The following is a 111732-nucleotide window of genomic DNA, read 5'->3' as shown; positions in this document are numbered from 1 at the left end:
GCTCAGGGTGCGGCTGCCGTCGCTGCGGATCAGACCGGTGGCCGACGGATCGAGGCTCTCCTGGAGCAGGCGGCGCAAGGCTTGTACCCGCTCGGGCTGCGGATGCACATGCTGCCCGGCCGCCAGCTCATCGAGCATGTCGATCAGCGCTTCATGGGCGCGCTGGGCCTCCTGGAAAAATTCATCGCTGACCGCCAGGCTGCTTTCCTCTACCGCACCGTAGAGGTCGAGCAAGGCTTCGCAGAGTTCGTCCACCGGGTGCAAGTCGGCCAGGTGCGCGCCTTCGCCGAGGGTGGTCAGCTCATCGAGCAGCGCACTCAGTTCCTGGCCTTCGCCGGGGTGCTGCTGCCAGCGCTGCAAAAGGCTTTCGGCGTCCAGCAGGATGTCCATGCCCTGGGCGAGGAAGTTGTTGATCAGTTGAGGGTCGCGCTTGGTCCGCAGCACTTTATCCGGCGCACTGTTGGCGGCGTGCAGACGCTCGGCCAGCAGGGCCTGGGCGCGCAGGATCAGATCCTCGGCCCCGGGGATCGCCGCCAGCGGCTCGCTGTGCAACTGGCGCAAGCCACGGCGCAGCAGCCCTTCGGCTTCCAGCAGCAATTCGACCTCATCCAGGTCGAGGGCAATCAGGTGTGCCCGGTATTCCCGGGCCAGCTCATCCATCGCCCCGGCCAGCTCGGCGATCGGCAGCACGCCGGCCATCGAAGCGCTGCCCTTGAGCGTATGCAAGGCCCGCTGCAATTCATCACTGGCCTGCAAGGGCAGGTGGTCGGCCGACTGATCGAGAAAGCGATTGAGGCTGGCGAGGTGGCCCTGGGCTTCGTTATCGAAGATCTTCAACAGCAGCGGATCGAGAGCGGCCACGTCCTGCTCGTCTTCATCCTCCTCATCGCCGCCCTTGGCCAGGACATGGGCACGGGCGGCCAAGCGGTCGACGTCGTCGCGCTGGCGCTGGTGATTGGCCGCGAATTCGGCCACCAGGGCCGGCAACAACTGCACCGTGTCTTCGATCAACTGGCGGACCGAGGCCTGCGGCTCGACACTGCGCTCCAGGACCCGGTTGAGCAGGTTTTCCACGGCCCAGGCCAGTTCACCCAGCACCAGCGCCCGGACCATCCGGCCACTGCCCTTGAGGGTGTGGAAGGCCCGGCGCAGTTCGCTCAGGGCGCCGTGGTCGGCGGGATGAGCACTCCAGCGCGGCAGGTATTCACGCAGGACGTCCAGCACCTCGCCGGTTTCCTCGAGGAAGACTTCGCGCAACTCGTCGTCCACCGGACTTTCATCCAACGGTGGCGGCAACAGGCTGCCCGGGGTGCTCCTGGCCGGCGGATTGACCGCCGAGATCGGGCTGGCCAGCACCTCGGCCAAGGATTGCACCGTCTGCGGGTCGTCCAGTTCCTGCAAGTCCTGCATGACCTGGGCTTCGTTGGGGCTCAAGACATCGTCGAGCACCGGCACCCGTGCTTCGTCAGGGAAATAACCGAGCGCAGCCAGGCTCCGCTCGACCCCATCGAGCAACGGCTCGCCAGGGGTTTGCGGGTCCTCGCTCAAGCGCTCCAGGTAGTATTCGAGGCCGGTGATCACGTCGGCCAGGTGGTCGAGTTCTTCCCAACCCGGCTGGGCCTGGTCCAGCAACAGGTGGTCGCGGATGAAACCGTTGCAGGCCTCCACCAGGCTGGCGGCACGGCTCAGGGGAATCATCGCCAGCGCGCCGCGCACCTGGGTCAGCAGCGCCGGCAAGGGCTGCAGTTGCTCGCTGTTCCAGTCCGCGTCGATGTAGTCGACGATCATGTCCTTGGCCTGTTGCAGGCAGGTGTGGGCTTCCTTGATGACGATCTGGTGGATCTGGGTCAGGTCGGTGGTGGGCAGGTGGGTGTCTTCGCGGCTCTCGGGCTCGACGGTGCCGACCATGCCGGCCAGGGTCGCCTCGACGTAGAGCAAGGCCCCGGCGACGTCCATGAGGGTCGCGTCATCCGGCTCGCGCTGGCCCTGGGCGAGGCTCAGGACCACCGCCAGTTGATCGATGATGACCTTGCGCGGCTGGCCGAAACCGAGCACCGCCAGAGTGTCGGCGATCTGCCGCAGCGGCGCCAACAGGCTGTCCAGTTCCGAGGCGTGCTGGCGATCGCTGCGCACGAACAGGTCCAGGCGCTCCTTGACCCGTACCAACTCCTCGCACAGCGCGGCAAGCACCGAGCGCATGGCATCGCGGTCGGGCCCGGCCAGGCGCGCGCGTTCTTCGTCGACCATGGCGCTGTCGGGTAGCGCGTCGTCCAGTGAGTAGCGTTCTTTCATGATCTGCATCTGCCCGCTGGGATGTTCGGCCTTGGCAATATAGAACAACAAACTCTTGAGCAGGTGGGGCGGTGCCGGCTGATTGATGCCTGGCATGCCTTGGTCCAGCAGGCGCTTGAGTTCCTTGTCGGCTTCCTTGAACAGGCTGCGCAGCGCCGGGCTGTTGGTAATGCGCCCGTCACGCATGCCTTCGACCAGCGCCGAGGCCACCTGCCATAACGCATTGAGCGGCGCCCCAGTACACAAGGTTTCCAGGCGATGGAAGACCTTGGCCAGGTAACCGAGGTGGGTCGCGTCATCCTGTTCGCGCAGCAGGCCCACCAGGGCCATTTGCAGGGTCTGGCGCAATTTGCGCAAGGTGTTTGGCAGGTCAGCGGGTTCGAGGCGCTGCAAGGTCTCGTCGCTGAGCGGCGCAATATCGGGCAACTCGGGGCTGAACAGGCTGGTTTCCGACAACAGGCTCTCGCCCCGGGCACTGCGCAGGTCATTGATCAACGGCAGCACCACCAGCGGCAGGTCGCGACGGGCACCTTGTACGCGGTCCAGGTAGATCGGCAACTGCCCCAGGGCCTGGCTCAACAGGCTGACGGCTTCGTCGCGATGAGTGACGCGGTTGTCCTGCAGGGCGGCGCACAGCTGCTCCATCTCCTCGGCCAGCAGCGCCGCACCGTAGAACTCGACCATCTGCAGGCCGCCGTGGACCTGGTGGATGCAGGCCAGGCATTGCCCGAGGGCGTCCGACGCCTGCGGATCGTCTACCAGGCGGTTGAGGGCCAGATGAGCCTGCTTCAGCGTTTCGGCAATCTCGCCCTTGACCCATTCCAGGGCCACATAGTCGTGCCGATCACCCATAACCACTCCAAATCAACAGTCGTATGCCGAGGGCAAAAATAAAACCCTGTGGCGAGGGAGCTTGCTCCCGCTTGAGCGCGCAGCGCTCACAAAGTCTGTGGGGGCCGCTGCGCAGCCCAGCGGGAGCAAGCTCCCTCGCCACAAAAGCTTCCTCGCCACATGACCCTTCTCAATATGCAGATCCGGCCAGTCACGACTTGTCCTCATCCACCACAGGTGCCGTCGGCAACGTGAACCCCGACACCGAACGACGCAGCTGGCTGGCCATTTTCGCCAGGTTGCCGATGCTCTCGGCAGTGGCGGTGGAACCGGACGAGGTCTGCGAGGTGATCTGCTGGATCACGTTCATGGTCAAGGAAATCTGCCCCGCCGAGGTGGTCTGTTGCTGCGCCGCGTTGGAAATGCTCTGGATCAGCGCCGCCAGGGTCTTGGACACGCCTTCGATTTCTTCCAGGGCGACACCGGCGTCCTGGGCCAGTCGCGCACCGCGCACCACTTCGGTAGTGGTCTGCTCCATGGAAATCACCGCCTCGTTGGTGTCGGCCTGGATCGCCCGCACCAAGGTCTCGATTTGCCGGGTCGCCGCCGAAGAGCGCTCGGCCAGGCGCTGCACTTCATCGGCCACCACCGCGAACCCGCGCCCGGCATCACCGGCCATGGACGCCTGGATGGCGGCGTTGAGGGCCAGGATGTTGGTCTGGTCGGCGATATCGTCGATCAGGCTGACAATGTCGCCGATTTCCTGGGATGACTCACCCAGGCGCTTGATGCGCTTGGCGGTGTCCTGGATCTGCTCGCGAATGTTGTCCATGCCATGAATGGTGTTGTGCACCACCTCGTTGCCCTTGTTGGCAATCTCCACCGACCGCTCGGCCACCGCCGACGACTCCGCGGCATTGGCCGACACCTGGTCGATGGACTGGGCCATTTCATTAATTGAAGTCGAAGCTTCGGAAATTTGCTGGGCCTGGTGTTCGGAGGCCTGGGCCAGGTGCATCGCCGTGGCCTGGGTTTCCTGCACCGCAGCGGCGACCTGGCCGGCGGTGAGGTTGATGGTCGCCACCAGATCGCGCAGCTGGTCCACCGAGTAGTTGATGGAGTCGGCGATGGTGCCGGTGAAGTCCTCGGTGACCGAGGCCGTGACGGTCAGGTCGCCATCGGCCAGGTCTTCGATCTCATCCAGCAACCGCATGATCGCGTTCTGGTTGCGCTCGTTCTTTTGTGCGGTTTCGTGCAACTGGCGGTTGGTTTCGCGGACCATCACCAGGCCAATCAGGATGATCGACATCAGCGCCAGCAAACCCAGCACATAGCCGCCGATGGTATTGATGGAGCGCCCGCCGGCGAGGTTTTCGAAGGCCGTGGCCAGGTGCGAAGCCTCGTCGAGCAGGGTCTGCGACAGGTTGAAGATGTTGCCGGCCGATTCGCGGACCTTGAACAGCTCCGGGGAGGTCTCGAGGATTTCGTCCACCGAGCCGGAGACGAACTCGAAGAGCTCGCTGATTTCGCTCAGGCGTGCCCGGGCATCGCGGTCCTGGACCTGGGATATCTTCAGGGCCGGGTCACCTTGCAACATGCCATTGAGCACCTGGCCAAAACGCGCGGCGTCGCGACCGAAAGTGTCGGCGGCCTGGCTGGCGTTTTCGTCCCCCGCCAGCACGGTATTCACCGCGCCGAGGATTCGTTCGGCCAGCAGCGACTGGCGCTGGGCCATGGCCACCTGGGCGGCCGGCGCGCCGCGTTGCAGCAGGATCTCGACGACTTTTTCGTACTCGACCTGCAACTGCGGCACGGTTTCGGCCAGGGTCGCCGCCACCTGGTGCAACGACAGCACGGTCTGTTCGCTGGAGAGGATGGCATCGGTGTTCTTGAGCAGGCGCTCCCAATCCAGCTGCACGGCGCGCATCTGCGGACGCAGGGTGGCCGGCGCAGGGGGCAGGCCGGTCACCGGGTCGCCCTGTTTCAGGGAGCCCCAGCGCTGGGCGAAATCATTGCGCGCATCGCTCAGCAGCTTGAACGCCGCGGGCTTGCCGGCGGCGGCCTCGGTGGCGTTCTTGGCGATGCGCTGGGACAGCACCCGCAGCTCACCGGCATGGCCGATGTACTGTTTGTCATAGGTGGATTGGGTGTTGAGGTAAGCGAAGTTGGCGAACAGCAGCATGATGAAGACGATCAGCGCGACGAACAGCACGATGATCTGCGAACGACTGCGCGATGCTTCCAGTGGCTTGCCTGTTTTTGCTTTGATCATCGGTTCTCGCCTGTACTGCCCAATCCAACTTACTGCTATTAACTGTAGTGTTGTGCAGTCTGCTCAATCAGTGTGGCTCTGTGGGAGCAAGGCTTGCCCGCGATGAGAACGACACAGTTTTTTCGTCAACCGAGGCGCCGCCATCGCGAGCAAGCTTTGCTCCCACAGGTTTGCTCCCACAAGGGGGCCTGCGCTGCATCTCGTTAAATCGCCACATCCATGAACCCCGGCGACCGCGCCAGGGCAAACGGGCTGAACACTTGCCACTCGCGCTCGCCGCCAAACCGGCCCTTGACGAAGGCCGCTTCCGGGCCGTCGAGGTCGTCCACCAGAGTCGGTTCCAGGCTGTCCTGGGCAAAATGCTGCAGCCCAAGGACCTCGTCCACCAGCAACCCGGCGAACACCTCGTCGTGATCCACCACCAACACGCGCCGCTGCTTGCGCACGGTCGACAGCTCGTGACCAAAGAACCCGCACAAGTCCATCAACGGCAACAAGCGCCCGCGCAGGTTAGCCACTCCACGCACCCACGGCTTGACCCCGGGCAAATGCGTGTGACGTGGTTCGTGCAGCACTTCGCTGACTTCGCCCATCGGCGCCACGTACCAGTGCTCGCCCAAGCGAAAGCCGATGCCGCTCCAACCGGCGCGATGGGTCGGCTGGGAGGGCAGGTCCGCCCCCAGCAACCGGCAGCGCCGGTCGATCTGCAGCAGCAGTTCGAATGCGGTCAAGGATTGGCTCATGGCCGCGCCGTCAGCCCGCCAGCACTTTGTTCAGGGTCGCGATCAGGGTTTCTTCGTCCACCGGTTTGGTCAGGTAGTCCTTCGCCCCTTGGCGCGTGCCCCAGACCTTGTCGGTGTCCTGGTCCTTGGTGGTGATGATGATCACGGGGATGTGGCCGGTGTCCGGGTCCTTGGTCAGCTGGCGCGTGGCCTGGAAACCGTTGAGGCCGGGCATGACGATGTCCATCAGCACCGCATCGGGTTTTTCCTGGCGGGCCAGGGCCACGCCATCGGCGCCATTCTCGGCCTTAAGGACCTCGTGGCCGTGCTTTTCCAGCATGCCGGTCAGTTTGTACATTTCAGTCGGCGAATCATCGACGATCAGAACTCGTGCCATGGTGTTCCCCATTTTCTTGTTGACCCCAGGCCCGTTGGCCAAGTGTCATTAATGTGCCTGGTGCGGCTGGACAGCGGCAAAGCCCGGAACATGGGCCTGTATCGCGCCCAGCAGTTCTTCCTTGCTGAACGGCTTGGTCAAAAACTGATCGGAACCGACGATGCGTCCCTTGGCCTTGTCGAACAACCCGTCGCGGGACGACAGCATGATCACCGGCGTGGCCTTGAACGCGCTGTTGTTCTTGATCAGGGCACAGGTCTGGTAGCCATCCAGGCGCGGCATCATGATGTCGACAAAAATGATGCCCGGATGATGGTCGGCGATCTTGGCCAGGGCATCGAAGCCATCGACGGCCGTGATCACCTCGCAGCCCACGTTGCGCAGCAAGGTTTCGGCGGTGCGGCGGATGGTCTTCGAGTCGTCGATGACCATGACCTTCAAGGCGCTGGGTTGCTGCTGCGTGAGATGCTCTGCCATTGCCACTGCGAACCGGTTTTTAACGCGTAAGTGTGATCGACAGCGCAAACCCTTGATGTTCAAGGCCCGCACGTCACATGGCAGCCTTTTTAGCACAGTCTCCATCGCCGATCTATCGGCCGCTCGGCGCGGTGGTTTTTCCTTGACCGCCAATCTTCCGGGCGCCACTCTGACGCCACTTTTTCGCACCAATATGTGCCCATCACATTTCGAGGAACCAAGCCATGAGCGTACGCGTCGGCATTGTCATGGACCCTATCGCCAGCATTTCCTATAAAAAGGATAGCTCGCTGGCCATGCTGCTGGCCGCTCAGAAGCGCGGCTGGGAGCTGTTCTACATGGAACAGCGCGACCTCTACCAGGCCGAAGGCCAGGCTCGGGCGCGGATGAAACCGCTGAAAGTCTTCGCCAACCCCGAGAAGTGGTTTGAGCTGGGCACCGAGAGCGACGCGCTGCTGAGCGACCTGGACGTGATCCTGATGCGCAAGGATCCGCCGTTCGACATGGAGTTCGTGTATTCCACCTACCTGTTGGAACAGGCTGAAAACGCCGGTGTGCTGGTGGTCAACAAGCCCCAGAGCCTGCGCGACTGCAACGAAAAGCTGTTCGCCACGCTGTTCCCGCAGTGCACGCCACCGACCATCGTCAGCCGTCGTCCGGACGTGTTGCGCGATTTTGCCGACCATCACGGCGACGTGATCCTCAAGCCCCTGGACGGCATGGGCGGCTCCTCGATCTTCCGGCACACCGCCGGCCACCCGAACCTCTCGGTGATCCTGGAAACCCTGACCTTGCACGGCAAGCAGCAGATCATGATCCAGGGTTACCTGCCGGCCATCGTCGATGGCGACAAACGCATCCTGATGATCGACGGCGAACCGGTGGACTATTGCCTGGCGCGCATCCCGGCAGCCGGCGAAACCCGCGGCAACCTGGCGGCTGGCGGGCGTGGCGAGGCGCGTCCGTTGACTGACAAGGATCGCTGGATCGCCGCCCAGGTCGGCCCGACCCTGCGCGAAAAAGGCCTGCTGTTCGTGGGCCTGGACGTGATCGGCGAGCACCTGACGGAAATCAACGTCACCAGTCCGACCTGCATCCGCGAGATCGACAATGCCTTTGGCACCGACATCGGTGGCATGCTGATGGATGCCATCGATCAGAAGCTCAAGGCTCGTTGATCCAGATCTGCTGAAGGAAACCCACATTGCGTTATCATGCCCGGCCTGAAAAAAACGCGATGTTGGTTTCCTTGTCATGACACTCCCGTCCGATCTGCCCCAAGAGCTCGCCCATCGTGGCGTGCGCCCGGCTGATCGCCTCGGTTTTACCCTGTTCCTGGCGGCGCTGATCCACCTGGCCCTGCTGCTGGGCGTCGGTTTTGCCACGGTCGAGCCCAAGCAGATCAGCCAGACCCTGGAAATCACCCTGGCCACCTTCAAGAGCGAGACCAAGCCCAAGAAGGCCGACTTCCTCGCCCAGGACAACCAGCAAGGCAGCGGCACCCTGGAAAAAAAGGCGATCCCCAAGACCACCGAGATCGCGCCGTTCCAGGACACCAAGGTACAAAAAGTCACCCCGCCGCCGGCCGCCAAGCCCGAGGTGCAGGAGACGGCGCCCAAGGCCGCCGTGACCACCGTGGCGCCGAAGCCGAAAAAGGCCCCGGCCAAGGAAGAGGTCAAGCCTGATCCCAAGCCCAGGGCCCCCGAGCCCACCTTCGACAGCTCACAGTTGTCCAGCGACATCGCCAGCCTGGAAGCCGAACTGGCCCAGGAGCAACAGCTCTACGCCAAGCGCCCGCGCATCCACCGCCTGAGCGCCGCCTCGACCATGCGCGACAAGGGCGCCTGGTACAAGGACGAATGGCGCAAGAAGGTCGAGCGCATCGGCAACCTCAACTACCCCGACGAAGCGCGGCGCAAACAGATCTACGGCAACCTGCGGCTAATGGTCTCGATCAACCGCGACGGCTCGCTGTATGAAGTGCTGGTGCTCGAATCTTCCGGCCAGCCGCTTTTGGACCAGGCCGCCCAACGGATCGTGCGCCTGGCCGCACCGTTCGCGCCGTTTACCGGGGACCTGTCGGACATCGACCGGCTGGAAATCATCCGCACCTGGAAGTTCGCCCGTGGCGACAAGCTTTCCAGTAACTGATTGACCGCCCAATCCCCTTGTGGGAGCGAGCGGTGTGGGAGCAAGGCTTGCCCGCGATGAAAACGCCGCGGTCTCTTGAGGACCGCAGCGCCTGGATCGCGAGCAAGCTTTGCTCCCACAAAGCCCGCTCCCACATTTGATCGATGTCGCCCACCAGATCGAGGCATTTCCTGCACATCCCCAGCTTGTCAGTTCGCCCCCGCCCCGCCACACTAGCGCCTATGAAAAACGTCAGCCCCACCTACCTCAAGCATCACTTCCTGATTGCCATGCCGCACATGGCCGATCCGAATTTTGCCCACACCTTGACCTACATCGTCGAGCACACGGCCAATGGGGCCATGGGGCTGGTAATCAATCGCCCACAGGAATTGAACCTGGCGGACATCCTGGAGCAGTTGCGCCCCGAAGTGGAACCGCCTCTCTTGTGCCAGCACGTGCCGATTTTCATCGGCGGCCCGGTGCAGACCGACCGCGGTTTCGTGCTCCATCCGTCGGGCCCCAAATACCAGGCCACTGTGGATCTGGACGGGGTATCACTGTCCACCTCCCAGGACGTGCTGTTCGCCATCGCCGACGGCGTCGGCCCGGAGAAAAGCCTGATCGCCCTCGGCTATGCCGGTTGGGAACCCGGGCAACTGGAAGCCGAACTGGCCGACAACGCCTGGCTGACCTGCCCGTTCGACGCCGACATCCTGTTCAACACCAGCAGCGAACTGCGCCTGGAAGCGGCGGCCAGCCGGTTGGGGGTCAACCTCAGCCTGCTCACCAGCCAGGCAGGACACGCCTGATGGCCCTGCGCTTGCTGCTGGGCTTCGATTACGGCACCAAACAGATCGGCGTAGCGGTCGGCCAGGTCATTACCGGCCAGGCCCGCGAGTTGTGCACCTTGAAGGCGCAGAATGGCGTTCCGGACTGGAACCAGGTCGAAGCGCTGATCAAGGAGTGGAAACCCGATGCCGTGGTGGTCGGCCTGCCGCTGAACATGGACGGCACGCCCAGCGACATGTGCCTGCGCGCCGAAAAGTTCGCCCGCCGGCTCAACGGCCGCTACAACCTGCCCTTCTATACCCATGACGAGCGCCTGACCACCTTCGAGGCCAAAGGCGAGCGCCTGGTGCGTGGCGGGCAGAAAGGCAGTTACCGCGACAACCCGGTGGACGCCATCGCCGCCGCCCTGCTGTTGCAAGGTTGGCTCGACGCCAACGCCGCCCTGTTCGAAACCTGATTTTTTGAAAGCGCCGCCAAGGCGCTTTCTCTTAGCGATAGACCGCGCCACTCACCACCGGCCCGGGAACCTGAAGGAGCCAGCATGAGCCTGCCCAATCCTGCCGAACTGATCAGCCAGATGGCGATTCGTCTCAAGGCACACCTGGAACACCGCGGCATCAGCGAGCCGCGCTACATCGGTATTCGCACCGGTGGCGTCTGGGTCGCCCAGGCCTTGCTCGAAGCACTGGGCAGCCAATCGCCACTGGGCACCCTGGACGTGTCCTTCTACCGCGACGACTTCAGCCAGAACGGCCTGCACCCGCAAGTGCGCCCCTCGGCCCTGCCGTTCGAGATCGAAGGCCAGCACCTGGTGCTGATCGACGACGTGCTGATGAGTGGCCGGACCATCCGCGCCGCCATGAACGAACTGTTCGACTACGGCCGCCCGGCCAGCGTGACGCTGGTGTGCCTGTTGGACCTGGACGCCGCCGAGCTGCCGATCCGGCCGAACGTGGTCGGCGCGACGCTGACGCTGGCCGCTCATGAGCGAGTCAAGCTCTCCGGCCCGTCGCCGCTGCAACTCGAACTGCAAGACCTTGCCCTTTAACTGCCCTTGTAAGAGTCCATCGCGATGACGCCTCTCGAAACCAAGCGCCCGCTGCAGCTCAACGATCAGGGCCAGCTGCGGCACTTCCTGTCCCTCGACGGCCTGCGCCGCGAGCTGCTGACGGAAATCCTCGACACTGCCGACTCGTTCCTCGAAGTCGGTGCCCGGGCGGTGAAAAAAGTCCCGTTGCTGCGCGGCAAGACCGTGTGCAACGTGTTCTTCGAAAACTCCACCCGCACCCGCACCACCTTCGAACTGGCGGCCCAGCGGCTGTCGGCGGACGTGATCACCCTCAACGTGTCCACATCCTCGGCGAGCAAGGGTGAAACCCTGCTCGACACCCTGCGCAACCTCGAAGCCATGGCCGCCGACATGTTCGTCGTGCGCCACGGCGACTCCGGCGCAGCGCATTTCATTGCCGAACACGTCTGCCCGCAAGTGGCGATCATCAACGGCGGCGACGGCCGTCACGCCCACCCGACCCAGGGCATGCTGGACATGCTGACCATCCGTCGGCACAAGGGCAGCTTCGAAAACCTGTCGGTGGCCATCGTCGGCGACATCCTGCACTCGCGGGTGGCCCGTTCGAACATGCTGGCCCTCAAGACCCTCGGCTGCCCGGACATCCGCGTGATCGCGCCGAAGACCCTGCTGCCCATCGGCGTCGAGCAATACGGCGTGAAGGTCTACACCGACATGACCGAAGGCCTCAAGGATGTGGACGTGGTGATCATGCTGCGCCTGCAACGCGAGCGCATGACCGGCGGCCTGCTGCCCAGCGAAGGCGAGTTCTACCGCCTGTTCGGCCTGACCACCGCACGCCTGGCCGGGGCCAAGCCGGACGCTATCGTCATGCACCCGGGGCCGATCAACCGCGGCGTGGAGATCGAGTCGGCGGTGGCCGACGGGCCGCACTCGGTGATTCTCAACCAGGTGACCTACGGCATCGCCATCCGCATGGCCGTGCTGTCCATGGCCATGAGCGGGCAAACGGCCCAGCGCCAATTCGACCAGGAGAACGCCCAGTGAAGCTCAGCATTCTCGGCGCACGCGTGATCGATCCAGCCAGTGGCCTGGATCAAGTGACTGATATCCATATCGATGCCTGCAAGATCGTCGCCCTTGGCGCGGCGCCGGCCGGTTTCGTCGCGGTCGAGACCCTCGACGCCCAAGGCCTGGTGGCCGCTCCGGGCCTGGTGGACCTGAACGTCGCCCTGCGCGAACCGGGCTACAGTCGCAAAGGCAGTATCGTCAGCGAAACCCGGGCCGCCGCTGCCGGTGGCGTGACCAGCCTGTGCTGCCCGCCGCAGACCAAACCGGTACTGGACACTTCGGCCGTGGCCGAACTGATCCTCGACCGTGCCCGCGAGGCCGGCAACACCAAGGTCTTCCCGATTGGCGCACTGAGCAAGGGCCTGGACGGCGAGCAACTGGCCGAACTCATCGCCCTGCGGGATGCCGGTTGCGTGGCATTCGGCAACGGCCTGAACAGTTTCCGCAACACCCGCACCCTGTGCCGCGCCCTGGAATACGCGGCGACCTTTGGCCTGACGGTGATCTTCAACTCCCAGGACCACGACCTGGCCGAAGGTGGCCTGGCCCACGAAGGCCCGACCGCCAGTTTCCTCGGCCTGCCAGGCATCCCGGAAACCGCCGAGACCGTGGCCCTGGCCCGAGACCTGCTGTTGGTCGAGCAAAGCGGCGTGCGCGCCCACTTCAGCCAGTTGACCAGTGCTCGCGGTGCGGCACTGATCGCCCAGGCCCAGGCCCGCGGCTTGCCAGTAACCGCCGATGTGGCGCTGTACCAGTTGATCCTGACCGACGAAGCGCTGATCGATTTCAACAGCGTCTACCACGTCCAGCCGCCACTGCGCACCCGCGCCGACCGCGATGGCCTGCGTGAGGCGGTGAAGTCCGGGGTGATCTCGGCCATCTCCAGCCATCACCAACCCCATGAGCGCGATGCCAAGCTGGCGCCGTTCGGCGCCACCGAGCCGGGCATCAGCAGCGTCGAACTGCTGCTGCCGCTGGCCCTGACGCTGGTGGAAGACGGTTTGCTGGACCTGCCGACCCTGCTGGCACGCCTGAGCGCCGGCCCGGCCCAGGCGCTGCAACTGCCGGCGGGGAAACTCGCGGTTGGCGCCGCGGCGGACCTCGTGCTGTTCGACCCTGCCGCCTCCACCGTGGCCGGTGAAGCCTGGCGCTCCAAGGGTGACAACTGCCCGTTCCTCGGCCATAGCCTGCCGGGTGTGGTGCGTTACACCCTGATGGATGGGCGGATTACCCACCAGGCCTGAAAAACTGCGTCGCCTGCTTCGCGAGCAGGCTCGCTCCCACAGGTGGATCTTTGGTGAACCTCGATCCAGTGTGGGAGCGAGCTTGCTCGCGATGCAGGCGACCCGGTCTTACTGAAAAGCCCCACGCTTCTGCGCATTACGGATCGACACCTGATCATTCAGCGTCCAGAAGTCATACAGCACCCCCAGGAAAAACACCCCGCCAGTCAGCAGGTAAAGGATCCCGCTGAGCCATTTGCCCTGGTACATGCGGTGTACGCCCAGCACCCCGAGAAACGTCAGCAGAATCCACGCCACGCTGTATTCGATAGGTCCCGGGGTGAAACGCAGGCCCGCTTCGCGATCCATTGCCGGGATCAGGAACAGGTCGATCAACCAGCCAATGCCCAGCAGGCCGAAGGTGAAGAACCAGATCGTGCCCGTGACCGGCTTGCCGTAATAGAAACGATGGGCACCGGTGAATCCGAAAATCCACAGCAGATACCCAATGACCTTGCTGTGAGTATCGCGGATTGCATCCTGCTGATAGCTGTTCATGAATGGCCTCTTTTGCCTCGATAGATAAATTTTTTCGGAGTTTTTGTGACTTTTTCGTGTCTGGCCGACAAGCGGTCCTGGGCGACTCGGACCGGCGAAAGCCCCGTGGCATAGGGGTTCTGTCGGACAATCAGGTCAATTTGTCGCATTTCGCTGGGTTTTGCGCTGCGTTTCGAATCGACAAACGGCCTCGGAAACGCAAAAAAAGCTGTTATAAAGTTGCGCGCTAACCTTTAAGAGCCTTGCCTAATGCGTCCATTTTTCAAGACATGGCTAACCATTTGCCTATTATTGCCACTGGCCGCCCACGCCACCAATCGTGAGCAACGTCTTCCCAACGTCAACGGCTATACCCCGAAATCCCATGTCTCTGCTTCCTTGAGCAAGGACAAGCCCGGCGCCCAGCGCTTGAGCACGACCAACAGCAAGCTGGTCCCGCCGATGGCGACCAAAACGAGCAGCAATGTGTTGAGTCGCGCCGTGAATGTACTTGGCACACCTTATCGTTGGGGCGGCAGTAGCCCAAGTAAAGGTTTCGATTGCAGCGGACTGGTGAAATACGCCTTCAACGACGCCACCTTCGACCTGCCGCGCACCTCCAACGCCATGGCCGCCGGTCATGGCGAGAAAGTCGAGCGCAAGGACCTCAAGCCCGGTGACCTGATCTTCTTCAAGCTCAAGAGCCACCGGGTCAACCACGTGGCCATCTACCTGGGCAACGACCGCTTCATCCACGCCCCGCGCCGTGGCAAGTCGGTGAGCATCGACACCCTGAACAAGCCGTACTGGGACACCCACTACGTGGTGGCCAAGCGCGTGCTGCCGAAAGAGCCGGGGGCGATGCGCGTGGTTCAGCGCTGACTCAAGGTGTACATGGCCCCTGTGGCGAGGGAGCTTGCTCCCGCTGGGCTCTGTAGGAGCTGGCGAAGCCTGCGATCTTTTGATCTTGATCTTTCGCTCTCGACTCAATTATCTGGGACAAGATCGCAGCCTCGTTGCACTCGACAGCTCCTACAGGGCCGCTCCGCGCCCCAGCGGGAGCAAGCTCCCTCGCCACAAAAGCGGTGCTGCCTTCCTGCCGCCTCTAGAAGTTATCCGGCGTACGCGCCCGCTCCCGCGCATGTTCGCGGCTGATCAGCCCCTTGTTCACCAAGTCCTTCAGGCACATGTCCAGCGTCTGCATCCCCAGCGAACCGCCGGTCTGGATCGCCGAGTACATCTGCGCCACCTTGTCTTCACGGATCAGGTTCCGAATGGCCGAGGTGCCCAGCATGATTTCATGCGCCGCGATCCGGCCGCCGCCGATTTTCTTGACCAGCGTCTGGGAAATCACCGCCTGCAACGATTCCGACAACATCGAGCGAACCATGGACTTCTCGTCACCGGGGAAGACGTCCACCACCCGGTCAATGGTCTTGGCCGCCGACGTGGTGTGCAGGGTGCCGAACACCAGGTGCCCGGTTTCCGCGGCGGTCAGCGCCAGGCGAATGGTTTCCAGGTCGCGCATCTCTCCCACCAGGATCACGTCCGGGTCCTCCCGCAGGGCCGAACGCAGGGCCGTGGAAAAACCCTGGGTGTCGCGGTGCACCTCACGCTGGTTGATCAGGCATTTGCGCGGTTCGTGAACGAATTCGATGGGGTCTTCGATGGTGAGGATGTGATGGTGCTTGTGGCTGTTCAAGTAATCGATCATGGCCGCCAGGGTGGTGGACTTGCCTGAACCGGTCGGCCCGGTCACCAACACCAGCCCGCGCGGCGATTCGGTCACCTTGCGAAACACCTCGCCCATCCCCAGGTCTTCCATGGTCAGGACTTTCGACGGAATGGTGCGAAACACCGCCCCCGCACCGCGATTCTGGTTGAAGGCGTTGACCCGGAACCGTGCGACGCCCGGCACGTCGAAGGAAAAATCGGTCTCCAGAAACTTTTCGTAATCTACTCGTTGCCGGTCGTTCATGATGTCGTAGATCAGTTCATGAACCTGCTTGTGGTCCAATGCCGGCAGGTTGATGCGCCTGACATCGCCATCGACGCGGATCATCGGTGGCAGCCCGGCGGACAGGTGCAGGTCCGACGCGCCCTGCTTGGCGCTGAACGCCAGTAACTCAGTGATATCCATAGCGCTCCTCAATTCCAGTAGAATGCCGCGAACCTCACCGCTGGCGCTTCTTTATGTCCACGATAGCAGACAACATCGCTCAGGTTAGTTCGCGCATCCGCGCTGCGGAGCAGGCCGCCCAGCGCGCCGAACACAGTGTCAAACTGCTGGCCGTGAGCAAGACCAAACCCGTCCAGGCCTTGCGCGAAGCCTATGCCGCCGGCCTGCGGGACTTCGGCGAGAACTACCTGCAAGAAGCCTTGGGCAAACAGCTCGAACTGACCGACCTGCCCTTGATCTGGCACTTCATCGGCCCCATTCAATCGAACAAGACGCGCGCTATCGCCGAACATTTCGACTGGGTGCATTCCGTGGATCGCTTGAAAATTGCACAGCGCCTGTCCGAGCAGCGTCCGGCCGACTTGCCGCCGCTGAACATCTGCATTCAGGTCAACGTCAGCGGTGAAGCCAGCAAATCCGGTTGCACCCCGGCGGACCTGCCCGCCCTGGCCAGCGCCATCAGCGCCCTGCCCCGCCTGAAACTGCGCGGGTTGATGGCGATTCCCGAACCCACCGAAGACCGTGCCGCCCAGGATGCTGCCTTCGCCGCTGTCCAACGCCTGCAAGCCAGCCTGGCGCTACCGCTGGACACCCTTTCCATGGGCATGAGCCACGACCTTGAGTCGGCCATTGCCCAGGGCGCCACCTGGGTGCGCATCGGTACGGCCCTGTTTGGTGCCCGCGACTACGGTCAATCCTGAAACATGGCCGACTCATCTCTTTATAAGGACCTGTCATGAGCAACACGCGTATTGCCTTCATCGGCGCCGGCAACATGGCCGCCAGCCTGATCGGCGGCCTGCGGGCCAAGGGCCTGGACGCTTCTTTGATCCGCGCCAGCGATCCGGGTGAAGAGACCCGCACCCGGGTGAGCAGCGAGCACGGCGTCGAAACCTTCGCCGACAACGCCCAGGCCATCGACGGCGCGGACGTCATCGTGCTGGCGGTCAAGCCGCAGGCGATGAAAACCGTCTGCGCGGCCCTGCGCCCAAGCCTCAAGCCTCATCAACTGGTGGTGTCGATTGCCGCCGGCATCACGTGCGCCAGCATGAACAACTGGCTCGGCGAGCAGCCACTCGTACGCTGCATGCCCAACACCCCGGCGCTGCTGCGCCAGGGCGTCAGCGGCCTGTTCGCCACTTCCCAAGTGTCCGCCGCACAACGCCAGCAGGCCGAGGAGCTGCTGTCGGCTGTCGGCCTGGCACTGTGGCTGGACACCGAACAGCAACTGGACGCCGTCACCGCCGTCTCCGGCTCGGGCCCGGCGTACTTCTTCCTGCTGATCGAAGCCATGACCGCCGCCGGCGAGAAACTCGGCCTGCCCCGGGAAACCGCCGCCAGGCTGACCTTGCAGACCGCCCTCGGTGCCGCGCACATGGCGGTGTCCAGCGACGTCGATGCGGCCGAGCTGCGTCGCCGCGTGACCTCGCCGGCCGGCACCACCGAAGCGGCCATCAAATCGTTCCAGGCCGGGGGCTTCGAAGCCCTGGTGGAAAAAGCACTCGGCGCCGCCGCGCACCGCTCGGCCGAAATGGCCGAACAACTGGGCCAATAAGGAGTTATTCATGATTGGATTGAACACTGCAGCGGTCTACGTGCTGCAAACCCTCGGCAGCCTGTACCTGCTGATCGTGCTGCTGCGCTTCGTGCTGCAACTGGTGCGCGCCAACTTCTACAACCCGCTGTGCCAGTTCATAGTCAAGGCCACCCAGCCACTGCTCAAGCCCCTGCGCCGGATCATCCCGAGCCTGTTCGGCCTGGACATGTCGTCGCTGGTCCTGGCGATCCTCGTGCAACTGGCGCTGATGGCCCTGACCCTGCTGCTGACCTATGGCACCACCGGCAACCCGCTGCAACTGCTGATCTGGTCGATCATTGGCGTGACCGCGCTGTTCCTGAAGATTTTCTTCTTCGCCCTGATCATCAGCGTGATCCTGTCGTGGGTCGCGCCGGGCAGCCATAACCCGGGCGCCGAGCTGGTGAACCAGATCTGCGAGCCGGCCCTGGCGCCGTTCCGCCGCATCGTGCCGAACCTCGGCGGCCTGGATATCTCGCCGATCCTGGCGTTCATGGTGCTCAAGCTGATCGACATGCTGGTGATCAACAACCTGGCGGCGATGACCATGATGCCGGAAATCCTGCGCCTGCTGATCTGACCCAGGTGAGCTACTTTCGCTGGGACGGCGACGACCTGATCCTGGAGTGTCACCTGCAACCGGCAGCCCGCAGCGATGATTTCGCCGGGCTGCACGGTGACCGCCTGAAGATCCGCCTCACCGCCCCGCCGGTCGAGGGCAAGGCCAACGCTTACCTGATGGCGTTCCTGGCCAAGGCGTTTGGCGTGTCCAAGAGCCAGGTCAGCCTGATCAGCGGCGAATTGAACCGGCAGAAACGGGTGCGCATTCATTCGCCGAAGAAACTGCCGGAGTTGCCGGGCCTCGTCCGGCCAACCTGATCCGGCTTGGATCGGGGGCATGGTTAACCCTGTGGCGAGGGAGCTTGCTCCCGCTGGGCTGCGCCTGTAGGAGCTGCCGGAGGCTCGGGCCGCGTTCGGACGATCTTTTGATCTTGATCCGTTGTGCGTTCGCTCATGACTCAATTGTCTGGGGAAAGATCGCAGCCTCGCTGCACTCGACAGCTCCTACAGGGCCGCTTCGCGCCCCAGCGGGAGCAAGCTCCCTCGCCACAAAAACAACGGCGGACAATCAGCGGCGCCTTTGCTTGCCGCCTGCCACAGCGGTCTTTAGACTTACGCCTCATTTCAACGCGAGCAGGGTCGATGCCAGCTGCCTTTCCCCCCGATTCCGTTGGTCTGGTGACGCCGCAAATGGCGCATTTCAGCGAGCCCCTGGCCCTGGCCTGCGGCCGTTCGTTGCCAGCCTATGACCTGATCTACGAAACCTACGGCACCCTCAATGCCACGGCGAGCAATGCCGTGCTGATTTGCCACGCCTTGTCGGGGCATCACCACGCCGCCGGCTACCACAGCGTCGACGACCGCAAGCCCGGCTGGTGGGATAGCTGCATCGGCCCGGGCAAGCCCATCGACACCAGCAAGTTCTTCGTGATCAGCCTGAACAACCTGGGCGGCTGCAACGGTTCCACCGGCCCCAGCAGCCTCAACCCGGACACCGGCAAACCTTTCGGCGCCGATTTCCCGGTGCTGACCGTGGAAGACTGGGTCCACAGCCAGGCACGCCTGGCCGACCGCCTCGGGGTCGGCCAGTGGGCAGCCGTGATCGGTGGCAGCCTGGGGGGCATGCAAGCCCTGCAATGGACCATCACCTACCCGGACCGCGTGCGCCACTGCCTGGCAATCGCCTCGGCGCCCAAGCTGTCGGCGCAGAACATCGCCTTCAACGAAGTGGCGCGCCAGGCGATCCTCACCGACCCGGAGTTCCATGGCGGCTCGTTCCAGGAACACGGCGTGATCCCCAAGCGCGGGCTGATGCTGGCGCGGATGGTCGGGCACATCACCTACCTGTCCGACGACTCCATGGGCGAGAAATTCGGCCGTGGCCTCAAGAGCGAAAAGCTCAACTACGACTTCCACAGCGTCGAGTTCCAGGTCGAGAGCTACCTGCGTTATCAGGGTGAAGAGTTCTCTGGGCGTTTCGACGCCAACACGTACCTGTTGATGACCAAGGCACTGGACTACTTCGATCCGGCGGCGAACTTCGACGATAACCTGGCGAAAACCTTCGCCAACGCCACCGCCAAGTTCTGCGTGATGTCGTTCACCACCGACTGGCGCTTCTCCCCGGCGCGCTCGCGGGAGCTGGTGGACGCGCTGATGGCTGCGCGCAAGGACGTCTGCTACCTGGAAATCGACGCGCCCCAGGGTCACGACGCCTTTTTGATCCCGATCCCGCGCTACCTGCAGGCGTTCGGCAACTACATGAACCGTATAACGCTGTGAGGACGCCATGAGAGCCGATCTGGAAATCATCCAGGAATGGATCCCCGCCGGCAGCCGCGTGCTCGACCTGGGCTGCGGCAACGGCGAACTGCTGACCTGGCTGCGGGACAACAAGCAAGTCAGCGGCTACGGCCTGGAAAACGACCCGGACAACATTGCCGAATGCGTCGCCAAGGGCATCAACGTCATCGAGCAGGACCTGGACAAGGGCCTGGGCAACTTTGCCAGCAACAGCTTCGACATCGTGGTCATGACCCAGGCGCTGCAAGCAGTGCACTACCCGGACAAGATCCTCGACGAAATGCTGCGGGTTGGACGCCAGTGCATCATCACCTTCCCCAACTTCGGCCACTGGCGTTGCCGCTGGTACCTGGCGAGCAAGGGCCGCATGCCAGTCTCGGAGTTCCTGCCCTACACCTGGTACAACACGCCAAACATCCACTTCTGCACCTTCGAGGATTTCGAAGCGCTGTGCCGCGAGCGTGAAGCCAAGGTCATCGATCGCCTGGCCGTGGACCAGCAGCACCGCCACGGGTGGGCCAGCAAGCTATGGCCTAATCTGTTAGGTGAGATAGGCATCTATCGGGTCAGCAGCCCAGGCCTTACCGATTACCAGGTCGCGGTGTGAGCCCCGGCCTCACCAGGAGCACGACATGAACCGTCTAGCGTTGTTTCTTATCACCGCTTGCCTGAGCGTTGGCGCCATGGCCGCCGACGCTATCAAGGGCGAGCGCAAGGAAGTGTTCGGTGATATCACCGTGCACTACAACACCTTCAACTCCACCTTCCTGACACCGGACATCGCCAAGGCCGCCGAGCTGATTCGCAGCAAGCAACAAGGCGTGATCAACATCTCGGTGCTCAAGGATGGCAAGCCCTTGATGGCCCAGGTCAGCGGCACGGTGAAAGACCTCACCAGCCAGAGCGTCCCGCTGCAATTCAAGCAGGTGACCGAGCCAGGCGCGATCTACTACATCGCCCAGTACCCGGTGCCCCAGCAGGAAACCCGCACCTTCGAGATCAAGGTGCAAACCGGCGACAAGATCAACACCATCAACTTCAACCAGGAACTGTTCCCGGGCCAATGATCAATTTCACCCAACTCGTACTGGCCAGCCACAACGCCGGCAAACTCAAGGAACTGCAGGCCATGCTCGGCGGCTCGGTGCAGTTGCGCTCGATTGGCGAGTTCAGCCAGGTGGAACCGGAAGAGACCGGCCTGTCGTTTGTCGAGAACGCCATCCTCAAGGCCCGCAATGCCGCACGCATCTCGGGCCTGCCAGCGCTGGCCGACGATTCCGGGCTGGCCGTGGACTTCCTGGGCGGTGCGCCAGGCATTTACTCGGCCCGTTACGCTGACGGTAAAGGTGACGCGGCGAACAACGCCAAGCTGCTCGACGCCCTCAAGGACGTGCCCGAAGCCGAGCGCGGCGCGCAGTTCGTGTGTGTGCTGGCCCTGGTACGCCATGCCGATGATCCATTGCCGATCCTCTGCGAAGGCCTGTGGCACGGGCGCATTCTCACCGAAGCCAGCGGCGAGCACGGTTTTGGCTATGACCCGTTGTTCTGGGTGCCGGAGCGCAATTGCTCCAGCGCCGAGCTGGGGCCGGTGGAAAAGAACCAACTGAGCCACCGCGCCCGCGCCATGGCCCTGCTGCGTCAACGCCTGGGCTTGCAATGATCGATGACGCTCCCACACCGCTGATTCATGGCGGTGTACAAACGCCTCGGGCGCCGCTGCCAGTGCTGCCGCCCCTGGCGTTGTACATCCACATACCGTGGTGCGTGCGCAAATGCCCGTATTGCGACTTCAACTCCCACACCGCCAGCCCGCAGTTGCCGGAAGAGGAATATGTCGACGCCTTGCTGGCCGACCTCGACCAGGACTTGCACGCGGTTTATGGTCGCCCGTTGAGCTCGATCTTTTTTGGTGGCGGCACCCCGAGCCTGTTCAGCGCCCAAGCCCTGGGGCGTTTGCTCAAGGGAGTGGAAGCGCGGATACCGTTCGCCCAGGACATTGAAATCACCCTGGAAGCCAACCCCGGCACCTTCGAGCAAGAAAAATTCGTCGCTTACCGGGCCTTGGGCATCAATCGCCTGTCCATCGGTATCCAGAGTTTCCAGCAAGCCAAGCTCGAGGCCCTGGGGCGGATACACAACGGCGACGAAGCGGTGCGCGCCGCCGGCATGGCTCGCCAGGCCGGCTTCGACAATTTCAACCTGGACCTGATGCATGGGCTGCCCGACCAGTCCCTGGAAGACGCCTTGAGCGACCTGCGCCAGGCCATCGCCTTGAAGCCGACGCATTTGTCCTGGTACCAGCTGACGCTGGAGCCGAACACGGTATTCTGGAACCAGCCGCCGACATTGCCCGAAGACGACACGCTGTGGGACATCCAGGAAGCCGGGCAAGCCTTGCTGGCCGAACACGGCTACGCCCAATACGAGGTTTCGGCCTACGCCCAACCCGGCCGGGCGGCGCGGCATAACCTCAATTACTGGAGCTTCGGCGACTTCATCGGCATCGGCGCCGGCGCCCACGGCAAGCTCAGCCATCCGGACGGGCGCATCGTGCGCACCTGGAAGACCCGCCTGCCCAAGGACTACCTCAACCCGGCCAAGAGCTTCCAGGCCGGCGAGAAAACCCTGGCCAACGAAGAGCTGCCGTTCGAGTTCCTGATGAATGCCCTGCGCCTGACCGAGGGCGTGGAAGCGCGGCTGTACCCGGAGCGCACCGGGTTGCCCCTGCAAAGCCTGGCCGAAGGCCGACGCGAGGCCGAACAAAGCGGGTTGTTGCAGGTCGAACCGACACGTCTGGCGGCCACCGAGCGCGGACAGCTGTTTCTCAACGACTTGCTGCAGACATTTCTGAGCTGATCAACACAAGGAAATCGAATGGATCTGGTACTCGACCTGCTGGCCACCGTGTCCCGCTGGAGCCGCAGCAACTTGTCGGAAATCTCCCTGGCATTGATAGGCTGCCTGCTGGTGCTGTTTGGCGCCGACATCAAGGGCTGGGTCGAACAACGCCTGGGCAGCATCGCCAGCGCCTTGCGCGTCCCGCTGATCGCCCTGCTGTGCATGATCGGCAGCGGCGCAGCACTGATCTACGCCACGCCATGGGTCGTTCGGGGTTTGAGCCAGTTCAACAACTACAGCCTGGCGCCGGTGTTGTTGGTGGTGCTGGTGTTGATAGGCGTAGTCGCGGATCGGCGCTGACCCGGTCACCTAAAACAACGGTGGGAGCGAGCTTGCTCGCGATGAGGCCATAACATCCAACATCAAGGTTGACTGTTATGCCGCTATCGCGAGCAAGCTCGCTCCCACAGGGGATCCCCTTTCAGCAGGGGTTTCTGGTGTTTAAGCCAGCTTCTCGAACTTCAAATCCCAAACCCCATGCCCAAGGCGTTCGCCACGGCGCTCGAACTTGGTGATCGGCCGTTCGGCCGGGCGCGGTACGCACTTGCCGTCTTCAGCCAGGTTGCGATAGCCCGGGGCGACGTTCATCACTTCCAGCATGTATTCGGCGTAGGGTTCCCAGTCGGTGGCCATGTGCAGCACACCGCCGACCTTCAACTTGCTGCGCACCAGTTCAGCGAACGACGCCTGGACGATACGGCGCTTGTGGTGGCGGCTTTTGTGCCAAGGGTCCGGGAAGAACAGCATCAGGCGGTCGAGGCTGTTGTCGGCCACGCAGCGGTTGAGCACTTCGATGGCGTCGCAATCGTAGACCCGCAGGTTGGTCAGCCCTTGGGTCAGCACGCCGTTGAGCAGCGCACCGACACCGGGACGGTGGACTTCCACACCGATGAAATCCTGCTCCGGCGAAGCGGCGGCCATTTCCAGCAACGAATGGCCCATGCCGAAGCCGATTTCCAGCGAGCGCGGGGCCGAGCGGCCGAAGACCTGGTCAAAATCCACCGGGGCATCGGCAAGTGGCAGGACAAACAGCGGCGCTCCCTGCTCCAGGCCGCGCTGCTGGCCTTCAGTCATGCGCCCGGCGCGCATCACGAAACTCTTGATGCGGCGGTGCTGGCGCTCTTCGCCTTCTTCCGGCAGGACCGGCGTGTCGTTCGATTCAGTCATCAATGGCTCTTACTTGATCAGACCATCCAGCGGCGAGGAGGCGCTGGCGTAAAGTTTTTTCGGCATGCGGCCAGCCAGGTACGCCAGGCGACCGGCGACGATGGCGTGCTTCATGGCTTCGGCCATGAGGATCGGCTGCTGGGCGTGGGCGATGGCCGAGTTCATCAGCACAGCTTCGCAACCCAGTTCCATGGCGATGGTGGCGTCGGAAGCGGTACCGACACCGGCATCCACCAACACCGGGATCTTGGCTTCTTCCAGGATGATCTGCAGGTTGTACGGGTTGCAGATCCCCAGGCCTGTACCGATCAGGCCGGCCAGCGGCATGACCGCGATGCAGCCGATTTCCGCCAATTGACGGGCGATGATCGGATCATCGCTGGTGTAGACCATCACGTCGAAGCCTTCCTTGACCAGGGTTTCAGCGGCCTTGAGGGTTTCGATCACGTTGGGGAACAGGGTTTTCTGGTCCGCCAGCACTTCCAGCTTCACCAGGTTGTGGCCGTCGAGCAGCTCACGGGCCAGGCGGCAGGTGCGCACGGCCTCGATAGCGTCGAAGCAACCGGCGGTGTTCGGCAGGATGGTGTAGCGGTCCGGCGGCAGGATATCCAGCAGGTTCGGTTCGCCCGGATTCTGGCCGATGTTGGTCCGGCGCACGGCGACGGTCACGATTTCGGCGCCCGAGGCCTCGATGGCCAGGCGGGTTTCTTCCATGTCGCGATATTTGCCGGTGCCTACCAGCAAGCGCGACTGGTAGGTACGACCGGCCAGGACGAAGGGCTTGTCGCTACGAACGATGCTCATGGGAAATCCTCTGTTGGGGTGAGGTTCTTGCGAAATGCTGCGAAACCGAGGCGACTAGCCGCCACCGATGGCGTGGACCACTTCGACGCTGTCGCCATCGTTCAACGTGGTTTCGGCGTGCTGGCTGCGCGGGACGATATCCAGATTGAGTTCCACCGCGACGCGGCGTCCGGTGAGTTCCAGACGGGTCAGCAGGGCCGCAACGGTTTCACCGTCGGGCAGATCAAGGGGTTCGCCGTTCAACTGAATGCGCATGCCGGATGCCGCCATCATTTTTAGGGGCTGGCATTCTAGCCCGATCAGTCTGGGTGACCCAAGCCATTCGTCATGAAATGGACCGCCCGGTCAGCCCAGCCGCCAGGCGGCAAGCCCCAGGCATACCCAGCCGATCAGGAACGCCACGCCGCCCAACGGCGTGATGATGCCCAGCTTGCTGATGCCCGTGAGGGTCAGCAGGTACAGGCTGCCGGAGAACAACAGGATGCCGACCACAAATGAAACTCCGGCCCAGGTGACGATGCGGCCGGGAATGTGCGTGGCCAGCAGCGCAACGCCCAGCAACGCCAGGGTGTGCACCAGTTGATAGGTGACGCCGGTGTGGAAAACCGCCAGGTATTCGGCGCTCAGGCGATCTTTCAGGCCATGGGCGGCGAACGCCCCCAGTGCCACGCCCGTGAAGCCGAAAAAAGCAGCCAGCATCAGAAAGCTACGCAGCATGAGAACTCCAGTCAGACTCGGTGGACAGGGTCTGTATAATGGCCCGCTCGACGGGTTCGGCCAAGCCATCTCTATGCTGCGTTTATTATTTCGACGGTTCCTTAAAGCCCTGCTCTGGTTCGCCGTTGGCAGCGTTGTGCTCGTGCTGTTGTTTCGGGTGGTGCCGCCGCCGTTCACGGCGCTGATGATCGAGCGCAAGGTTGAATCCTGGTTCGGCGGCGAACCCATCGACCTGCAACGCACCTGGCAGCCTTGGGACCAGATCTCCGATAGCCTGAAAGTGGCGGTGATTGCTGGCGAAGACCAGAAATTCCCCGAGCACTGGGGCTTCGACATCGGCGCGATCCAGGCCGCGTTCGCCCACAATGGGCGTGGCGGTTCGATTCGCGGCGCCAGCACCCTCAGCCAGCAAGTGTCCAAGAACCTGTTCCTGTGGTCGGGCCGCAGCTGGCTGCGCAAGGGGCTGGAGGCCTGGTTCACCGCACTGATCGAAGTGCTCTGGCCCAAGCAGCGGATCCTCGAGGTGTACCTCAACAGCGTCGAGTGGGATGACGGTGTATTCGGCGCAGAAGCGGCGGCACGCCATCACTTCCGCATCAGCGCCGACGCCTTGTCCCGGCAACAGGCCAGCCTGCTGGCGGCGGTATTGCCCAACCCGCGAAAATGGAGCGCCAGCCGGCCGAGCCCCTATGTGCTGCGGCGGGCGGGCTGGATTCGCCAGCAGATGAGCCAGTTGGGGGGCGACAGTTATCTGCTGGAACTCAATAATTCGCGGCGAGCGCCTTGGGCCCAGTAGCAGCAACACCGAAGCCCCCCACAGGGGATTGCATCGCACAAACAAAAACGCCCCGATCATCACTGATCGGGGCGTTTTTATGGCCGCTATCGCAGTCAGGCGGCGATCGACACCTTGAGCTTGTTCATCGCGCTCTTCTCAAGCTGACGAATCCGCTCGGCCGACACGTTGTACTTCTGCGCCAGGTCGTGCAGCGTGGCTTTTTCCTCGGCCAGCCAGCGCTGGTAGAGGATGTCGCGGCTGCGCTCGTCCAGCACTTCCAGGGCTTCGTGCAGGTTGGTGTTGGAGTTGTCGCTCCAGTCGGCGTCTTCCAGTTGACGCGCCGGGTCGTACCGGTGGTCTTCCAGGTAGTTGGCCGGCGATTGGAAAGCGCTGTCGTCGTCCGCTTCGGCGGCCGGGTCGAAGGCCATGTCATGGCCGGTCAGGCGGCTTTCCATCTCGCGCACTTCCCGAGGCTCTACGCCCAGGCTCTCGGCGACACGATGGACTTCTTCGTTGTTCAGCCAGGCCAGGCGCTTCTTCTGCCCGCGCAGGTTGAAGAACAGCTTGCGCTGGGCCTTGGTGGTCGCGACTTTCACGATGCGCCAGTTGCGCAGGATGAACTCGTGGATTTCCGCCTTGATCCAGTGCACCGCAAACGACACCAGGCGCACGCCCATTTCCGGGTTGAAACGCTTGACCGCCTTCATCAGGCCGACGTTGCCTTCCTGGATCAGGTCGGCCTGGGCCAGCCCGTAGCCGGAATAGCTGCGGGCGATATGTACGACAAAACGCAGGTGGGCGAGCACCATCTGCCGAGCCGCCTCAAGATCCTGCTCATAATAGAGACTCTCGGCCAGTTCACGCTCCTGCTCGGGGGTCAGCAAGGGAATGCTGTTCACCGTGTGCACATAGGCCTCCAGGTTCGCACCCGGGACCAGAGCATAAGCAGGTTGCAAAGAAGTGGTCATACGAAAAAACCTCCGACTCACATAACTCGTGCAGTTCAGCACTGCGAAAATTGACCGGGAACCCTAGGACAAGTTCCCACAAAAATTGAAAGGTCAATACACGCAAAAAAACACTTATTTTGGCGCAAGCTCACGCAAGTGGCGTGCGACCGCAATCCATGCACCGATATAACCCAACAGCACCGCGCCAAGCAAGAGCGACAGACCGTCGGCGACTGGCACGCCGGCCAGCGAGAAATCACTGCCGTACAAACCGGCCAACCCTGTTACCGCATCGTTCAGCCAGTCCAGGCCGAACGCCAATACACCCCAGGACAGAATCCCGGCACCGAAGCCATACAGCGCGCCCATATAAAGGAAGGGCCTGCGTACATAACTGTCCGTACCGCCGACGAGTTTAATCACTTCTATCTCGGTGCGGCGGTTTTCAATATGAAGACGAATGGTATTGCCTATCACCAAAAGTAATGCAGAAACCAGCAGCACCGTCAGACCGAAGACAAACCGGTCGCCGAGCTTGAGGATCGCCGCAAGACGCTCGACCCAGACTAGATCAAGTTGCGCCTGTTGTACCTTCGGCAACTCGGAAAGTCTTTGTCTTAATGCTTCAAGGGTAGGCTTGTCGACTTCATTTGGCGTCACTAGCACCACGCCCGGCAGCGGGTTCTCCGGCAGTTCCTTGAGGGCTTCGCCCAGGCCGGACTGCTGCTGGAATTCCTCAAGCGCCTGTTCGCGCCCGATGTATTCGGCATCGGCCACGCCCGGCATGGCCTTGATCTGCTCGCGCAACGCCTGGCCTTCGCCGGGGCTCGCGTCCATCTGCAGGTACAGGGAAATCTGCGCCGCGCGCTGCCAGGAACCGCCCAGGCGCTCCACATTATTCAGCAATAATGACAGCCCCATGGGCAGGCTCAAGGCAACCGCCATCACCATGCAGGTAAAGAAGCTGCCGATGGGCTGCTTGCCCAGGCGCCGCAGGCTGTCCAGCAGGCTGGCGCGATGGCTTTCGATCCAGGCGCGCAGCAGCGTGGCGAAGTCCGGGCCGTCATCATCGTCGCGCTTTTTCTTTTTCGGCTGCGGATCGGAGGCCTTCGGGGCCACGCGTTCGGCCACTTTCGGGCTGCGAGTAGCACTCATACACCAGCCTCCCCGTCACCAATCAGGCGTCCGCGCTGTAACGTGAGCATGCGGTGACGCATGCGTGCGATCAACGCCAGGTCGTGACTGGCAATCAGCACACTGGTGCCCAGGCGGTTGATGTCTTCGAATACGCCCATGATCTCCGCCGCCAGGCGCGGGTCGAGGTTACCGGTGGGTTCGTCCGCCAGCAGCAAGGCCGGGCGATGGACGATGGCACGGGCGATGCCGACGCGCTGTTGCTGACCGGTGGACAGGTCGCCCGGGTACAGGTCGGTCTTGTCCGACAGGGCCACACGCTCCAGGGCCGAGTCCACGCGCTTGATGATCTCGGCCTTGGACAACCCGAGGATCTGCAACGGCAACGCCACGTTGTTGAACACCGTGCGATCGAACAGCAACTGGTGATTCTGGAACACCACGCCGATCTGCCGCCGCAGGTAGGGGATCTGGGCATTGCTGATGGTGCTCAGGTCCTGGCCGGCCAGCAGCAGTTTGCCGGTGGAGGGCCGCTCCATCGCCAGCAGCAGGCGCAGCAAGGTACTTTTACCGGCGCCGGAATGGCCGGTGACAAACAGAAACTCGCCCCGACGGACCCGAAAGCTCAGCTCATGCAAGCCGACGTGACCGTTCGGATAGCGTTTACCGACCTGCTCGAAACGAATCATGAATGCTCCCGTTCGGCAAACAGTGCCTGGACAAAGGGCTCGGCTTCAAAGGTGCGCAAGTCGTCGATGCCTTCACCCACGCCGATATAGCGGATGGGCAGGCCGAACTGCTTGGCCAGGGCGAAAATCACCCCACCCTTGGCGGTGCCGTCGAGCTTGGTCAGGGCCAGCCCGGTCAGTTCGACGGTCTGGTTGAATTGCCTGGCCTGGTTGATGGCGTTCTGGCCGGTACCGGCGTCCAGCACCAGCAGCACTTCGTGAGGTGCGTCGGCGTCGAGCTTGCCGATCACCCGGCGCACCTTCTTCAATTCTTCCATCAGGTTGTCTTTGGTGTGCAGGCGACCGGCCGTGTCGGCGATCAACACATCGATGCCACGAGCCTTGGCGGCCTGCACGGCGTCGAAGATCACCGAAGCGGAATCGGCGCCGGTGTGCTGGGCAATCACTGGGATCTTGTTGCGCTCGCCCCACACTTGCAGTTGTTCGACCGCGGCGGCGCGGAAGGTGTCGCCGGCGGCCAGCATGACTTTCTTGCCTTCGAGCTGCAGCTTCTTGGCCAGCTTGCCTATGGTGGTGGTCTTGCCTGCACCGTTGACGCCGACGACCAGGATCACGAACGGCTTGTTCTGCGACGCGATCACCAGCGGTTTTTCCACCGGCTTGAGCAGACTGGTCAGCTCGCCTTGCAGGGATTTGTACAGTGCATCGGCGTCGGTCAGCTGCTTGCGCGCGACCTTCTGGGTCAGGCTCTGGATAATCACCGAGGTCGCCTCTACACCGACGTCGGCGGTCAGCAGGCGGGTCTCGATGTCTTCCAGCAATTCGTCGTCGATGACTTTCTTGCCCAGGAACAGGCTGGCCATGCCTTCGCCGATGCTGGCGCTGGTCTTGGACAGGCCTTGCTTGAGGCGAGCGAAGAAACCGACCTTGTTTTCCTCGGCGCTACGGACGGGCTCGACGGGGGCAATGCTTTCCAACAGCGCAGGTGCCGGTTCGGGCGCGGCTTGCGCAACCACGGGCGCAACGACGGCGACAGGCGGCTCAATGACAGGGTCGACGACTGGCGCCTCGACAACCTGCGTCGGCGCTGGAATCGGCGGGGTGATATGGGGCGCCATTTCCTCGACCAGCGCCACCGGCTCTTCCGCCACCGGCAAGGTCAACCAGGGGGTTTGCTCGACGGGAGGGGCCAGCGGCTGCTCGGCCACCGGTTCAGCAACGGTCCCGGCCTCGACCGGTTGCAGCACCGGCTCGGCAATCGGCAGGACGATGGGCGCGGTTTCTTCGGCCACGGCCTCGGCGGCGGGTTCAGGCAGCGGTTGTGGCTGTTCGACGACGGTTTCCTGCGGCTTCTTGCGCAGCCATCCGAACAGGCCTTTTTTCTCACCAGCCGCAGCTGGGGTCTTCTTGTCGTCGTTGGAACCAAACATGGAGGACGGCTATCTCACGGTAGCGACGCGCCACAAGGGCGCCTCGGTGATAAATATTCAATGCTGAACAGACTGCGTTTCATCCAGCTTGTTCACGCGCAACATTTTGTCGAGGCGTCCCAAGGACACCCCAAAGTCGATTTTTTCGAAGGACTGGTACGGCATCATCGGCGAAAACGCCGGGATCAACGAGAAAACCCGATGTTTCTCCGGGGAACCCAGACAACCCCGGGCCGATAAAAGGCCCGATAGGCGTGGCCGCCAGTAAAACGGATCAGTATCCTAGCACCTCCTCGCCTGCTGAGGCTAAGGCCAAGCAGGCAACCCAACAGGTTTAAACACGAATGAATGCTCTTGCCCGCCGCGCCGCAGGCCTGCTGCTCAGCACAGTTTGTCTGCCCTTTTCAGCCTTGGCTGCCGACCCACAACCCACCCACGAATTTACCCTCGACAACGGCCTGAAGGTCGTCGTGCGCGAAGACCATCGTGCGCCGGTGGTGGTCTCCCAGGTCTGGTACAAGGTTGGCTCCAGCTACGAAACGCCAGGCCAGACCGGTTTGTCCCACGCCCTTGAGCACATGATGTTCAAGGGCAGTGAAAAAGTCGGTCCCGGCGAAGCGTCGCTGATCCTGCGCGACCTCGGTGCCGAAGAGAACGCCTTCACCAGCGATGACTTCACCGCCTATTACCAGGTTTTGGCCCGAGACCGCCTGGGCGTGGCCTTCGAACTGGAGGCCGACCGCATGGCCAGCCTGCGCCTGCCGCCGGAGGAGTTCAGCCGCGAGATCGAGGTGATCAAGGAAGAGCGCCGCATGCGCACCGACGACAAGCCCATGTCCAAGGCCTACGAGCGCTTCAAGGCCATGGCCTACCCGGCCAGCGGCTACCACACGCCGACCATCGGCTGGATGGCCGACCTGGACCGGATGACCGTCGAGGAACTGCGTCACTGGTACGAATCCTGGTACACCCCGAACAATGCGACCCTGGTGGTGGTCGGCGACGTGACGCCGGACGAGGTCCAGTCCCTGGCCCAGCGTTATTTCGGCCCGATTGCACGGCGCGCGGTGCCGGTCGCGAAAATCCCCCTGGAGCTGGCCGAACCCGGTGAGCGCCAGATCACCCTGCATGTGCAGACCCAACTGCCCAGCGTGATGCTGGCCTTCAATGTGCCGAGCATCGCCACCGCGACGGACAAGGGTGCGGTCAACGCGCTGCGGCTGATATCGGCCCTGTTGGATGGCGGCTACAGCGGGCGGATCCCGACCCAGCTGGAGCGCGGCGAAGAGCTGGTGTCCGGCGGCTCGTCGAGCTACGACGCCTACACCCGTGGCGACAGTTTGTTCACGTTGTCGGCGACGCCCAACACGCAGAAAAACAAAACCATCGCCCAAGCCGAAGCCGGTCTGTGGCGCTTGCTTGAACAGTTGAAAACCACCGCGCCGACGACCGAAGAGCTGGAGCGTGTGCGCGCCCAGGTCATCGCCGGCCTGGTGTATGAGCGCGACTCGATCACCAGCCAGGCCACCGCCATCGGCCAGTTGGAGACCGTCGGTTTGTCCTGGAAGCTGATGGACACCGAACTCGCTGAACTGCAAAGCGTGACCCCGCAAGATATCCAGAAGGCAGCCCAGCTGTATTTCACCCGCTCGCGCCTGAGCGTCGCGCATGTCCTGCCCGAGGAGAAAGCTCATGAGTGAGCGCAAATCACGGCGCCCGGTGCTGATCGGCCTGGCGCTCATCGCCCTGGCCGGCTCCCTGGCGTTCTATCTGTCGCCGATCACCGACGTCACCGCCAGCCAGGCATTGGATAACGCCAAGTCCGGCAAAAAGTTGCAATCGTTGGCGGAACTGGACGGTAAGGCCCCCAGCCACCGCCAGCTCGACGTGCAGACCTGGAAAACCGCCGACGGCGCCAAGGTGCTGTTCGTCGAAGCCCGCGAATTGCCAATGTTCGACCTGCGCCTGACCTTCGCCGCCGGCAGCAGCCAGGACGGCGACGCTCCCGGCCTCGCACTGCTGACCAACGCCATGCTCAACGAGGGCGTGGCCGGCAAGGACGTCAGCGCCATTGCCCAAGGCTTCGAAAGCCTCGGTGCAGACTTCGGCAACGGCGCCTACCGGGACATGGCCGTGGCGTCCCTGCGCAGCCTCAGCGCAGCCGACAAGCGTGAGCCGGCATTGAAGCTGTTCGCCGAGGTCGTCGGCAAACCGACCTTCCCTGCCGACTCCTTCGCCCGCATCAAGAACCAGATGCTCGCCGGTTTCGAATACCAGAAACAGAACCCAGGCAAACTGGCCGGCCTGGAGCTGATGAAGCGCCTGTACGGCGATCATCCTTATGCCCACTCCAGCGACGGCACCGCCGACAGCATTCCACCGATCACCCTGGCCCAGGCCCGGGCTTTCCACGCCAAGGCCTACGCCGCCGGCAATGCAGTGATCGCGCTGGTGGGGGATTTGTCCCGCGCCGAAGCCGAAGCGGTTGCCAACCAGGTATCCGCCGCGCTGCCCAAAGGCCCGGCCCTGGCGAAAACTCCGCCACCGGTGGAGCCCAAGGCAAGTATCGGCCACATCGAATTCCCGTCCAAACAGACCAACCTGATGCTCGCGCAACTGGGCATCGACCGCGACGATCCGGACTATGCCGCCGTGTCCCTGGGCAACCAGATCCTCGGCGGTGGCGGCTTCGGCACACGGCTGATGACCGAGGTGCGGGAAAAGCGCGGCCTGACCTACGGCGTGTATTCCGGCTTCACGGCGATGCAAGCCCGCGGCCCGTTCATGATCAACCTGCAGACCCGTGCGGAGATGAGCGAAGGCACCTTGAAACTGGTGCAGGACGTGTTCGCCGACTACCTCATGAACGGTCCCACCCAGAAAGAACTCGACGACGCCAAGCGTGAGTTGGCCGGCAGTTTCCCGCTGTCCGCCGCCAGCAATGCCGACATCGTCGGCCAGCTCGGCGCCATGGGTTTCTATGACTTGCCGCTGAGCTACCTGGAGGACTTCATGCGTCAGTCCCAGGAACTGACGGTCGAGCAGGTCAAGGCCGCGCTGAACAAGCACCTGAGCACCGACAAAATGGTCATCGTCACCGCCGGCCCGAGCGTGCCGCAAAAGCCGCTGCCGCCCCCCACTGACAAACCTGCCGAGCAGCCGCTCGGGGTTCCGGAGCACTAATGGCCCGCCCATCGAATTCCAGCAAAAAACCCGTGCACAACGGTGTGAACCAGTTGCGCATCATCGGCGGCGAATGGCGCAGCCGGCGCCTGAGCTTCCCGGATGCCCCGGGCCTGCGCCCGACCCCGGACCGCGTGCGCGAAACCCTGTTCAACTGGCTCGCCCCCTACGTGGCGGGTGCCCGGGTGCTCGACCCGTTCGCCGGCAGCGGCGCGCTGTTTCTCGAGGCCCTGTCCCGTGGCGCCGCCATGGGCCAGGCGCTGGACGCCAGCAACCTGGCGGTCTCCAGCCTGAAAGAACACTTGGGCACGCTGCGCTGCACCGTCGGCCAGGTGCAGACCGCCGACGCCCTGCGCTACCTGGACAGCCAGCCGGCGACGCCTTTCGACCTGGTATTCCTCGACCCGCCTTTCAACCAGAACCTGTTGCCGACGGTCTGCACCTTGCTCGAGGAACGTCAGTGGTTGGCCGAGGATGCCTGGGTCTACACTGAAAGCGAGACCGCCCCGTCCACCCTGGGCTTGCCGGGCAATTGGCGCTTGCATCGCGAGCAGAAATCCGGACGGGTGTATTACGCGTTGTGGCAGCGTTTGGCAAAGGACATTGACTGAACGGCTGACCAGTGCATCGAGAATAATAATGATGTCCGCCGCATCCGAACGTTTCGTCCCCGCCCCGGGCCTTGGCAACCCGCACTTGCAAACCCTGTGGGGCCCATTGTGGCGCCAGACCACCCACATCGAGCGCCATCGCGAGCGCTTGTGGCTGGAGGACGGTGATTTCCTCGACCTTGACTGGCACGGCCCCCACAGCGCCGAGGCACCACTGGTGCTGGTGCTTCACGGGCTGACCGGCTCTTCCAACTCGCCTTACGTGGCCGGGCTGCAACAGGCTCTCGGTCGCCAGGGCTGGGCCAGTGCGGCCTTGAACTGGCGTGGCTGCTCGGGTGAGCCGAACCTGTTGCCCCGCAGCTACCACTCGGGCGTCAGCGAAGACCTCGCCGCCGCCATCACCCACTTGCGCGCCCGTCGGCCCTTGGCGCCGCTGTTTGCGGTGGGTTATTCACTGGGCGGCAATGTGCTGCTCAAGCACCTGGGGGAAACCGGCCGCGACAGCCAGTTGCAAGGGGCGGTGGCGGTCTCGGTGCCGTTTCGCCTCGACCAGTGCGCCGATCGCATCGGCCAGGGATTCTCCAGGTTCTACCAGGCGCATTTCATGCGCCAGCTCGTGGCCTATGTGCGCAACAAGCAACGCCAGTTCCAGCACGACGGACGCCACGAAGGCCTGGCGACCCTGGCGGCGCTTGGCCCGCTGGAAAACATGCGGACCTTCTGGGACTTTGACGGCCGGGTGACGGCGCCGCTGCACGGGTTCTCCGATGCCGCGGATTACTACCGCCGTGCCTCCAGCCGTTATTTCATGGCGGGCATCAGCACGCCGACCCTGGTCATCCAGGCCGCCGACGATCCCTTTGTGTTTCCTCACAGCCTGCCCGAACCGCGCGAATTATCCGCTTCGACCCGGATTGAACTGCACGCCCAGGGCGGGCATGTGGGCTTTGTCGACGGAACCCTGCGGCGCCCAGGGTATTACCTGGAGCGGCGGATTCCCGATTGGCTGGCCAGCCTGGGCCAGGGCTGAAGATTCGCAGACAACAAAAAATCCCCTGTGGGAGCGAGCTTGCTCGCGATAGCGGCGGGTCAGCAGCATTGATGTTGACTGACACACCGTCATCGCGAGCAAGCTCGCTCCCACATTGTTTCGGGGTGTTTGTTATTCGCCCTTCGCCACGCCCCGCTGCGGATCATTGATCCACTCACTCCACGAGCCGGCGTACAGCCGCCCCAACGGGTAGCCTGCCAGGCTCAAGGCAAACAGGTTATGACACGCCGTCACGCCGGAGCCGCAATAGGCCACCAGGTCGGTGGGCGAGCGCTCGCCCAGTTTTTCGGCGAAGCGCTGCTTGAGCTGGTCGGCCGGCAGGAAGCGGCCATCGGCGCCCAGGTTGTCGGTGAACGCCGCACACTGTGCGCCCGGAATATGCCCGGCTATCGGGTCGATGGGCTCGACTTCCCCTTTGAAGCGCGGTAACGCCCGGGCATCCAGCAGGGTCATGTCCGGTTGACCCAGGCGTTGTTGCAGCGCTTGGGCGCTGAGCACCAAGCTCGCATCCGGCGTCCCGCTGAAGGTCCCGCGACTGTTCTGCGGTGGATCCAGGCTCAAAGGCAAGCCAGCGGCATGCCAGGCCTTGAGCCCGCCGTCGAGGATGTACACGCCCTCGCGCTTGCCCAGCCAGGCCAGCAACCACCAGGCCCGCGCGGCATAGGCGCCGGGACCGTCGTCGTACAGCACGACATCGCTGTCGTTATCGATTCCCCAAGCCTTGAGGCGCTCGATCAAGGCCCCCGGCTCCGGCAGCGGATGACGTCCTGTCACACCTTTGGTCACCGACCCGCTCAGGTCGCGCTCAAGGTCTGCGAACGCCGCTCCGGCGATGTGGCCCTCGGCATAACTGCGCTGACCGTAATCGGGGTCTTCCAGGGCAAAACGGCAATCGAGAATGACCAGCCCGGGTTGTGATCGCCGCTGTTCGAGGGCTTGAGGGCTGATGAGTTGCGCAATCGGCATGGTGAGCTCCTGTGGCTAAGTCGCGGATCGGTCCTACTGCCCTTCCTCCAGGGTCTGGGCCAGGGGGACGTAATACTCTTTGAACAGTGCATCCACCTCTTCGCGGGCCTGATCGGTCACGAAACCGGCCTCCAACACCAGGACCTGATAAACGCCACGCTTGATGGCCTGCTCGCTCAGGTGGCTGAAGTTTTCCCGCGTGGTGCACAGGAATCGCACCCAGGACGTGAGGATGATCCAGGCATTGAGGGTCAGGGACTCGATCTGCACCCGGTCCATCTTCAGGATGCCGGCGGCAACGAAACCTTCGTAGATCGCGGTGCCGTGGATCAGGCAGCGCTGGGAAAACCGACGATAGCGCGCCGCAAGCTCCGGATCGCTGTCGAGCAGATGCTCCAAGTCCCGGTGCAGGAAGCGGTAGCGCCACATGGCCGCCAACAGCTCCTGCAGGTAGAAGCGCTTGTCATCCACCGTGGCCGCCCGGCCCTGGGGCGGACGCAGGAAGCTGTCCACCAGGTTCTCGTATTCACTGAACAGCACGGCGATGATCGCCTGCTTGTTGGGGAAGTGGTAATAGAGGTTGCCTGGGGACATGTCCATGTGGGCGGCAATGTGGTTGGTGCTGACGCTGCGCTCGCCTTGCTGGTTGAACAGCTCGAGGCTGTTTTGCACGATGCGCTCGCTGGTTTTCATTCGTGGGGCCATGGTTTGGGCTTTAATTCGACGAAGGCATTGATCGGCATCTTACGACCTATCGGTCACAGGAAAAACCCATCGCCGTTACGGATGCCATTGACTTTCTAGAGTATAAGCTCTAGAAAACACCCACTCTAATAATATCCGGTGCCCGACGATGCCTGCCGACGTTGCCTACCTGCACGAGTCTCAACAACTGGACGAGCTGCGGTCGCTCTTCGATGCCCAGCGCCAGGCCTACGCCGCCCATCCGATGCCACCGGCCGAACAGCGCCGACAATGGCTCAAGGCACTGCGCGAGGTATTGAGCAACGAACGACAAGCCTTGATCGACGCCATCAGCCAGGACTTCAGCCACCGCAGCGCCGACGAAACACTGCTGGCCGAGCTGATGCCGAGCCTGCACGGTATCCATTACGCCAGCCGGCATCTCCAGGGTTGGATGAAACCCTCCCGGCGCAAGGTGGGCATGGCCTTCCAGCCGGCATCAGCCAAAGTCGTATACCAGCCGCTGGGCGTGATCGGCGTCATCGTGCCCTGGAACTACCCGCTGTTCCTGGCCATCGGGCCGCTGGTCGGGGCATTGGCGGCGGGCAACCGGGTGATGCTCAAGCTCAGCGAGTCGACACCGGCGACCGGCTTGCTGCTCAAGCAATTGCTGGCCCGGGTCTTCCCCCAGGACCTGGTCTGCGTGGTGCTTGGCGAGGCGGAAATCGGCATGGCGTTTTCCAAGCTGCCCTTCGATCACCTGTTGTTCACCGGCGCCACCAGCATCGGCAAGCATGTCATGCGCGCAGCTGCCGAAAACCTGACCCCGGTCACCTTGGAGCTGGGTGGAAAGTCGCCGGCCATCGTGTCGGTCGATGTCCCCATCAAGGATGCCGCCGAACGCATTGCCTTCGGAAAAACCCTGAATGCCGGGCAAACCTGTGTCGCCCCGGACTACGTGCTGGTACCGCAGAATCGCGTCGGCGAGTTCGTTGAGGCGTATCGCGAGGCGGTACGCGGTTTTTATCCGACCCTGGCGAACAACCCGGACTACACCGCAATCATCAACGAACGACAGCTGGCGCGACTCACCGGCTACATCAGCGACGCCACCAGCAAGGGCGCGCTGCTGATCGAACTGTTCGACCAGGGCCAGGACCGCCGCATGGCCCACAGCCTGCTGCTCAACGTCAGCGACGAGATGACCGTCATGCAGGACGAGATCTTCGGCCCGCTGCTGCCCATCGTGCCCTATGACAATCTGGACCAGGCGTTTGCCTACATCAATCAGCGCCCCCGCCCGCTGGCGCTCTACTACTTTGGCTACAACAAGGCCGAACAGAATCGCGTGCTCCACGAAACCCACTCAGGTGGCGTCTGCTTGAACGACACGCTGCTGCACGTCGCCCAGGACGACTTGCCGTTCGGCGGCATCGGTCCCTCGGGAATGGGGCATTACCACGGGCATGAGGGTTTCCTGACCTTCAGCAAGGCCAAGGGCGTGCTGACCAAACAGCGATTCAACGCCGCGAAGCTGATTTATCCCCCTTACGGCAAGCCTTTGCAGAAACTGATCCAGAAGCTGTTTGTCCGCTGACGCGTCTCTTCCCGGGTAATAACAATAATGAACCCAAGCCTCACCGATACACCCGCGCTGTCACGGCGCGGCCTGCTGAAGTTCAGCCTCGGCGCCAGCGCCTTCCTGGCCACCGTCGGCCTGGGCGCCAGCCTGAGCGGTTGCTCGCCAAGCCAACCGGCCAACGGCCTGGCGGCCCTGCGCGACAGCGACCTGCCATTTTTACGCAGCGTCATTCCCGTGATGCTGGACGGCGCAGTGGCCGTCGGACAGATCCCCGCCGCCACTGACGCAACCCTGCGAAGCCTGGACAGCAGCCTGGCCCACCTGTCCCCCGCCATGCTCAAACTCACGCGCCAGCTGTTCGACGTGCTCACGCTGGGCATTACCCGCGGGCCGCTGACCGGGGTCTGGGGCCCGTGGGAAAACGCCAGCGCCGATGACATCCGCCTGTTCCTCGGGCGATGGGAAAACAGTTCGTTGGACCTGCTGCGACAAGGCCATTGCTCATTGCTGCAATTGGTGATGATGGCCTGGTACAGCCAATCCGAAGCCTGGGCGCATTGCGGGTATCCAGGACCGCCAGCGGTCTGAGAACCAAGTTAAACCCTGTGGGAGCGAGCTTGCTCGCGATGGCGGTGTGTCAGTCAATTACATTTGCTGCTGATCCGGCGCCATCGCGAGCAAGCTCGCTCCCACAGGGGGCATCGCAAACTCAAAACAATAAGAGACTCTCAACATGCCCGTACCCGATCCCTTCCGCGAAGGCCTGGCCCGTGGCTGGACCACCTACAACGGCGCGCAGCTGACCCAGGACCTGACCCTGGAAGCGGACGTGGCCATCGTCGGCAGCGGTGCTGGCGGCGGCACCACGGCAGAAATTCTCAGCGCCGCCGGCTACCGCGTGTTGCTGATCGAGGAAGGTCCGCTCAAGACCAGTCATGACTTCACGCTGCTCGAAGACCAGGCCTACAGCAGCCTGTATCAGGAAGGCCTCGGGCGCATGAGCAAGGACGGCGCCATCACCATTCTCCAGGGCCGGGCCGTCGGTGGCACGACGCTGATCAATTGGACCTCCAGCTTCCGCACCCCCGACCAGACCCTCGACCACTGGGCCGCCGAGCACAACGTAAAAGGCCACGGCCGCGCTGAAATGGCGCCCTGGTTTACGCAGATGGAACAACGCCTGGGCGTGGCGCCGTGGCTGATTCCGCCCAATGCCAACAACGACGTGATCCGCAAAGGTTGTGAACAATTGGGCTACGCCTGGCACGTCATCCCGCGCAACGTACGCGGCTGCTGGAACCTGGGCTATTGCGGCATGGGCTGCCCGACCAACGCCAAGCAATCGATGCTGGTCACCACCATCCCGGCCACGCTGGACAAGGGCGGCGCGCTGCTTTACCTGGCGCGGGCCGAGCGTCTGACGATCAAAAACGATGCCGTCATCGGCCTCGAGTGCCAAGCCATGGACGAACGTTGCGTGGCGCCGACCGGGCGGCGCATCACCGTCAAGGCGCGGCACTACGTGCTGGCGGGCGGCGGCATCAATAGCCCCGGGTTGCTGCTGCGCTCCGATGCGCCAGACCCGCATGAACGCGTGGGCAAGCGCACCTTCCTGCACTTGGTGAACATGTCCGCCGGGCAATTCGACGAGGTCATCAACCCGTTCTACGGCGCGCCGCAATCGATTTATTCGGATCATTTCCAATGGCAGGACGGCACCACCGGAAAAATGTCCTACAAGCTTGAAGTCCCGCCCTTGCACCCGGCCCTGGCCGCCACGCTATTGGGCGGGTTCGGCCCCGAGAACGCGTTGCACATGTCCCGACTGCCCCATACCCATGCCATGCTGGCGCTGTTGCGCGACGGTTTTCATCCGGACAGCCCCGGCGGCAGCGTCGAGTTGCGCAGCGACGGCACGCCCGTGCTCGATTATCCCGTTACGCCGTATGCCTGGGATGGCTTGCGCCGGGCCTTCCACAGCATGGCCGAGATCCAGTTTGCCGGCGGCGCCAAGGCGGTCATGCCCTTGCACGGCGATGCCCGCTACGTAAAGACCCTGGCCGAAGCCCGCACACTGATCGACGGACTCGACCTGGCGTTGTACCGCACACGCCTGGGCAGCGCCCACGTGATGGGCGGTTGCGCCATGGGGGAGGACCCGAAAACCGCTGTCACCGACAGCCTTGGCCGCCATCACCAACTGGGCAACCTGTCGATCCATGACGGCTCGCTGTTCCCCACCAGCATCGGCGCCAACCCGCAATTATCGGTGTACGGGCTGACCGCGCAATTGGCGACGGCCCTGGCCGAGCGCCTGAAAAATCCATGAACAATTTATTGAGAAAAACAACGAACCCGTGGCGAGGGAGCTTGCTCCCGCTGGGCTGCGCTGTAGGAGCTGCCGAGCGGAGCGAGGCTGCGATCTTTTGATCTTTCGCTTGAGATTCAAGCGTCAGGGGAAAGATCGCAGCCTCGCTCCGCTCGACAGCTCCTACAGGCCCAGCGGGAGCAAGCTCCCTCGCCACAGGCTTACCGAACGTCTGAATATCCGGATTACTCGCACCGTCTATAGTGCTTTCTTACGCAACAGCCGACTTGGCCGACCGAGAAGGCTGCGATACCATCCGACTCCCCAACGGACTCCCGCCAGGACGACGCGATGAACCGAGTGTTGTACCCAGGTACCTTCGACCCTATTACCAAGGGCCATGGCGATCTGGTCGAACGCGCCGCGCGCCTGTTCGACCATGTGATCATTGCCGTCGCCGCCAGCCCGAAGAAAAACCCGCTGTTCCCGCTGGAGCAACGTGTGGAACTGGCCCGCGAGGTCACCAAGCACCTGCCCAACGTGGAAGTGGTCGGTTTCTCGACGCTTTTGGCGCACTTTGCCAAGGAAAAGAACGCTAATGTGTTCCTGCGCGGCCTGCGTGCGGTCTCGGACTTCGAGTACGAGTTCCAACTGGCCAACATGAACCGCCAACTGGCACCGGACGTCGAGAGCCTGTTCCTGACGCCGTCAGAGCGCTATTCCTTCATTTCCTCGACCCTGGTCCGGGAAATCGCGGCGTTGGGCGGAGATATCACCAAGTTCGTCCACCCGGCCGTGGCCGATGCGCTGACCCTGCGCTTCAAGAAATAACCGGCTGGCGCTGCGAGCCACCTCGCAGCACAGCGCAGTCCATCGCGCCCGCGTGCACTGCGCTCGCCAATGCGGCACAATTGCGCCCATACGTTTTCATATGCCCGGGCCCAACGCCCCGGCAGGAGCCTGCATGTCCCTGATCATCACCGACGACTGCATCAATTGCGACGTCTGCGAACCCGAATGCCCGAACGAGGCCATTTCCCAAGGCGAAGAGATCTACGTCATCGACCCGAACTTGTGCACCCAGTGCGTCGGCCATTACGACGAACCCCAGTGCCAGCAGGTCTGCCCGGTAGATTGCATCCCCCTGGACGAGGCTCATCCGGAAACTGAAGAACAGTTGATGGCCAAATATCGCAAGATTACTGGCAAGGCTTGAGCCAGGTGGTTTTGTAGCGTCTGTACCGACGTCTTCGCGAGCAAGCTCGCTCCCACAAGGGATTTGCTTCAGGCGCAAAGGGTGTAGACACAGCTGTCCATTGTGGGAGCGAGCTTGCTCCGGGCGGCGATCCGACGATGAGGCCATCAGCCGCACCGAACGCCTCACTCCTGCCGCTCAAACCCCTCTCCAATACACCCCAGGCACCGCACAAACGTGGCCTTCGCCGGGTCCACCACCAGCGCCTTGCCCGCATCGCCGACCCCGCCGCCCAGCGCGGTAAAGGGCAACGACACCACGAATGCCCCGGCGCCAATCACTGTGGCGGCGAGCAGCAGCGGACGGGCAATCAGCAGGTCGCCGATCATGGCGAAGGCCGGCGGGTTCTGGATGGTGTAGCGCGGGTCGCCGCTGCCGTCGCTTGCCAGGGCAGGCAAACCGACACTCAGCAGCAGCGCTAGAACGACAGGTCGAAGCAGTTTCATGGGCGATCCTTCGGCTAAATACTGACTATAGACCGTAGGACAAATCAGCTCTGACAGCGTGGACACCAGACGCTGGCGCGCTGGCCGAGGCGGATTTCCCGCAGTCCCGTACCACACACCTTGCACAACTCCCCGCCCCGGCCGTAGACGAACAGCTCCTGCTGGAAATAGCCGGGCTGGCCATCCCCACCGATAAAGTCCCGCAGCGTGGTGCCACCGCGCTCGATGGCATGGGCGAGGATGCGCTTGATCTCGATCGCCAGCTTCAGGTAACGCGCCCGGGAAATGCCTCCGGCGGCCCGACGTGGGTCGATCCCGGCGGCGAACAGGGCCTCGGTCGCGTAGATATTGCCCACCCCCACCACCACCGCGTTGTCCATGATGAACGGCTTGACCGCCATGGACCGCCCCCGCGAGAGCTGGAACAACCGTTCGCCATCGAACAGGTCGGTCAACGGCTCGGGACCCAGGCGAATCAACAACTCGTGATTGAACGGGTCGAGGCTCCAGAGCATCGCGCCAAAGCGGCGCGGGTCGGTGTAGCGCAAGGCCAGGCCGGATTCCAGCTCGATGTCCACGTGCTCGTGCTTGGCGGCCGGCATGCCGACTTCCACCAAGCGCAGGTTGCCGGACATGCCCAGGTGGCTGATCAACGTGCCGACCTCGGCATTGATCAACAGGTACTTGGCCCGCCGCTCCACCTGCACGATGCGCTGGCCCGAAAGCCGCACGTCGAGATCTTCCGGGATCGGCCAGCGCAGGCGGCGGTCGCGGACCACCACGCGGCTGACCCGCTGGCCTTCAAGATGGGGCGCGATTCCGCGACGGGTGGTTTCGACTTCCGGCAGTTCTGGCATGAGGCTCTCGAGTCAGGCGAAGCCCCGCACTCAACGAGTGGCGAGGTCGCGAATTTCCTGTTTCTGGGTCTGGAAGTCGTATTCCGACAACCCGATGTAATCGAGCACAAGGCTCCCGACGCAATCCCACTCGTGGTCTTCGGCCTGATTGCCGAGCACCCGGTGGGACGCACAGATGTTCTCGGACATCTTCAGGATCGCCAGCAGGTTCTTCAACGGGCTGTTGTTGCGTGAAGACTCGTCGCTGAAGATCGCCAGGGCATTGTGGTGGTTGGCGATGGCCTGGCTGACGTGATCCGGCAGGCGCCAGGATTTGGAAGTGTAGTAACCGACCACCGCATGGTTGGTGTTGAACTCACGGTTCTCGGTGTCCACTACCCGGCACTCGGCGCTGGCATTGGCGTAGGCCTCTTCCAGCACGCCCATGTAGCTGGGGAACTGCTTGAGCATCAACGGCACGCCGCAATCGTGGAACAACCCCAGCGCATAGGCTTCGTCACCATTCTCCAGGCCGACACGCTTGGCCAGGGTCAGGCAGGTCATCGCCACGTCCTGGGCGGTATCCCAGAAACGGTTCAAGGTGACGATGGCGTCGTCGTGCAACTCGCCCTTGATCGACAGCGCATTGATCAGGTTGATGATCGAACGGCTGCCCAGCAGGTTCACCGCGCGCTGGATCGAGGTGATCTTGTTGCGCAGGCCGTAGTACGGCGAATTGACGATCTTGAGCAAGGCCCCGGAAAGGCCCGGGTCGTGGGAGATCAGCTTGGCGATGGTCTCCAGGTCCGGGTCGGGCATGTACTGCTCCATCTGCAGATCCACCATGATCTGCGGCTGGGGCGGCACGCTGATGCCTTGCAGGGACTGTTGGATCTGTTCGGCGGAAAGTTCTTTGGACATGCGTACACACTCCGGTGTCAGGCGGGGATTCTAACCCTTAAAGATGGATCCGATACACCGCCGGGTAGATCGGCGGAACTTTCCTTCAGGCATCGGCTTCGGACTTTACAGGGCCGACAGCCACGCCTGCATAAGGCTTGAGTCGGCAATCCAGCCACTCAGCTTGAGGAGATTTTTCCATGCCTCTTAACAACAAACGTGTCGCCATCCTCGTGACCGATGGTTTTGAACAGGCCGAACTGACCGGCCCCCAGCAGGCGCTGGAACAGGCCGGCGTCAAGGTAGACATCGTTTCGGCCCGCGAAGGCCAGGTCAAAGGCTGGAACCATGACCAGCCGGCCGACGACTTCCGGATCGACCTGACCTTCAAGGCCGCCAATGTCGAACAGTACGACGCCGTGGTGCTGCCCGGTGGCGTGCAGAACTCCGACACCATCCGCATCGACGCCGATGCCCAGAAACTGGTCAAGGGCTTCGAGGCGGCGGGCAAGCCCATCGCGGTGATTTGCCATGGCGGCTGGCTGCTGGTGTCGAGCGGATTGGTCAAGGGCAAGACCATGACCAGCTACAAGACCCTCAAGGATGACCTAGTCAACGCCGGCGTGAACTGGGTCGATAAGGAAGTGGTCAAGGACGGCACGTTGATCAGCAGCCGTCAGCCCGATGACATTCCGGCGTTCAACCGCGAGTTGATCAGCGCGTTGTCCGCCTGAAACCTGGGGCCTTCTGTAGGAGCTGGCGAAGCCTGCGATCTTTTGATCTTGATCTTTCGCTTACGATTCAAGTGTCTGGGGAAAGATCGCAGCCTCGTTTCACTCGACAGCTCCTACATAGCTTCTATGGTCAAGCGAGAGTGTGCTCCCCCCACCACATGTCCACCGCAAGCCCCGCCAAGGTTGCAACACGGTATACTCCCGCTCTTTTTTCCGGAGCGACGTCATGTCCCTGCCTAGCCTGCGCCTCAAAGCCAACGCCGACCGTCGCCTGCGCGCCGGCCACCTGTGGGTCTACAGTAACGAAATCGATGTAGCCGCCACCCCGCTGCACGGCTTCAAGGCCGGCGACCAGGCCATCCTCGAAGCCGCTGGCGGCAAGCCGCTGGGCATCGTCGCGATGAGCCCCAACAACCTGATCTGCGCCCGGCTGCTGTCCCGCGACGTGAAGCTGCCGCTGGACAAGTCCCTGCTGGTGCATCGCCTCAACGTGGCGTTGTCCCTGCGCGAGCGGCTGTTCGACAAACCGTTCTATCGCCTGGTCTACGGTGATTCCGACCTGTTGCCAGGCCTGGTGGTCGACCGTTTCGGCGACATCCTGGTGGTGCAGATCGCCTCCGCCACCATGGAAGCCCACAAGGACGACGTGATCGCCGCCCTGACCCAGGTGCTCAAGCCCAGCGGCATCCTGTTCAAGAACGACTCCGCGGCCCGTGACGCCGAAGGCCTGAACCGCTACGTCGAGACCGTGTTTGGCCTGGTGCCGGAGTGGGTCGCCCTGGAAGAGAACGGCGTGAAGTTCGAAGCGCCGGTCATGGAAGGCCAGAAAACCGGCTGGTTCTACGACCACCGCATGAACCGCGCACGCCTGGCCCCGTACGCCAAGGGCAAGCGTGTACTGGACCTGTTCAGCTACATCGGCGGCTGGGGCGTGCAAGCCGCAGCGTTCGGCGCCAGTGAAGTGTTCTGCGTCGATGCCTCGGCCTTCGCCCTCGACGGTGTCGAGCGCAACGCCGCGTTGAACGGCTTCGCCGAGAAGCTGACCTGCATCGAAGGCGACGTGTTCGAAGCCCTGAAGGAACTCAAGGCCAGCGAAGAACGTTTCGACGTGATCGTGGCCGACCCACCCGCTTTCATCAAGCGCAAGAAAGACCTGAAAAACGGTGAAGGCGCCTATCGCCGCCTCAACGAACAAGCCATGCGCCTGCTCAGCAAGGACGGCATCCTGGTCAGCGCGTCGTGCTCGATGCACCTGCCCGAAGACGACCTGCAAAACATCCTGCTGACCAGCGCTCGCCACCTGGACCGCAACATTCAACTGCTCGAACGCGGCGGCCAGGGGCCGGACCATCCGGTACACCCGGCCATTGCCGAAACCCGCTACATCAAGAGCATCACCTGCCGGTTGTTGCCCAACAGCTGAGGCCGGGCGGGGCCAGGGCCGTAGCGCTGTGCCCCTGTCGCCTGGCAACCTGATCGCAGCCTTGGCTGCGATTTTTTTTGCGCGGTTGATTGATCCCCGCCTGGCAGGTCACCCTCTGCCTGGTACTGCCCAGCCTGCTGGGCTGGCACTCAATGCCCTGGTCCGGCACCGCTACCGAGGGTTGCTGGCCGATTGAATCCTGCCAGTCGTCATCCCGCGCACGACATTGGCGCCCGATCGGCGCTTTGCGTCATTTCATCCTGGCGCCAGCGGTGTAGAATCGCGTCATTCATCGCCATTCATCCCCGGCGGGTTTATGAGCTCATGCTGAGGCGCGCAGTGATCCTGCAAAGTCATCAGCCACTTGCGGACACACGGCCAAACCCGGGTGCTCCAGACGTCGACAGAAGCTCACTTCCCCATTGATACCTGATAAGTACCTGATTAGCCGCCCGGAGTGCTCCATGCCTGATTACCGCTCGAAAACATCCACCCATGGCCGCAACATGGCCGGCGCCCGTGCCTTGTGGCGCGCCACGGGGATGAAGGATGACGACTTCAAGAAGCCGATCATCGCCATTGCCAACTCCTTCACCCAGTTCGTACCGGGCCACGTCCACCTCAAGGACCTCGGCCAGCTGGTTGCCCGGGAAATCGAGCGCGCCGGCGGCGTTGCCAAGGAATTCAACACCATCGCCGTGGACGACGGCATCGCCATGGGCCACGACGGCATGCTCTATTCGCTGCCGAGCCGCGAGATCATCGCCGACTCCGTCGAATACATGGTCAACGCCCACTGCGCCGACGCCATCGTGTGCATTTCCAACTGCGACAAGATCACCCCGGGCATGCTCATGGCCGCCCTGCGCCTGAACATCCCGGTGATCTTCGTCTCCGGCGGCCCGATGGAAGCCGGCAAGACCAAGCTCGCCAGCCACGGCCTCGACCTGGTCGACGCCATGGTCATCGCCGCCGACTCCAGCGCCTCTGACGAGAAGGTTGCCGAGTACGAGCGCAGCGCCTGCCCGACCTGCGGTTCGTGCTCCGGCATGTTCACCGCCAACTCGATGAACTGCCTGACCGAAGCCCTGGGCCTGGCCCTGCCGGGCAACGGTTCGACCCTCGCCACCCACAGCGACCGCGAACAGCTGTTCCTGCAGGCCGGCCGGACCATCGTCGAGCTGTGCAAGCGCTACTACGGCGAAAACGACGAGTCGGTGTTGCCACGCAACATCGCCAACTTCAAGGCGTTCGAAAACGCCATGACCCTGGACATCGCCATGGGCGGTTCCACCAACACCATCCTGCACTTGCTGGCCGCTGCCCAGGAAGCCGAGATCGATTTCGACCTGCGCGACATCGACCGCCTGTCCCGTCACGTGCCGCAACTGTGCAAGGTCGCGCCGAACATCCAGAAGTACCACATGGAAGACGTGCACCGTGCCGGCGGGATCTTCAGCATTCTCGGCTCCCTGGCCCGTGGCGGCCTGTTGCACACCGACCTGCCGACCGTGCACAGCAAGACCATGGCCGAAGGCATCGCCAAGTGGGACATCACCCAGACCACCGACGAGGCCGTTCACCACTTCTTCAAGGCTGGCCCGGCGGGCATCCCGACGCAAACCGCGTTCAGCCAGTCGACCCGTTGGGAAACCCTGGACGACGACCGTGAGAACGGCTGCATCCGCAGCGTCGAGCACGCCTACTCCCAGGAAGGCGGCCTGGCCGTGCTGTACGGCAACATCGCCCTGGATGGCTGCGTGGTGAAAACCGCCGGTGTCGACGAGTCGATCCATGTGTTCGAAGGCAACGCGAAGATTTTCGAAAGCCAGGACAGCGCCGTGCGCGGCATCCTCGCTGACGAAGTGAAGGCCGGCGACATCGTGATCATTCGCTACGAAGGTCCGAAAGGCGGCCCGGGCATGCAGGAAATGCTCTACCCAACCTCCTACCTGAAGTCCAAGGGCCTGGGCAAAGCCTGCGCCCTGCTGACCGATGGCCGGTTCTCCGGCGGCACCTCGGGCCTGTCCATCGGCCACGCTTCGCCGGAGGCTGCGGCGGGCGGCGCCATCGGCCTGGTGCGCGATGGCGACAAGGTCCTGATCGACATTCCGAACCGCTCGATCAACCTGTTGGTCAGCGACGAAGAACTGGCCGGGCGCCGCGTCGAACAGGACAACAAGGGCTGGAAACCGGTGGAAGTACGTCCACGCAAAGTCACCACGGCCCTCAAGGCCTACGCCCTGCTCGCCACCAGCGCCGACAAGGGCGCGGTGCGGAACAAGGCGATGCTCGACGGCTTGTAAGCGCTGCAACCGCCCATAAAAAAGCCCCGCCAAGTGCGGGGCTTTTTTTTGGCTCCTGTTCGGTCCCTTGGAGCCAAGTGATCTTTTGTGGCGAGGGAGCTTGCTCCCGCTGGGTCGCGAAGCGGCCCCAAAATTCGCCCTCACCTCAATGTGTGAGCTGACGACCTTGGGGCTGCTGCGCAGCCCAGCGGGAGCAAGCTCCCTCGCCACAGGGTTCCTTGGTATCAATGTGGGACAGGACTTACTGAATGTCTTCAGGTTTGACGATCACCCAGTTCTTGTCCGCTGTCACCGGCAGTCCTTCCTTGGCCTGGGCGGCAGCGTGCTTGGCCATCATGTTGTTAATCTGAGTCATGTATTTGTCCTTGCGGTTGACCCACAGGTGGATGCCGCCCTTGGCTACGTCCACATCGTGGAACAGCATGTAGCCATCGCTGCTGGGTGTGTCGCCGCCCACCAGTACCGGTTTTTTCCATTCGTCGATGTACGTCAGGATCGCCGCGTGCTTGCCGGCCATCCAGGTCGCCGGGGTCCACAGGTAAGGCGTGTACTCCAGGCCGAGGTTGGCCTTCTCGTCATATTTGCCTGCGGTGATCTGCTTGCGCGCGGTGGTCAGCTCGCCGGTCTTGCGGTCCTTGAGCAGCGTGGTCACGCCGATCACGTTCTGCGGCTTGAGGTTGTAGCCGTACTTCGGATCGGAGGCGACCATACGCACCAGTTCTTCGGAAGCGGCGGTCATGACATAGACCTCGATGCCGTTTTCCATCAGCTTGTTGTACAGCTCAGCCTGGCCGGTGAAGACTTTCGGCGGGTTGACGTTGTACTGGACCACCTTGTCGCCCTCGTAATAGGTGGTCGGCACTGGCTTGCCGGACGCCATCAGCTCGTCGACATAGCCCTTGAGCTCCTTGAGGGTAAAGCCGGAGAACACCTGGGCCACCCACGGATAACAGACCATGTCATCCACTTCGCACAGGCGGTAGTAGTAGCTGAACAGGCTTTCCTTGTGGTCGGCGGTGTCCTTGAACGGCATCAGCTTCAAGGATGGGTCCAGGGTTTCCCGGGTGATGAGGCCCTTGTTCTCCATGAACGGCAGCAACGACTCTTCCAGATCGTAGCGGTAACTGGTGTTGTCCATGTCGAACACCGCGTAGTTACCCTTGTTGGCGTTGGCCGCGATCATCGTCTCCAGGGCCTTGGCTTGTTCCGCCGGCCAGTGTTTGAGATCGGTGGCGAGTGCCTGGCCGGCGAGACCAAGGCTCAAGGCGACAGCGAGAAAACGAGGTGCGAGTTTCATCGGCATTTCTCCCGGGTTCAAAAGAACTCGACGCTAACAAATGCTTGTGACAGTCCTCGCCTACCCGCGACCGCTTGCGTCTTGATTGCGCCAGCGACATATCCGTAAACGTCGTTGCCTTATTCCATAAACGACAATCTACATGCGTTTTTAGTATTAATTCATTAGTTATCAGGCTGTTAGGCTTCCCGGCTTACAGTCGCGGCTTCGGGCGACTGGCACGTCTTATCGGAGACTCTTTTGATGAATCTGCCGCTGATCCTCAATCTTCTGGTGTTCCTCGCCTTGCTGTTCGGCCTGGCACAAACCCGTCACCGCACCTGGAGCCTGGCCAAGAAAGTACTGCTGGCACTGCTGCTGGGCGTGGTATTCGGTCTCGCCCTGCACACGATTTACGGCGCCGGCAACCCGGTGCTCAAGGCCTCGATCGGCTGGTTCGACCTGGTGGGCAACGGCTACGTGCAGTTACTGCAAATGATCGTGATCCCGCTGGTCTTCGCCTCGATCCTCAGCGCCGTGGCCCGCCTGCATAACGCCTCGTCCCTGGGCAAGATCAGCTTCCTGACCATCGGCACGCTACTGTTCACCACCGCCATCGCCGCACTGATCGGCATTGGCCTGACCAACCTGTTCGGCCTCACCGCCGAAGGCCTGGTGGCCGGCACCCAGGAACTGGCGCGCCTGCAAGTGATCCAGAGCGACTACGCCGGCAAGGTCGCCGACCTGAACATCCCGCAATTACTGCTTTCGTTCATCCCACAGAACCCCTTTGCCGACCTGGCCCGGGCCAAGCCGACCTCGATCATCAGCGTGGTGATTTTCGCCGCGTTCCTCGGAGTCGCGGCGTTGCAATTGCTCAAGGACGACGTGGAGAAAGGCCAGAAAGTGATCAACGCCATCGACACCCTGCAAAGCTGGGTGACGCGCCTGGTGCGCCTGGTGATGAAGCTGACGCCGTACGGTGTACTGGCGCTGATGACCAAGGTGGTGGCCGGTTCCAACCTGCAGGACATCATCAAGCTCGGCAGTTTTGTCGTGGTGTCGTACCTGGGGCTGGGCCTGATGTTCGTGGTCCATGGCCTGCTGGTGTCCGCTGCCGGGATCAACCCGTTGCGCTTTTTCCGCAAGATCTGGCCGGTGCTGACCTTCGCCTTTACCAGCCGCTCCAGCGCGGCCACCATCCCGTTGAGCATTGAAGCCCAGACCAGCCGCCTCGGCATCCCGCGGGCGATTGCCAGCTTCAGCGCCTCGTTCGGCGCCACCATCGGCCAGAACGGTTGTGCCGGCCTTTATCCGGCCATGCTGGCGGTGATGGTCGCACCGACTGTGGGCATCAACCCGCTGGATCCGGTGTGGATCGCGACGCTGGTGGCGATCGTGACGTTGAGTTCGGCTGGAGTGGCCGGGGTCGGTGGCGGCGCGACGTTCGCCGCGCTGATCGTGCTGCCGGCCATGGGCTTGCCGGTCTCTCTGGTCGCCTTGCTGATTTCCGTCGAACCGCTGATCGACATGGGCCGTACGGCATTGAACGTCAGCGGCTCGATCACCGCCGGGGCGATTACCAGCCAGGTGATGCAGCAGACTGACAAGGCGTTGCTCGATGCGCAGGAGCATGGGGAGTTGGTGCACGCTTGATGGGGAGTGCCTGCTGAATCGCTATCGCGAGCAAGCTCGCTCCCACAGTTAACCGAGTTCTATCAGGAAAAATCGGTCGACTGTGGGAGCGAGCTTGCTCGCGATGCTTTTAGCGCTTCTCCCACACCTCAAAACTGTAGGCCGGCTTGTCCCCTTCAGCCGGGTTCGGCTGGTTCGAAACCAGCGTCCACTGGCTCGCATCAAACGCCGGGAACCACGCATCCCCTTCCGGGCTCAGCGCCACGCGGGTCAGGTACAGCCGATCCGCCTGCCCCAGGGCCTGGGCGTACAGTTGGGCGCCGCCGATCAACATCAACTCGTCGACGCCCTGCTCCAGTGCCCACGCCTCGGCCCGCGCCACCGCAGCCTCCAGGGTGGAGAACACTTGCGCGCCCTCCAGCACCAGGCCCGGCTGGCGGCTGACCACAATGTTCAGGCGTCCCGGCAACGGTCGACCGAGGGAATCCCAGGTCTTGCGCCCCATGATGATCGGCTTGCCTAGGGTGGTGGCCTTGAAGTATTTGAAATCCCCCGGCAGGTGCCAGGGCATGCTGTTGTCGACGCCGATCACACGGTTTTCACCGAGGGCTGCGATCAGGCTTAAAGGGAGAGTTTTGTTCATGGCCGCGAGGATACCAGAGGCTCGGCGTACCCCGACAGGCATCACAGCGGTTATGCTCAACCCTCATTCGAGCAACGGAAGCACCCGTGACAGCACTGCAGAACCTCTGGTTGACCGAGACGATACGCCTGCGTGAAGAACACGCTGGCCCGCTCGAGGACCAGGAAGCCAATCGCCTGGCCCGTGCGGCCGGCGGCGACTTAGCCACGCGCATCCACCACCGTGCCCGCTGGCTGGCTGAGCGCGATGGCCTCACCGAGGCCCTGCGCCATTGGCTGCAAGGGGCGCGCCTGGCGCTGATCGCATTGGCGCTGCTCGCCGTCATCAGCGGCGCCGGCCTGGGCTTTGCCGCACTCGGCGACGGGCAGGCAGCGGTCAATGTGTTCTGGGCCTTGGGCAGTCTGTTGGGACTGAACCTGATCCTGCTCAGCGGCTGGGCCCTGGGCCTGATATTCGCAGGCGAGCAAGGTGCCACGCTGGGACGCCTGTGGCTGTGGCTCAGCGAAAAACTCGCCCGCGACGCCAAGGCCGCCCAACTGGCACCGGCCCTGCTGCTGTTGCTGCAACGGCACAAACTCAATCGCTGGGCCCTCGGCGTGCTGGTCAATGGCCTGTGGCTGCTGGCGATGCTCAGCGCGCTGGTCATCGTCCTGCTGCTGATGGCGACCCGGCGCTATGGCTTCATCTGGGAAACCACCATCCTCGGCGGCGAGACCTTCGTCGCCATGACCCAGGCCCTGGGCGCACTGCCCGCCCTGCTGGGTTTCCGCGTGCCGACGGTGGAAATGATCCGCGCCAGTGGCGATGCCGCCCTGAACATCGAAAGTGCCCGCCAGGCCTGGGCTGCCTGGCTGGTCGGTGTGCTGCTGGTCTATGGCCTGTTGCCGCGCTTGTGCCTGGCACTGTTGTGCCTGTGGCGCTGGCGGCGCGGCCGCACCACGCTGCGCCTGGACTTGAACCTGCCGGGCTACGCCCAATTGCGCGAACGGCTGATGCCCAGCAGCGAGCGACTGGGCGTTAACGACGCCGCCCCCGCGCAACTGCATCCCATCGAAAGTACTGTCAGTGCCATGGACAGCGACGGCGCGTTGCTGGTGGCAATCGAGTTGGACGATCGACCCTGGCCGCCCAAGCTGCCCGAAACCGTGAAAAGCGCCGGCATTCTCGACAGCCGCGAGTCGCGCCACAAACTTCTCGAACAACTGTCGCGCTTTCCGCCGGCACGCCTGGCCATTGCCTGCGACCCACGCCGTTCACCGGACCGCGGCAGCCTGGCGCTGATCGCCGAGCTGGCCCGCAGCGCCAGCGCCACCCGCGTCTGGCTGTTGCAGGCGCCGTCCGGCGAAGCGCTGGACGCCGAGCGCCTGGGCGACTGGCACACCGCACTGCAACAGTTGCAGTTGCCCTTCGCCGACTGCATGCCCTTGAACTGGCTGGAGACCGGCCATGACTGAGCCCATGAAGCCGCTGAAGCTGGCGGTCGTCGGCCACACCAATGTGGGCAAGACCTCGCTGCTGCGTACCTTGACCCGCGATGTCGGCTTCGGCGAAGTGTCCCATCGCCCGAGCACCACCCGGCATGTCGAAGGCGCGCGCCTGTCGGTGGACGGCGAAGCGCTGCTGGAACTGTACGACACGCCGGGCCTGGAAGACGCCATCGCCTTGCTCGATTACCTCGAGCGTCTGGAGCGTCCTGGCGAACGCCTGGACGGCCCGGCGCGCCTGGCCCGCTTCCTCGAGGGCAGCGAGGCGCGGCAACGCTTCGAACAAGAAGCCAAAGTGCTGCGGCAACTGCTCGCCAGCGACGCCGGGCTGTATGTGATCGACGCCCGGGAGCCGGTGCTGGCCAAGTACCGCGATGAATTGGAAGTCCTCGCCAGTTGTGGCAAGCCGCTGCTGCCGGTGTTGAATTTCGTCAGCAGCGCCCACCATCGCGAGCCCGACTGGCGCGAAGCCCTGGCGCGATTGGGGCTGCACGCCCTGGTACGTTTTGACAGCGTCGCCCCGCCCGAGGACGGCGAGCGACGCCTGTATGAGAGCCTCGCGCTGTTGCTGGAAAGCGCCCGCGGGCAACTGGAACGCCTGGTCGCCGATCAACAGGTCCAACGCCTGGCCCGCCAGCAGAGCGCGGCGCGCTTGATCGCCGAACTGCTGATCGACTGCGCCGCCTGCCGACGCAGCGTCGCCAGCGACGCCGAGCTGGAACGCGAAGCCATCAGCGAACTGCGCAGCGCAGTGCGTCAGCGTGAGCAGCGCTGCGTCGAGGCCCTGCTCAAGCTTTACGCTTTTCGTCCCCAGGACGCCGCCGCCAGCGATCTGCCGCTGCTCGACGGGCGCTGGGGCGATGACCTGTTCAACCCCGAGACCCTCAAGCAACTGGGCGTACGCGTCGGTGGCGGAATCGCGGCGGGCGCAGCGGCCGGGGCCGGCGTCGATTTGCTGGTGGGCGGCCTGACCCTTGGCGCCGCCGCCCTGGCCGGGGCCATTGTCGGCGGCACCCTGCAAACCGCCCGCAGCTATGGCAACCGGCTGATGGGCAAGCTCAAGGGGCAACGGGAATTGACGGTGGACGACAGCGTGCTGCGCCTGTTGGCCCTGCGCCAACGCCAACTGCTGCAAGCCCTCAACCAGCGCGGCCATGCGGCAATGGACAGCATCCGCATCGCCACGCCCCAGGACAAGACCTGGCGCGAGGGCAAGCTGCCCGAAGCCTTGAACAAGGCGCGGGCGCATCCGCAATGGTCATCCCTGAATACTCAACCGCGCTTGAGCCAGGCAGAACGCCAGGAGCTGATTGAGCAGTTGGCTGAGCAGCTCTGAACGACACAAAACCCTGCGCCCACGTACACAAAACCCCTGTGGCGAGGGAGCTTGCTCCCGCTGGGTTGTAGGAGCTGGCGAAGCCTGCGATCTTTTGATCTTTCGCTTGAGACTCAAGTGGCTGGGGAAAGATCGCAGCCTCGTTGCACTCGACAGCTCCTACGGCCCAGCGGGAGCAAGCTCCCTCGCCACAAAAGCAATCCATCAATCGCTGTTCAAGGCCTTGAGGGCCGTCGCCGCTTCAGCCAACTCCAACTCACTGAACACCTTCACGCCATGCCGCTTGAGCAACGCCGCCGTCACGCCTTCGCCGCTGACCTTCACACCGCTGAACGTTCCGTCATAGGTCAACAGGTTGCCGCACGACGGGCTATTGGCCTTGAGCACGGCGATGCGGATGCCGTGTTCACGTACCCGCTCCAGCGCTTGATACGCGCCTGACAGGAACTGCGCACTCACATTTTCGCCGTCGGTGGTGATGACCCGTGCCTGGCCGTCGAGCACTTGCCCGCCCTGTCCGCCAGGAATCTCCGCCGCCGCCCGAGGCGTAGGCAAGCCGCCGGCGACTTCCGGGCACAGCGGCACGATCCGGCCTTCGTCGAGCCACTGCTGAAGTTGATCGAACGGCCCGCTGGCACCGCCGTCGTAACGCACGCGATGCCCGAGCAGGCAGCGACTGACCAGGATCTTTTCCATCGTCAGAACAACTCGTTGCCGCGACGGCGGAACCAACCGGTCAAGGACAGGCGATCGCGCGTGGCCGGCAGTACTTCATGGGGAATGTCCCCCGACAGGAACACCACCAGGCAACCGCCGTTGGGCACCACGTCCTGCTCCAGGCTTTCGTCCAGGTACATGCGCAACTGGCCGCCGTGTTCCGGCAACCAGTCGTCATTGAGGTAGAGCACCGCCGACACCATGCGGCGGTCGTCATCGCGAAAGCGGTCGACGTGCTTGAGGTAGAACGCGCCGGGTGGATAGAGGGCAAAGTGGCTTTCGAAGTCTTCCAGGCCCAGGAACAACCCGCGATTCATCGCTTCGCGCAGGCTGTCCATCAGCCCCAGGTAATGGTCGCAGGCTTGCGCCTGGCCGGGTTCGATCCACTGGATGTGATCACCCCGGATCCCTTCGCGGATCTCCGAGAACGGCCCGCGCCCGACCGCTGCCGGGGCCAGTTCGCCCTCGGCGGCCCGCTGGCGGCATTCGGCCGCCAGGGCGCGGGTCAGCGCATCTGGCAGGAAGAGGTTCTGCTGCGACCAGCCGCGCTCGGCCAGATCGTCGACGATACGTAACAGCAGCGGGTGATCAGAAGGTATTTGCATGGCGCGCATAGTATGCCTGTGCCTGCAAAACCGACAGCGCCACGCAGCGGGTTCGCAGTGTCAGTTCGCTGCGTCAAATTGCACCGCCGTACGAACTTGATACGAATTCTCGACAAGACCCCACACCCCACGGAGAATAGTCGGCTGCTGACAGGAGTCCCTATGCGCCGTTTGCTTTTCTCACTGTTGATGTTCTGCGTTTTGCCCGCCTGGGCAGACAGCTACGACCAGTTGTACAAGGTCGCCGGCTGGCCGGAACAGCGGGCGCATTTCAATGACGCCTTGAGCGCCGCCCAGCAGCGCTATCAGAGCAGCCTGCCGCCGGCGGTGTTCCAGGCCCTGGTGAACAACAGCAATCAACGTTTCGCCCCCCAGGCCATGGACCAGCGGGCCGAGGCGCAAATGCGCAGGAATTTGCGTGACCCCAGCCCGGCCCTGAGCTTTTTCCAGTCGCCCCTGGGCCGCAAGGTCGTCGCGGCCGAATTACTCGCGACCCGGCGTGATCAATTGGCGAAAAACGCCAAGGGCCTGCCGAAGATGCCTGCCAGCGACAACCGCCTGTTGATCATCGGCCACCTGGCCCAGGCCCTGCCCGCCCGCGAGGCCGGCGCCGAAGTCAGCCTGGCGATCGCCGGCGTGGCGGCCGACAGCCTGAGTTCGATGATCCCGGGGCTGCTGGGCGCCGGCCAGGCCCAGGGCATGCTCAACGGCCAACGCCAGCGGTTAATGGAGCAGATCGGCACGGACCTGAACAACACGCTGCTGTACGTCTACCGTGACCTGACGGATACCGAGCTGGAAGAGTTCGCCACCTTCGCCGAATCGACCGAGGGCCAGGCTTATTATCAAGCGGCCCTGGCGGCGATTCGGGCGGGGTTGGCGGTGGGGCAGAATCTCGGGCAGTAGCTCTTCAGTGTCCTTGAGACCGCTATCGCGAGCAGGCTCGCTCCCACAGGGTATTTGGATGAACTCAGGTTTTGTGATCGATTAAGATCCAGTGTGGGAGCGAGCTTGCTCGCGATAGCAATAGCCCGGTCACCGCCGAACCCGGCTCATCCGCTTGGTCAAGAACCCAAACATTTCCTGCCGCAACGCCAGCGCCTCATTCGCCAAATGATGGCGTCCCTCGGGCAACATCAACACCTGCGGCCGATCGAACTTGCTGCGCAGCACTTGCAGGTTGTGCGCCCAATCCACCGTCATGTCCGCCTGCCCCTGCACGATCAATGGCTGGCGCGGGCTGCTCGGAGCGGCTTCGATACGCTTGATCCATTGCCCCAATGCGCCCACCCAGGCGGTGGGCAGGCGCAGTGGTTGCAGCGGGTCGGCTTGCAGGAACGGCAGGAAGTCCGGGTCGGTGGAGTTCTCGCTGAAACGCCGGGCAATCCCCCTCACGAAGGGCTTGAGCAGGTAATAACTCAGGCGCGACCAGCCCCAGGCCCGTGGCCGCACCAAGGGCGACAGCAGGATGACCTGGCCCTGGGCCGGGCTCTGCGCGCCCTGGTTGAGCACGTGATCGACGACGATTGCCCCGCCGGTGCTTTGCCCGCACAGATGCCAGGGTTGCGGCAGGTCCAGCGTCCCGGCCTCGGCCAACAGGCCCTGCAAGGTGGCCTGGTACTCGGCAAAATCCTCGATGCTGGCGCGCTCGCCACTGGACAGGCCGTGGCCCGGCAGGTCACAGGCGATCACCACGAACTTCTGCTCCAGAGCCCACTCGATCAAGTGGCGATACAGCCCCATGTGATCGTAGTAACCGTGGAACACAAACAAGGTCGCCACGGCTTTTTCCGGCCACCAGACCTGGCTGACCAGCTCATACCCACCCACCTCGAAACGCCCCAATCCCTTGCGCACGCTGCGCTGGGGAAAGTCCAGGCCATAGAACCGCTGGTAGGCCTGGGCTTGCTCGGACAGGGCTTGCCACTGGGCCAGCGGTTGCAGGCTGGCACGCAGGAGATCGGGGTCGAAAGTGGCAGGCATCAAGATTTCCAGGCATAGGCGCATCGCGCGAAACAGACTTTATAGGCTGCGATATTCATCTGTCGCGGCAGGCATGGCAAGCTACGCGGCTTCAGAGGATCGACTCCATGCGCCCGTCCCACCGCACGACCCTGCTCGCCAGCCTGCTCGCCCTCGGATGCGCCGTCGTTTTGTGGATGGCCTACGACTGGTTCCAGGGCCGTTTCCTGCGGGCTTTCAGCCAACACACCGCGGTGTTTTCCGGCGACCCGCTGCGCCTGCCTGCCGAGCTGGCCGGCCCCGGCGCCATTCGCCTGGTGCATTTCTGGGATCCGGCGTGCCCGTGCAACGTCGGCAACCAGCAACACCTTGCCGAGCTGGTCGATAAATATGTACCGCAAGGCGTCGAGTTTTATGCGGTACAAAAAGCCGGCAGCCAAGGTCAGCTGCCGGCCACGTTGAGCCACTTGAAAAGCCTCCCGGCGCTCCCCGGTTCAAGCCAAATTCCTGCAAGCCCGGCCGTAGCGATCTGGGATCGCAGCGGCAAACTCGCGTACTTCGGCCCCTACAGCGAAGGCCTGACCTGCAACTCGAGCAACAGCTTCATCGAGCCGATTCTCGAGGCGTTGAGTGTCGGCCGGGAAGTTACTGCGACTCACACGTTGGCTGTCGGCTGTTATTGCCCATGGTCGGTTTCAAACTGACGAATTAACTACAACGCGTATTGCCGACCGCCTCTAGGCTGATGCCACTAAGTTATGCCTGGTGTTTGTTTTTTAGAGCTCTTGCTCAAAGTAAGGGCCTGGGCTGAACCGTTTGTCGGATCCAATTTTTGCAAACGGCGCCATTACCGATCCTTTTCGGCCTGTGCCCCATGCCAGACGGCTTGTGCAGGGCATTTGAGCCCGGCTGACCGTTTAGCTGAATCGATTAACAGCGACCGTGCCAGCATGAACTTTTTTTTAATCTCTTCTCTAAACCTCGTGACCAGCAAAATGTTCATTACCCATGCAGTCGCACGGCGGCGCTAACTCGAGGAAGTTTCACACGCCTTTTCATCGTTCAACTTGTCGACCCTTCTAACCAAACAAGAAATGGAATCGTCAGTGATGCAAAAGCTGCTATGCGCTGCACTTTCCAATCCCTATAAAGAAGATGCCCTCAACCTTGAGGCGTTCGTCCAAAGCGTCGCTCCGCTCATGATCGACGTGTTGCTGCGCGGCGAAACGGGTACCGGTAAAGACACGCTGGCAGAAAAGATCCATCGCATGTCCGGCTGCTCCGGCAAGTTCGTTGCCATCAACTGCGCCGCCATTCCCGAAACCCTCGCCGAGAGCCAGCTTTTCGGGGCCAACACCGGCGCGTTTACCGGGGCCAGCCAAAATCGCGCGGGGTTCGTCGAAGCCGCACATAACGGCACGCTGTACCTGGACGAAATCGACAGCATGCCGTTGGGCCTGCAAGCCAAGCTGCTGCGAGTCCTGGAATCCAGGACGGTCCAGCGTCTGGGCTCGACCCAGAGCATCCCGGTGAACATGCGAGTGATCGCCTCCGCCCAGTGCCCGCTGGGAGAAATGGTCGAACGTGGCGAGTTTCGCAGGGATCTTTATTTTCGCCTGAACATCATCAGCCTCAAGCTGCCTCCACTGCGCAGCCGCAAGGAGCGCATCGTGCCGCTGTTCCAGTCGCTGGTGCGCCGGGAGGCCCAGGCACTCGACCGGCCCTACGTCGCGCCGTCGCCAGCGCTGTTGCGCCAACTGCTCGGCTACGCCTGGCCTGGCAACATCCGCGAGCTGCAGTCCGCCGCCAAGCGATACGTACTCGGCTTGCCGGCACTGCCCCGCGCCGAGCAACTGGAACACAACAGCTCGACGCTCAAGTTGAAAGAGCACCTGCAGCAGTTCGAAAAAATCCTCATCGAGGACTGCATGCGCCGCCACCATCATTGCATCGACAAGGTCATCGCCGAACTGGGTATCGCCCGACGCACGCTGTATTACCGGATGAAGTGCCTGCAAATATCGACGAGTTGAGTGGGATCGGTGGAACCGTTTACACAACGGTCGCCACTTAACCATCGAGACGTTCACGTTCGTCTCGCCATTCCACAACCCGGAGATACGACTATGAGTTTTGGTGGAGCTTCTCTCGCCGCTTCCACGGCTGCCATGCAGCAGATGGACGCGACCTCGGCTGCGATGACAACCATGAAATCCCAATTCGACCAGAAAAAACTGGTCGCCGACACCATGAACGCAATCGCGGCAGGGTCGATGGACACCGCAACCAAAGCCATCACTGCCATGGGGGAGGCCTCGAAAAACATACGATTCTGACCCTCTCGCTTCAGCCCCGCTCCGGCGGGGTAACTTCAAGCGCGATGCGAGGAGGCCCCTATGCACATCGACTTGCCAGACAGCCTTCGTGCCCAGAGAGACCTGCCCCATGACGAGCCAACGCGGCGCCCCGCCCCGACCCCGCCGGGCCTGGCAAACGTGGTCGCCGAGCATCTGGCACTGCACGGGGCCGGCGACCGGTTAAGGGAATCGCTCATCCAGTGGGGCAACGAAAAGGGTTCGGCGGGCGGACAGTCTCGGTCTGGCTGGCCCAGCCCCCAGGACAGATTGGCCGCAGAGACCGAAGACCCTTTGCGCCTGGTACTGGAAGACATCCTGGAGGAGATCAACGGTGGTACCGGCTCCAATCTCGAGGTCGACATCGATGACGCCTATTCCAATGAAGACCTGTTCAGCGATCTGGCACAGATGTTCGCCCATCGCCGGCAGCCCATCGGTGACAACGATGTCGACAGCCAAAGTGATTTCGGCAATGCCAACAACCCCTTCTGTGGCGCGCTGTTCGGCGCCTGGGAGATGGAGGGCGACCACGCCACGCGGCGCAGTCGTCATGACGCGAGCCTGTCGCTGCTGCTCAAGATCATCGCGGTCCTGGGCCGCAGGAAACTGCTGACGCTGCTGGACATCGACGAAGGTGACGACCAGGCGCGGTATGAACCAGACGACCAGGACCTGTTGTTCGAGATCGCCGCCTTCATGGACCAGCACCCGGCGCGCTATCCCCCACCGGCGACCCCCGACGCAGAACGCTGGACATGGACCGAACGCATTGCCCGCGGCACTGCGCTGGATGCTCGCGAAACCCGATTGTTCCAGCTTGCCCTGGAAGAGCTGGACTTCGCCCTCGCCCGCCTGGCCGGCCAGCAGCCCCCGCTGCGCCAGCGTGCCCGGCGCAACCGGGAGGAAATCGAGTTTCACCTGAGCGTTACCGGTAGCGCTCGCAACGTCTTGAGGCTGATGTACGCCTGAAGGCACCCGACCTTTGAGTTTTCAAACCGACCTTTGAAACAGGAGACATTCCGTGGACATACAAGCCATCGATCCCAGCAACCTCGCCTCCACTTCCGCCAAAACGAGCGCCAAGCCACAAGCGAGCGCCGAGACCAGCGATGTCAGTTGGTTCAACGCACAAATGCGCGACAAAGCCCCCGCCCCGGACAGTGAAAACAATGTCGCGGCAAGGATCATCGATTCGTTGTCGAGCCGCTCCGGCGAATTGCAGCGGCTGGACGATCGCGCCAACCGGGACATGCTCAAGGCCATCCGCACCGCCGACCCGAAAGACATGCTGCAGTCGAACCGGTCGTTGTCATCCTTCCATCTGGAAAGCCTGATGACCGCGAAAATCGTCAGTAAGGGCTCCCAGGCCATCGAGAAGCTCACCAATCTTCAGTAAAGGGAAGGCCGGTCATGTCTATGCGCGCATTCTCAACACTGTTGCTGTGTCTGCTGCTCTCCGGTTGCGATGAACGGACGGCGTTGCACAGCCATCTTTCCGAGCAGGATGCCAACGAAGTGATCGCCGAGCTGGCGAACAAGAACGTGGAAGCGAGCAAGCAGGTCGATAAAGACGGGCTGACCGTGCTGGTCGAGCCTGCCGACATGAACAGCGCCGTCCAGGTACTCGAAGCCGCCGGCCTGCCGCGTCGCTCACGTTCCAGCCTGGGGGAGATCTTCCGCAAGGAAGGGGTCATTTCCACGCCGATGGAAGAGCGTGCCCGCTACATCTACGCGCTGTCCCAGGAACTCGAATCGACGCTTTCGCAAATAGATGGCGTGGTGCTCGCCCGGGTCCATGTGGTCCTGCCGGAGCGGGTGGCCCCGGGAGAGCCGGTCCAGCCTGCATCGGCCTCGGTGTTTATCAAGCACACCAGTGCCCTGGACCCCGACAGCATTACCCCGCGCGTGCGCAACCTGGTCGCCAGCGGGATCCCCGGCATGGCCGATGCCACCCAGAACCCGACCAAGTTATCGGTGGTCTTCGTTCCCGCCGTGCCGTATCAGGAACGGCGCAAGATGGCGTACTTCGGACCGTTCCTCATGCAGGCCGACGACATCGGTTATTGGCGGGCGGTGACCGTGACGGCAAGCATCACCTTGCTCGCCATCCTGATGGGCGTCTTGTATGGCCTCTACCGACTATGGCGCCAGGGCGTGTTGGTGCTACCACGATTTCTCGATCGCAAGCTCACCAAACCAGCCGGGACGCCCGCCGCCCCCCAAAGCAGCGCGACACCTGGACTGTTCGCCGTGAAAAACCCGGGGACCAAACCCGACAGTAACGGGACCGCCGCATGACGACGGAGATTGCATGGGTTCGCTGGTGGAACCTCGCGTGGCGCGAAGCAGACCGGGGCTGGTATTCGTCGGCGCTTTGCCTGCTGACCGCGCCACAGATCGACACCCTAGCCCGGGGGCAGCATGCCGCGCTTGCCCGCAGCTTCGGTATGACGCCGTGCACGCCCCCCCAACCCAGCCCGGCGTTGCAATCGCTGTTCTGCGGCACGCCCCGGACCTTGGCCCTTGCCTGCGAATTGGTGGCGAGCACTTGCGCACCGTTAACGGCAACACAGGCACTTTCGGCGCAGGACCGGGCCTGGTGCGAGCGCACCGCCAAAGCCCTGCGCCCAGGGCACTGGCTCGAACAAGACCAGGATCCGCTCGCCCTGCTGCGCGCCTGGCTGGGCGAACGGGCCTGGGAACGGGCGCGCCTGGCGTTCCCACGCGACAGAATCATCGCCATCGAATCGGCACCCGCCCCTCAACCGCCAGCCGCCAAGCTGAACACGCTTTGGCAGTCCGCCTGCTGGAAGGCTGAGCAAAGCCTGGCACCCTCGGCCCCTATCCAAACGGAGAGACACGATGCTCGCTCGGCGTTCGCTTGAACTGCGCCCCGATGGACAAGGCCTGTCGCAGCCCTACATCGCGCGCGAAACCCTGGTTGATTGTGCCCGCGCACAGGTCATCCTCGAACAGGCCCAGGTGCACGCCGCGCAATTGCTTGAACGCGCCAGCGCAGAAGCGGACGCAACCGTGCTCAAGGCCCAAGCGCAATTCTGGGAAAAGGCCGAAACCTTGCTCGCCGCGTGGGAAACCCAGCGCCAAGCCATGTGGGAGCGGATCGAGACGAGTGCTGCACACGTGGTCAACGAGGCCCTGGGGATGCTCTTGAACGAGGTCCCGGAGCAGGCACGCATCGATGCACTCGTCCGCCAACTGGCGTCGCGCCAGGACGACCCGGTCAGCGCCACCCTTCGCTGTCATCCTGAAGACCTGGCAAACCTGACCCAGAGCCTGGGCACCGACAGCCGACGCCCCTGGACGCCGGTGGCCGATGCCGACATGGCACGACATCAACTGAAGCTGGAAACGCCGGGCGGTACATACCTGCTCGACTGGCCCACCGCCGTCGAGGCGCTTCGCCTACCCGAACCACAACCCATCACCGCAAGCTGACCCACCGCCATCGCGAGCAAGCTCGCTCCCACAAGGGATTTGGGGTGACTGTAATGCCTATGAACACCCCGGTAAAAACTGTGGGAGCGAGCTTGCTCGCGATGACGACAGCACAGCCAACATCTCTACCAACTGACCCACCGCTATCGCGAGCAAGCTCGCTCCCACAAGGGGTTTTGGGTGACAGCGATGCCTGTGAACACCCCGGTAAAAACTGTGGGAGCGAGCTTGCTCGCGATGACGCCGGTACATCCAACATCACCGCAAACTGACCCACCGCTATCGCGAGCAGGCTCGCTCCCACAAATGGATCGAAGTACGACCGGGAGAGCCAGGTCGGCTGTCAGGCCGCCTCGCGAGCAAGCTTTGCTCCCACAGGTCCTGCTCAAACAGATCTGATGGGTGTAGGACCGGGAGAGCCAGGTCGGCTACTAGGCCGCCTCGCGGTGGACGTTGATCTCGGGCGCCCCGTTAACCACGCTGGCCGAACGCAGGCATTGCGTAGTGGGCACCTCGGCATGGATGCCGAGGTAGCCGCGCTGGGCCATGGATGGCCCTTCGCGGCGGGCCCACGGAGCAATGCCTGCGTTCGGGCATGCCGAGCCTAGGCGAGGCACCGAGTGGTGGGGCAAAGCCTTTTTGGTTACTTTTTTGGCGTCTGAAAAAAGTGACCCGCCGTAAGGGCGGAACCCTAAGCAGCCGTTACCGCAGCAACGGATATGTACCCGGTCAAAGAAATCCTGTCCGGCTACTAAGGCCACCATCACCCCACCAGCTTTTTTCCTCATTTACGCGGAACCGCCAACGGCATACCCACCACTCACATCGTGAATATGCCCAGCCCAGAGGAACCGCCCATGTCTTCCGCCGATGCCGTCCAGCGCCGCCTCGACACCTACTTCCAACGCGCAACCGACAACGTCAACAACGCTGCGATGAACGCAGCAGAAAGTCAGTCACTCGACGACATGCACTCATTCGTGACCAGCATGAACGGCATGTCCGTCGCGGTGAACGCCGCCACTCAACAGACCACAGCCCATCACAACCTCGCCAAGGCGATCATCGATGCAATGCCATGAGCTGCGCGCACAGCTCACCCGCTGGAACGCCGACGTCGATGGCCCGGAGCACTTCACCGTTGTCATCGACGATGGCGAAGCAACGTTCAGCAAGCTCGACGAAGGCCTGCTGGCATCGGTCGAGCTGAGCGTCCCGGTGACCCACGAGGTGGCTCTGGAAGACCTGCTTCGGCTGGCGCACCCAAGCCTCTCGCGATTTCCCGGCGCGCTGGCCCGTTCGCCACAAGACGGCCGGTTGTGGCTACTGGCGCAACTGCCGCCAGACAGGCACATCGACGACTTGATCGAGGTGCTCGAAGCACTGCTCAACCAGCGTGACACCTGGCAATCGATTATCAATAAAGACCAACGTGCCGTTGCCGCGCCCGTGGCGCGACGCCTCTCGCACTCTCACTTGCTCGGAACAGGAATCCGCCATGCCTAACAGGTGGCTTGCACCGTACTGCTTGATGACCGCAGGCAAGGTACACCTTCGCCAGTTGATCGCACGCCGCTGGACGAAACCTTCGCTGATCGCACTGGCATTGGCCGGCGCGCTTGGCGCTGGCATGCCGGCAGGGGCGGCCATACCGACCGACTGGAAGAACACGCCTTACGCCTACGACGCCCAGAGCACACCGCTGGCCAAGGTACTCGGCGACTTTGCCAATACCTTCGCAGTGCAACTGGTCATCGACGGCACGGTGAAAGGCACCGTCGAGGGGCGGATGCGCGCCGAAAGTCCCCAGGCGTTCCTCGACAGGCTCGGCCTGGAAAATCGCTTCCAGTGGTTCATGTACGGCAACACCTTGTACGTCAGCCCCTTGCAGAACCAGGACTCCACGCGCCTGGAAGTGTCCGCCGACGCAGTGCCGGACATGAAGCAGGCCTTGACCGACATCGGCTTGCTGGATCCGCGTTTCGGCTGGGGTGAATTGCCCGACGAAGGCGTGGTCCTGGTCTCCGGCCCGGAACGCTATGTGCGCCTGGTGGCGCAGTTTGCCGAAGTGCGCAAGACACCCGAAGAGAAGCAGGAAGTGATCAGCTTCCCGCTGCGCTATGCCACCGCCGCCGACCGCAACGTCAAGTACCGCGGCGAAACGCTGGTCATTCCCGGGGTCGCCAGCATCCTGAAAGGTTTGCTGGAAAGTCGCAGCGCCGTGTCGGGGGGCATGCAGACGGCCTCGCCCCAGGCATCGTTCCAGAACATGCAGAGCCAGCAGTCCATGACCATGGGCAATATCGAACAGTTGGCAATGAACGGCATGGGTCGGCCGAACACCAGCCGGGTGCCGTCCGGCGCGAACAGCAGTGCAGGCGCTCGGGGCAAGATCCGCGTCGAAGCCGACGTGCGCAACAATGCGGTGCTCATCTACGACGCACCCAAGCGACGGGAAATCTACACGCCGCTGATTCGCGATGTGGACGTGCCGCGCAAGCTGGTGGAAATCGATGCGATCATCCTCGACATCGACCGCACACAACTGGCTGAGCTGGCCTCGAACTGGAACGTCGAGAGCGGCGATCTGATCGGCGGCGCCTCGATGATTCGCCCTGGTGCCAGCTCGACGGTGTTCATTCAGGACTACGGCGACTTTTCCGCGCAACTGCGGGCCCTGGAGGGCCGTGGCCTGGCCTCGGTGGTGGCGAACCCGTCGGTACTGACCCTGGAGAACCAGCCGGCGGTCATCGACTTCAGCCGGACCGAGTACATCTCGGCCATCGGCGAGCGGGTAGCCACCATCGAGCCCATCACGGCAGGCACCAGCTTGCAGGTCGTACCCCATGCCATCGAGACCGGGGGCCGCAACCAGATCCAGATGTCCCTGGACATCGAGGACGGCCGCATCGAACCCTCGGAGGTCGGCCAGCAGACGCCCAGCGTGCGCCGGGGCGTGGTCAGCACCCAGGCTGTCATGGGGGAAAGCCGGTCATTGGTGGTAGGCGGTTTTCATACCGAAGAGACCGGCGACAACCTCGAGCGGGTGCCATGGCTGGGTCGCATCCCGCTGATCGGGCCGCTGCTGTTTTCCTCGACCACGCGCGAAACCAGTCGCCGCGAACGGGTCTTCATCCTGACGCCTCGCCTGATCGGCGACCAGGTCGACCCGGCCCGCTACATCTCCGCCCTTGACCGCGAACAGGTCGACAGCGCCATGGCCCGCCTGGAAGAGCGTCGCAACGGCACCCGCCCCGTCGGTCGTGTCGAGGTCAGCGACGTGCTCGCCCAACTCGCCGACGGCAACATTCCGGCCACGTTCAAGCAAGCGGCGTCGATTCCTTATTCACCCGACACATTGTGCGCGTTGCAACCCGGGTTATCCCTGGACGCTGCCCGGGCCCAATGGTTCGCCGGTCCCGATTACGGCATCGCCGTGGGTGTGGTACGCAACGATGGCCAGCGGAGGTTGCGCTTCGACGAGGCGAGCTGCGGCAGCCGCTGGGCCCTGGCCACCTCCGCCTGGCCGAAGGTTTGGCTTGAGCCCGGCGAGGAAACGGAAGTGTTCGTGGTCATGAAGCAACCCACGCGCACGCCAGGCGGCGAGCGCCCTTCTCTTCTGCAAACCAGCGCGAGGACCCTGCCATGAGTCGCACGCCACTGCTGCTCGTTTTATTGCTGAGCCTGCCGGTGTTCGCCGGCTGCGCGAACCGCTCGGGCTGCCAGGGCGATGCCTGCAGCCGCGCCGAACCGGACAACGGTCGGCTGGTGATCTGGTGGTCACCCGGCATGCGCGGCGGCCTTGGCTCCCCCGAACACCCACTGGACCATACGGTCGTCCCATTGGAGAACTGAACGCTATGTCTTTTTCAGTACACAGCGTAAGCACTCGCCAAGCCTTCCAGAAGAACATCATCGCCGGCATCGCGACGTATTGGGAAATAGCCCCAGGCATTGAGTTCTGTCTGCGACGCGAGCCTCACAGCGTGGGGCTCGCCTTACAAATACAAAGCCAGGCGCTGCGCGCAAACCAGATCCAGCATGCCCTCGAACGGCGTTTCGCCCAGCCGACCGACTACGCACAGCTGTTCGTATTTCTCGATCCGCAGCGAGCGCTCGTGGTCTGGCAGGCGCTGCCCGACGCGCCGCTATCCACTGAACTGCTCGATGAAATCCAGTCCCGTCAGCTGTCGCTGCTGGGCCTGGAAGACCTCGACGATTACTCGGCCACGTATTGAATCTGTGACCGGAGATTGCTCCCGCTCGGCTCTGTAGGAGCTGGCGAAGGCTCGGGCCGCGTTCGGACGATCTTTTGATCTTTCGCTTGGGATTCAAGTGTCTGGGGAAAGATCGCAGCCTCGTTGCACTCGACAGCTCCTACACAGCTCGTACGGCCCAGCGGGAGCAATCTCTGGCCACAGTGATTCATACAGAGACTTTATGAGGGAGGTTTTCCATGACCGTCGCACCGCTTGCCCAGCGCTTGATCTCGGCCCTCGCGGAACATTTGCATGCAGACTTGCAGTTGGAAGGTGGCGTGTGCGCGCTGTATGACGCGAGCAACCGCGAAGCCGTGGTCATCGAGTTGCCCGATCACGGCGATGTCGCCATCCTCCATAGCTCGATCGATGTACCTGCCCACGCGCCCGGCTTGCACAAGCGCTTGCTGGAACTCAACTTTCGATTGGATCTGCTCGGCGGCAGCTGGCTGGCCCTGGACGATAAGGGCAGCGTTCGCTTGTGTGCCCATTGTCCGCTGGCGATGCTCGACGAGGCGCGGTTCTGCCATTGGATCGTCGGTTTCATCGCCCAGGTCGGCGACATTCGGGCACGCTTGGCGGTGCCTGCAACGCCGGGCAGCCCTCGTCCGGCCTCGCTCAACACAAGCCGCACTCGACTGGGCTAGGCACCCGTGGCCTGGAATTACTACTGCGGGACTCTGTAGGAGCTGGCGAAGCCTGCGATCTTTTGATCTTTTGATCTTTCGCTTGAGATCCAGGTGGCTGGGGAAAGATCGCAGCCTCGTTGCACTCGACAGCTCCTACACAGCTCCTACACGACACCTACACAGGTTGATGCAGGCTCATCGCTTTATCGAAGCTTCATCGCCTCGCCACCCTCCTGCATGACTTTCCTCGCGCTGTCCATGAAGCCCTTGGTGACCTCCGTCACCGTATCGCTCATCAACTTGGCCATGTCGGCGGAGCTTTTGATCAGCATCATGGTGCTCTGGCGCTCTTCCATGCCCATTTGTATGTTGAACTGCTTTTCCATCAACTGCTTTTGACGGGTTTCCATCTCACTCATGAAAGAGTCCGGAGTGCGAGACTCCGAAGTGGGGCTGGACGTTTGCGCGTCATCCAGCGGTTGCGTGTCATTCGACGTCGCCGCGTGGTTGGCGTCCCGCGTTCGGGCGCGGCCACGCTGATGCAGCGTCGGTGGTGTCGAGGAGGAACGTCCCCGGCCATGCAGGCTTTGAGTGCCTTCGCGCTGCTGCGCCTCGCGGGGTCGTTGGCTCAGCGAGGGTGAGCGCGAGGGCGATAAGCTGTCGGTGCCGTGCAGGGCACCTGTGCCCCTTAAGGGGCTCGTCAGGGAACTGGGTTCGGGCATGGGATCCTCCACGAGGCGATGTCTGTGTGGTGGGCACTGTCGGCAGGCGGGAATCCTGCGGACGAGCCTGGCTCACTCCCTGAGTGGCAACCGCGTATGCATCGGTTCCATCGACCTCAACGCTGGTTCAATTCCGGAATCTCGATGACCTCGCCCTTGGCCTCGTCATCCAGTTCGCGCAACACCCGATAAATATGGGCAACCGCCTGGAGCGTTTCCCGGGGGATATAAGCGCCGACGTCTTCACGGTAGATCGTGCGCGCCAGCCAGATGCACTGGATGACCGGAACTCGCGCCGCCTTGGCCCGCTCGATCAGCGCCCGGGCCTCGGCATCGACGCCTTTGACGATCAACTGCGGCAGCGGCGTTTCCTCGGGGCGATACGACAGGGCGACGGCAAAGTGGGTAGGGTTGACCACCAGCATGTCGGCGTCTTCCACCGGTTTGGTCTCTTTGCTGACAGGCTGGTCGACCAATTGCCGGGCCAGGCTACGGCGATGCATTTTTACATGGGGGTCGCCTTCCATTTCCTTGAACTCCTTGCGCACCTCCTCCTCGCTCATGCGCAGGCGCTTGGCGAAGAAATATTTCTGCAGGCCGAAGTCGAGAATCGCCAGCACCAGCAGTACACCCAGGCAAATGTGCATGATGTGCCGGAACAGGCTGGCCAGCCCGCGCCAATAGCTGTGCAGGTCGCCGTTGACCAGGCTGATCAACGAGCCGAGTGCCGGCAGGGTCACCAGATAAATCACGGTGCCGATAAACACGGCCTTGACCAGCCCCATGAACAGGCTGATCAGCGCCTGGCCGGAGAACATCTGCTTGGCCTGGTTCATCGGGTTCAAGCGGTTCGGGTCTGGCTGAAGGGCCTCGGGGGCGAACAGGAAACCGAACTGTATCCAACCGGCCACCAGGCGCGTGACGATCGCCAACCCCACGGTCATCAAGGTGAAGTTGAGCAGCACGCCACCGGCATGGGCCAAGGTTTCCTCAAAGGCACGCACGAAGTCGACATCCAGCCGATGCAGCGGGAATGCCACCATATCTCCCAAAGCCTGCATGCTGTCGTCGGCCTGGGTCAATGCCACTTCGGTGATCGACGCAAGCACCAGCAGGCTGCTCAAGTCCTGGCTTTGGCCGACCTGGCCTTTGTTGCGCGCGTCGCGAATCTTCTTCGGCGTCGCCCGCTTGGTCTTTTCGCCACTGTCTTCGCTCATGGGCGAAGCCCTCCTTCAGGGCGCCTGCAACAACAGGTGAAGCAGATGCCGGATTTCGCCATAGCGGCCGAGACGGCCAGTCATCGCGTCCCACAGCGTGGGCAGGTAGAACAGCAGGAAGCCCAGGCCGATCAGGCTCTTGGCCGGCATGGCGAGGACGAACACCTGCAATTGCGGGCTATACAGGCTGAGCAACGCCAGGCTGAACTCCACCAGCAACAGCAAGCCGATAAAGGGCGCTGCGTAGAGCATCATGTGCATGAACATTTCGCCGAGCAGCCCGAGAAACACGCCGAAGCCATCCGCGCCAGGCAATGGAAACCAAACGGTGGGCGACCACACCAGGTAGCTGTCCCAGATCACCTGGGTCAACGTGCCAATGCCCAGGGTGGTGACCAGCAGCAAGATCGTCATCTCCTTGAACAGCAGGCCCAGGGGCGTGGTGTCGCTGCCGAGGGCCGGATTCAACTGGCCACCGATGAGCGCACCGCGCTGGTTGTCCAGCAGGGCGCCCACCGATTCGTACAACCAGAACGGCATCGCCAGCAGCACCCCGAGCAAGAAGCCCAGCACCAGTTCCTTGAACATCAACCCGGCCAGCGACAGCCAATTGACCTGGGCGTCGATCAGCGCCTGGCGAATACCGGGCGCCGGCAACATGCCCAGGGCAAACACCACGGCATGGCGCGGCAAGCCTCGCAGGTGCTGGAAGCAAAACACCGGGACGAGGTAGGCGACCGGGTAAATTCGCGCCATGCCCAGCGCGATCGACAGCAGCAAGTCGAAATACGGGACAAAAGCCTGGGCCGTCATCAGGTGTTGGCCATCATTTCGAATGCCCGACGCAGCAACCCCAGTAATTCCACGCCGATCCAGCGGCCCGTGACCAGCAAGGTCAGCCCGACCGCCACCAGCTTGATGCCGAAGGGCAAGGTCTGGTCCTGGATCTGCATCAAGGCCTGCACCAGGGAGGTCAGCACACCGACGATCACCGCCACGATCAAGGGCGGTGCGGAGAGCAGGACCACCAGCAGCATGCCTTCCTTAAACAACGTCAGCGCGTCCATCGCATGTCCTCAAAGATAGGAATAGAAGAGGCTGTCGAGCAATTGCGTCCAGCCCTGCACGAGGACAAAAATCAGCAGCTTGAGCGGCAACGAAATGGTCATGGGCGCGACCATCTGCATGCCGAGCGCCAGCAGCAGGTTGGACACGATCAGGTCGATGACAATGAACGGGATATAAATCAAAAATCCCATCTGGAAACCGGCCTCGAGCTCCGACAGCATGAAGGCCGGGATGAGCAGCATCAGGTCATCGCGGCTGGCCTGCTCGGCACGCTCCTTGGGCCACATCCGCTGGGTGTTCTCCAGTAGGTGGGCGAGGATGTCCGGGTTGGTATTGCGCGACATGAAGGCCTGCAGCGGCTTTATCGCGTTCAAGGCAGAACCTTGCAACGCCTCGGTATTGCTGAAATCCAACGGCTGTTCTTTCAACTGTTCGGCGATGTTGTGGCCGACCGGCGCCATGATGAACAGCGTCGCGGCCAGGGCAATGGCATACAGGGCCATATTGGGTGGTACCTGCTGCACACCGATGGCGTTGCGGGTGATGGTCAACACGATGGTTATCTTGAGAAAGGCGCTGCAGATGATCAGCAGCAAGGGGACCAACGAAATCCCACCAATGAACAGCGCCAGCAGAAAGGGGTCGACCCCCTGGAAGCTCATCCAGCCACATCCACGCGGGCGATTTGCAGGCCCAGCCGGCCATCGACCTCGACCAGCTCGCCATGGGCCAGGGCACGTTCGCCATAGAACAGCGCCGCCGTCCCCGGTGTCGCACCTTGCACTTGCAGCACTGCGCCGGGCGCCAGATTGCGCAGCTCGCCCAAGGTCAGGCTCAAGTGGCCGCAGCGTATCGTCAGCGCCAGCGGCAGGTCGTCGAAGCGCTCGGGGATTTCGGCCGCGACCGGCTCCGTCATCGGCACCTCCTCGGTTTCAGCGGCATAGGCCGACAGCGGGTGCTCGGTCGCCTCGCACGTTTGGTCGTCAGGTTCGTAGCCGGTGCTATCGTCCCAGTCCGGCGTCAGGATATCGGTGTCGGTGTCAGCGGTGGTGCTCATAACGGTCTCCTCCAGAGCGAGCAAGGTCAGGCGCAACGGTGCGGCACGACTGTGTACCCGCACCTGCAAACAATGCCGGCCCAGGCGAATCAGCCCGTGGCCGGATGAATCGAACAGAGCGGTTTGCGGCACCAACACATCACCGGGGCGCAACATCGCCAACTGCCCGGCGGCCAGCGCCAGGTGTCCCAGTTCCAACGGAACATGCAGCGCAAAGCCCTCGATCCCGGGCGCGGCTCGCCGTTGCCAGGGCACGGCGCGAAGCAGCCCCAGCAAGGTCGCACCGCTCATTTCCAGATGGCTCGTGACGCGGGCCGCGCCCACCCTCACGTCGAGCCGGCAGGCAATGCCCTGCACCGCGGGCACGGCCGCTGGCTTGATAAAACCGAATGCCTGGCGCAGGGGCTCGCTCAGGGTTTGCTGGAACAGCGACCAGAACCACGTGTCATCCGGTCCGGGCTCGGCAGGCAGGACCACCGGGCATTCACCGAACAGGCTGAGTACCGCGCCGGGCTCGTCCAAGGTAAAGGCACCATGGGCACACGCCAGCACACACGGCGAGTTCCCCGCCGCAGTGCCGCCCGGGGTCAGTTCCAGCAGCCCCGCCTCACCCGCCACCTCGAAGGGCAACCGGACGCCAACTCCCAATAGTCGCCGGGCGGTGGCGTCCTCGCTGCCCACAGTCGGCAGCACCAATGCATGGACGGTCATGTCGCGCTAACCTCTTCTTCCCGCGCTACGCGCACGCTCACCGGCTGGCCCAGGCTTTGGGTCAGCGCCTCTTCGAGACGGCCGGATCGACTCGACAGCCGCGTCTGTACGTCTGCACTTTCGCAGCTCAAGCCGATGTCCCACCCGCACGCCCCGCCCAGCCGCCGGGCGGATACCTTGATGCGGCCCAGGTTGGGAAGATGCAGCAGCAGGTCCAATTGCTGGTCGAGCGTGGCACGCAAGCGTGGCGTGAGCTGGTCGACAAACGCCTCCTCTTCGCCGCTCGAAAGATTCACCAGGCCCGACAGCGAACCGGTGCCGGCGCTGTCATCCTGCGCGCCGCCCCGTGGCGCATCGACCCACTGGCGGAACCAGTAACCGTCACTGCTTCCTGCTGTCATGTCGGGGTCGCGCCCGGCAGCAGGGGCGGACTCACGTGCCGCCGGACGACTTGCCCGGCTCACCTGGGCAGGCGGTTGCTCATACGCTCGAGGCGGTTGCCGAACGGGGGCCGCCGAGGGATTGCTGTGCGGTGTCGGCCCACCGCGCACGCTGCGTTCATTCATCGCTGGGGGGCTCCACCAGGTACTCCATCATTGCGCTGAGTTTTTCCAGATCTCGCCGGCGCCCTTGTAGCCGCTGCTGGGCAGCGGCCGTGTGCTGTGCCTGCTGCGCCTGTTCATCGTCCAGTGCCTGCACTGCCCGCGCTTGCTCGGCCAGCTCGCCGATCAAACGACGTTCCTGGGTACTCCAGGCATTCAGTTCGCACACGCTCAAGGCCCGGCCACGGTGCTCGCCGTACAACGCCTCGCGCTGCACCGCCTGTTGCTCACGGGTCGCCTGCATCTGCGCGCGCGCGGCGGCAACCGCGGCTTCGCGCTCGCGCAAAAGCTCGCGCTGCTGGCGCCACGCCCGCTCGGCTTGCGCTTCGCGGTGGCGGCGTATCGGCGCCAGGGCGTCCAGATCAACCCGGGACATAGGCGGTCAACTGCTGCAGGTGGGCGAGCGTGGGCGCAAACAGCTCCGGCTCGCGCAGGTCCTGGCGCAGGAAGGCGTCCAGGGCGCCACGCGACTCCACCGCCAGGTCGGTCAAGGGGTCGGCGCCGGCCTGGTATTCGCCCAGGCGCAACATCAGTTCGATTTGCTCATAAGCCGACAACAACCGACGCAGATTGATGCCCGCCCGCAGGTGTTCCGCCTCGGCCACGTTGGCCAAGGTTCGCGACAGGCTGGCCAGCACATCGATTGCCGGGTAGTGGCCGCGCTCCGCGAGCTTGCGTGACAGCACGATGTGACCGTCGAGCAGCGAACGCACTTCATCCGCCACGGGATCGTTCATGGAATCCTGCTCGATGAGCACCGTATAAAACGCGGTGATAGCGCCCTCGTTGGTCAGGCCGGCCCGCTCGACCAGACGCGGCAGCAAGCCGTAGACCGACGGCGGCAGGCCACCGCGCCCCAACGGCTCGCCGGCGGCCAGGCCGATCTCACGCTGGGCCCGGGCGAAGCGGGTCAGCGAATCGATGAGCAGCAGCACGCGTTGGCCCCGGGCACGAAACCCCTCGGCCAACGCCGTCGCGGTGAACGCCGCACGGGCGCGTTCCATGCTGGAGCGATCAGAGGTGGCGCACACCAGCACCGCACGGGCACGCAGTTCATCATCCAGCTCATGGTCGAGAAATTCGCGCAGTTCGCGCCCACGCTCGCCGATCAGGCCGAACACGATGACATCGCAGTCAACGTTCCGGGCAATCTCCGCCAGCAACGTGGTCTTGCCGCAACCGGCGCCGGCGAACAGCCCCACACGCTGGCCTTCGCCGAGTGTCAGCGGGCCGTCGATGGCCCGTACGCCAGTCATCAAGGGCCGTTGGATACGCGGTCGTGCAGTGGGTGCAGGCGCCTCGCCAATCACCTCCGAGGCGTGCAGCACATGCGGGCCGGCGAACGCCCCCGTCCCGCCGTCCAACAGGGGCCGGCCGAAGCCATCCAGCACTTGACCCAGCAGCTCCGGTCCCACGCACACCCGATGCGGCATGCCCAGCGGCTCCACCGCCGCACCGACCCGGATCCCCTCCAGACCGCCCAGGGCGCTGAGCAAGGCATCGTGCTGGTCGAAGCCGACAATTTCGGCCAGCAGCGGCTCGCGGGCGTCGCGCTCGACCCGGCAGAGGTCACCAATCTGCGCCCCCGGCAGTCGGCACTGCAGCAAGATGCCGCTGACCCGCTGCACCCGTCCGCGCACCATGACCGGCGCGAAGCGACGCAAGTGCGCCAATTGCCCGGCCTCCCAGGCCTCCAGTCGCGCGATGGCCGCCTGCGTCATCACCAGGTGACCTCGTAGCGTTGGTCGCCCTCGAAGGTGACTTTGCCGCTGTCGATGGCAGTCAAGCGCAGGCCATCGATCTGGTCGCCCAGGAACAACCGACGTCCATCGGCGGTGACTACGTGACCATGCTTGCCGCCCACGATCTGGGCGATCTGAAACGGCAGCTTCGTCAGCCGTTCCTTGACGTTGGCCGTGATCCCGATCGGCGTTTCGTAGCGGTCGTGGAAGCGCTCGATCAACCGTTCGACCATCGCCAGGCGCTGGCGCGGCAGCTCACCCTCCAGGACCAGCCGGTCGTCCTGGCTCTCGACCCGCACACCGGCGCCCAGATCACGTTCCTGCAACATGCGATCAAGCTCCAGGCGGACCGCCTCGACATTATCCAAGGCCACCTTGGTCTGCTTGAGCTGCTGGGCCGGGCTGCGCGCCACGGGCTGCGCCGGTTGGCTGGTAAAGGCCCAGGCGCTGGAGGCGACGGTGATCACCGCCGCGGCGATGGCCAGGCGCTTGGGCCACGATGGCCGCACGGCGGGCTTCGGGGTTTCCCGGTCCACCGACAGATGCGCAGCGTCATCCAGCGCCGCCTCTTCGGGCCAGGGCTGATCGGCCGGGGCCAGGCACAGCCAGACGCCTGCCACGGCAAACGGAGCATTGCTCTGCAAGGGCTCGGTCGCTGCCCAGGGCTGGCCTTGTCCATCGCAAACCGTGCCCTCCAGCTGTTCCAGCAGCCATTGGCCCTGCACCTGCCGCAGGCCCACGTGACGCCCACAGATGCCCGGATCGTAAAGCGCCAGGTCGGCCTCCTCCGCCGCCCCGACCACCCATTGCTCGCCAACCAGCGGCAATGCCGCACCTCGGTGCAGACCACTCAAGACTCGCAGTTCGAACATGGTCAATTCCTCAAGGGGCGACAGATGCTCGCCCACGATCCGGTTGTACGACGGGGCACCGGCGGCCCCCGTCCTCTGTCACAGCCAGGCCATCGAACACACCTGGATTTGCATCGTTACGTGGAGACACCGCTGCAGGCATGCCAAGACAAGCCCGTCACGCGGCATCCTCCATCCGTAGTTTTTCCTGCTCGAGATCAAAGCGTCCCAGCACGGTGACCTGGGCGTTGCTGTGCAGCTCGCTGAAGGCGAGTACAGGCACGTGATTGAATTCGTCGCGCAACAGATCGCGCAGCGGCGCCCGCAGGTCTTGCGCCACCAACAGCACGGCCACGCGCTTGGCGCGCAACGGGAAGCCTTCGCGCAACTGCATCACCAAGGCGCGGGTATGCAGGCTTTCCAGGGCAAAAAAGGTTTCCGTCTGGGTCTGGCGCAGCGCATCGCGCAACAGGCCTTCGGTTTCCGGCGTCAACAGCCACACGTGCAGGCCGTCTTCGTCACGGTACTGGTGATAGATCTGCGACTTCAGGGCGATGCGCGCGTAGTCGGTCAGCGCACCGACGTCACGCTCATGCTGCCCATGCTCGATCAAGGACTCGGCGATCAGCCGCACCGCGCGCAGCGGGACACCTTCGCCGGCCAGGCGCTGGAGCACGGCGGCGAAACGGGCCAATGGCATGGTCCGCTGCAGCTCCTGCACCAGCTCTGGCTGGCCCGCTTCGAGCCAACTGAGAATCGACTTGCTCTCCTGAAGCCCCAAGAATTGCGGGCCCGTGGCAAACATCGCGCGGCTCATCCGCTCCACCAGCAACTCGGCGGCCGACACCGCCTCCACGCGTTCGTCCGCCAGCAGCGGATCGTCAGGCGTCAGCCATAGCCACTGCTGCTCGTCACGCACCTCGCTGCCGACCTGCCCGTCGCGCGGTTCCAACGGCAGCGGCCCGCGCGCCACGGCCACACGTTCGCCGAAAGTGGCCCGCAACATCGGCACCTCGTGCACGCAGAAGCGGAACTCGTCGTCTTCCAGCAGTGCGCTGTATTCGATCTCGAAGGGCGGCAGGGTCAGGCCAAAGCCGGCCACCAGGGCATTGCGCTTCTTGCGGATCGCCTGGACGACTTCCTCGGCGGCCGCGTTGCCTTCCATGGCTTTGGAAAACTGCAATAGATAGGCACGGGTCGGGTCGAAGCTGCGCAGGTCCTCAGCGCCGTTCTGTGCCGGGACCACGACCTCCGCTGGCTGGTCGCCCTGGCGTGCCAGCCGGGCGCGCGAGTAGAGCTGAACGATGCCGGCGGTGCCGGTGATCAAGGCGATGACGACGAACACCAGCGTGGGCATGCCGGGCAAGGCCGCGAAGCCGAGCATGCCCACCGAAGCGATCACCCAGGCCTTGGGTTCGGCGGTCAACTGCTGGGCGATTTCCTTGCCGACGCTACTGCCCGCCGGCTGCCCTTCTGGCGACACCCGGGTGATGATCATGCCCGCAGTGAGGGAAATCAGCAGGGCCGGAATCTGCGCGATCAGACCGTCACCGATCGTCAACACGGCATACAAGTGCATCGATTCGGACGCGCCCATGTCGTGTTGCATCATGCCGACCGTAAAGCCGCCGATAAGGTTGATCACCACGATCACCAAGCCCGCGATGGCATCGCCCTTGACGAATTTCATCGCCCCGTCCATCGCACCGAACAGCTGGCTTTCCTTGTTCAATTCCTCGCGACGCCGCCGGGCTTCGCTGACATCGATCAGGTTGGCGCGCAGGTCGCTGTCGATGGACATCTGCTTGCCCGGCAGCGCATCCAGGGTGAACCGCGCCGCTACTTCGGCGACCCGCTCCGAGCCTTTGGTGATCACCAGGAAGTTGACCACCGTCAGAATGAGGAAGATGACCAACCCGACTGCAAGGTTGCCCCCCACCACAAAATTGCCGAACGCCTGGACGATATGACCGGCGTCGCCCTGGAGCAGGATCAATCGGGTGGTCGCCACCGACAATGCCAACCGGAACAGCGTGGTCAGCAGCAACACCGCCGGAAACGAGGAAAACGCCAGCGGTCGTGGCAGGTACAGCGAGAGCACAATCAGCAGGCAGGAGATGCAGATGTTGATCGCGATCAGCGCATCGACCACCGGGGTCGGCAAGGGCAGGATCAGCATGAACACGATGCCGAGCACCACGAACGCCGCAACCACCTCGATGCGCCGCACCGCTTCGTTGGCGACTTTGTTCAACAGGGCGATCATGAGCGCGCTCCAATCACGGGGGCAGCGGTCTGGCTTCGGGGCTCGCCACGGGAACGCTCATCGAGCAGCACCAACAGGTTCTTCAGCGCGGTCTGTCGGCTTTTGCTATCGCGCCAGAGGGGCAGCGGCAAACGCTTGAGCAAGGGGTACAGGCCGTTCAGGGAGACCAGTTGGTCCCGCTCCTCTTCTCCACCCAATTCACGCCCGATGCGCCGTACTTCCGCCGCCGACAGGCCACTGCTGACAAACCCCAGCATGCGTTGGAGCAACAGCACGGCCGTGAGCTGGCTGGCCGGGCAACTGTAGGCCAGTTGCTCGAGCAAACGGCGGCAGCTGTGCAGGACACTGCCCAGTTGAGTCGAGGCGGCCAGGCCGATCAACAACGTGCGCAACAGCGCGGTAGGACGTGACGGTGTGTGCGCAGCGATGTCGTCAGCCAGTGCCCGGCGCATCATGTCCAGCCCCGGCACGAATGCCGCCTCGCCGAACAGGCCAAGCAACGCCTGCATCATGGTGGGCAACGATTGCTTGAGCACCACGGTGTCGTAATAGAGCCGTCGTACCGCCTGGCGCAGTTCGGGATCGCCGCCCGCAGCGCGCAAGGCCTCGGCGATGTTCATGCCCGCCTGGATCTGCGCGCCATAACGCTCGCGCAATAGCTGCAGGTAGTCGCGAGCGCGCTGGGCTTCAACGAGACGACCTTGCACTTCGGCCTCGCGCAACGCTTGCTGCAGGATCAGGTCGGTACGGGCCGGGTCACCGCCCGTGGACTGCACCACCTCTTCAAGCACCGGCTCGCCACACAACAACAGACCCGCCTGGGCGGCCATTGCCCCCAGGCTCTGCTTGCCTGGGTGGCCGAGTTGGTCGTACCACTCCTCCAATTGCTCGCGCGTCTCGACGCGCACCTGGCCCACCTCGCTGCGGGCATTGCGTATGCGCCGCTGGCTCAGCGCCTTGGTATTGCGCTCCACATGATGGCTGAAGGTCATGCCGACCTCCTCCATCGAATTGGACTGCACGGCCTGGAACGATTCGACAGGCTTACCTATGCCCACGACGGCCGAAACGGCCTGGGCAAGGTTGGCGGCAATATGCGCATTTGTCGGGGCTTCTACTTTCATGATGGCCGTGAACGTGGTTTTGGACGCTCAGTGGGTGGCGGCGATCCAGCATTCAGTTCCATCAGCGGTCGTGGCCTTTCTGACCGGTTCGCAAGGGTTCCTGCCCGAGCGTTTGCTCGGTGCAATTTCATGCAGTGGAACTTGGGACGGCTGTGCATGCTCTTGCACAAATAGAGCAAAAGCACTAGATAAAAACACTTATTTATCAAATAGATAAGACATAAATACGGCTTGGCACAGGTCCTGCTGACAGGGGAACCGTCGACATTTTTTGATCGACGCTATGGAACCTACTCAGAGGGATTTATTGATGAACAGCCTGAATCTCATGGCCCCCCCGCAAACCTCCCCGGCACCCACAGGTGCGCCAGACATCTGCTTCGGCGAGCAACGCAAGCTGCGTCTGTTTGTGCAAAAACGCGTACTCAATCAAGACGACGCCGACGACATCATCCAGCTCACGTACCTGGAAGCCTGGCGCAACCAGCAGAAGTTCAAAGGGCTGGCGAAGCAGGACACTTGGTTGTGTGGCATCGCCCTCAACCTGATCCGCAACCACTTCCGCCGCTTCTATGCGCAGCCGCCGCTGAGCACTTTCGATGAAAGCGAGTTCAGCGAGTCCAGTGACGACATTGACCTGAGTGAACTGTGCGACAACCGTCGGCTGTTGGACCGAACGCTGTTAGCCATGGACGCGCTGCCCAAGGACATGCGCGATACCCTGTGGACCGCCGTGGACACCGAGAGCAGCTACCGCGATGCCGCCGAACGTCTGGGCGTCCCTATCGGCACCGTGCGTTCAAGGTTGTTTCGCGCGCGTGAACAACTCAAACGAAGCGTCTACGGAGAAGCCCGGCCATGACCCACAATCGCTTGAACAGCCGACCCGACCTGCCACGCGGCGTGCGCCGCTACACCCCCGACGACTTGCCGGTGATGACAGATATCTTCAACGAAAGCGCTCTGGGAGGTACCAGCTCCCCCGTGCTCAGAGCGTTTTCCCTGAAGGAAATGACGTTTTTCGTCGACTGTTTCGTCAACGAGGGTGATCCGATCTACGTACTCGAACGCGCAGGTGAAGTCATCGCCTGGTTGATCGTCAACCGCTTCTGTTGGGGCGCCCAGGCCTGCCGATTGACCGGCGAAGTGTCGATCTACGTGCGCGGCGACCACATTGGCAGCGGCGTCGGCATCCGCCTTGGCCAAGCCGCGGTGGTGTTGGCCAGGCAGTATGGTTTCGAGACGCTGGTGGCCTGGATCATCGAGCACAACGAGGCCAGCAAACGCGGCGTACAAGGGCTTGGTGCGACCCAATGGGGACGCTTTCCAGGGATCGCCCGGTTCGCTGATAACCGTGCGGACGTCGTGCTCTATGGACTGCACCTGACGCCAGGCGACACGGCATCCACCAGCCTTTCAGCGCCAGCGCAAAACGAAGAGGCCAGCCTGGTGTAAATCCACGGCTCGTCCGGCTGGACAGTCGGGCGAGCCGCCTCTTTCTCAGGCATGGGCCTGCGCTCATTCGAGCCGATGCCATTTTTTGCACAGCCCAGTGACTCCCACTGGAGGAGCTGTGTAGGAGCTGTGTAGGAGCTGTCGAGTGCAACGAGGCTGCGATCTTTCCCCAGCCACCTGAATCTCAAGCGAAAGATCAAAAGATCGCAGGCTTCGCCAGCTCCTACAGAACCCAGCGCGAGCTTGCTCGTTCTCATCAATCCACCGACCAACGCACCGACAACGCCTCCGGCCCCCTGAAGTTGGGCACATAACGCCAGCGTACGGCGCCGGGGTCGACCGCCAATTGCAGCCCAGGGCAGCACCGAAGAAGTGTATTCAATGCAATTTCCAGTTCCTGCCGGGCCAACGAGGCGCCCAGGCAATAGTGCGTGCCTTTGCCGAACGACATGTGCGGGCAGGCCGGGCGGGTGATGTCGAGCGTGTCAGGATTTGCACACAGCGCTTCGTCACGATTGGCCGAACCCACCACCGCGATCAGCAGTTGCCCGCGCAGCAAGCGTTGCCCGGCCAGTTCGGTGTCTCGGGTAACGAAGCGGACCATGGCTCGCTCCACCGAGGAGTCATAGCGCAGAAACTCCTCGACCGCGCCAGGCATCAATGCCGGCTCGTCACGCAATCGCGCAAGCGCCTTCGGGTGCTGCACGAGCATGTGCACCGCATTGCCGATCATCGATGCCGACGTTTCGTGCCCGGCGATGATCAGCAGCGCGATCATGCTGCACAGCTCACTTTGGCTGAGCATGCTGCCCTCTTCCTCGACCTGCGCCAGCGCCGACACCAGGTCATCGCCCGGCTGCGCTCGACGCTGGTCGATCAACGCGAGCATGTAGCCCGCGAATTCGGTGTAGCAATGCCGCAACTCACTCAGGTCATGCCCCACCTGCTGGACGATCATGTGGGACCAACGGCGGAAATCGTCGCGGTCCCGTGCGGGAACGCCAAGCAGCTCGGCGATGACGGTGATCGATAAAGGGAATGCATATTGGCTCACCACGTCCATTTGCCCGCTCGACCGCACGGGCTCCAGCAACGTCTCGGCGATCTGTTCGATACGCGGCCGCAGGGCGTTCACCGCCTTCAACGTGAAGGCCTTGTTGACCAGGCGACGCAAGCGGCGATGACTGTCGCCATCGCGGTTGAGCATGTGGTCGTTAAGAAACGCAATGGATTGTTCGCCACCGAGCATCGCGGCGAATTGCGCATCGATCCGCGACGGGTCACGGGCGAAGCGCTCGTTGTCCAGCAGCACCTCCTCGACTTCCCGCGCACCAGTGACGTACCACATCGGCAACTGCCCTTCGGCCTGGCTGAAGAACACCGGGGACGCCTGGCGCAGCGCCGCATAATGCCGATAAGCCTCGCCGCGAAACGCGTCGCTATTCAAATCAAGGGTACGCTCGTAAGCCATGAACACTCTCCAGGGGCATCAATCATTGCTCCTGAGTGGCAGGGCTCGCCAAAAAAGATCCCTGTGGTCCGGCGTCGGACACAAATGTTATGCACGCCTCAGTGCCAATGTGGGAGCGAGCTTGCTCGCGATAGCGGTGTATCAGTCACTTCAACGTTGGCTGACTCACCGCTATCGCGAGCAAGCTCGCTCCCACATGGGGTCTACCTGTCGGTGAACCGTTTGCACGGCCACGGTCACTCAAAGGGAAACACCAACCCTGTGTGGAGCTGACATGACGCGTGCACCTGCTATCCATGGCCAATGCGACACTCGTTTCGAACCGGTCAAAGAGGCGTTTATCCGGCTGATGCAAAGCCCCTTCGAACGCGGCGCCGCCCTTTGCATCCAGATTGACGGCGAAACCGTCATCGACCTGTGGGCCGGCACTGCCGGGCCGGAGCCGGACAGCCATTGGCAGCGCGACACGCTGCTCAATCTGTTTTCCTGCACCAAGCCCTTCACGGCGGTGGCGATCATGCAGTTGGTCGGCGAAGGACGCCTGGAGCTGGACAAACCGGTCTGCCACTACTGGCCGGCCTTCGCCAACGCCGGCAAAGCGTCGGTCACCCTGCGCCAGGTGCTTTGCCACCGTGCCGGGCTGCCAGCGCTGCGCACGCCCCTGGCACCGGAAACCCTCTACGACTGGCACACCATGACCGACCTGATTGCCGAGGAAACTCCCTGGGCCGCAGCCGGAGAACAGCAGACCTATTCACCCTTGCTGTTCGGCTGGATCCTCGGCGAACTGCTACGCCGGGTGGATGGCCTGACGCCGGCGCAAAGCATTCACCAACGTGTGGCGGTGCCGCTCGGGCTGGACTTTCACCTCGGCCTGAACGACGCGACCATCGCCCGCTGCGCCTACATGGCGCGCACCAAAGACGAGATCGACGATGAGGCCTTTGGGCGAGTACTGACGGACGTGCTCAACGAGCCGACCGCCATGAGCACACTGGCCTTCGCCAACCCGCCCATGGTGCTGGGACGCAGTAACGAGGCGGGCTGGAAACGCATGACCCAACCGGCGGCCAACGGACATGGCAATGCCCGCAGCCTGGCGGCGTTCTACGCAGGCCTGCTCGACGGGCAACTGCTGGAGTCACCGCTGCTCAACGAAATGTTGCGCGAGCACAGCGCCGAATACGACCCGACCATCCAGACCCCAACGCGTTTCGGCCTGGGCATCATGCTCAACCAGCCGGACGTGGCGAACGGCAGTTATGGCATGGGCAACGAGGCATTCGGCCACATGGGCGCCGGTGGCACCATCGGGTTTGCCGACCCTGAACGCGGCGTGGCGTTCGGCTTCGCCTGCAACACCATTGGCTCCTACGTCTTGATGGACCCACGCGCACGCGGCCTGGCCAATGTCGCGATGGGCTGCCTGTAGGCTCTGGAGATCCGAAAGATCAGGTGGTGGGGGGCTGTGGAAGATCGTTCCTCACGCTCCGCGTGGGAATGCCGCCAGGGACGCTCCGCGTTCCGCTTCTGGAAGGTGACGCAGAGCGTCACGGGATGTATTCCCACGCAGAGCGTGGGAACGATCAACATGGCGGATAATCGGCTCACACCCCTGGCGGTACTACCACCTCCGCCACCTGCGGCTCGGCCGCGCCGGTATCGGGCGAGGCAACCACTTGTTCTTCGCTACCGTCCACGCGGGGCAGCGCGGCCTTGGCGATCATGTCCGGTTGAGCCAGCAACCTGCGCGATGCGTCCAGGGGCATCAGCAAACGTCCCCTGGCCCGGCCACGCACGGCAGGGTTGAGCATGCGCAACTCTCGCTCATGCACACCGGACAACTGCGCCAGGTGCGCCAGGTCCACCGGCTGCGCCAAGGCGACCATCTGGAAATACGGCTGGTCGGCGATGGGCGCCAGGCTCACGCCATAGTCGGCGGGCGCATTCACCAGTTGCGACAGCGCCAGCAACCGCGGCACATAGTTCTGGGTCTCGCCGGGCAACGACAGGTTCCAATAGTTGGTCGCCAGGCCGCGGGCGCGATTGCGCGTGATGGCGTCGCGTACGCGCCCTTCCCCGGCGTTGTAGGCGGCCAGCGCCAGCAGCCAGTCGCCGTCGAAGTAATCGTGCAGGTAGGACAAATAATCCAGGGCGGCCCGCGTCGATGACGGAATGTCCCGGCGCTCGTCATAGTCGCCCCGCTGCTGCAATTGGTAACGGCGCCCCGTGGCGGGAATGAATTGCCAGAGGCCCAGGGCCTGGGCCGGCGATTGGGCGTTCGGATTGAACCCGCTCTCGATGGCCGGCAACAGCGCCAGTTCCAGCGGCATGTTGCGCTTGTTCAGTTCCCCCACGATGAAGTGCAGGTAACGGCTGCCGGCACGCCCGGTCTGGGTGAGAAAAGCCGGGCGATCCACCAGCCAGCGGCGCTGCTCATCGATGCGCGCCACACCCTGGGTCTTGGCCTGCAAGGAAAACCCCTGGCGCATGCGCGTCCACAGGCTGCCGCCGCTTTGCGGAGATGACTCGCCGATCTGGATGATCGTGTCCGTAGGCGCCGGCTCAAGCCAGCGCAGTTGCGAGCGGTAAGGCTCGTTGGCGGAAGGATCGCCAATGGTCAGCTGCGGTTCGAGGTGCTGGCAACCATACAGCAAGGTCGCCACGGCCAGCATGGACAACCCTTTGGGGACGAATCGAAGGGCCGACAAAGGTGCAAGTGATCGGGACATGGGCGGTCAACCTTGAGTGAGGTGGCGCCATTGGGTGGCAGATCGCAAGGCAGCGGTTCCACCCGACTCGTCCGGGACGCCGTCATCGGGCGGCAGGGGGCTCGGTTGGAACCGAAATGCCGCAGGTGTCACTCACCATGGGCAGCAGGCGCTCGTCGGCGCCTGGATGACAATGCGAGGTCACTCATGGCGTCACCCATCTATTGCAAGCTGATCGATCAGCTCTGCGAACTCACAATGATTCCTACCCCGGCAGCGTTCTACGAGCAGGCGAACCTGTCGGTCAAGGATGTCGACTTTTCCCTCAAGCACACCCCTGGCGTGGGTGAGGGAGACATCTTTATCTATTGCAGCTTCGGGCCATTGCCGGTGGCGAATCGGGAAGCGGTCCTGCAACGGCTGCTGGAAACCAACCTGTACCTGCTGAGCGGCGCGTTCTGCCCTTCCCTGTCTTACAACCGCGACAGCGAACAGGTAATCCTGATCGGCCACGTCCCCCTGGAAACCCTCACGGCCGAGCGCCTGCTCGGGCTGATGGGCGGTGCCGCCGACATGGCGTTGATTTGGCGCGATGGCTACTTCTTCGACGGCGCCAGCCCAAACGACACCGCCAAGACCACCCAGCACAAACCCACCCCCCGTAGCACCGGGCTCAACAGTGCCCTGTCAATCTAGGAGAGCACGACATGCCAGATTTATCAGTAGGACGAAGCACCAGCTCGGCGGCGTTACACCAGCAGGATGATCGGATCACGCCGGTGGGAACCAGCCTGTCCGGGCAGGTTCGGCCCTCCACCAATCCCCTGGTGCCTTATCACTTCGAAGGACAGGCGTCCGACAAGACCCAGCAAACACTCAGGACCCGGCAGCAGCGCCTGACAGGACTGGTCAACAACCTCGGCAAGAAAAACCCTGAGAGCGACCCCATCGGCTACGCACGTGAGCATATGAGCCTGGAAGGCAAAGTATTGGGCTACGCGCCAGGCACAAGTTATCAAGATGTACAGAAGCATCTCGCCGAACTCGGCGGCACGCCGCACCCGATGCTGTCGGGCCACGAAGAAACCGAGGCATTCGTCAAGGACTTCAACGAATACCTGGGCAAGAACGAGGACGACAGGAAGGAGGACGGCGGTTTCAAAGCGGTCTGGGACAAACACTGCGAGCGCATGGGTAATACCCTTGGCGCCTATCATTCGTTGTGCCAGGAAGTCATCGATAAAACCCCGGAAGGGAACGATCGCCAGCTGCTGCAAAATAGCCATGAAGCCTTCCGCGGTTATGCCAAAGGTGTCATGCAAGCCATGACGCAAGACATGCCCACGCGCTTGAATACCTTCATGGAAAGCCGAATCGAGCACGCGCAACAAGCGGCGAGCAACGAGAGCCTTCCCCCGGCCGCACGCGACCAGGCGAAGGATCAACTGGGCCAGTTACGCGAGGTCCAGGGGGAGCTTGGCGAGTTGCTCAAGACCGATGACGACAAGCCGAACACGCCAAGCGAACTGGCAACGGCGACGAAGAAAAACGAGGTGCTGGACACCGCACTGAAGAACGTCGCACGCCAGGACTATGTCGCCGACCTCAAGACCAAGAGCGGCTTTGTAACGGGCCTGGCGGTGTTCGCCGGGGCGGGGATCCCGCAGGGCGTGGCGTCTGCGGGCCACTTTGGCGCAATCACTGCCTCGATAGATGAAAAAATGGCGGACGCCTCCTACGGCAAGCATGTCGCGGCGACCTCGACGGTCCTGGGCGCCGCTCACAAGGTAATCAGCGACGGCATCCGCCCATTCGTCCAGGTCGTCGTCGACAAGACCATCGGCGCCGGCCTGGAAAAAGTCGATCCGATGTCGGTCTATCCCAAGGCCTTGCAAGTCGTCACGCAGGACGGACGTCGGGTCGAGAACGCTGGACGCGATACCCTCAACCTCACACAGGAACAAAAGCGCAACGACTTCAAGCTCAAACAGAACGCGAACAACTTTGGCACCATGAGTGGTGACTTCACCGGCTACCTCGCCTTCGGTGCCGCCCATGCTGTGCGCGATACCATTGATCAATTCACCTCGGTAAACGCCGGCGGCATCGTCGCCCGTACGACGGCCTCCGCAGTGGGCGGCACCTTCATGGCGGGTGGCCAGGCAGTGGCGAAATATGCGCAAACCCACGGTGACGAGGAGATCCCCACCTACCGGGTGACAAAGGAAAACCGCAACTGGGGCGAGTTGCTACCCAAGGCATTTTCAGAAGCGACAGGAAAGCTCAACCCGATCAGCATGACCAACATCAGCGACTACGCCAACCGGATCGTAGGCGTAGGCGAAGGGGTCGCCATGCGTACAGCCGTGGGTGACGCAGCCGCGGTGGGTGAAAATCCGGAAGTGCGGGAAAAAATGGAGCAGATTGTCACCACCTTTTTCTCCTCCGGCCTGACGCTGCTTCCGTTCTTTGCCAACAGCGTGGCGGCACCACTCGAAAACAAGGCGCTGAGCGGCAAAGACGACCTGACCAAGCGAGCAAACGTACCGCTGCAGAACGTGACAAGTCCAAACCGAGACGGCCTGCCCCACACCCAGCCGGAAGGCTGGCGGCGCGACCTCGAAAATACCTACCACGTGACCCGCGGCCTTACCCAGGTCGTTCCGCAAACCGCTATCGCGGGGCTCAACCTGGGTACCGAATGGGCCCAGAGCCTGGCAACGAGGCCCAAAAAAGCCTCTGGCGATGACATTCAACTGGCAGAGCGAGGCGAAGCGCGGACCCAGGGCGGACCGTCCAACGAACCAGCACCCACTACCCGGCCAAGCTGATGAATTCGCCGGGCCATCGTTCGATGGTCCGGCGATCACCGGTTGCAAAATTCCCTTCACCCCGCTCGCATGGCTGCTGATCTACGACCAAACTCATCTTTCAGCCAAGAGCGAACTGAACGCACGTCCGCTAAGAGATGGGTTTGTCTTCGCTTAGACTGATGCTGTCCGCGTGCTGGAAGTTGAGGAAATTTCGTCAAAATCGAGGTAACGCTTCAGCGCTTCAGGCATTTTCACCTCAGACCACATCAGGAAGAAAAAAATAGCCAGCCACATTGACCACAAAAAAAGAAACCCCCGTGGTAGCCAAAAGTATTAAATTAAACTTCTGCACCGACACACCATAGGCTTGCGCAAAGATAAACGTATTTTTTGGAGAAGGCATTGCCGATATCAGTATCAGTGCAAACAACAGCAAGCCAGACAGTCCAAAAAAATACTGTCCCACCACGAAAGAAATCGCGGGATGCAAAAAATTCTTTATAAACACACCCAGCACTATTTCATTACAGTCGTTTCTCATGGTGGACGCTACACGACCAGCATAGAACGAAGCACCTAATGCTATTAGAGCAATAGGCGCCGCAGTATCAGCAATCATCTCCATACTCTCGATGATAAAAAAATCTGTATCGATCATGTGCGAGAGCTTAATTTGCGAAATGAGAGACCCCATCAGCGCGGAAACTATCAATGGATTTTTGAAAACTACCAACAGGGCTTTCTTTAAGAAAACACCCGCAGATCCAGTTTTCGAAAAGGAAGAAGTTTCCATGACAAATATCGCAACGCTCGTAAGGACAACAGACTGAAAAATAATTATTGGCACAACCAAAGCCGAATCACCCAACAGCAATATGAAGACAGGCACCGCCAAAAAAGCGGTATTTGTTTGCCCTATTGCAATAAAATTTAAACCAACCTCCACCAGACTCTTCTTCAGACAAACCCTGTACATGATAAAAATCAGGACCCACAATATAAAAACCCCCAAAGCATACGCCTGAATATAAGCATTTATATTGACGTCCGGCGTGTAATCGGATTTCAGAGTCGTTAAAAAAATCTCTACCGGGAGCGCAATATAAAAAACATAGTCGCTCAATATTTCATCAGCACCGCGACGCATAAGACCAGCAAACGAAAGCAAACAACCCAACAGTATCAAAACAAATATAGACAACGTGGAATTCAAAGACAATATCAACATAACCAGTCCACCTGCCGATCAGCAGCAACCAAACGAACACATACTTTCAATAAAAAACTCACTCTTCCTGCAAATCACACAGCAACAGAAGCTAGAAGATCATGCTTGTGCGAAACACCTAGAAGTTTTCCCTTGTGGTCAACAACCAAGATTGCAGACACACCAACACCTATACAGTCTGCAATCAGCTCGCTTTCATATACGCATCTTAAATTGACTTCCATAACATCCGAAATCTTAAGACAAGCAATATCGTCATTTCCCCTGAGCACTCGAGCCATATCGCCATCCGTAAACACCCCCAAAGGCCTGGAGAATGTATCTACCACAACGACAAACCCAAGACGCTTATTCGCCATATAACTAACCGCATCCAGGAACAATGTACCAGGCGGTAGTGCAGGGACTTTATCCCCTCTCACCATTACGTCACGAATTTTCACCGTCAACACCTTGCCTAGATTTCCGGCGGGATGATTTTTTGAGAACGCTTCCTTCGTGAAGCGCTTAATTCTCATCAGAGCCATAGCAATCGCATCTCCAACGCCTAATGTGGCACTAGAGCTTACGGTTGGCGCCAGATTATATGGACAGGCTTCCCTATCCACTTTCAACGCCACATGCGCATTTGTTTTACATGCCAATTCCGAGTCTGAAAAATTTGTCAACGCTACGGTGTTTACACCTAGATCATGAAGATAGGGAAGCAGAGATAAAATCTCTTCACTTCTACCGCTATAGGATATTAGTACTGCGAGGTCATGCGCCGTAATCATGCCCAAGTCCCCATGCTTAGCCTCGGACGGGTGTATAAAAAAGCTGGGCGTCCCCGTAGAGGCTAGACTTGCGGCAATTTTCTTACCGACATGGCCACTTTTTCCAACCCCTAGAATCACCACGTGCCCCTTGCAGGCCAATATAAGTCGAACGACATCGACAAACCCATTACCCTCCAACTCATTGGAAAGTTTTATCAATGCCCGCCCCTCACTGATCAACACCTCTCTTCCCAAAGTGAGTAGATGCCTGTCAGACCCCATTTCCGACAATAATTTATCATTCACGAATTCTTATCTCCTTACGGTCGACATTTGGATCATTTACGAACAGAGCTCCATCCCTGTAATGATTTTTTAGATAAAACGTCACAAACAAGCTATTTCTCTCATAGGAAACACTGGGATGATGTTTAGCTCCATGCCAGCTATCGTTCGATCTCAAAAAAGCAAACGCCACATTTGGCTCATAAGGAATCCTCCTAAACTCGTCAAAACCACCGTTACTTCTCACAAACAACCCGAGCCCTGAATTTTTATGTTCTGTACTTTCTGGCAGATACCATCCAAATGTCATTGCTTTTTCAACAATATCCGTGTGCGGAGGCAAATCAAATCCGGCAAAATCTTTATACAAATGCGGATAAGGAGCCACCTCAAAATCAGAACCAAACTTGTCTAGCAAAAGACGCTTGAATTGCTCACCACAAAGAAGCTCAACAATATCAATAGCAACTTTAGACCCCGAAAAAACGTTACCAAGATCAACCGAAACTCCTTCAAGAGACAAAGGCAACTCAAATCGCGTCGAGCTGCCATTTCTCAAGGTGCTTTTATGCATCAAAGGCTTGTATAAATCCAACACTGGCAAGTTGGAAATAAACTCCTTGTAAAATCCTGCCGGAACAAAGTCCTTTACTTCAAAAAACTTGAACGGTTCACTCACCAGCTCAGCGTCTGTTACTTTTTGAAAAACATACTCCATGAGTTCGGACATGCCCACCTCCTTACGGCTTTCTCAAGATCCACCTCACACAAATGAAACACATGTAACCACTCGTATCTTTTATAGGCCTTGCCCACGCCCCCAGCAATGAGATTCTTGTAGTTCAATTCCCAAAAAAACGAAGGAAACCTCTTACACCCAACTTCTTTTAGTAGGAATCAAGCTATTGACCGGGTTATTATTTTTTCAAGATCAATGCCCTACGCTGTTTATCGATAGCCATCGGTATTAGGAAAAGGACTTTTATGAAACGCACCCTCATCGCCTTCCTGTCATTGATCGTCACCGCGATCATCGTCGCGGGCGGCTACCTCTACAGCAAGCAGCCCACCCGCCAGGGCACGGTGCAGTTGCAAGGGCTGCATGGCTCGGTGACGGTGCGCTACGACGAACGCGGTGTGCCGCATATCCGCGCCGAGAACGAAACCGACCTGTACCGCGCCCTCGGTTATGTCCATGCCCAGGATCGGCTGTTCCAGATGGAGATCATGCGCCGCCTCGCCCGTGGTGAGCTGGCCGAGGTGCTGGGGCCGAAGCTGCTCGATACTGACAAGCTGATGCGCAGCCTGCGCATTCGCGAGCGCGCCGCGGCCTACGTGACCGAGCAGGACCCACAATCCCCGGCCTGGCGCGCCATGCAAGCCTACCTGGACGGCATCAACGCCTATCAGGACAGCCACACCCGGCCCGTGGAATTCGATGTGCTGGGCATTCCCAAGCGCCCGTTCACCGCCGAAGACACCGTGAGCGTTACCGGCTACATGGCCTACAGCTTCGCCGCGGCCTTTCGCACCGAACCGCTGCTGACCTATGTGCGCGATGTGCTGGGTGCCAACTACCTGAACATTTTCGACCTGGACTGGCAGCCCCAGGGCGTGCTGGCCGAAGGTCGCAAGGGCGGTTTGCCGCTGGCTGCCGCCGACTGGAAAGACCTCAACGCCCTGGCCCGCCTGAGCGAGCAGGCCCTGGCTGATAACGGCCTGCCGCAGTTCGAGGGCAGCAATGCCTGGGCGGTCTCCGGCAGCCGCACCCACAGCGGCAAACCGTTGCTGGCGGGTGACCCGCACATCCGTTTTTCCACGCCTTCGGTGTGGTACGAGGCGCACTTGTCGGCTCCGGGGTTCGAACTCTACGGGCAATACCAGGCGCTGCTGCCCTTCGCGACGCTGGGCATGAACCGGGATTTTGGCTGGAGCATCACCATGTTCCAGAACGACGACCTGGACCTGATCGCCGAGAAGGTCAACCCGGACAATCCCGAACAGGTCTGGTATCGCGACAAATGGGTGGACATGAGCCGCAGCGAGCAGCAGATCGCGGTCAAGGGCCAGGCGCCGGTGACGCTGGTGCTGCGCCAGTCGCCCCACGGTCCGATCGTCAACGATGCCCTCGGCGCGAACGCCGGCAAGACCCCGGTCGCCATGTGGTGGGGATTCCTGGAAAGCCGCAACCCGATCCTCGAGGCCTTTTACCAGCTCAACCGCGCCGACACCCTCCCCAAGGCTCGCGGCGCTTCGGCCAAGATCCACGCGCCGGGGCTGAACGTGGTGTGGGCCAACGCCAAGGGGGACATCGGCTGGTGGGCGGCCGCGCAACTGCCCAAGCGGCCAGTCGGCGTGAAGCCTGGCTTCATTCTCGACGGCAGCAGCCCGGAGGCGGAAAAGGAAGGCTTCTATCCGTTCAGCAGCAACCCGCAGGAAGAGAACCCGACACGGGGCTACATCGTCTCGGCCAATTTCCAGCCGGTGCCGACCAGCGGCATCGAGATCCCCGGTTACTACAACCTCGCCGACCGCGGCCAGCAACTCAACCGTCAGCTCAGCGACAAGCAGGCGAAGTGGGACATCGAAACCACCCAGAAACTGCAACTGGGTACCACCACCGCCTACGGCCCTCGCCTGCTCGCGCCTTTGCTGCCGGTGCTGCGTGAGGTGATCAGCGACCCACAGGAACGCAAATGGGTGGAACAACTGGAGCAATGGCCGGGCGATTACCCCCTGGACTCCACCAGCGCCACGCTGTTCAACCAGTTCCTGTTCAACCTGGCCGACGCCGCCCTGCACGATGAGCTGGGTGACGGCTTCTTCGAAACCGCGCTGTCGACGCGGGTGATCGACGCCGCCCTTCCACGCCTGGCGGCTTCAAAGGATTCACCGTGGTGGGATGACCGCACGACTCTCGGCACGGAGACCCGTGCCGACACCGTGAAAAAGGCCTGGGACAAGAGCCTGGCGCACCTGAAGGCCGCCCTCGGCGATGACGCCACGCAATGGCAATGGGGCAAGGCCCATACCCTGACCCACGGCCACCCGCTGGGCCAGCAAAAGCCGCTGGACCGGATCTTCAACGTCGGCCCCTTCGCCGCACCGGGCACCCACGAGGTGCCCAACAACCTCTCCGCCAAAATCGGTCCGGCGCCGTGGCCGGTGACCTACGGGCCTTCGACGCGGCGCATCATCGACTTCGCCGACCCGACCCACAGCGTCACCATCAACCCCGTCGGCCAGAGCGGCGTGCCGTTCGACAAGCATTACGAGGACCAGGCCGAGGCGTACATAGAGGGGCTGTATCACCAGGCGCACCTGGCCGAGGAGGAAGTGACGGCCAATACCCGTGGCACCTTGAAACTGTTGCCGGCCCGGGCGCCCTGAAGCGGGCGCAAGTCTTTTTCATCGCCACACGGGCTTGATCGTCATTGATGGTCAAGACTACAAGGGCGCAATCCCGCCTTTCCCACCAGGAGTCAAACGCTATGTTCAATAACTGGTCCGAGCTGCTGCCTACCATCAAGAGCGCCTTTGGCGCCCTGGGCAAAAGCAATCCGAAGATGGTCAAGGCCTACATCGCCCTGGACGAAGCCGCGGCTGAAAACGACGTGCTCGATGCCAAGACCCGTGAGCTGATCTCCATCGCCGTCGCCATCACCACGCGCTGTGACGGTTGCATCGGCGTACACACCGACGCCGCCATCAAGGCCGGCGCCACCCGCGAAGAAATCGCCGCCACCCTCGCCACCGCGGTGTCCCTGAACGCGGGCGCGGCGTACATCTACTCCCTGCGCGCGCTGGAGGCCCATGACGCGTTGAAGAAGTGAGAGGCCAATAACCTGCCGGCCGCTATCGCGAGCAAGCTCGCTCCCACAATGGGATCTGCGTTTGGCCGCGGATTTATAGGCGCCCCAAAAAAACCGTGGGAGCCGAGCTTGCTCGCGATGACGGACTGGCATTCAACCTCTTCGTCGACTGTCACACCGCTATCGCGAGCAGGCTCGCTCCCACAATGGGATCTGCGTTTGGCCGCGGATTTATAGGCGCCCCAAAAAACTGTGGGAGCCGAGCTTGCTCGCGATGGCGGACTGGCATTCAACCTCTTCATTGACTGCCACACCGCTATCGCGAGCARGCTCGCTCCCACAATGGGATCTGCGTTTGGCCGCAGATTTATAGGCGCCCCAAAAAAACCGTGGGAGCTGAGCTTGCTCGCGATGACGGACTGGCATTCAACCTCTTCGTCGACTGCCACACCGCTATCGCGAGCAAGCTTGCTCCCACAATGGGATCTGCGGTTGGCCGCGGATTTATAGGAGCCCCAAAAAACTGTGGGAGCCGAGCTTGCTCGCGATGGCGCACGGGCATTCAACCTCTTCGTCGACTGCCACACCGCTATCGCGAGCAAGCTCGCTCCCACAATGGGATCGGCGTTTGGCCGCGGATTTATAGGCGCCCCAAAAAAACTGTGGGAGCTGAGCCTGCTCGCGATGGCGGCCTGGCATTCAACCTCTTCGTCGATTGCCACACCGCTTTCGCGAGCAAGCTCGCTCCCACAGATTTAGACCGACGCGGTCTCTGCCCGGCGTACTTCCGGTTGTTTCCAGGAGTCGGCGGCGCTTTCTTCGATGGCTTGCTGGATCGCCCGCTTACGGCTTTCTTCGGCGCGGCGGCTGAAGAACCAGACCAGGAAAGTCACCAGCGACACCGCCAGCAGAATCAGGCTCGCCACGGCGTTGATTTCCGGTTTTACCCCCAGGCGCACCGCCGAGAACACTTCCATCGGCAAGGTCGTCGAGCCGGGGCCGGAGACGAAGCTCGCCAGTACCAGGTCATCCAGGGACAGCGCGAACGACATCATGCCACCCGCTGCCAGTGACGGCGCGATCATCGGGATGGTGATCAAAAAGAACACCTTCCACGGCCGCGCACCGAGGTCCATGGCTGCTTCTTCGATGGACAGGTCCAGCTCACGCAAGCGCGCCGAGACCACCACCGCCACATAGGCCGCGCAGAACGTGGTGTGGGCGATCCAGATCGTGACGATGCCACGCTCCTGGGGCCAGCCGATCATCTGGGCCATGGCCACGAACAGCAACAACAGCGACAGACCGGTAATCACTTCCGGCATCACCAACGGCGCGGTGACCAGGCCGCCGAACAGCGTGCGCCCCTTGAAGTGGGTGATGCGGGTCAGCACGAAAGCCGCCAGCGTACCCAGGGCCACCGCGGCAATCGCCGTGTAGCAGGCGATTTCCAGCGAGCGCATCACCGAGCCCATCAACTGGCTGTTGTCCAGCAGGCCGACGTACCACTTGATCGACCAACCGCCCCACACCGTCACCAGTTTCGAGGCGTTGAACGAGTAGATCACCAGGATCAGCATCGGTGCGTAGATGAACAGCAAACCCAGCACCAGCATCAGGCTTGAAAAACTGAAGCGCTTCATTCCTTGCCCTCCATTTCTTTGGCCTGACTGCGGTTGAACAGGATGATGGGCACGATCAGGATCGCCAGCATCACCACCGCCAGGGCGGATGCCACCGGCCAGTCACGGTTGTTGAAGAATTCCTGCCACAGCACTTTGCCGATCATCAGGGTTTCCGGACCACCCAGCAGTTCCGGGATCACGAACTCGCCCACCACGGGGATGAACACCAGCATGCAACCGGCGACGATGCCGTTCTTGGACAGCGGCACGGTGATTTTCCAGAAACTGTTGAAGGTGCTCGAACCCAGGTCCGACGCAGCCTCCAACAGGCTGGCGTCGTGCTTCACCAGGTTGGCGTACAACGGCAGGATCATGAACGGCAGATAGGAGTAGACGACTCCGATATACACCGCCAGGTTGGTGTTGAGGATCTGCAGCGGTTCGCTGATCCAACCCATGCTCAGCAAAAAGCCGTTGAGCAAGCCGTTGTTGCTGAGGATACCCATCCACGCATAGACGCGGATCAGGATCGCGGTCCAGGTCGGCATCATGATCAGCAGCACCAGCACCGTTTGCATCTCTTTGCGGGCATTGGCGATGCCGTAGGCCATCGGATAACCGATCAGCAGGCACAAGACCGTGCTGATCAGGGCCATCTTCAGCGAGCCAAGGTAGGCGGCAATGTACAGCTCGTCCTCGCTCAGCATCGCGTAGTTGGCGAGGTTGAGCAGCACCTGCAGCTTCTGGTCGACGTAGCTGTAGATCTCAGTGTACGGCGGGATGGCGACGTCGGCTTCAGCGAAGCTGATCTTCAGGACAATGAAGAACGGCAGCATGAAGAACAGGAACAGCCAGATGAAGGGCACCCCGATGACCAGTTGGCGGCCACCGGGCGTTATTCGATCGAGTCGGCGTTTGAGTTTGCGCATGTTCATGAGCGAAGTACCACGCCGCTGTCGTCTTCCCACCAGACGAATACCTGGTCGCCCCAGGTCGGACGCTGGCCGCGGCGTTCGGCGTTGGCGACGAAGGACTGCACCAGCTTGCCGCTCGGCAACTCGACGTAGAACACCGAGTGGCCGCCCAGGTAGGCGATGTCATGGACCTTGCCGCTGGACCAGTTGTGCTCACAGGTCGGCTGCTCGGATGTGACCAGCAGTTTTTCCGGGCGGATGGCGTAGGTCACGGACTTGTCCTGCACCGAGGTGCTGATGCCGTGGCCCACGTAGATGTTGCGGTCCAGGTCCTTGCAGGTCAGCACCGCGTGGCCTTCGGCATCGTCCACCACTTCGGTCTCGAAGATGTTGACGTTGCCGATGAACTCGCAGACCAGCCGGCTGGTCGGGGTTTCGTAGATGTCGATCGGGCTGCCGATCTGGGCGATCCAGCCCAGGTGCATGATCGCGATGCGCTCGGCCATGGTCATGGCCTCTTCCTGGTCGTGGGTCACCATGACGCAGGTCACGCCGACCCGCTCGATGATCTCCACCAGCTCAAGCTGCATTTGCGAGCGCAGCTTCTTGTCCAGGGCGCCCATTGGCTCGTCGAGCAGCAACAGCTTCGGGCGCTTGGCCAGCGAACGGGCCAGGGCCACGCGTTGACGCTGGCCGCCGGAGAGCTGGTGCGGCTTGCGCTTGGCGTACTGGCTCATCTGCACCAGCTTGAGCATTTCAGCCACGCGGGCATCGACCTCGGCTTTCGGGATCTTGTCCTGCTGCAGGCCGAAGGCGATGTTCTGCGCCACGGTCATGTGGGGGAACAAGGCGTAGGACTGGAACATCATGTTGATCGGCCGCTCGTAGGGCGGCATGTCGGTGATGTCCACGCCATCGAGGAAAATCCGTCCCTCGGTGGGCCGCTCGAAACCGGCCAGCATGCGCAGCAAGGTGGATTTGCCCGATCCCGAACCGCCGAGCAAGGCGAATATCTCGCCTTTCTTGATTTCCAGGGACACATCGTCCACGGCAATCGTCTCGTCGAACTTCTTCGTGACCCGGTCGATTTTGACCAACACCTGCTTGGGTGTCTGGTCGCCCTCGAGGGCTTTCTTATAGGCGCCGGAGGCAACTGCCATTTACGAAACTCCCACAGAATTTGCAGTTCGCCCCACGTGGACGAACCTAAGAGTGTTGACGTTATTTACCCGACTTGACCTTGGTCCAGCTGCGGGTCATGAGTCGTTGGATCTTGGGCGGCAACTCGGAGTTGACGTAGAGCTTGTCGACGACCGCTTGCGGTGGGTAAACCGCTTCGTCGGTGCGTACTTTCTGATCCATCAGCTCGCCAGCCTTGGGGTTCGGGTTGGCATAACCGACGGTGTCGCTGACCTGGGCGATGACTTCAGGCTTGAGCACATAGTTGATGAAGGCATGCGCTTGCTTGATGTTGGTGGCGTCGCGCGGAATCGCCAGCATGTCGAACCAGAGGTTGCCGCCTTCCTTGGGGATCACGTAGGCGATGTTGACACCCTTGCCGGCTTCACTGGCACGGGCGCGGGCCTGGAAGATGTCGCCGGAGAAACCGGCGGCCACGCAGATCTCGCCGTTGGCCAGATCGGAGATGTACTTGGAGGAGTTGAAGTAGGTCACGTAAGGCCGGATCTTGAGGAGCTGGGCCTCGGCCTTCTTGTAGTCTTCAGGGTCTTCGCTGTTGGGGTTCAGGCCCAGGTAATTGAGCATCGCCGGGATCATCTCGTCGCCCGAGTCGAGGAACGAAACACCGCAACTGGACAGCTTCTTGATGTTTTCCGGCTCGAACAGCATGGCCCACGAATCGATCTTCTCGACGCCCAGGACCGCCTTGATCTTCTCGACGTTGTAGCCGATACCGTTGGTGCCCCACAGGTAAGGCACGGCGTACTGGTTGCCCGGGTCGTTCTTTTCCAGGCGCTTGAGCAGCACAGGGTCGAGGTTGGCGTAGTTGGGCAACTGCGCCTTGTCGAGCTTCTGGAACGCCCCGGCCTTGATCTGCTTGCCCAGGAAGTGGTTGGACGGCACCACCACGTCATAACCGGTACGCCCGGCCAGCAACTTGCCTTCCAGGGTTTCGTTGGAATCGAACACGTCATACACCGGCTTGATGCCAGTGGCTTTTTCGAAATCCGCCAGGGTGGTCTCGCCGATGTAGTCCGACCAATTATAAATATGCACGGTGGAGGCGGCCTGGACGCTGACGGCGAGCGTCAGTCCGGCGCCGACCAGCAAGGCGTTACGTAACAAAGAAAAGACTGGCACGTGGAGGTCCTCTTAAATAGTTGGGCCCAAGTTGCCCCCGTTACTTGGCCAAGAGAGGCCCTGCAACAAAACCGGCGCGCAACTTACCCTCGATAAACCGATCCAGCAAAACTTTTAGTTATTTAATTGCTCCTGTTGCCGCCGCCGCGATGGCAGCGACAACAGGAAGATGCTTCAGGCCGGCTTATTTACCGGATTTGATCTTGGTCCAGCTGCGGGTCATGATCCGCTGGGTCGCGGCTGGCAGGTCGGCAATCGCGTAAAGCTTGGCTTGCACGTCTGCCGGCGGGTAGATGCCCGGGTCGCTGGTGATTTCCTTGTTGACCAGCGGCGTGGAGGCCGCGTTGCCGTTCGGGAAGCTCACGGTGTCGGTGATTTCAGCCATGATTTCCGGCTTCTGCAGGAAGGTCATGAACTTGTAGGCACCCTCGACGTTCTCGGCATCCTTGGGGATGGCGACCATGTCGAAGAAGCTGCCAGCACCTTCCTTCGGAATGTTGTAGCTGACTTTAACCTTGCCGCCGGCTTCGGCCGCACGGGACTTGGCCTGGTAGATATCGCCCGAGTAGCCGACCGCTACGCAGATGTTGCCGTTGGCCAGGTCGGAGATGTACTTGGAGGAGTGGAAGTAGCCGATCGAAGGACGGATCTTGAGGAACAGCGCTTCGGCTTCAGCCAGCTGTTTCTTGTCCTGGCTGTCGGTCGGATAGCCCAGGTAGTGCAGTGCCACCGGGATCATCTCGGTCGGCGAGTCGAGGAAGCTGATGCCACAGGCTTTCAGCTTGGCCGCGTTTTCCGGCTTGAACAGCAGGTCCCACGAGTTGGTCGGCGCGTCGGCACCCAGCGCGGCCTTGACCTTCTCGGCGTTGAAACCAATGCCGATCGAACCCCACATGTACGGGAAGGCGTGTTCGTTGCCCGGATCGCTCACGGAAACGGCCTTGAGCAGGTCGGTGTTCAGGTTTTTCCAGTTGGGCAACTTGGACTTGTCGAGTTTCTGGTAGACCCCGGCCTTGATCTGCTTGGCCAGGAAGTTGTTCGACGGCACCACGATGTCATAACCGGACTTGCCGGCCAGCAACTTGGCTTCCAGGGTTTCGTTGCTATCGAACACGTCGTAGACGACTTTGATCCCCGACTCTTTCTCGAACTTGGCGACGGTGTCCGGCGCAATGTAGTCGGACCAGTTATAGACGTGCAGCACTTTATCGTCCGCCTGAACAGCGCCCGCCATCACGCCCATCAGGGACATGGCGAGGAGGGTCTTGCCAGCTATCTTCATACCTAATGCCTTCATGAAAAAATGCTCCAGTTATTCTTCTTAGCCACAGTTCAGTAGCCGGCTCGCGGGCAACTTGAACAGCCGGTAGTCTGGCAAGTTACAGGCCAGGCTTTCAACACAAGCCCAGCCTTTTATTCTCGCTGGGCGAGGCCCTCGCAGGCACCTCGCTCAGAGCCTAGCACTTAGCCTTGCAACGCACTGAGCGTCAGGTCCAGGCACTGCCGCGCCTTGGTCACCAATTCATCGATCTCGGCCTTGCTGATCACCAGCGGCGGCGCAATGATCATGGTGTCGCCCACCGCGCGCATGATCAGCCCGTTATCGAAGCAGAACTGCCGGCAGATCATGCCCACGCCCTTGCCTTCGTAGCGCTTGCGCGTGGCCTTGTCCTGAACCAGCTCGATCGCCCCCAGCAAACCGACCCCGCGCACTTCACCCACCAGCGGATGATCGTTCAGTTCCCGCAAACGCTTCTGCAAATAGGGTGCCGTTTCAGCATGGACGCGCTCGATGATCTTTTCGTCGCGCAGGATGCGGATGTTTTCCAGGGCCACTGCCGCGGCCACCGGATGACCGGAATAGGTAAACCCGTGGTTGAAGTCGCCGCCTTCGTTGAGCACCGCGACCACGTCGTCACGCACGATCAGCCCACCCATGGGGATGTAGCCGGAGGTCAGGCCCTTGGCGATGGTCATCATGTGCGGTTTCAACCCGTAATGATCGGTACCGAACCACTCACCGGTACGGCCGAAGCCACAGATCACTTCGTCGGCCACGAACAGGATGTCGTACTTGGCGAGGATTTCCTTCATGCGCGGCCAGTAGCTGTCCGGCGGCACGATCACGCCACCGGCGCCCTGGATCGGCTCGGCGATGAAGGCGCCGACGCTGTCCACGCCGAGCTCCAGAATCTTTTCTTCCAACTGGTTGGCCGCCCACACACCGAACTCTTCGGGGCTCATGTCGCCGCCTTCGCCGAACCAGTAAGGCTGGGCGATGTGGACAATGCCCGGGATCGGCAGGTCGCCCTGCTCGTGCATATAGGTCATGCCACCCAGGCTCGCGCCGGCCACGGTCGAGCCGTGATAACCGTTCTTGCGGCTGATGATGACTTTCTTGTTCGGCTGGCCCTTGATCGCCCAATAGTGGCGGACCATCCGCAGCATGGTGTCGTTGCCCTCGGAGCCGGAGCCGGTGAAGAACACGTGGTTCATGCCTTCAGGGGCGATGTCGGCGATGGCTTTGGACAATTCCAGCACTGGCGGGTGGGCGGTCTGGAAGAACAGGTTGTAGTACGGCAGCTCGCGCATCTGTTGACTGGCGGCGTCGGCCAGTTCCTCGCGGCCATAACCGACGGCCACACACCAGAGGCCGGCCATGCCGTCGAGGATCTTGTTGCCTTCACTGTCCCAGAGGTAGACACCCTTGGCGTGGGTGATGATGCGCGGGCCTTTCTCTTTGAGCTGCTTGAAGTCGCTGAACGGCGCCAGGTGGTGATCGTTGCTCAGGGCCTGCCATTCACGGGTTTGCGGGTTATTGCGGGTCATGCCAATTCTCCTGTTATCGGTGAGGGCGAAGCTGCCTGAAGCAGCCCCGCCCGGCGCTTCAGACGGCAAAGAGCAGGAATTCCCGCTCCCACGAACTGATGACGCGCTTGAAGTTTTCATGCTCGGCCCGCTTGACCGCGACGTAGCCTGTGATGAATTTCTTGCCCAGGTATTTCTCGATGGTGGTGCTGTTTTCCATGCGTTCCAGGGCGTCTTCGATGGTCAGCGGCAAACGCAGGTTGCGGCGTTCGTAGCCTCGGCCCACCACCGGCGCGCTCGGGTTGATGCCTTCGACCATGCCGATGAAGCCACACAGCAGGCTCGCGGCAATCGCCAGGTACGGGTTGGCATCGGCGCCCGGCAAGCGGTTTTCCACCCGACGGTTCTGCGGCCCGGCATCCGGCACGCGCAGGCCCACGGTGCGGTTCTCTTCGCCCCACTCCACGTTCACCGGCGCCGACGTGTCCGGCAGGAAGCGGCGGAACGAGTTGACGTTGGGGGCGAACAGCGGCAACAGCTCGGGGATGAATTTCTGCAAGCCACCGATGTGGTGCAGGAACAGATCGCTCATGGTCCCGTCTTCATTGGAGAAGACGTTCTTGCCGGTTTCCTTGTCGATGATGCTCTGGTGCAAGTGCATCGCACTGCCCGGCTCGCCGGTCATGGGCTTGGCCATGAAGGTGGCAGCCACGTCGTGCTTGAGTGCCGCTTCGCGCATGGTGCGCTTGAATACCAGGATCTGGTCGGCCAGGGACAGGGCGTCGCCATGACGGAAATTGATTTCCATCTGCGCCGTGCCGTCCTCGTGGATCAGGGTATCGAGGTCCAGTTCCTGCAGCTCGCACCAGTCGTAGACGTCTTCGAACAGCGGGTCGAATTCGTTGGCCGCCTCGATCGAAAAAGACTGGCGGCCGGTTTCCGGGCGGCCGGAGCGGCCAATGGGCGGTTGCAGCGGAAAGTCCGGGTCGTCGCTGCGTTTGGTCAGGTAGAACTCCATTTCCGGCGCGACGATCGGCTGCCAACCCTTGTCGGCGTAGAGCTTGAGCACTTTCTTGAGCACGTTGCGCGGCGACAGCTCGATGGGGTTGCCCTGCTTGTCGTAGGCGTCGTGGATGACCTGGGCTGTGGGCTCGATGGCCCAGGGCACAAGGAATACTGCGTTCTCGTCCGGGCGGCAGATCATGTCGATGTCGGCAGGATCGAGCAGTTCGTAATAGATGTCGTCTTCGACATAGTCGCCCGTCACGGTCTGGAGCAGAACGCTCTCGGGCAGGCGCATGCCTTTCTCGGCGATGAACTTGTTGGTCGGCGAGATCTTGCCCCGGGTGATACCGGTGAGGTCGCCAATCATGCATTCGACTTCTGTGATCTTGTGGTCTTTCAACCAATCGGTGAGCTGGTCGAGGTTGTTACTCATAAATGCCTCTAGGCGTGAGTTTCCTGACTGCTATTAATCGTCAGGCGTTGTTTGACGCATCGGCGTCGCGTTGTGCTGCCCTTGCTCGGCAGGCATCGCCAAATGCCTGGAAAATCGCAAGGTAGTGCGGGTTAGAGCTTACCTCCCATTCGGGGTGCCATTGCACACCTAAAGCAAAAGCCTTGCCTTCTGGCACCGAAATAGCCTCGATCAGGCCGTCGGGGGCCACCGCTTCGGCCCGCAACCCAGGCGCCAGGCGCTCGATGCCTTGGCTGTGGATCGAGTTGACCTCTATCAGCTGGGGCAGCCCCAGGCCTGCCAGTACGCCGCCAGGCTGGATATGCACGGCGTGGGCAGGGCCGTATTGGACCTCCACCGCTTGAGTATCGTCTTCACGATGATCGATGAAGGTTCCGACTTCGTGAACTTTCTGATGCAGGCTGCCGCCAAAGGCTACGTTCATCTCCTGGAAACCTCGGCAAATGCCCAGCACCGGGATGCCCGCAGCGACAGCGGCGCGGATCAGCGGCAAGGTGGTGGCGTCCCGTGCAGGATCATGAGCAGTGCCTGGCGCACTGGCCGGGCCCTGGTAATGAAAAGGTTCTACATTGGAAGGAGAGCCGGTAAAGAGAATACCGTCCAGGGCGTCCAGAATATCGGACGGCGGGAACAGATCCGCCAGGGACGGAAGCAGCACTGGCAGGCCCTTGGCGGCTGTCGCGACAGCCCGGGAATATTTATCGCCACTGATGTGATAAGCATGCAGACCAATCTGCCTGGAGCAGGTGGTGACGCCGATTAACGGCAGGCCAGACATGAAGCACCCCGGTATTATTGCTGTTATGGGTTTGAATCGAGCTTAGCCTTGTTCATTTTTTTACACAACACCCCCGTAAAAAATACAACACGGCCCGCTCAAGCCCGCGGGCGCCAAGACCCTTAAAGGGAAAAAAACGCCCTAAATTGCCTCAAAAAAGCCTTGAAGGTGCTTTTTTAGGGCAAAAAAGGCCCTGCTTGACTTCGGCATGCCGTTCGGGTTGACTGGCTTTCGAAGAGATCAATGATTGATATTTTTAACAACAAAGGTGTTGCATCATGTCGGTACCCCCGCGTGCCGTTCAGCTTAACGAAGCGAACGCGTTCCTTAAGGAACATCCTGAGGTTCTGTACGTTGACCTTCTGATTGCGGATATGAATGGTGTGGTGCGCGGCAAGCGCATAGAACGCACCAGCCTCCACAAGGTTTACGAGAAAGGCATCAACCTGCCGGCCTCTTTATTTGCCCTGGATATCAATGGCTCTACGGTGGAAAGCACCGGCCTGGGTCTGGACATCGGCGATGCCGACCGGATCTGCTATCCAATCCCTGACACCCTGTGCAACGAGCCTTGGCAGAAGCGCCCTACTGCGCAACTGTTGATGACCATGCACGAACTCGAAGGCGAGCCTTTCTTCGCCGACCCGCGTGAAGTCCTGCGCCAAGTCGTGACCAAGTTCGATGAACTGGGCCTGACCATCTGCGCCGCATTCGAGCTGGAGTTCTACCTGATCGACCAGGAGAACGTGAATGGACGCCCACAACCGCCTCGCTCGCCGATCTCCGGCAAACGCCCGCACTCGACCCAGGTCTACCTGATCGATGACCTCGACGAATACGTCGATTGCCTCCAGGACATTCTGGAAGGGGCCAAGGAGCAAGGCATTCCCGCCGACGCCATCGTCAAGGAAAGTGCCCCGGCGCAGTTCGAAGTGAACCTGCACCACGTGGCCGACCCGATCAAGGCCTGCGACTATGCGGTCCTGCTCAAGCGTCTGATCAAGAACATCGCCTACGACCATGAAATGGACACCACCTTCATGGCCAAGCCGTATCCGGGCCAGGCGGGTAATGGTCTGCACGTCCACATCTCGATTCTTGATAAAGATGGCAAGAATATCTTTGCCAGCGAGGATCCCGAGCAGAACGCCGCACTGCGTCACGCGATCGGCGGTGTGCTCGAGACCCTGCCCGCGCAGATGGCTTTCCTCTGCCCGAACGTCAACTCCTACCGTCGTTTCGGCGCGCAGTTCTACGTGCCAAACTCGCCGACCTGGGGCCTGGACAACCGCACCGTGGCTTTGCGCGTCCCTACCGGTTCGGCCGATGCCGTGCGCCTGGAACACCGCGTCGCCGGCGCCGATGCCAACCCCTATCTGCTGATGGCCGCCGTGCTGGCGGGCGTACACCATGGCCTGACCAACAAGATCGAGCCCGGTGCGCCGGTGGAAGGCAACAGCTACGAACAGAACGAGCAAAGCCTGCCGAACAACCTGCGCGATGCCCTGCGCGAGCTGGACGACAGCGAAGTCATGGCCAAGTACATCGACCCGAAATACATCGATATCTTCGTGGCCTGCAAGGAAAGCGAGCTGGAGGAGTTCGAACACTCCATCTCCGACCTCGAGTACAACTGGTACCTGCATACCGTGTAAGCGGCTGCGGTAAACAAGAAACGCCGCAGGCCTTATGGCCTGCGGCGTTTTTTTATGTATTTGGGTGAATGGCCGCCTTCGGCGGATCGCGAGCAAGCTCGCTCCCACAGGGGATTTTCGGTGCACTGATTTGAGGGTCAGCACACACCCAATGTGGGAGCGAGCTTGCTCGCGATGGCGACCGGGAAGACAACACAGGACCCGACTCGTACAATGCCCGGCAGCCCCGCAGGAGACGTCCATGACGCGCATCGCCACCCCCCGCAAACCCCGCGCACGCAGCCAGGCCCGGATCGACACCATTCTTGATGCCGCCCGTACGCTGCTTGCCGCCGAAGGCGTGGCCAGCCTGTCGATCTACAGCGTCGCCGAGCGCGCCGGGATCCCGCCCTCTTCCGTGTACCACTTCTTCGCCAGCGTCCCGGCCCTGCTCGAAGCCCTGACCGCCGACATCCACGCCGCCTTTCGCGCCGGCCTGCAAGCACCGATCGATCATGCGGCGTTGAACCACTGGCACGACCTGTCACGGCTGGTGGAACAGCGCATGCTCACCATCTACAGCCAGGACGCCGCCGCTCGCCAACTGATCCTGGCCCAGCACGGCCTGACCGAAGTCATCCAGGCCGACCGCCAGCACGACCTCGAGCTGGGCGACCTGATGCATAAGGTGTTCAACCACCATTTCGAGCTGCCGAGCTTGCCCAAAGACGTCGACGTATTCGCCCTGGCCATGGAACTGGGCGACCGCGTCTACGCCCGCTCGGTACAACAACACGGCCAGATCACCCCGCGCATGGCCGAAGAAGGCATGCGGGTGTTCGATGCGTACCTGGGGCTGTACCTGCCGCCGTATCTGCCCAAGCGTGAAGCCCTCTGACCCATTGATCGTACCCACGTCCGCGTGGGAAGGCAGCCAGGGACGCTCCGCGCGCCCAAGAGCCGAACGCGGAGCGTCCGTAGAGGCATTCCCACGCAGAGCGTGGGAACGATAAGCCCCGAAGGGCTCACGCCGTCCGGGGCTGTGGGTCAAGCATCGCTCACAACTTGGCGATAGACACCTCGGTGGATTTGACGAAGGCAATCACTTCGCTGCCGATCGCCAGTTCCAACTCCTTGACCGAGCGGGTAGTGATGACCGACGTGACAATGCCCGAAGCGGTCTGCACGTCGATTTCCGACAGCACGTCGCCTTCGACGATTTCCTTGATGGTGCCTTTGAACTGGTTGCGTACGTTGATGGCTTTGATAGTCATGGTGTCGATTCCTGTCTGGATGAAGTTATTGCGCCCAACGCAATTGCGTGGGCAAGGGTGAAACGGGTTCGGGTTCCGGCGGTTGGCCGGGCAAGGACAGCACACGGTTGAGAACTTCGGTTTCCAGGCTCGCCAGGCGATGAGAACCGCGAACCCGTGGGCGTGGCAGGTCGATGGGCAGGTCGAGGCCGATCTGGCCGTCCTCGATCAGGATCACCCGATCGGCAATCGCTACCGCCTCGCTGACGTCGTGGGTCACCAGCAACACCGTGAAACCGTGCTGCTGCCAGAGGTTTTCGATCAGTTGCTGCATCTCGATGCGGGTCAGTGCGTCCAGCGCCCCCAAGGGTTCGTCGAGCAGCAACAGGCGTGGCTGATGAATCAGCGCGCGGGCCAGGGCCACTCGTTGTTTCTGCCCGCCGGACAACGCCGCCGGCCACTCATGGGCGCGGTCGGCCAAGCCGACGGCTTCCAGTGCTTGCAGCGCCTGCGGGCGCCAGTTGCCTTTTAATCCAAGGCCGACGTTGTCGATGACTTTTTTCCAAGGCAGCAAACGCGCTTCCTGGAACATCAACCGCGTGTCCTGTTGCGCAGCACTCAGCGGCGCCGAGCCCGCCAACAGTTGACCATCGGTAGGCTGATCGAGACCGGCCAGCAACCGCAGCAAGGTACTTTTGCCACAGCCACTGCGACCGACCACGGCCACGAACTGCCCGGCCGGGATATGCAGGTCGATGTCGCGCAACACCTGGCGTGTGCCGAAGGTTTTTTGCAGCTTGCGCACCGCCAGCGGGATGCCACGCAGCAGGCGCGGAGGTTGTTGGGCGGTCATGCGGCACCTCCCTTGTTCACTTGGTAGGCCGGGTGCCAACGCAGCCAGACCCGCTCAAGCCCACGGGCGGCAAGGTCGGCCAATTTGCCCAGCACGGCATACAGAAGAATCGCCAGCACCACCACATCGGTCTGCAGGAACTCCCGGGCATTCATCGCCAGATAACCGATGCCGGAGCTGGCCGAGATGGTTTCCGCCACGATCAGCGTCAGCCACATGAAACCCAGGGCAAAGCGCACACCCACCAGGATCGAAGGCAAGGCGCCCGGCAAAATCACCTGGCGAAACAGGCTGAAGCCGGACAAACCGTAGCTGCGGGACATTTCCACCAGCGCCGGGTCGACGTTGCGAATGCCGTGGTAGGTGTTGAGGTAGATCGGGAACAACGTACCCAGCGCCACCAGGAAAATCTTCGCCGACTCATCGATGCCAAACCACAGGATCACCAGCGGAATCAGCGCCAGGTGCGGCACGTTCCGCACCATCTGCACCGAACTGTCCAGCAGGCGTTCGCCCCATTTCGACAAACCGGTGATGAAGCCCAGGGCCAGGCCGATGCCGCCGCCGATCAGGAATCCGACTGCTGCGCGCCACCCGCTGATCGCCAGGTGCGTCCAGATCTCGCCGCTGCGCACCAGGCTGATCCCGGCCTCGATCACGGCCACAGGTGCCGGCAGGATCCGCGTGGATAACCAACCGGCCGATACCGACAGTTGCCATACCGCCAGCAACAGCAGTGGCACCGCCCAGGGCGCGAGGGTGTGGATGATTTTCTTCATGGCCGCCTCAGCTCTGGGACGCAGCTTTGGGAAGAATATCGTTGGCGACCATTTCACCGAACGGGCTCACATAGCCCTGGCTTTTCGGTAATTCCGGACGCTCGACGTCCAGGTGTGGGAACAACAGTTCCGCTACGCGATAGGACTCTTCCAGGTGTGGATAACCGGAGAAGATAAAGGTGTCGATGCCGAGGTCAGCGTATTCCTTGACCCGCGCCGCCACGGTCGGGCCATCGCCCACCAGCGCCGTACCGGCACCGCCGCGCACCAGGCCGACGCCGGCCCAGAGGTTGGGGCTGACTTCCAGCTTGTCGCGACGGCCACCGTGCAGCGCGGCCATGCGTTGCTGGCCCACTGAGTCGAAGCGCGCCAGGGAAGCCTGGGCACGGGCGATGGTGTCGTCGTCCAGGTGGGAGATCAGCCGGTCGGCTGCTTGCCAGGCTTCGGCGTTGGTTTCACGCACGATCACATGCAGGCGGATGCCGAAGCGTACCGTACGCCCCAATTTCGCAGCCTTGGCCCGTACTTGTTCGATCTTTTGCGCGACGGCTGCTGGCGGCTCGCCCCAGGTCAGCACCATTTCCACCTGCTCGGCGGCCAAATCCTGGGCGGCTTCCGACGAGCCACCGAAATACAGCGGCGGACGCGGTTGCTGGATCGGTGGATAGAGCAGCTTGGCGCCCTTCACACTGATGTGCTCACCGTCGTAATCCACGGTTTCGCCTTCCAGCACCCGGCGCCAGATGCGGGTGAACTCCACCGACGCCTGGTAGCGTTGCTCGTGGTCGAGGAACAGGCCGTCGCCGGCCAGCTCATCCGGGTCGCCGCCGGTCACCAGGTTGAACAACGCACGTCCGCCGGACAGCCGGTCCAGGGTCGCAGCCTGACGCGCGGCCACCGTCGGGGAAATGATCCCGGGACGCAGGGCAACGAGGAATTTCAGGCGCTGGGTCACCGGAATCAACGAAGCGGCCACCAGCCAGGAGTCCTCGCAGGAACGCCCGGTGGGGATCAGCACACCGCCGAAACCCAGTCGATCCGCCGCCTGGGCGACTTGTTGCAGGTAACCGTGATCGACGGCGCGGGCGCCTTCGGCAGTGCCAAGGTAATGGCCGTCGCCGTGGGTAGGCAGGAACCAGAAAATATTGAGGCTCATGGAGTGGTCTCCTAAGGAATCGAATTACTGCGCTTTCGCAACGGCCGCCGGCGGCGTCCAGATCACGTCCTTGATGCTCAAGGGTTTGGGAATCAATTTGAGCTGATAGAAGCTGTCGGCGATTTTCTGCTGCGCCGCCACCACCTCCGGCGTGAGGAACAACGCCCCATAGCCTTGGCGTTTCACCGACGTCAGGGTGATGTCCGCCGGCAGGCCGAGCAGCGGCGATACCTGCTTGGTCACGTCGTCAGGATTGGCCCTGGACCACTCCCCCACTGCGCGCACCTCTTCCACCAGCGTCGTGATGACCTGGGGATTTTTTTGCGCATAGGGTTTGGTGGCCAGGTAGAACTGGTGGTTATCGACGATGCCTTTGCCGTCACGCAGGGTGCGTGCCTGCAACTGCTGTTCGGCGGCAGCCTGGTAAGGATCCCAGATCACCCAGGCGTCGACGCTGCCACGCTCGAACGCGGCGCGGGCGTCGGCCGGTGGCAGGAAAACGGTCTGGATGTCGGAATACTTCAGGCCGGCATCTTCCAGCGCTCGTACAAGCAGGTAGTGAACGTTGGAGCCTTTGTTCAGCGCGACTTTCTTGCCCTTGAGGTCTTGCACCGATTGGATGGCCGAGCCTTTGGGCACCAGGATCGCCTCGCTGGTGGGCGCCGGTGGCTCGTAAGCGACGTAGAGCAGATCGGCGCCTGCGGCCTGGGCAAACACCGGCGGGGTTTCACCGGTCACGCCAAAGTCGATGGAACCGACGTTCAAGCCCTCAAGCAGCTGCGGGCCACCGGGGAACTCGGTCCATTGCACGTCCACGCCTTGGGCGGCGAGACGTTTTTCCAATGTTCCCTTGGCTTTGAGCAGCACCAGGGTGCCGTATTTCTGGTAACCGATCCGCAAGGTCTCGGCTTGAGCTTGAGTAATGACGCCGAGGGACACAGCCGCAGCAAACAGAGCGACCAGCCCGCGACGCAAAATGACAGTGCGCATGGCGCCTCTCCTTTTTGCTGTGGGGTTTTGGCTGCACCTGCTTGGCCGTTGGCGGCTGAGTAAGGTGAGTTGAATCAGGGTGTTCGGGGGTCAAATGCTCCAGCGAGCACTCAACAAACGTTCGTTCAATACATTTGGGTCCAACGGCC

115 protein-coding genes (2 of these 115 only partly in view) are annotated in these 111732 nt (G+C 62.2%); 58 read left to right on the top strand and 57 right to left on the bottom strand.

What is annotated here, in order from left to right:
- From AB4Z20_RS09955 to AB4Z20_RS09935, 5 genes are all read right to left on the bottom strand, one after another.
- Positions 1–3144, bottom strand: partial view of an Hpt domain-containing protein gene (locus tag AB4Z20_RS09955; RefSeq protein WP_442089815.1) — the 5' portion only. Its footprint begins 2784 nt before the window's first position; the window shows 3144 of its 5928 coding nt (coding positions 1–3144); the start codon lies at positions 3142–3144; its stop codon lies beyond the left edge, outside the window.
- Positions 3145–3334: 190 nt separating this feature from the next.
- Positions 3335–5395: a methyl-accepting chemotaxis protein gene (locus AB4Z20_RS09950; RefSeq protein ID WP_024618835.1), complete on the bottom strand. Its 2061-nt coding sequence runs from the start codon at positions 5393–5395 to the stop codon at positions 3335–3337.
- Positions 5396–5598: 203 nt separating this feature from the next.
- Positions 5599–6138: a chemotaxis protein CheW gene (locus tag AB4Z20_RS09945; RefSeq protein ID WP_003206464.1), complete on the bottom strand. Its 540-nt coding sequence runs from the start codon at positions 6136–6138 to the stop codon at positions 5599–5601.
- 10 nt (positions 6139–6148) lie between these two features.
- A complete protein-coding gene (pilH, locus tag AB4Z20_RS09940) occupies positions 6149–6514 on the bottom strand; it encodes a twitching motility response regulator PilH (RefSeq protein WP_018609535.1) in 366 nt (121 codons plus the stop codon).
- Between the two features lie 48 nt (positions 6515–6562).
- Positions 6563–6991 (bottom strand): response regulator, encoded by a 429-nt coding sequence (locus tag AB4Z20_RS09935; protein WP_003206467.1) that lies wholly within the window; start codon positions 6989–6991, stop codon positions 6563–6565.
- A gap of 224 nt (positions 6992–7215) precedes the next feature.
- Between AB4Z20_RS09935 and gshB the strand changes: the two genes are divergently transcribed.
- The 7 genes from gshB (at position 7216) to AB4Z20_RS09900 (ending at position 13258) form a co-directional block, all read left to right on the top strand.
- Entirely contained in the window at positions 7216–8169 is a 954-nt protein-coding gene (gene gshB / locus AB4Z20_RS09930; RefSeq protein WP_442089814.1) for a glutathione synthase, read from the top strand.
- 76 nt (positions 8170–8245) lie between these two features.
- Positions 8246–9142 (top strand): energy transducer TonB, encoded by an 897-nt coding sequence (locus AB4Z20_RS09925; protein WP_253470167.1) that lies wholly within the window; start codon positions 8246–8248, stop codon positions 9140–9142.
- Between the two features lie 221 nt (positions 9143–9363).
- Positions 9364–9933: a YqgE/AlgH family protein gene (locus tag AB4Z20_RS09920; RefSeq protein ID WP_003206472.1), complete on the top strand. Its 570-nt coding sequence runs from the start codon at positions 9364–9366 to the stop codon at positions 9931–9933.
- Positions 9933–10370 carry a Holliday junction resolvase RuvX gene (gene ruvX, locus AB4Z20_RS09915; protein WP_003177497.1) on the top strand — a complete coding sequence of 146 codons (438 nt, stop codon included), beginning with the start codon at positions 9933–9935 and terminating at the stop codon, positions 10368–10370. The genes AB4Z20_RS09920 and ruvX overlap by 1 nt, the downstream gene beginning before the upstream one ends.
- 84 nt (positions 10371–10454) lie before the next feature.
- Positions 10455–10961: a bifunctional pyr operon transcriptional regulator/uracil phosphoribosyltransferase PyrR gene (pyrR, locus tag AB4Z20_RS09910; protein WP_014340669.1), complete on the top strand. Its 507-nt coding sequence runs from the start codon at positions 10455–10457 to the stop codon at positions 10959–10961.
- A gap of 24 nt (positions 10962–10985) precedes the next feature.
- Positions 10986–11990, top strand: coding sequence for an aspartate carbamoyltransferase catalytic subunit (locus tag AB4Z20_RS09905; RefSeq protein WP_003177495.1), 1005 nt, complete (start codon positions 10986–10988; stop codon positions 11988–11990).
- Complete coding sequence (locus AB4Z20_RS09900) at positions 11987–13258, top strand: dihydroorotase (protein ID WP_013694464.1); 1272 nt, start codon at positions 11987–11989, stop codon at positions 13256–13258. Before AB4Z20_RS09905 ends, AB4Z20_RS09900 begins: the two co-directional genes overlap by 4 nt.
- Positions 13259–13366: 108 nt before the next feature.
- On the opposite strand, the gene AB4Z20_RS09895 is transcribed toward AB4Z20_RS09900, so the two are convergent.
- The gene (locus AB4Z20_RS09895; protein ID WP_214509980.1) at positions 13367–13795 is read right to left on the bottom strand and encodes an NINE protein; all 429 of its coding nucleotides are present in this window, start codon (positions 13793–13795) and stop codon (positions 13367–13369) included.
- Positions 13796–14044: 249 nt separating this feature from the next.
- On the opposite strand from AB4Z20_RS09895, the gene AB4Z20_RS09890 reads away from it, so the two are divergent.
- A complete protein-coding gene (locus AB4Z20_RS09890; RefSeq protein ID WP_442089813.1) occupies positions 14045–14656 on the top strand; it encodes a C40 family peptidase in 612 nt (203 codons plus the stop codon).
- A 223-nt stretch (positions 14657–14879) separates the two neighbouring features.
- Here the strand turns inward: AB4Z20_RS09890 and AB4Z20_RS09885 are convergent, their stop codons facing one another.
- Complete coding sequence (locus AB4Z20_RS09885) at positions 14880–15914, bottom strand: type IV pilus twitching motility protein PilT (RefSeq protein WP_253470176.1); 1035 nt, start codon at positions 15912–15914, stop codon at positions 14880–14882.
- 53 nt (positions 15915–15967) lie between these two features.
- Between AB4Z20_RS09885 and AB4Z20_RS09880 the strand changes: the two genes are divergently transcribed.
- The 10 genes from AB4Z20_RS09880 (at position 15968) to AB4Z20_RS09835 (ending at position 23091) form a co-directional block, all read left to right on the top strand.
- Entirely contained in the window at positions 15968–16654 is a 687-nt protein-coding gene (locus AB4Z20_RS09880; protein ID WP_077508447.1) for a YggS family pyridoxal phosphate-dependent enzyme, read from the top strand.
- A 35-nt stretch (positions 16655–16689) separates the two neighbouring features.
- Entirely contained in the window at positions 16690–17508 is an 819-nt protein-coding gene (gene proC / locus AB4Z20_RS09875) for a pyrroline-5-carboxylate reductase (RefSeq protein WP_442089812.1), read from the top strand.
- A gap of 10 nt (positions 17509–17518) precedes the next feature.
- Positions 17519–18109 (top strand): YggT family protein, encoded by a 591-nt coding sequence (locus AB4Z20_RS09870; protein WP_210641784.1) that lies wholly within the window; start codon positions 17519–17521, stop codon positions 18107–18109.
- 5 nt (positions 18110–18114) lie between these two features.
- Positions 18115–18408 carry a DUF167 domain-containing protein gene (locus AB4Z20_RS09865; RefSeq protein ID WP_092150072.1) on the top strand — a complete coding sequence of 98 codons (294 nt, stop codon included), beginning with the start codon at positions 18115–18117 and terminating at the stop codon, positions 18406–18408.
- 324 nt (positions 18409–18732) lie between these two features.
- A complete protein-coding gene (metX, locus tag AB4Z20_RS09860; protein WP_258689620.1) occupies positions 18733–19872 on the top strand; it encodes a homoserine O-succinyltransferase MetX in 1140 nt (379 codons plus the stop codon).
- A 7-nt stretch (positions 19873–19879) separates the two neighbouring features.
- Positions 19880–20500, top strand: coding sequence for a methionine biosynthesis protein MetW (gene metW, locus AB4Z20_RS09855; protein WP_003206492.1), 621 nt, complete (start codon positions 19880–19882; stop codon positions 20498–20500).
- Between the two features lie 25 nt (positions 20501–20525).
- The gene (locus tag AB4Z20_RS09850; protein WP_214509986.1) at positions 20526–20960 is read left to right on the top strand and encodes a DUF4426 domain-containing protein; all 435 of its coding nucleotides are present in this window, start codon (positions 20526–20528) and stop codon (positions 20958–20960) included.
- Entirely contained in the window at positions 20957–21553 is a 597-nt protein-coding gene (rdgB, locus tag AB4Z20_RS09845; protein WP_013694468.1) for an RdgB/HAM1 family non-canonical purine NTP pyrophosphatase, read from the top strand. The genes AB4Z20_RS09850 and rdgB overlap by 4 nt, the downstream gene beginning before the upstream one ends.
- Positions 21550–22749 carry a radical SAM family heme chaperone HemW gene (gene hemW / locus AB4Z20_RS09840; protein ID WP_258689621.1) on the top strand — a complete coding sequence of 400 codons (1200 nt, stop codon included), beginning with the start codon at positions 21550–21552 and terminating at the stop codon, positions 22747–22749. The genes rdgB and hemW overlap by 4 nt, the downstream gene beginning before the upstream one ends.
- Positions 22750–22767: 18 nt before the next feature.
- A complete protein-coding gene (locus tag AB4Z20_RS09835; RefSeq protein WP_214509987.1) occupies positions 22768–23091 on the top strand; it encodes a DUF3392 domain-containing protein in 324 nt (107 codons plus the stop codon).
- Positions 23092–23232: 141 nt separating this feature from the next.
- Here AB4Z20_RS09835 and trmB read toward each other — a convergent pair whose 3' ends face one another.
- The 4 genes from trmB to AB4Z20_RS09815 form a co-directional block, all read right to left on the bottom strand.
- The gene (gene trmB / locus AB4Z20_RS09830) at positions 23233–23958 is read right to left on the bottom strand and encodes a tRNA (guanosine(46)-N7)-methyltransferase TrmB (protein ID WP_018609495.1); all 726 of its coding nucleotides are present in this window, start codon (positions 23956–23958) and stop codon (positions 23233–23235) included.
- A 9-nt stretch (positions 23959–23967) separates the two neighbouring features.
- Positions 23968–24762, bottom strand: a complete 795-nt coding sequence (locus tag AB4Z20_RS09825; protein WP_003177480.1) for a thiazole synthase — start codon at positions 24760–24762, stop codon at positions 23968–23970.
- Positions 24763–24816: 54 nt separating this feature from the next.
- Positions 24817–25017 (bottom strand): sulfur carrier protein ThiS, encoded by a 201-nt coding sequence (thiS, locus tag AB4Z20_RS09820; protein ID WP_018609493.1) that lies wholly within the window; start codon positions 25015–25017, stop codon positions 24817–24819.
- Positions 25018–25107: 90 nt separating this feature from the next.
- Positions 25108–25479 (bottom strand): DUF423 domain-containing protein, encoded by a 372-nt coding sequence (locus AB4Z20_RS09815; protein ID WP_253470184.1) that lies wholly within the window; start codon positions 25477–25479, stop codon positions 25108–25110.
- A 73-nt stretch (positions 25480–25552) separates the two neighbouring features.
- Here AB4Z20_RS09815 and mtgA point away from each other — a divergent pair, with 73 nt between their 5' ends.
- Positions 25553–26275 (top strand): monofunctional biosynthetic peptidoglycan transglycosylase, encoded by a 723-nt coding sequence (gene mtgA / locus AB4Z20_RS09810; protein WP_018609489.1) that lies wholly within the window; start codon positions 25553–25555, stop codon positions 26273–26275.
- Positions 26276–26370: 95 nt separating this feature from the next.
- Here mtgA and rpoH read toward each other — a convergent pair whose 3' ends face one another.
- From rpoH to ftsY, 4 genes are all read right to left on the bottom strand, one after another.
- Positions 26371–27225 carry an RNA polymerase sigma factor RpoH gene (gene rpoH, locus AB4Z20_RS09805; RefSeq protein WP_253470185.1) on the bottom strand — a complete coding sequence of 285 codons (855 nt, stop codon included), beginning with the start codon at positions 27223–27225 and terminating at the stop codon, positions 26371–26373.
- A gap of 114 nt (positions 27226–27339) precedes the next feature.
- Positions 27340–28362, bottom strand: coding sequence for a permease-like cell division protein FtsX (gene ftsX / locus AB4Z20_RS09800; protein ID WP_253470186.1), 1023 nt, complete (start codon positions 28360–28362; stop codon positions 27340–27342).
- Entirely contained in the window at positions 28359–29030 is a 672-nt protein-coding gene (ftsE, locus tag AB4Z20_RS09795; protein WP_003177474.1) for a cell division ATP-binding protein FtsE, read from the bottom strand. Before ftsE ends, ftsX begins: the two co-directional genes overlap by 4 nt.
- Positions 29027–30460 carry a signal recognition particle-docking protein FtsY gene (gene ftsY, locus AB4Z20_RS09790; protein WP_442089810.1) on the bottom strand — a complete coding sequence of 478 codons (1434 nt, stop codon included), beginning with the start codon at positions 30458–30460 and terminating at the stop codon, positions 29027–29029. The genes ftsE and ftsY overlap by 4 nt, the downstream gene beginning before the upstream one ends.
- 344 nt (positions 30461–30804) lie before the next feature.
- On the opposite strand from ftsY, the gene AB4Z20_RS09785 reads away from it, so the two are divergent.
- From AB4Z20_RS09785 to AB4Z20_RS09770, 4 genes are read left to right on the top strand one after another with little or no spacing between them, the layout of a single operon-like run.
- Positions 30805–32160: a M16 family metallopeptidase gene (locus tag AB4Z20_RS09785; protein WP_258689626.1), complete on the top strand. Its 1356-nt coding sequence runs from the start codon at positions 30805–30807 to the stop codon at positions 32158–32160.
- The gene (locus AB4Z20_RS09780; RefSeq protein WP_442089809.1) at positions 32153–33643 is read left to right on the top strand and encodes a M16 family metallopeptidase; all 1491 of its coding nucleotides are present in this window, start codon (positions 32153–32155) and stop codon (positions 33641–33643) included. The genes AB4Z20_RS09785 and AB4Z20_RS09780 overlap by 8 nt, the downstream gene beginning before the upstream one ends.
- A complete protein-coding gene (gene rsmD / locus AB4Z20_RS09775; protein WP_092150048.1) occupies positions 33643–34254 on the top strand; it encodes a 16S rRNA (guanine(966)-N(2))-methyltransferase RsmD in 612 nt (203 codons plus the stop codon). Before AB4Z20_RS09780 ends, rsmD begins: the two co-directional genes overlap by 1 nt.
- A 31-nt stretch (positions 34255–34285) precedes the next feature.
- Complete coding sequence (locus tag AB4Z20_RS09770; RefSeq protein WP_442089832.1) at positions 34286–35284, top strand: hydrolase; 999 nt, start codon at positions 34286–34288, stop codon at positions 35282–35284.
- A 132-nt stretch (positions 35285–35416) separates the two neighbouring features.
- Here the strand turns inward: AB4Z20_RS09770 and AB4Z20_RS09765 are convergent, their stop codons facing one another.
- Both AB4Z20_RS09765 and AB4Z20_RS09760 read right to left on the bottom strand, forming a co-directional pair.
- Complete coding sequence (locus AB4Z20_RS09765) at positions 35417–36271, bottom strand: sulfurtransferase (RefSeq protein ID WP_442089808.1); 855 nt, start codon at positions 36269–36271, stop codon at positions 35417–35419.
- A 33-nt stretch (positions 36272–36304) separates the two neighbouring features.
- Positions 36305–36976 carry a TetR/AcrR family transcriptional regulator gene (locus AB4Z20_RS09760; RefSeq protein ID WP_214509994.1) on the bottom strand — a complete coding sequence of 224 codons (672 nt, stop codon included), beginning with the start codon at positions 36974–36976 and terminating at the stop codon, positions 36305–36307.
- Between the two features lie 148 nt (positions 36977–37124).
- Here AB4Z20_RS09760 and AB4Z20_RS09755 point away from each other — a divergent pair, with 148 nt between their 5' ends.
- The 5 genes from AB4Z20_RS09755 to AB4Z20_RS09735 all read left to right on the top strand — a co-directional run bounded on the left by AB4Z20_RS09755 (position 37125) and on the right by AB4Z20_RS09735 (position 42061).
- Positions 37125–38552 (top strand): coniferyl aldehyde dehydrogenase, encoded by a 1428-nt coding sequence (locus AB4Z20_RS09755; RefSeq protein WP_258689629.1) that lies wholly within the window; start codon positions 37125–37127, stop codon positions 38550–38552.
- A 27-nt stretch (positions 38553–38579) separates the two neighbouring features.
- A complete protein-coding gene (locus tag AB4Z20_RS09750) occupies positions 38580–39125 on the top strand; it encodes a twin-arginine translocation pathway signal protein (RefSeq protein WP_442089807.1) in 546 nt (181 codons plus the stop codon).
- A 145-nt stretch (positions 39126–39270) separates the two neighbouring features.
- Positions 39271–40866 (top strand): GMC family oxidoreductase N-terminal domain-containing protein, encoded by a 1596-nt coding sequence (locus AB4Z20_RS09745; protein WP_442089806.1) that lies wholly within the window; start codon positions 39271–39273, stop codon positions 40864–40866.
- 330 nt (positions 40867–41196) lie between these two features.
- Positions 41197–41676 carry a pantetheine-phosphate adenylyltransferase gene (coaD, locus tag AB4Z20_RS09740; protein WP_003177462.1) on the top strand — a complete coding sequence of 160 codons (480 nt, stop codon included), beginning with the start codon at positions 41197–41199 and terminating at the stop codon, positions 41674–41676.
- 133 nt (positions 41677–41809) lie between these two features.
- Positions 41810–42061, top strand: a complete 252-nt coding sequence (locus AB4Z20_RS09735; protein ID WP_003206534.1) for a YfhL family 4Fe-4S dicluster ferredoxin — start codon at positions 41810–41812, stop codon at positions 42059–42061.
- A 164-nt stretch (positions 42062–42225) separates the two neighbouring features.
- Here the strand turns inward: AB4Z20_RS09735 and AB4Z20_RS09730 are convergent, their stop codons facing one another.
- The 3 genes from AB4Z20_RS09730 to AB4Z20_RS09720 are packed head-to-tail and all read right to left on the bottom strand — an operon-like array spanning position 42226 to position 44249.
- Positions 42226–42546 carry a hypothetical protein gene (locus tag AB4Z20_RS09730; RefSeq protein ID WP_018609455.1) on the bottom strand — a complete coding sequence of 107 codons (321 nt, stop codon included), beginning with the start codon at positions 42544–42546 and terminating at the stop codon, positions 42226–42228.
- A gap of 44 nt (positions 42547–42590) precedes the next feature.
- Positions 42591–43403, bottom strand: coding sequence for a bifunctional DNA-formamidopyrimidine glycosylase/DNA-(apurinic or apyrimidinic site) lyase (mutM, locus tag AB4Z20_RS09725; RefSeq protein WP_003206537.1), 813 nt, complete (start codon positions 43401–43403; stop codon positions 42591–42593).
- A 30-nt stretch (positions 43404–43433) separates the two neighbouring features.
- On the bottom strand, positions 43434–44249 hold the full coding sequence (locus AB4Z20_RS09720; RefSeq protein WP_253478330.1) for an HDOD domain-containing protein: 816 nt from the start codon (positions 44247–44249) through the stop codon (positions 43434–43436).
- A 233-nt stretch (positions 44250–44482) separates the two neighbouring features.
- Here AB4Z20_RS09720 and AB4Z20_RS09715 point away from each other — a divergent pair, with 233 nt between their 5' ends.
- The 3 genes from AB4Z20_RS09715 (at position 44483) to ilvD (ending at position 48745) form a co-directional block, all read left to right on the top strand.
- Positions 44483–45016 (top strand): type 1 glutamine amidotransferase domain-containing protein, encoded by a 534-nt coding sequence (locus AB4Z20_RS09715; RefSeq protein ID WP_442089805.1) that lies wholly within the window; start codon positions 44483–44485, stop codon positions 45014–45016.
- A 226-nt stretch (positions 45017–45242) separates the two neighbouring features.
- A complete protein-coding gene (locus AB4Z20_RS09710) occupies positions 45243–46439 on the top strand; it encodes a class I SAM-dependent rRNA methyltransferase (protein WP_003206543.1) in 1197 nt (398 codons plus the stop codon).
- A 464-nt stretch (positions 46440–46903) separates the two neighbouring features.
- Positions 46904–48745 carry a dihydroxy-acid dehydratase gene (ilvD, locus tag AB4Z20_RS09705; protein WP_018609449.1) on the top strand — a complete coding sequence of 614 codons (1842 nt, stop codon included), beginning with the start codon at positions 46904–46906 and terminating at the stop codon, positions 48743–48745.
- A gap of 241 nt (positions 48746–48986) precedes the next feature.
- Here ilvD and AB4Z20_RS09700 read toward each other — a convergent pair whose 3' ends face one another.
- Positions 48987–50042 carry a haloacid dehalogenase-like hydrolase gene (locus tag AB4Z20_RS09700; RefSeq protein ID WP_258689637.1) on the bottom strand — a complete coding sequence of 352 codons (1056 nt, stop codon included), beginning with the start codon at positions 50040–50042 and terminating at the stop codon, positions 48987–48989.
- Between the two features lie 243 nt (positions 50043–50285).
- Between AB4Z20_RS09700 and AB4Z20_RS09695 the strand changes: the two genes are divergently transcribed.
- Positions 50286–51677, top strand: coding sequence for an L-cystine transporter (locus AB4Z20_RS09695; RefSeq protein WP_258689639.1), 1392 nt, complete (start codon positions 50286–50288; stop codon positions 51675–51677).
- A 109-nt stretch (positions 51678–51786) separates the two neighbouring features.
- Here the strand turns inward: AB4Z20_RS09695 and AB4Z20_RS09690 are convergent, their stop codons facing one another.
- Positions 51787–52299: a dihydrofolate reductase gene (locus tag AB4Z20_RS09690; protein ID WP_253470199.1), complete on the bottom strand. Its 513-nt coding sequence runs from the start codon at positions 52297–52299 to the stop codon at positions 51787–51789.
- Positions 52300–52385: 86 nt separating this feature from the next.
- On the opposite strand from AB4Z20_RS09690, the gene AB4Z20_RS09685 reads away from it, so the two are divergent.
- On the top strand, positions 52386–53753 hold the full coding sequence (locus AB4Z20_RS09685) for a DUF2868 domain-containing protein (RefSeq protein ID WP_442089804.1): 1368 nt from the start codon (positions 52386–52388) through the stop codon (positions 53751–53753).
- Positions 53746–55119: a GTPase/DUF3482 domain-containing protein gene (locus AB4Z20_RS09680; protein WP_258689641.1), complete on the top strand. Its 1374-nt coding sequence runs from the start codon at positions 53746–53748 to the stop codon at positions 55117–55119. The genes AB4Z20_RS09685 and AB4Z20_RS09680 overlap by 8 nt, the downstream gene beginning before the upstream one ends.
- A gap of 204 nt (positions 55120–55323) precedes the next feature.
- On the opposite strand, the gene AB4Z20_RS09675 is transcribed toward AB4Z20_RS09680, so the two are convergent.
- Together AB4Z20_RS09675 and AB4Z20_RS09670 are read right to left on the bottom strand one after the other, a co-directional pair.
- The gene (locus AB4Z20_RS09675; protein ID WP_442089803.1) at positions 55324–55815 is read right to left on the bottom strand and encodes a DUF523 domain-containing protein; all 492 of its coding nucleotides are present in this window, start codon (positions 55813–55815) and stop codon (positions 55324–55326) included.
- A 2-nt stretch (positions 55816–55817) separates the two neighbouring features.
- Positions 55818–56450, bottom strand: coding sequence for a 2OG-Fe(II) oxygenase (locus AB4Z20_RS09670; RefSeq protein ID WP_442089802.1), 633 nt, complete (start codon positions 56448–56450; stop codon positions 55818–55820).
- A 153-nt stretch (positions 56451–56603) separates the two neighbouring features.
- Here AB4Z20_RS09670 and AB4Z20_RS09665 point away from each other — a divergent pair, with 153 nt between their 5' ends.
- Positions 56604–57347, top strand: a complete 744-nt coding sequence (locus tag AB4Z20_RS09665; protein ID WP_442089801.1) for a hypothetical protein — start codon at positions 56604–56606, stop codon at positions 57345–57347.
- Positions 57348–57476: 129 nt separating this feature from the next.
- On the opposite strand, the gene AB4Z20_RS09660 is transcribed toward AB4Z20_RS09665, so the two are convergent.
- Positions 57477–58424 carry an alpha/beta hydrolase gene (locus AB4Z20_RS09660; RefSeq protein ID WP_253470211.1) on the bottom strand — a complete coding sequence of 316 codons (948 nt, stop codon included), beginning with the start codon at positions 58422–58424 and terminating at the stop codon, positions 57477–57479.
- A gap of 107 nt (positions 58425–58531) precedes the next feature.
- Here AB4Z20_RS09660 and AB4Z20_RS09655 point away from each other — a divergent pair, with 107 nt between their 5' ends.
- The 8 genes from AB4Z20_RS09655 (at position 58532) to sctL (ending at position 64216) form a co-directional block, all read left to right on the top strand.
- Positions 58532–59107, top strand: coding sequence for a DUF6436 domain-containing protein (locus AB4Z20_RS09655; protein WP_214510007.1), 576 nt, complete (start codon positions 58532–58534; stop codon positions 59105–59107).
- A 405-nt stretch (positions 59108–59512) separates the two neighbouring features.
- Positions 59513–60436 carry a sigma 54-interacting transcriptional regulator gene (locus tag AB4Z20_RS09650; protein WP_214510008.1) on the top strand — a complete coding sequence of 308 codons (924 nt, stop codon included), beginning with the start codon at positions 59513–59515 and terminating at the stop codon, positions 60434–60436.
- Between the two features lie 93 nt (positions 60437–60529).
- The gene (locus AB4Z20_RS09645; protein ID WP_003206573.1) at positions 60530–60739 is read left to right on the top strand and encodes a hypothetical protein; all 210 of its coding nucleotides are present in this window, start codon (positions 60530–60532) and stop codon (positions 60737–60739) included.
- A gap of 60 nt (positions 60740–60799) precedes the next feature.
- Positions 60800–61729, top strand: a complete 930-nt coding sequence (locus AB4Z20_RS09640; RefSeq protein WP_442089800.1) for a type III secretion protein — start codon at positions 60800–60802, stop codon at positions 61727–61729.
- 52 nt (positions 61730–61781) lie between these two features.
- A complete protein-coding gene (gene sctI, locus AB4Z20_RS09635) occupies positions 61782–62156 on the top strand; it encodes a type III secretion system inner rod subunit SctI (RefSeq protein ID WP_253470217.1) in 375 nt (124 codons plus the stop codon).
- Positions 62157–62170: 14 nt separating this feature from the next.
- Positions 62171–63058 carry a type III secretion system inner membrane ring lipoprotein SctJ gene (gene sctJ, locus AB4Z20_RS09630; protein WP_253470220.1) on the top strand — a complete coding sequence of 296 codons (888 nt, stop codon included), beginning with the start codon at positions 62171–62173 and terminating at the stop codon, positions 63056–63058.
- Complete coding sequence (locus AB4Z20_RS09625) at positions 63055–63645, top strand: hypothetical protein (protein ID WP_253470222.1); 591 nt, start codon at positions 63055–63057, stop codon at positions 63643–63645. Before sctJ ends, AB4Z20_RS09625 begins: the two co-directional genes overlap by 4 nt.
- The gene (gene sctL, locus AB4Z20_RS09620) at positions 63623–64216 is read left to right on the top strand and encodes a type III secretion system stator protein SctL (RefSeq protein WP_258689647.1); all 594 of its coding nucleotides are present in this window, start codon (positions 63623–63625) and stop codon (positions 64214–64216) included. Before AB4Z20_RS09625 ends, sctL begins: the two co-directional genes overlap by 23 nt.
- A 431-nt stretch (positions 64217–64647) precedes the next feature.
- On the opposite strand, the gene AB4Z20_RS09615 is transcribed toward sctL, so the two are convergent.
- Positions 64648–64833, bottom strand: a complete 186-nt coding sequence (locus AB4Z20_RS09615; RefSeq protein WP_442089833.1) for a nucleoid-structuring protein H-NS — start codon at positions 64831–64833, stop codon at positions 64648–64650.
- Positions 64834–65073: 240 nt separating this feature from the next.
- On the opposite strand from AB4Z20_RS09615, the gene AB4Z20_RS09610 reads away from it, so the two are divergent.
- The 6 genes from AB4Z20_RS09610 to AB4Z20_RS09585 all read left to right on the top strand — a co-directional run bounded on the left by AB4Z20_RS09610 (position 65074) and on the right by AB4Z20_RS09585 (position 69122).
- The gene (locus AB4Z20_RS09610; protein ID WP_003206585.1) at positions 65074–65298 is read left to right on the top strand and encodes a type III secretion protein; all 225 of its coding nucleotides are present in this window, start codon (positions 65074–65076) and stop codon (positions 65296–65298) included.
- Entirely contained in the window at positions 65285–65722 is a 438-nt protein-coding gene (locus tag AB4Z20_RS09605; RefSeq protein ID WP_258689648.1) for a type III secretion system chaperone, read from the top strand. The genes AB4Z20_RS09610 and AB4Z20_RS09605 overlap by 14 nt, the downstream gene beginning before the upstream one ends.
- Positions 65715–67865: a type III secretion system outer membrane ring subunit SctC gene (gene sctC, locus AB4Z20_RS09600; RefSeq protein ID WP_442089799.1), complete on the top strand. Its 2151-nt coding sequence runs from the start codon at positions 65715–65717 to the stop codon at positions 67863–67865. The genes AB4Z20_RS09605 and sctC overlap by 8 nt, the downstream gene beginning before the upstream one ends.
- Positions 67862–68071, top strand: a complete 210-nt coding sequence (gene hrpT, locus AB4Z20_RS09595; RefSeq protein WP_024619913.1) for an HrpT family type III secretion system protein — start codon at positions 67862–67864, stop codon at positions 68069–68071. Before sctC ends, hrpT begins: the two co-directional genes overlap by 4 nt.
- Before the next feature lie 5 nt (positions 68072–68076).
- Entirely contained in the window at positions 68077–68454 is a 378-nt protein-coding gene (locus AB4Z20_RS09590; RefSeq protein ID WP_014340718.1) for a hypothetical protein, read from the top strand.
- A gap of 218 nt (positions 68455–68672) precedes the next feature.
- Positions 68673–69122: a type III secretion system chaperone gene (locus tag AB4Z20_RS09585; RefSeq protein WP_442089798.1), complete on the top strand. Its 450-nt coding sequence runs from the start codon at positions 68673–68675 to the stop codon at positions 69120–69122.
- Positions 69123–69307: 185 nt separating this feature from the next.
- Here the strand turns inward: AB4Z20_RS09585 and AB4Z20_RS09580 are convergent, their stop codons facing one another.
- The 12 genes from AB4Z20_RS09580 to AB4Z20_RS09525 all read right to left on the bottom strand — a co-directional run bounded on the left by AB4Z20_RS09580 (position 69308) and on the right by AB4Z20_RS09525 (position 80464).
- Complete coding sequence (locus AB4Z20_RS09580; protein ID WP_214510016.1) at positions 69308–69826, bottom strand: type III effector; 519 nt, start codon at positions 69824–69826, stop codon at positions 69308–69310.
- Positions 69827–69942: 116 nt separating this feature from the next.
- Positions 69943–71043, bottom strand: a complete 1101-nt coding sequence (gene sctU / locus AB4Z20_RS09575; RefSeq protein WP_253470232.1) for a type III secretion system export apparatus subunit SctU — start codon at positions 71041–71043, stop codon at positions 69943–69945.
- Positions 71044–71058: 15 nt separating this feature from the next.
- Positions 71059–71856: a type III secretion system export apparatus subunit SctT gene (gene sctT / locus AB4Z20_RS09570; RefSeq protein WP_253470234.1), complete on the bottom strand. Its 798-nt coding sequence runs from the start codon at positions 71854–71856 to the stop codon at positions 71059–71061.
- Positions 71856–72110, bottom strand: coding sequence for a type III secretion system export apparatus subunit SctS (gene sctS / locus AB4Z20_RS09565; RefSeq protein WP_003206603.1), 255 nt, complete (start codon positions 72108–72110; stop codon positions 71856–71858). The genes sctT and sctS overlap by 1 nt, the downstream gene beginning before the upstream one ends.
- Positions 72111–72119: 9 nt before the next feature.
- Positions 72120–72773 carry a type III secretion system export apparatus subunit SctR gene (sctR, locus tag AB4Z20_RS09560; RefSeq protein ID WP_214510019.1) on the bottom strand — a complete coding sequence of 218 codons (654 nt, stop codon included), beginning with the start codon at positions 72771–72773 and terminating at the stop codon, positions 72120–72122.
- Entirely contained in the window at positions 72770–73879 is a 1110-nt protein-coding gene (sctQ, locus tag AB4Z20_RS09555; protein ID WP_253470236.1) for a type III secretion system cytoplasmic ring protein SctQ, read from the bottom strand. The genes sctR and sctQ overlap by 4 nt, the downstream gene beginning before the upstream one ends.
- Positions 73876–74445 (bottom strand): type III secretion protein, encoded by a 570-nt coding sequence (locus AB4Z20_RS09550; protein WP_442089797.1) that lies wholly within the window; start codon positions 74443–74445, stop codon positions 73876–73878. The genes sctQ and AB4Z20_RS09550 overlap by 4 nt, the downstream gene beginning before the upstream one ends.
- The gene (locus tag AB4Z20_RS09545) at positions 74438–74857 is read right to left on the bottom strand and encodes a hypothetical protein (protein WP_442089795.1); all 420 of its coding nucleotides are present in this window, start codon (positions 74855–74857) and stop codon (positions 74438–74440) included. The genes AB4Z20_RS09550 and AB4Z20_RS09545 overlap by 8 nt, the downstream gene beginning before the upstream one ends.
- On the bottom strand, positions 74844–76202 hold the full coding sequence (locus AB4Z20_RS09540) for a FliI/YscN family ATPase (RefSeq protein ID WP_253478333.1): 1359 nt from the start codon (positions 76200–76202) through the stop codon (positions 74844–74846). Before AB4Z20_RS09540 ends, AB4Z20_RS09545 begins: the two co-directional genes overlap by 14 nt.
- Entirely contained in the window at positions 76202–77095 is an 894-nt protein-coding gene (locus AB4Z20_RS09535; RefSeq protein ID WP_442089794.1) for an FHA domain-containing protein, read from the bottom strand. The genes AB4Z20_RS09540 and AB4Z20_RS09535 overlap by 1 nt, the downstream gene beginning before the upstream one ends.
- A gap of 157 nt (positions 77096–77252) precedes the next feature.
- Positions 77253–79340 carry a type III secretion system export apparatus subunit SctV gene (gene sctV / locus AB4Z20_RS09530; protein WP_253470244.1) on the bottom strand — a complete coding sequence of 696 codons (2088 nt, stop codon included), beginning with the start codon at positions 79338–79340 and terminating at the stop codon, positions 77253–77255.
- Positions 79337–80464, bottom strand: a complete 1128-nt coding sequence (locus AB4Z20_RS09525; protein ID WP_024618609.1) for a TyeA family type III secretion system gatekeeper subunit — start codon at positions 80462–80464, stop codon at positions 79337–79339. Before AB4Z20_RS09525 ends, sctV begins: the two co-directional genes overlap by 4 nt.
- Before the next feature lie 310 nt (positions 80465–80774).
- Between AB4Z20_RS09525 and AB4Z20_RS09520 the strand changes: the two genes are divergently transcribed.
- Entirely contained in the window at positions 80775–81326 is a 552-nt protein-coding gene (locus AB4Z20_RS09520) for an RNA polymerase sigma factor (protein WP_214510024.1), read from the top strand.
- A complete protein-coding gene (locus AB4Z20_RS09515; protein ID WP_253470246.1) occupies positions 81323–81919 on the top strand; it encodes a GNAT family N-acetyltransferase in 597 nt (198 codons plus the stop codon). Before AB4Z20_RS09520 ends, AB4Z20_RS09515 begins: the two co-directional genes overlap by 4 nt.
- Positions 81920–82175: 256 nt before the next feature.
- On the opposite strand, the gene AB4Z20_RS09510 is transcribed toward AB4Z20_RS09515, so the two are convergent.
- Positions 82176–83390, bottom strand: coding sequence for a cytochrome P450 family protein (locus tag AB4Z20_RS09510; protein WP_442089793.1), 1215 nt, complete (start codon positions 83388–83390; stop codon positions 82176–82178).
- 274 nt (positions 83391–83664) lie between these two features.
- Here AB4Z20_RS09510 and AB4Z20_RS09505 point away from each other — a divergent pair, with 274 nt between their 5' ends.
- The gene (locus AB4Z20_RS09505; protein ID WP_442089792.1) at positions 83665–84822 is read left to right on the top strand and encodes a serine hydrolase domain-containing protein; all 1158 of its coding nucleotides are present in this window, start codon (positions 83665–83667) and stop codon (positions 84820–84822) included.
- 175 nt (positions 84823–84997) lie between these two features.
- Here the strand turns inward: AB4Z20_RS09505 and AB4Z20_RS09500 are convergent, their stop codons facing one another.
- Entirely contained in the window at positions 84998–86122 is a 1125-nt protein-coding gene (locus AB4Z20_RS09500; RefSeq protein ID WP_442089791.1) for a transglycosylase SLT domain-containing protein, read from the bottom strand.
- A 186-nt stretch (positions 86123–86308) separates the two neighbouring features.
- Between AB4Z20_RS09500 and AB4Z20_RS09495 the strand changes: the two genes are divergently transcribed.
- Positions 86309–86797: a CesT family type III secretion system chaperone gene (locus AB4Z20_RS09495; RefSeq protein ID WP_253470254.1), complete on the top strand. Its 489-nt coding sequence runs from the start codon at positions 86309–86311 to the stop codon at positions 86795–86797.
- 11 nt (positions 86798–86808) lie between these two features.
- On the top strand, positions 86809–88932 hold the full coding sequence (locus tag AB4Z20_RS09490; RefSeq protein ID WP_253470256.1) for a type III effector: 2124 nt from the start codon (positions 86809–86811) through the stop codon (positions 88930–88932).
- A 238-nt stretch (positions 88933–89170) separates the two neighbouring features.
- Here the strand turns inward: AB4Z20_RS09490 and AB4Z20_RS09485 are convergent, their stop codons facing one another.
- The 3 genes from AB4Z20_RS09485 to AB4Z20_RS09475 form a co-directional block, all read right to left on the bottom strand.
- The gene (locus AB4Z20_RS09485) at positions 89171–90142 is read right to left on the bottom strand and encodes an AEC family transporter (RefSeq protein WP_258689675.1); all 972 of its coding nucleotides are present in this window, start codon (positions 90140–90142) and stop codon (positions 89171–89173) included.
- Positions 90143–90216: 74 nt separating this feature from the next.
- Positions 90217–91206 (bottom strand): KpsF/GutQ family sugar-phosphate isomerase, encoded by a 990-nt coding sequence (locus tag AB4Z20_RS09480; protein ID WP_253470260.1) that lies wholly within the window; start codon positions 91204–91206, stop codon positions 90217–90219.
- Positions 91199–91915 carry a hypothetical protein gene (locus tag AB4Z20_RS09475; RefSeq protein ID WP_442089790.1) on the bottom strand — a complete coding sequence of 239 codons (717 nt, stop codon included), beginning with the start codon at positions 91913–91915 and terminating at the stop codon, positions 91199–91201. The genes AB4Z20_RS09480 and AB4Z20_RS09475 overlap by 8 nt, the downstream gene beginning before the upstream one ends.
- 254 nt (positions 91916–92169) lie before the next feature.
- Between AB4Z20_RS09475 and AB4Z20_RS09470 the strand changes: the two genes are divergently transcribed.
- The gene (locus tag AB4Z20_RS09470; protein WP_442089789.1) at positions 92170–94575 is read left to right on the top strand and encodes a penicillin acylase family protein; all 2406 of its coding nucleotides are present in this window, start codon (positions 92170–92172) and stop codon (positions 94573–94575) included.
- 101 nt (positions 94576–94676) lie between these two features.
- Positions 94677–95018 carry a carboxymuconolactone decarboxylase family protein gene (locus tag AB4Z20_RS09465; protein WP_442089788.1) on the top strand — a complete coding sequence of 114 codons (342 nt, stop codon included), beginning with the start codon at positions 94677–94679 and terminating at the stop codon, positions 95016–95018.
- Between the two features lie 734 nt (positions 95019–95752).
- On the opposite strand, the gene AB4Z20_RS09460 is transcribed toward AB4Z20_RS09465, so the two are convergent.
- From AB4Z20_RS09460 to AB4Z20_RS09425, 8 genes are all read right to left on the bottom strand, one after another.
- Positions 95753–96640, bottom strand: coding sequence for an ABC transporter permease subunit (locus tag AB4Z20_RS09460; protein ID WP_258689681.1), 888 nt, complete (start codon positions 96638–96640; stop codon positions 95753–95755).
- Entirely contained in the window at positions 96637–97557 is a 921-nt protein-coding gene (locus AB4Z20_RS09455; RefSeq protein ID WP_057449505.1) for an ABC transporter permease subunit, read from the bottom strand. Before AB4Z20_RS09455 ends, AB4Z20_RS09460 begins: the two co-directional genes overlap by 4 nt.
- Positions 97554–98696 carry an ABC transporter ATP-binding protein gene (locus AB4Z20_RS09450; RefSeq protein ID WP_014340741.1) on the bottom strand — a complete coding sequence of 381 codons (1143 nt, stop codon included), beginning with the start codon at positions 98694–98696 and terminating at the stop codon, positions 97554–97556. The genes AB4Z20_RS09455 and AB4Z20_RS09450 overlap by 4 nt, the downstream gene beginning before the upstream one ends.
- 61 nt (positions 98697–98757) lie before the next feature.
- The gene (locus AB4Z20_RS09445; protein ID WP_442089787.1) at positions 98758–99855 is read right to left on the bottom strand and encodes a polyamine ABC transporter substrate-binding protein; all 1098 of its coding nucleotides are present in this window, start codon (positions 99853–99855) and stop codon (positions 98758–98760) included.
- Positions 99856–100039: 184 nt separating this feature from the next.
- Positions 100040–101137 carry a polyamine ABC transporter substrate-binding protein gene (locus AB4Z20_RS09440; RefSeq protein ID WP_214510141.1) on the bottom strand — a complete coding sequence of 366 codons (1098 nt, stop codon included), beginning with the start codon at positions 101135–101137 and terminating at the stop codon, positions 100040–100042.
- Between the two features lie 182 nt (positions 101138–101319).
- Positions 101320–102684, bottom strand: coding sequence for an aspartate aminotransferase family protein (locus tag AB4Z20_RS09435; RefSeq protein ID WP_442089786.1), 1365 nt, complete (start codon positions 102682–102684; stop codon positions 101320–101322).
- Positions 102685–102742: 58 nt separating this feature from the next.
- On the bottom strand, positions 102743–104101 hold the full coding sequence (locus tag AB4Z20_RS09430) for a glutamine synthetase family protein (protein WP_003206640.1): 1359 nt from the start codon (positions 104099–104101) through the stop codon (positions 102743–102745).
- A 40-nt stretch (positions 104102–104141) separates the two neighbouring features.
- A complete protein-coding gene (locus AB4Z20_RS09425) occupies positions 104142–104918 on the bottom strand; it encodes a gamma-glutamyl-gamma-aminobutyrate hydrolase family protein (RefSeq protein WP_442089785.1) in 777 nt (258 codons plus the stop codon).
- Positions 104919–105196: 278 nt separating this feature from the next.
- Here AB4Z20_RS09425 and AB4Z20_RS09420 point away from each other — a divergent pair, with 278 nt between their 5' ends.
- Together AB4Z20_RS09420 and AB4Z20_RS09415 are read left to right on the top strand one after the other, a co-directional pair.
- Positions 105197–106573 carry a glutamine synthetase family protein gene (locus AB4Z20_RS09420; RefSeq protein WP_003177396.1) on the top strand — a complete coding sequence of 459 codons (1377 nt, stop codon included), beginning with the start codon at positions 105197–105199 and terminating at the stop codon, positions 106571–106573.
- Positions 106574–106814: 241 nt separating this feature from the next.
- Positions 106815–107450 carry a TetR/AcrR family transcriptional regulator gene (locus tag AB4Z20_RS09415; RefSeq protein WP_024617268.1) on the top strand — a complete coding sequence of 212 codons (636 nt, stop codon included), beginning with the start codon at positions 106815–106817 and terminating at the stop codon, positions 107448–107450.
- Positions 107451–107610: 160 nt separating this feature from the next.
- Here the strand turns inward: AB4Z20_RS09415 and AB4Z20_RS09410 are convergent, their stop codons facing one another.
- The 6 genes from AB4Z20_RS09410 to ssuE all read right to left on the bottom strand — a co-directional run.
- Positions 107611–107826: a TOBE domain-containing protein gene (locus AB4Z20_RS09410; RefSeq protein ID WP_003177394.1), complete on the bottom strand. Its 216-nt coding sequence runs from the start codon at positions 107824–107826 to the stop codon at positions 107611–107613.
- A 25-nt stretch (positions 107827–107851) separates the two neighbouring features.
- On the bottom strand, positions 107852–108658 hold the full coding sequence (ssuB, locus tag AB4Z20_RS09405; protein ID WP_003206644.1) for an aliphatic sulfonates ABC transporter ATP-binding protein: 807 nt from the start codon (positions 108656–108658) through the stop codon (positions 107852–107854).
- Positions 108655–109437 carry an aliphatic sulfonate ABC transporter permease SsuC gene (ssuC, locus tag AB4Z20_RS09400; protein WP_253470291.1) on the bottom strand — a complete coding sequence of 261 codons (783 nt, stop codon included), beginning with the start codon at positions 109435–109437 and terminating at the stop codon, positions 108655–108657. The genes ssuB and ssuC overlap by 4 nt, the downstream gene beginning before the upstream one ends.
- 7 nt (positions 109438–109444) lie before the next feature.
- Positions 109445–110593, bottom strand: a complete 1149-nt coding sequence (ssuD, locus tag AB4Z20_RS09395) for an FMNH2-dependent alkanesulfonate monooxygenase (protein ID WP_018610594.1) — start codon at positions 110591–110593, stop codon at positions 109445–109447.
- A 24-nt stretch (positions 110594–110617) separates the two neighbouring features.
- Entirely contained in the window at positions 110618–111583 is a 966-nt protein-coding gene (locus tag AB4Z20_RS09390; RefSeq protein ID WP_223472092.1) for a sulfonate ABC transporter substrate-binding protein, read from the bottom strand.
- Between the two features lie 90 nt (positions 111584–111673).
- Positions 111674–111732, bottom strand: partial view of an NADPH-dependent FMN reductase gene (ssuE, locus tag AB4Z20_RS09385; RefSeq protein ID WP_223472091.1) — the 3' portion only. 535 nt of this gene lie beyond the right edge of the window; 59 of the gene's 594 nt are visible here — the last part of the coding sequence; the start codon falls outside the window, past its right edge; its stop codon occupies positions 111674–111676.

The organism is Pseudomonas sp. KB_12, from assembly GCF_052114545.1.
In the GTDB taxonomy this organism is placed as follows: domain Bacteria; phylum Pseudomonadota; class Gammaproteobacteria; order Pseudomonadales; family Pseudomonadaceae; genus Aquipseudomonas; species Aquipseudomonas brassicacearum.
Note: the sequence above shows the minus strand (reverse complement) of the source record. Positions and strands in the feature narration are given on the sequence as shown.

Bases quoted from the DNA above. Each gene is read 5' to 3' on its own strand.
- pilH (WP_018609535.1), bottom strand. From the start codon at position 6,514: ATGGCACGAGTTCTGATCGTCGATGATTCGCCGACTGAAATGTACAAA.
- sctT (WP_253470234.1), bottom strand. From the start codon at position 71,856: ATGACGGCCCAGGCTTTTGTCCCGTATTTCGACTTGCTGCTGTCGATC.
- AB4Z20_RS09535 (WP_442089794.1), bottom strand. From the start codon at position 77,095: ATGTTCGAACTGCGAGTCTTGAGTGGTCTGCACCGAGGTGCGGCATTG.
- AB4Z20_RS09640 (WP_442089800.1), top strand. From the start codon at position 60,800: ATGCACATCGACTTGCCAGACAGCCTTCGTGCCCAGAGAGACCTGCCC.
- AB4Z20_RS09465 (WP_442089788.1), top strand. From the start codon at position 94,677: ATGTTCAATAACTGGTCCGAGCTGCTGCCTACCATCAAGAGCGCCTTT.
- AB4Z20_RS09475 (WP_442089790.1), bottom strand. From the start codon at position 91,915: ATGTCCGAACTCATGGAGTATGTTTTTCAAAAAGTAACAGACGCTGAG.
- AB4Z20_RS09515 (WP_253470246.1), top strand. From the start codon at position 81,323: ATGACCCACAATCGCTTGAACAGCCGACCCGACCTGCCACGCGGCGTG.
- metX (WP_258689620.1), top strand. From the start codon at position 18,733: ATGCCAGCTGCCTTTCCCCCCGATTCCGTTGGTCTGGTGACGCCGCAA.
- AB4Z20_RS09815 (WP_253470184.1), bottom strand. From the start codon at position 25,479: ATGCTGCGTAGCTTTCTGATGCTGGCTGCTTTTTTCGGCTTCACGGGC.
- ssuD (WP_018610594.1), bottom strand. From the start codon at position 110,593: ATGAGCCTCAATATTTTCTGGTTCCTGCCTACCCACGGCGACGGCCAT.
- sctJ (WP_253470220.1), top strand. From the start codon at position 62,171: ATGTCTATGCGCGCATTCTCAACACTGTTGCTGTGTCTGCTGCTCTCC.
- AB4Z20_RS09750 (WP_442089807.1), top strand. From the start codon at position 38,580: ATGAACCCAAGCCTCACCGATACACCCGCGCTGTCACGGCGCGGCCTG.
- AB4Z20_RS09890 (WP_442089813.1), top strand. From the start codon at position 14,045: ATGCGTCCATTTTTCAAGACATGGCTAACCATTTGCCTATTATTGCCA.
- AB4Z20_RS09420 (WP_003177396.1), top strand. From the start codon at position 105,197: ATGTCGGTACCCCCGCGTGCCGTTCAGCTTAACGAAGCGAACGCGTTC.
- AB4Z20_RS09935 (WP_003206467.1), bottom strand. From the start codon at position 6,991: ATGGCAGAGCATCTCACGCAGCAGCAACCCAGCGCCTTGAAGGTCATG.
- AB4Z20_RS09550 (WP_442089797.1), bottom strand. From the start codon at position 74,445: ATGAATGAACGCAGCGTGCGCGGTGGGCCGACACCGCACAGCAATCCC.
- sctL (WP_258689647.1), top strand. From the start codon at position 63,623: ATGCTCGCTCGGCGTTCGCTTGAACTGCGCCCCGATGGACAAGGCCTG.
- coaD (WP_003177462.1), top strand. From the start codon at position 41,197: ATGAACCGAGTGTTGTACCCAGGTACCTTCGACCCTATTACCAAGGGC.
- AB4Z20_RS09655 (WP_214510007.1), top strand. From the start codon at position 58,532: ATGCGCCCGTCCCACCGCACGACCCTGCTCGCCAGCCTGCTCGCCCTC.
- rdgB (WP_013694468.1), top strand. From the start codon at position 20,957: ATGATCAATTTCACCCAACTCGTACTGGCCAGCCACAACGCCGGCAAA.
- hrpT (WP_024619913.1), top strand. From the start codon at position 67,862: ATGAGTCGCACGCCACTGCTGCTCGTTTTATTGCTGAGCCTGCCGGTG.
- AB4Z20_RS09825 (WP_003177480.1), bottom strand. From the start codon at position 24,762: ATGAGCATCGTTCGTAGCGACAAGCCCTTCGTCCTGGCCGGTCGTACC.
- AB4Z20_RS09645 (WP_003206573.1), top strand. From the start codon at position 60,530: ATGAGTTTTGGTGGAGCTTCTCTCGCCGCTTCCACGGCTGCCATGCAG.
- AB4Z20_RS09485 (WP_258689675.1), bottom strand. From the start codon at position 90,142: ATGTTGATATTGTCTTTGAATTCCACGTTGTCTATATTTGTTTTGATA.
- AB4Z20_RS09690 (WP_253470199.1), bottom strand. From the start codon at position 52,299: ATGAACAAAACTCTCCCTTTAAGCCTGATCGCAGCCCTCGGTGAAAAC.
- AB4Z20_RS09625 (WP_253470222.1), top strand. From the start codon at position 63,055: ATGACGACGGAGATTGCATGGGTTCGCTGGTGGAACCTCGCGTGGCGC.
- sctV (WP_253470244.1), bottom strand. From the start codon at position 79,340: ATGATCGCCCTGTTGAACAAAGTCGCCAACGAAGCGGTGCGGCGCATC.
- metW (WP_003206492.1), top strand. From the start codon at position 19,880: ATGAGAGCCGATCTGGAAATCATCCAGGAATGGATCCCCGCCGGCAGC.
- AB4Z20_RS09945 (WP_003206464.1), bottom strand. From the start codon at position 6,138: ATGAGCCAATCCTTGACCGCATTCGAACTGCTGCTGCAGATCGACCGG.
- AB4Z20_RS09425 (WP_442089785.1), bottom strand. From the start codon at position 104,918: ATGTCTGGCCTGCCGTTAATCGGCGTCACCACCTGCTCCAGGCAGATT.
- AB4Z20_RS09700 (WP_258689637.1), bottom strand. From the start codon at position 50,042: ATGAAACTCGCACCTCGTTTTCTCGCTGTCGCCTTGAGCCTTGGTCTC.
- AB4Z20_RS09925 (WP_253470167.1), top strand. From the start codon at position 8,246: ATGACACTCCCGTCCGATCTGCCCCAAGAGCTCGCCCATCGTGGCGTG.
- AB4Z20_RS09760 (WP_214509994.1), bottom strand. From the start codon at position 36,976: ATGGCCCCACGAATGAAAACCAGCGAGCGCATCGTGCAAAACAGCCTC.
- AB4Z20_RS09780 (WP_442089809.1), top strand. From the start codon at position 32,153: ATGAGTGAGCGCAAATCACGGCGCCCGGTGCTGATCGGCCTGGCGCTC.
- gshB (WP_442089814.1), top strand. From the start codon at position 7,216: ATGAGCGTACGCGTCGGCATTGTCATGGACCCTATCGCCAGCATTTCC.
- AB4Z20_RS09505 (WP_442089792.1), top strand. From the start codon at position 83,665: ATGACGCGTGCACCTGCTATCCATGGCCAATGCGACACTCGTTTCGAA.
- AB4Z20_RS09605 (WP_258689648.1), top strand. From the start codon at position 65,285: ATGCAATGCCATGAGCTGCGCGCACAGCTCACCCGCTGGAACGCCGAC.
- AB4Z20_RS09660 (WP_253470211.1), bottom strand. From the start codon at position 58,424: ATGCCTGCCACTTTCGACCCCGATCTCCTGCGTGCCAGCCTGCAACCG.
- AB4Z20_RS09585 (WP_442089798.1), top strand. From the start codon at position 68,673: ATGACCGTCGCACCGCTTGCCCAGCGCTTGATCTCGGCCCTCGCGGAA.
- rpoH (WP_253470185.1), bottom strand. From the start codon at position 27,225: ATGACCACTTCTTTGCAACCTGCTTATGCTCTGGTCCCGGGTGCGAAC.
- AB4Z20_RS09430 (WP_003206640.1), bottom strand. From the start codon at position 104,101: ATGAGTAACAACCTCGACCAGCTCACCGATTGGTTGAAAGACCACAAG.
- AB4Z20_RS09435 (WP_442089786.1), bottom strand. From the start codon at position 102,684: ATGACCCGCAATAACCCGCAAACCCGTGAATGGCAGGCCCTGAGCAAC.
- AB4Z20_RS09905 (WP_003177495.1), top strand. From the start codon at position 10,986: ATGACGCCTCTCGAAACCAAGCGCCCGCTGCAGCTCAACGATCAGGGC.
- AB4Z20_RS09675 (WP_442089803.1), bottom strand. From the start codon at position 55,815: ATGGAAAAGATCCTGGTCAGTCGCTGCCTGCTCGGGCATCGCGTGCGT.
- mutM (WP_003206537.1), bottom strand. From the start codon at position 43,403: ATGCCAGAACTGCCGGAAGTCGAAACCACCCGTCGCGGAATCGCGCCC.
- AB4Z20_RS09755 (WP_258689629.1), top strand. From the start codon at position 37,125: ATGCCTGCCGACGTTGCCTACCTGCACGAGTCTCAACAACTGGACGAG.
- AB4Z20_RS09500 (WP_442089791.1), bottom strand. From the start codon at position 86,122: ATGTCCCGATCACTTGCACCTTTGTCGGCCCTTCGATTCGTCCCCAAA.
- AB4Z20_RS09950 (WP_024618835.1), bottom strand. From the start codon at position 5,395: ATGATCAAAGCAAAAACAGGCAAGCCACTGGAAGCATCGCGCAGTCGT.
- ssuB (WP_003206644.1), bottom strand. From the start codon at position 108,658: ATGACCGCCCAACAACCTCCGCGCCTGCTGCGTGGCATCCCGCTGGCG.
- rsmD (WP_092150048.1), top strand. From the start codon at position 33,643: ATGGCCCGCCCATCGAATTCCAGCAAAAAACCCGTGCACAACGGTGTG.
- ilvD (WP_018609449.1), top strand. From the start codon at position 46,904: ATGCCTGATTACCGCTCGAAAACATCCACCCATGGCCGCAACATGGCC.
- AB4Z20_RS09785 (WP_258689626.1), top strand. From the start codon at position 30,805: ATGAATGCTCTTGCCCGCCGCGCCGCAGGCCTGCTGCTCAGCACAGTT.
- AB4Z20_RS09670 (WP_442089802.1), bottom strand. From the start codon at position 56,450: ATGCGCGCCATGCAAATACCTTCTGATCACCCGCTGCTGTTACGTATC.
- AB4Z20_RS09745 (WP_442089806.1), top strand. From the start codon at position 39,271: ATGCCCGTACCCGATCCCTTCCGCGAAGGCCTGGCCCGTGGCTGGACC.
- AB4Z20_RS09680 (WP_258689641.1), top strand. From the start codon at position 53,746: ATGACTGAGCCCATGAAGCCGCTGAAGCTGGCGGTCGTCGGCCACACC.
- sctR (WP_214510019.1), bottom strand. From the start codon at position 72,773: ATGAGCTTCCAGGGGGTCGACCCCTTTCTGCTGGCGCTGTTCATTGGT.
- AB4Z20_RS09520 (WP_214510024.1), top strand. From the start codon at position 80,775: ATGAACAGCCTGAATCTCATGGCCCCCCCGCAAACCTCCCCGGCACCC.
- AB4Z20_RS09710 (WP_003206543.1), top strand. From the start codon at position 45,243: ATGTCCCTGCCTAGCCTGCGCCTCAAAGCCAACGCCGACCGTCGCCTG.
- proC (WP_442089812.1), top strand. From the start codon at position 16,690: ATGAGCAACACGCGTATTGCCTTCATCGGCGCCGGCAACATGGCCGCC.
- sctS (WP_003206603.1), bottom strand. From the start codon at position 72,110: ATGGACGCGCTGACGTTGTTTAAGGAAGGCATGCTGCTGGTGGTCCTG.
- AB4Z20_RS09440 (WP_214510141.1), bottom strand. From the start codon at position 101,137: ATGAAGATAGCTGGCAAGACCCTCCTCGCCATGTCCCTGATGGGCGTG.
- ftsY (WP_442089810.1), bottom strand. From the start codon at position 30,460: ATGTTTGGTTCCAACGACGACAAGAAGACCCCAGCTGCGGCTGGTGAG.
- AB4Z20_RS09415 (WP_024617268.1), top strand. From the start codon at position 106,815: ATGACGCGCATCGCCACCCCCCGCAAACCCCGCGCACGCAGCCAGGCC.
- AB4Z20_RS09590 (WP_014340718.1), top strand. From the start codon at position 68,077: ATGTCTTTTTCAGTACACAGCGTAAGCACTCGCCAAGCCTTCCAGAAG.
- ftsE (WP_003177474.1), bottom strand. From the start codon at position 29,030: ATGATTCGTTTCGAGCAGGTCGGTAAACGCTATCCGAACGGTCACGTC.
- AB4Z20_RS09490 (WP_253470256.1), top strand. From the start codon at position 86,809: ATGCCAGATTTATCAGTAGGACGAAGCACCAGCTCGGCGGCGTTACAC.
- thiS (WP_018609493.1), bottom strand. From the start codon at position 25,017: ATGCGCATTCAGTTGAACGGCGAACCCCTTGATCTGCCCGACGGTGAA.
- AB4Z20_RS09495 (WP_253470254.1), top strand. From the start codon at position 86,309: ATGGCGTCACCCATCTATTGCAAGCTGATCGATCAGCTCTGCGAACTC.
- AB4Z20_RS09870 (WP_210641784.1), top strand. From the start codon at position 17,519: ATGATTGGATTGAACACTGCAGCGGTCTACGTGCTGCAAACCCTCGGC.
- AB4Z20_RS09410 (WP_003177394.1), bottom strand. From the start codon at position 107,826: ATGACTATCAAAGCCATCAACGTACGCAACCAGTTCAAAGGCACCATC.
- AB4Z20_RS09665 (WP_442089801.1), top strand. From the start codon at position 56,604: ATGCGCCGTTTGCTTTTCTCACTGTTGATGTTCTGCGTTTTGCCCGCC.
- AB4Z20_RS09895 (WP_214509980.1), bottom strand. From the start codon at position 13,795: ATGAACAGCTATCAGCAGGATGCAATCCGCGATACTCACAGCAAGGTC.
- AB4Z20_RS09460 (WP_258689681.1), bottom strand. From the start codon at position 96,640: ATGAAGCGCTTCAGTTTTTCAAGCCTGATGCTGGTGCTGGGTTTGCTG.
- trmB (WP_018609495.1), bottom strand. From the start codon at position 23,958: ATGACTGAATCGAACGACACGCCGGTCCTGCCGGAAGAAGGCGAAGAG.
- sctU (WP_253470232.1), bottom strand. From the start codon at position 71,043: ATGAGCGAAGACAGTGGCGAAAAGACCAAGCGGGCGACGCCGAAGAAG.
- AB4Z20_RS09735 (WP_003206534.1), top strand. From the start codon at position 41,810: ATGTCCCTGATCATCACCGACGACTGCATCAATTGCGACGTCTGCGAA.
- AB4Z20_RS09730 (WP_018609455.1), bottom strand. From the start codon at position 42,546: ATGAAACTGCTTCGACCTGTCGTTCTAGCGCTGCTGCTGAGTGTCGGT.
- AB4Z20_RS09390 (WP_223472092.1), bottom strand. From the start codon at position 111,583: ATGCGCACTGTCATTTTGCGTCGCGGGCTGGTCGCTCTGTTTGCTGCG.
- ftsX (WP_253470186.1), bottom strand. From the start codon at position 28,362: ATGAGTGCTACTCGCAGCCCGAAAGTGGCCGAACGCGTGGCCCCGAAG.
- AB4Z20_RS09545 (WP_442089795.1), bottom strand. From the start codon at position 74,857: ATGTCCCGGGTTGATCTGGACGCCCTGGCGCCGATACGCCGCCACCGC.
- AB4Z20_RS09715 (WP_442089805.1), top strand. From the start codon at position 44,483: ATGCCTCTTAACAACAAACGTGTCGCCATCCTCGTGACCGATGGTTTT.
- AB4Z20_RS09885 (WP_253470176.1), bottom strand. From the start codon at position 15,914: ATGGATATCACTGAGTTACTGGCGTTCAGCGCCAAGCAGGGCGCGTCG.
- AB4Z20_RS09850 (WP_214509986.1), top strand. From the start codon at position 20,526: ATGAACCGTCTAGCGTTGTTTCTTATCACCGCTTGCCTGAGCGTTGGC.
- AB4Z20_RS09770 (WP_442089832.1), top strand. From the start codon at position 34,286: ATGTCCGCCGCATCCGAACGTTTCGTCCCCGCCCCGGGCCTTGGCAAC.
- AB4Z20_RS09920 (WP_003206472.1), top strand. From the start codon at position 9,364: ATGAAAAACGTCAGCCCCACCTACCTCAAGCATCACTTCCTGATTGCC.
- mtgA (WP_018609489.1), top strand. From the start codon at position 25,553: ATGCTGCGTTTATTATTTCGACGGTTCCTTAAAGCCCTGCTCTGGTTC.
- AB4Z20_RS09880 (WP_077508447.1), top strand. From the start codon at position 15,968: ATGTCCACGATAGCAGACAACATCGCTCAGGTTAGTTCGCGCATCCGC.
- AB4Z20_RS09525 (WP_024618609.1), bottom strand. From the start codon at position 80,464: ATGAAAGTAGAAGCCCCGACAAATGCGCATATTGCCGCCAACCTTGCC.
- AB4Z20_RS09695 (WP_258689639.1), top strand. From the start codon at position 50,286: ATGAATCTGCCGCTGATCCTCAATCTTCTGGTGTTCCTCGCCTTGCTG.
- AB4Z20_RS09650 (WP_214510008.1), top strand. From the start codon at position 59,513: ATGCAAAAGCTGCTATGCGCTGCACTTTCCAATCCCTATAAAGAAGAT.
- AB4Z20_RS09580 (WP_214510016.1), bottom strand. From the start codon at position 69,826: ATGCCCGAACCCAGTTCCCTGACGAGCCCCTTAAGGGGCACAGGTGCC.
- AB4Z20_RS09470 (WP_442089789.1), top strand. From the start codon at position 92,170: ATGAAACGCACCCTCATCGCCTTCCTGTCATTGATCGTCACCGCGATC.
- AB4Z20_RS09540 (WP_253478333.1), bottom strand. From the start codon at position 76,202: ATGACGCAGGCGGCCATCGCGCGACTGGAGGCCTGGGAGGCCGGGCAA.
- AB4Z20_RS09450 (WP_014340741.1), bottom strand. From the start codon at position 98,696: ATGGCAGTTGCCTCCGGCGCCTATAAGAAAGCCCTCGAGGGCGACCAG.
- AB4Z20_RS09510 (WP_442089793.1), bottom strand. From the start codon at position 83,390: ATGGCTTACGAGCGTACCCTTGATTTGAATAGCGACGCGTTTCGCGGC.
- sctQ (WP_253470236.1), bottom strand. From the start codon at position 73,879: ATGACCGTCCATGCATTGGTGCTGCCGACTGTGGGCAGCGAGGACGCC.
- sctC (WP_442089799.1), top strand. From the start codon at position 65,715: ATGCCTAACAGGTGGCTTGCACCGTACTGCTTGATGACCGCAGGCAAG.
- AB4Z20_RS09455 (WP_057449505.1), bottom strand. From the start codon at position 97,557: ATGAACATGCGCAAACTCAAACGCCGACTCGATCGAATAACGCCCGGT.
- hemW (WP_258689621.1), top strand. From the start codon at position 21,550: ATGATCGATGACGCTCCCACACCGCTGATTCATGGCGGTGTACAAACG.
- AB4Z20_RS09835 (WP_214509987.1), top strand. From the start codon at position 22,768: ATGGATCTGGTACTCGACCTGCTGGCCACCGTGTCCCGCTGGAGCCGC.
- AB4Z20_RS09610 (WP_003206585.1), top strand. From the start codon at position 65,074: ATGTCTTCCGCCGATGCCGTCCAGCGCCGCCTCGACACCTACTTCCAA.
- pyrR (WP_014340669.1), top strand. From the start codon at position 10,455: ATGAGCCTGCCCAATCCTGCCGAACTGATCAGCCAGATGGCGATTCGT.
- ssuC (WP_253470291.1), bottom strand. From the start codon at position 109,437: ATGAAGAAAATCATCCACACCCTCGCGCCCTGGGCGGTGCCACTGCTG.
- ruvX (WP_003177497.1), top strand. From the start codon at position 9,933: ATGGCCCTGCGCTTGCTGCTGGGCTTCGATTACGGCACCAAACAGATC.
- AB4Z20_RS09765 (WP_442089808.1), bottom strand. From the start codon at position 36,271: ATGCCGATTGCGCAACTCATCAGCCCTCAAGCCCTCGAACAGCGGCGA.